Source organism: Campylobacter sp. BCW_6465, from assembly GCF_001762815.1.
In the GTDB taxonomy this organism is placed as follows: Bacteria; Campylobacterota; Campylobacteria; order Campylobacterales; family Campylobacteraceae; genus Campylobacter_D; species Campylobacter_D jejuni.
In genome coordinates, this window is sequence record NZ_MJXN01000112.1 from 201,990 (window position 1) to 317,332 (window position 115,343).

General features: G+C 30.4%; 111 protein-coding genes, 1 tRNA gene and 5 pseudogenes (2 of these 117 cut by a window edge). 78 read left to right on the forward strand and 39 right to left on the reverse strand.

Going from position 1 to position 115,343, the window contains the following annotated elements; genetic code table 11:
- The 4 genes in view from AJ886_RS09175 to pssA are tightly spaced (at most 9 nt apart) and all read left to right on the forward strand, a layout consistent with a single transcriptional unit that may run on beyond the window.
- A protein-coding gene (locus tag AJ886_RS09175) for a 50S ribosomal protein L11 methyltransferase (RefSeq protein WP_002861833.1) crosses the window boundary here: on the forward strand, positions 1-454 show its 3' portion. The gene continues 395 nt to the left of window position 1, outside the view; only the last 454 of its 849 coding nucleotides appear in the window; its start codon lies beyond the left edge, outside the window; the stop codon is at positions 452-454.
- Positions 454-2,391: an ATP-dependent zinc metalloprotease FtsH gene (gene ftsH, locus AJ886_RS09180; RefSeq protein ID WP_002861832.1), complete on the forward strand. Its 1,938-nt coding sequence runs from the start codon at positions 454-456 to the stop codon at positions 2,389-2,391. The genes AJ886_RS09175 and ftsH overlap by 1 nt, the downstream gene beginning before the upstream one ends.
- Entirely contained in the window at positions 2,388-3,005 is a 618-nt protein-coding gene (locus AJ886_RS09185) for a phosphatidylserine decarboxylase (RefSeq protein WP_044779141.1), read from the forward strand. Before ftsH ends, AJ886_RS09185 begins: the two co-directional genes overlap by 4 nt.
- Positions 3,006-3,014: 9 nt before the next feature.
- Complete coding sequence (gene pssA / locus AJ886_RS09190; RefSeq protein WP_002859122.1) at positions 3,015-3,743, forward strand: CDP-diacylglycerol--serine O-phosphatidyltransferase; 729 nt, start codon at positions 3,015-3,017, stop codon at positions 3,741-3,743.
- Here the strand turns inward: pssA and AJ886_RS09195 are convergent.
- Positions 3,734-4,531 carry a ferritin-like domain-containing protein gene (locus tag AJ886_RS09195; protein ID WP_002870517.1) on the reverse strand — a complete coding sequence of 266 codons (798 nt, stop codon included), beginning with the start codon at positions 4,529-4,531 and terminating at the stop codon, positions 3,734-3,736. The genes pssA and AJ886_RS09195 overlap by 10 nt on opposite strands.
- Positions 4,532-4,620: 89 nt before the next feature.
- Here AJ886_RS09195 and AJ886_RS09200 point away from each other — a divergent pair, with 89 nt between their 5' ends.
- The 3 genes from AJ886_RS09200 to cetZ all read left to right on the forward strand — a co-directional run bounded on the left by AJ886_RS09200 (position 4,621) and on the right by cetZ (position 6,991).
- Complete coding sequence (locus AJ886_RS09200; RefSeq protein WP_002861829.1) at positions 4,621-4,980, forward strand: methionine-R-sulfoxide reductase; 360 nt, start codon at positions 4,621-4,623, stop codon at positions 4,978-4,980.
- A gap of 14 nt (positions 4,981-4,994) precedes the next feature.
- On the forward strand, positions 4,995-5,621 hold the full coding sequence (locus tag AJ886_RS09205) for a MarC family protein (protein ID WP_074470041.1): 627 nt from the start codon (positions 4,995-4,997) through the stop codon (positions 5,619-5,621).
- A gap of 80 nt (positions 5,622-5,701) precedes the next feature.
- Positions 5,702-6,991: an energy taxis response protein CetZ gene (cetZ, locus tag AJ886_RS09210; protein WP_070287594.1), complete on the forward strand. Its 1,290-nt coding sequence runs from the start codon at positions 5,702-5,704 to the stop codon at positions 6,989-6,991.
- Positions 6,992-7,013: 22 nt separating this feature from the next.
- Here cetZ and aat read toward each other — a convergent pair whose 3' ends face one another.
- The 13 genes from aat to sstT are packed head-to-tail and all read right to left on the reverse strand — an operon-like array spanning position 7,014 to position 19,262.
- Positions 7,014-7,661, reverse strand: a complete 648-nt coding sequence (aat, locus tag AJ886_RS09215) for a leucyl/phenylalanyl-tRNA--protein transferase (protein WP_002880660.1) — start codon at positions 7,659-7,661, stop codon at positions 7,014-7,016.
- Complete coding sequence (locus tag AJ886_RS09220) at positions 7,636-9,765, reverse strand: AAA family ATPase (RefSeq protein ID WP_070287595.1); 2,130 nt, start codon at positions 9,763-9,765, stop codon at positions 7,636-7,638. Before AJ886_RS09220 ends, aat begins: the two co-directional genes overlap by 26 nt.
- On the reverse strand, positions 9,762-10,052 hold the full coding sequence (locus AJ886_RS09225) for an ATP-dependent Clp protease adaptor ClpS (RefSeq protein ID WP_044779145.1): 291 nt from the start codon (positions 10,050-10,052) through the stop codon (positions 9,762-9,764). The genes AJ886_RS09220 and AJ886_RS09225 overlap by 4 nt, the downstream gene beginning before the upstream one ends.
- Positions 10,052-10,654: a TlpA disulfide reductase family protein gene (locus AJ886_RS09230; RefSeq protein WP_002853867.1), complete on the reverse strand. Its 603-nt coding sequence runs from the start codon at positions 10,652-10,654 to the stop codon at positions 10,052-10,054. Before AJ886_RS09230 ends, AJ886_RS09225 begins: the two co-directional genes overlap by 1 nt.
- 10 nt (positions 10,655-10,664) lie before the next feature.
- The gene (smpB, locus tag AJ886_RS09235; RefSeq protein WP_002859129.1) at positions 10,665-11,117 is read right to left on the reverse strand and encodes an SsrA-binding protein SmpB; all 453 of its coding nucleotides are present in this window, start codon (positions 11,115-11,117) and stop codon (positions 10,665-10,667) included.
- On the reverse strand, positions 11,117-11,881 hold the full coding sequence (locus tag AJ886_RS09240) for a 4-(cytidine 5'-diphospho)-2-C-methyl-D-erythritol kinase (RefSeq protein ID WP_044793936.1): 765 nt from the start codon (positions 11,879-11,881) through the stop codon (positions 11,117-11,119). Before AJ886_RS09240 ends, smpB begins: the two co-directional genes overlap by 1 nt.
- Positions 11,878-12,105 carry a carbon storage regulator CsrA gene (gene csrA, locus AJ886_RS09245; RefSeq protein ID WP_002852854.1) on the reverse strand — a complete coding sequence of 76 codons (228 nt, stop codon included), beginning with the start codon at positions 12,103-12,105 and terminating at the stop codon, positions 11,878-11,880. Before csrA ends, AJ886_RS09240 begins: the two co-directional genes overlap by 4 nt.
- Positions 12,099-12,917, reverse strand: coding sequence for a tRNA pseudouridine(55) synthase TruB (gene truB, locus AJ886_RS09250; RefSeq protein WP_002861823.1), 819 nt, complete (start codon positions 12,915-12,917; stop codon positions 12,099-12,101). Before truB ends, csrA begins: the two co-directional genes overlap by 7 nt.
- On the reverse strand, positions 12,914-14,989 hold the full coding sequence (locus AJ886_RS09255) for an ATP-dependent helicase (RefSeq protein WP_070278128.1): 2,076 nt from the start codon (positions 14,987-14,989) through the stop codon (positions 12,914-12,916). Before AJ886_RS09255 ends, truB begins: the two co-directional genes overlap by 4 nt.
- Positions 14,986-15,423, reverse strand: coding sequence for a hypothetical protein (locus AJ886_RS09260; protein WP_002861821.1), 438 nt, complete (start codon positions 15,421-15,423; stop codon positions 14,986-14,988). The genes AJ886_RS09255 and AJ886_RS09260 overlap by 4 nt, the downstream gene beginning before the upstream one ends.
- Positions 15,417-17,138: a M3 family oligoendopeptidase gene (locus tag AJ886_RS09265; RefSeq protein ID WP_070274758.1), complete on the reverse strand. Its 1,722-nt coding sequence runs from the start codon at positions 17,136-17,138 to the stop codon at positions 15,417-15,419. The genes AJ886_RS09260 and AJ886_RS09265 overlap by 7 nt, the downstream gene beginning before the upstream one ends.
- Before the next feature lie 3 nt (positions 17,139-17,141).
- On the reverse strand, positions 17,142-18,029 hold the full coding sequence (locus AJ886_RS09270; protein WP_052857573.1) for an aspartate carbamoyltransferase catalytic subunit: 888 nt from the start codon (positions 18,027-18,029) through the stop codon (positions 17,142-17,144).
- A 9-nt stretch (positions 18,030-18,038) separates the two neighbouring features.
- Positions 18,039-19,262: a serine/threonine transporter SstT gene (gene sstT / locus AJ886_RS09275; RefSeq protein WP_070287596.1), complete on the reverse strand. Its 1,224-nt coding sequence runs from the start codon at positions 19,260-19,262 to the stop codon at positions 18,039-18,041.
- 139 nt (positions 19,263-19,401) lie between these two features.
- Between sstT and metK the strand changes: the two genes are divergently transcribed.
- A complete protein-coding gene (gene metK / locus AJ886_RS09280) occupies positions 19,402-20,598 on the forward strand; it encodes a methionine adenosyltransferase (RefSeq protein WP_002861817.1) in 1,197 nt (398 codons plus the stop codon).
- Between the two features lie 236 nt (positions 20,599-20,834).
- Here metK and AJ886_RS09285 read toward each other — a convergent pair.
- Positions 20,835-22,161: pseudogene (locus AJ886_RS09285) on the reverse strand (apolipoprotein N-acyltransferase).
- On the opposite strand from AJ886_RS09285, the gene yajC reads away from it, so the two are divergent.
- The 15 genes from yajC to AJ886_RS09360 are packed head-to-tail and all read left to right on the forward strand — an operon-like array spanning position 22,134 to position 38,070.
- A complete protein-coding gene (yajC, locus tag AJ886_RS09290; protein WP_002786346.1) occupies positions 22,134-22,406 on the forward strand; it encodes a preprotein translocase subunit YajC in 273 nt (90 codons plus the stop codon). The pseudogene AJ886_RS09285 and the gene yajC overlap by 28 nt on opposite strands.
- On the forward strand, positions 22,399-23,979 hold the full coding sequence (gene secD, locus AJ886_RS09295) for a protein translocase subunit SecD (RefSeq protein ID WP_070287597.1): 1,581 nt from the start codon (positions 22,399-22,401) through the stop codon (positions 23,977-23,979). Before yajC ends, secD begins: the two co-directional genes overlap by 8 nt.
- The gene (gene secF / locus AJ886_RS09300) at positions 23,979-24,950 is read left to right on the forward strand and encodes a protein translocase subunit SecF (RefSeq protein ID WP_002858025.1); all 972 of its coding nucleotides are present in this window, start codon (positions 23,979-23,981) and stop codon (positions 24,948-24,950) included. Before secD ends, secF begins: the two co-directional genes overlap by 1 nt.
- Positions 24,951-24,959: 9 nt before the next feature.
- Entirely contained in the window at positions 24,960-27,389 is a 2,430-nt protein-coding gene (gene leuS, locus AJ886_RS09305) for a leucine--tRNA ligase (RefSeq protein WP_070287598.1), read from the forward strand.
- The gene (lptE, locus tag AJ886_RS09310; RefSeq protein WP_070287599.1) at positions 27,386-27,898 is read left to right on the forward strand and encodes an LPS assembly lipoprotein LptE; all 513 of its coding nucleotides are present in this window, start codon (positions 27,386-27,388) and stop codon (positions 27,896-27,898) included. Before leuS ends, lptE begins: the two co-directional genes overlap by 4 nt.
- Positions 27,882-29,279, forward strand: a complete 1,398-nt coding sequence (locus AJ886_RS09315; protein WP_002861812.1) for a hypothetical protein — start codon at positions 27,882-27,884, stop codon at positions 29,277-29,279. Before lptE ends, AJ886_RS09315 begins: the two co-directional genes overlap by 17 nt.
- Complete coding sequence (locus AJ886_RS09320) at positions 29,245-30,429, forward strand: folylpolyglutamate synthase/dihydrofolate synthase family protein (RefSeq protein WP_083261766.1); 1,185 nt, start codon at positions 29,245-29,247, stop codon at positions 30,427-30,429. Before AJ886_RS09315 ends, AJ886_RS09320 begins: the two co-directional genes overlap by 35 nt.
- Positions 30,416-31,318, forward strand: coding sequence for a M23 family metallopeptidase (locus AJ886_RS09325; protein ID WP_044780205.1), 903 nt, complete (start codon positions 30,416-30,418; stop codon positions 31,316-31,318). Before AJ886_RS09320 ends, AJ886_RS09325 begins: the two co-directional genes overlap by 14 nt.
- Complete coding sequence (locus tag AJ886_RS09330; protein WP_002868630.1) at positions 31,255-31,650, forward strand: polymer-forming cytoskeletal protein; 396 nt, start codon at positions 31,255-31,257, stop codon at positions 31,648-31,650. The genes AJ886_RS09325 and AJ886_RS09330 overlap by 64 nt, the downstream gene beginning before the upstream one ends.
- Entirely contained in the window at positions 31,650-34,586 is a 2,937-nt protein-coding gene (locus AJ886_RS09335; protein WP_070242925.1) for a DEAD/DEAH box helicase, read from the forward strand. Before AJ886_RS09330 ends, AJ886_RS09335 begins: the two co-directional genes overlap by 1 nt.
- 1 nt (position 34,587) lies before the next feature.
- Positions 34,588-35,349 (forward strand): ATP-binding protein, encoded by a 762-nt coding sequence (locus AJ886_RS09340; RefSeq protein WP_070287600.1) that lies wholly within the window; start codon positions 34,588-34,590, stop codon positions 35,347-35,349.
- Positions 35,346-36,032, forward strand: a complete 687-nt coding sequence (locus AJ886_RS09345; RefSeq protein WP_070277523.1) for an endonuclease III domain-containing protein — start codon at positions 35,346-35,348, stop codon at positions 36,030-36,032. The genes AJ886_RS09340 and AJ886_RS09345 overlap by 4 nt, the downstream gene beginning before the upstream one ends.
- Complete coding sequence (gene thiD, locus AJ886_RS09350; protein ID WP_070287642.1) at positions 36,029-36,841, forward strand: bifunctional hydroxymethylpyrimidine kinase/phosphomethylpyrimidine kinase; 813 nt, start codon at positions 36,029-36,031, stop codon at positions 36,839-36,841. Before AJ886_RS09345 ends, thiD begins: the two co-directional genes overlap by 4 nt.
- Complete coding sequence (gene thiE / locus AJ886_RS09355) at positions 36,831-37,463, forward strand: thiamine phosphate synthase (protein ID WP_070287601.1); 633 nt, start codon at positions 36,831-36,833, stop codon at positions 37,461-37,463. The genes thiD and thiE overlap by 11 nt, the downstream gene beginning before the upstream one ends.
- Positions 37,441-38,070 (forward strand): uroporphyrinogen-III synthase, encoded by a 630-nt coding sequence (locus AJ886_RS09360; RefSeq protein WP_070287602.1) that lies wholly within the window; start codon positions 37,441-37,443, stop codon positions 38,068-38,070. The genes thiE and AJ886_RS09360 overlap by 23 nt, the downstream gene beginning before the upstream one ends.
- Here the strand turns inward: AJ886_RS09360 and AJ886_RS09365 are convergent.
- From AJ886_RS09365 to fliW, 5 genes are read right to left on the reverse strand one after another with little or no spacing between them, the layout of a single operon-like run.
- Entirely contained in the window at positions 38,067-38,519 is a 453-nt protein-coding gene (locus AJ886_RS09365; RefSeq protein WP_052793782.1) for a hypothetical protein, read from the reverse strand. The two genes, AJ886_RS09360 and AJ886_RS09365, sit on opposite strands and share 4 nt — an antisense overlap.
- Complete coding sequence (locus AJ886_RS09370) at positions 38,516-39,178, reverse strand: hypothetical protein (RefSeq protein ID WP_070287603.1); 663 nt, start codon at positions 39,176-39,178, stop codon at positions 38,516-38,518. The genes AJ886_RS09365 and AJ886_RS09370 overlap by 4 nt, the downstream gene beginning before the upstream one ends.
- A complete protein-coding gene (locus tag AJ886_RS09375; RefSeq protein ID WP_002861801.1) occupies positions 39,175-39,477 on the reverse strand; it encodes a hypothetical protein in 303 nt (100 codons plus the stop codon). Before AJ886_RS09375 ends, AJ886_RS09370 begins: the two co-directional genes overlap by 4 nt.
- Complete coding sequence (locus AJ886_RS09380) at positions 39,474-40,205, reverse strand: pyrroline-5-carboxylate reductase (protein WP_070287604.1); 732 nt, start codon at positions 40,203-40,205, stop codon at positions 39,474-39,476. Before AJ886_RS09380 ends, AJ886_RS09375 begins: the two co-directional genes overlap by 4 nt.
- The gene (fliW, locus tag AJ886_RS09385) at positions 40,205-40,594 is read right to left on the reverse strand and encodes a flagellar assembly protein FliW (protein WP_002852982.1); all 390 of its coding nucleotides are present in this window, start codon (positions 40,592-40,594) and stop codon (positions 40,205-40,207) included. The genes AJ886_RS09380 and fliW overlap by 1 nt, the downstream gene beginning before the upstream one ends.
- Positions 40,595-40,754: 160 nt before the next feature.
- On the opposite strand from fliW, the gene bamD reads away from it, so the two are divergent.
- Together bamD and lon are read left to right on the forward strand one after the other, a co-directional pair.
- Positions 40,755-41,402 (forward strand): outer membrane protein assembly factor BamD, encoded by a 648-nt coding sequence (bamD, locus tag AJ886_RS09390; RefSeq protein WP_002861799.1) that lies wholly within the window; start codon positions 40,755-40,757, stop codon positions 41,400-41,402.
- A gap of 16 nt (positions 41,403-41,418) precedes the next feature.
- Positions 41,419-43,794 (forward strand): endopeptidase La, encoded by a 2,376-nt coding sequence (gene lon / locus AJ886_RS09395; RefSeq protein WP_002861798.1) that lies wholly within the window; start codon positions 41,419-41,421, stop codon positions 43,792-43,794.
- A gap of 60 nt (positions 43,795-43,854) precedes the next feature.
- On the opposite strand, the gene rpsR is transcribed toward lon, so the two are convergent.
- Genes rpsR through rpsF form a run of 3 tightly spaced genes read right to left on the reverse strand, consistent with a single transcriptional unit; the run spans position 43,855 to position 45,063 of the window.
- Positions 43,855-44,115 (reverse strand): 30S ribosomal protein S18, encoded by a 261-nt coding sequence (rpsR, locus tag AJ886_RS09400; RefSeq protein ID WP_002853032.1) that lies wholly within the window; start codon positions 44,113-44,115, stop codon positions 43,855-43,857.
- 10 nt (positions 44,116-44,125) lie between these two features.
- Positions 44,126-44,677: a single-stranded DNA-binding protein gene (locus tag AJ886_RS09405; protein WP_002861797.1), complete on the reverse strand. Its 552-nt coding sequence runs from the start codon at positions 44,675-44,677 to the stop codon at positions 44,126-44,128.
- An 8-nt stretch (positions 44,678-44,685) separates the two neighbouring features.
- A complete protein-coding gene (gene rpsF / locus AJ886_RS09410; RefSeq protein ID WP_002812868.1) occupies positions 44,686-45,063 on the reverse strand; it encodes a 30S ribosomal protein S6 in 378 nt (125 codons plus the stop codon).
- Between the two features lie 217 nt (positions 45,064-45,280).
- Between rpsF and AJ886_RS10975 the strand changes: the two are divergent.
- Both AJ886_RS10975 and AJ886_RS09420 read left to right on the forward strand, forming a co-directional pair.
- Positions 45,281-46,553: pseudogene (locus tag AJ886_RS10975) on the forward strand (MFS transporter).
- A complete protein-coding gene (locus tag AJ886_RS09420) occupies positions 46,550-47,551 on the forward strand; it encodes a sugar phosphate isomerase/epimerase family protein (protein ID WP_070287605.1) in 1,002 nt (333 codons plus the stop codon). Before AJ886_RS10975 ends, AJ886_RS09420 begins: the two are co-directional and overlap by 4 nt.
- On the opposite strand, the gene AJ886_RS09425 is transcribed toward AJ886_RS09420, so the two are convergent.
- The 7 genes and pseudogenes from AJ886_RS09425 to AJ886_RS09455 all read right to left on the reverse strand — a co-directional run bounded on the left by AJ886_RS09425 (position 47,544) and on the right by AJ886_RS09455 (position 52,974).
- Positions 47,544-48,404 carry a VirK family antimicrobial peptide resistance protein gene (locus tag AJ886_RS09425; RefSeq protein ID WP_002882614.1) on the reverse strand — a complete coding sequence of 287 codons (861 nt, stop codon included), beginning with the start codon at positions 48,402-48,404 and terminating at the stop codon, positions 47,544-47,546. The two genes, AJ886_RS09420 and AJ886_RS09425, sit on opposite strands and share 8 nt — an antisense overlap.
- Positions 48,397-49,503: an RIP metalloprotease RseP gene (rseP, locus tag AJ886_RS09430; protein ID WP_070287606.1), complete on the reverse strand. Its 1,107-nt coding sequence runs from the start codon at positions 49,501-49,503 to the stop codon at positions 48,397-48,399. Before rseP ends, AJ886_RS09425 begins: the two co-directional genes overlap by 8 nt.
- Positions 49,500-50,036, reverse strand: a complete 537-nt coding sequence (gene pgsA / locus AJ886_RS09435) for a CDP-diacylglycerol--glycerol-3-phosphate 3-phosphatidyltransferase (RefSeq protein ID WP_070286345.1) — start codon at positions 50,034-50,036, stop codon at positions 49,500-49,502. Before pgsA ends, rseP begins: the two co-directional genes overlap by 4 nt.
- Positions 50,037-50,160: 124 nt before the next feature.
- Positions 50,161-50,766: an NAD(P)H-dependent oxidoreductase gene (locus AJ886_RS09440; protein ID WP_002861791.1), complete on the reverse strand. Its 606-nt coding sequence runs from the start codon at positions 50,764-50,766 to the stop codon at positions 50,161-50,163.
- Entirely contained in the window at positions 50,766-51,386 is a 621-nt protein-coding gene (locus AJ886_RS09445) for an NAD(P)H-dependent oxidoreductase (protein ID WP_002880780.1), read from the reverse strand. Before AJ886_RS09445 ends, AJ886_RS09440 begins: the two co-directional genes overlap by 1 nt.
- A 63-nt stretch (positions 51,387-51,449) precedes the next feature.
- Positions 51,450-51,874: pseudogene (locus tag AJ886_RS09450) on the reverse strand (GNAT family N-acetyltransferase).
- A gap of 11 nt (positions 51,875-51,885) precedes the next feature.
- Positions 51,886-52,974, reverse strand: a complete 1,089-nt coding sequence (locus tag AJ886_RS09455; protein WP_070286344.1) for a CinA family protein — start codon at positions 52,972-52,974, stop codon at positions 51,886-51,888.
- A gap of 98 nt (positions 52,975-53,072) precedes the next feature.
- Between AJ886_RS09455 and ileS the strand changes: the two genes are divergently transcribed.
- The 21 genes and pseudogenes from ileS to AJ886_RS09560 all read left to right on the forward strand — a co-directional run bounded on the left by ileS (position 53,073) and on the right by AJ886_RS09560 (position 74,467).
- Entirely contained in the window at positions 53,073-55,820 is a 2,748-nt protein-coding gene (gene ileS, locus AJ886_RS09460) for an isoleucine--tRNA ligase (protein ID WP_070286343.1), read from the forward strand.
- Complete coding sequence (locus AJ886_RS09465) at positions 55,820-55,930, forward strand: hypothetical protein (protein ID WP_002880777.1); 111 nt, start codon at positions 55,820-55,822, stop codon at positions 55,928-55,930. The genes ileS and AJ886_RS09465 overlap by 1 nt, the downstream gene beginning before the upstream one ends.
- Positions 55,927-57,288, forward strand: coding sequence for an Asp-tRNA(Asn)/Glu-tRNA(Gln) amidotransferase subunit GatA (gene gatA, locus AJ886_RS09470; protein WP_070286342.1), 1,362 nt, complete (start codon positions 55,927-55,929; stop codon positions 57,286-57,288). The genes AJ886_RS09465 and gatA overlap by 4 nt, the downstream gene beginning before the upstream one ends.
- A gap of 9 nt (positions 57,289-57,297) precedes the next feature.
- Entirely contained in the window at positions 57,298-58,755 is a 1,458-nt protein-coding gene (gene guaB / locus AJ886_RS09475) for an IMP dehydrogenase (RefSeq protein ID WP_070286341.1), read from the forward strand.
- Positions 58,752-58,925: an exodeoxyribonuclease VII small subunit gene (xseB, locus tag AJ886_RS09480; RefSeq protein WP_002853034.1), complete on the forward strand. Its 174-nt coding sequence runs from the start codon at positions 58,752-58,754 to the stop codon at positions 58,923-58,925. The genes guaB and xseB overlap by 4 nt, the downstream gene beginning before the upstream one ends.
- A complete protein-coding gene (locus tag AJ886_RS09485; protein WP_070233073.1) occupies positions 58,918-59,694 on the forward strand; it encodes a carbon-nitrogen hydrolase family protein in 777 nt (258 codons plus the stop codon). Before xseB ends, AJ886_RS09485 begins: the two co-directional genes overlap by 8 nt.
- Positions 59,695-59,705: 11 nt before the next feature.
- The gene (locus AJ886_RS09490) at positions 59,706-61,679 is read left to right on the forward strand and encodes an LTA synthase family protein (RefSeq protein WP_070287607.1); all 1,974 of its coding nucleotides are present in this window, start codon (positions 59,706-59,708) and stop codon (positions 61,677-61,679) included.
- Between the two features lie 62 nt (positions 61,680-61,741).
- A complete protein-coding gene (murC, locus tag AJ886_RS09495) occupies positions 61,742-63,040 on the forward strand; it encodes a UDP-N-acetylmuramate--L-alanine ligase (protein WP_074470035.1) in 1,299 nt (432 codons plus the stop codon).
- Positions 63,033-63,383 (forward strand): hypothetical protein, encoded by a 351-nt coding sequence (locus AJ886_RS09500; protein ID WP_002861781.1) that lies wholly within the window; start codon positions 63,033-63,035, stop codon positions 63,381-63,383. Before murC ends, AJ886_RS09500 begins: the two co-directional genes overlap by 8 nt.
- Positions 63,373-65,583 carry an endonuclease MutS2 gene (locus tag AJ886_RS09505; protein WP_074470036.1) on the forward strand — a complete coding sequence of 737 codons (2,211 nt, stop codon included), beginning with the start codon at positions 63,373-63,375 and terminating at the stop codon, positions 65,581-65,583. Before AJ886_RS09500 ends, AJ886_RS09505 begins: the two co-directional genes overlap by 11 nt.
- Positions 65,580-66,281, forward strand: coding sequence for an SIR2 family NAD-dependent protein deacylase (locus AJ886_RS09510; protein WP_070210240.1), 702 nt, complete (start codon positions 65,580-65,582; stop codon positions 66,279-66,281). Before AJ886_RS09505 ends, AJ886_RS09510 begins: the two co-directional genes overlap by 4 nt.
- Positions 66,274-66,873: a LysE family translocator gene (locus tag AJ886_RS09515; RefSeq protein WP_002861777.1), complete on the forward strand. Its 600-nt coding sequence runs from the start codon at positions 66,274-66,276 to the stop codon at positions 66,871-66,873. The genes AJ886_RS09510 and AJ886_RS09515 overlap by 8 nt, the downstream gene beginning before the upstream one ends.
- 3 nt (positions 66,874-66,876) lie before the next feature.
- Complete coding sequence (dapE, locus tag AJ886_RS09520) at positions 66,877-67,974, forward strand: succinyl-diaminopimelate desuccinylase (RefSeq protein WP_070233077.1); 1,098 nt, start codon at positions 66,877-66,879, stop codon at positions 67,972-67,974.
- Positions 67,975-67,983: 9 nt separating this feature from the next.
- On the forward strand, positions 67,984-68,175 hold the full coding sequence (gene thiS, locus AJ886_RS09525; RefSeq protein ID WP_002830937.1) for a sulfur carrier protein ThiS: 192 nt from the start codon (positions 67,984-67,986) through the stop codon (positions 68,173-68,175).
- Positions 68,172-68,975, forward strand: a complete 804-nt coding sequence (gene thiF, locus AJ886_RS09530; RefSeq protein WP_074470037.1) for a thiamine biosynthesis protein ThiF — start codon at positions 68,172-68,174, stop codon at positions 68,973-68,975. Before thiS ends, thiF begins: the two co-directional genes overlap by 4 nt.
- A gap of 2 nt (positions 68,976-68,977) precedes the next feature.
- Complete coding sequence (locus AJ886_RS09535) at positions 68,978-69,754, forward strand: thiazole synthase (RefSeq protein WP_070233078.1); 777 nt, start codon at positions 68,978-68,980, stop codon at positions 69,752-69,754.
- 2 nt (positions 69,755-69,756) lie between these two features.
- Entirely contained in the window at positions 69,757-70,902 is a 1,146-nt protein-coding gene (gene thiH, locus AJ886_RS09540; protein ID WP_070233079.1) for a 2-iminoacetate synthase ThiH, read from the forward strand.
- Complete coding sequence (locus tag AJ886_RS09545; protein ID WP_070278094.1) at positions 70,892-71,497, forward strand: thiamine phosphate synthase; 606 nt, start codon at positions 70,892-70,894, stop codon at positions 71,495-71,497. Before thiH ends, AJ886_RS09545 begins: the two co-directional genes overlap by 11 nt.
- A pseudogene (locus AJ886_RS09550) lies at positions 71,494-72,383 on the forward strand (helix-turn-helix domain-containing protein). The gene AJ886_RS09545 and the pseudogene AJ886_RS09550 overlap by 4 nt, the downstream one beginning before the upstream one ends.
- 62 nt (positions 72,384-72,445) lie before the next feature.
- Positions 72,446-73,297 (forward strand): ATP-binding protein, encoded by an 852-nt coding sequence (locus AJ886_RS09555; protein ID WP_002861770.1) that lies wholly within the window; start codon positions 72,446-72,448, stop codon positions 73,295-73,297.
- 7 nt (positions 73,298-73,304) lie between these two features.
- Positions 73,305-74,467 (forward strand): annotated as a pseudogene (locus AJ886_RS09560) (MFS transporter).
- On the opposite strand, the gene murG reads toward AJ886_RS09560, so the two are convergent.
- Positions 74,438-75,466, reverse strand: coding sequence for an undecaprenyldiphospho-muramoylpentapeptide beta-N-acetylglucosaminyltransferase (murG, locus tag AJ886_RS09565; protein ID WP_002861768.1), 1,029 nt, complete (start codon positions 75,464-75,466; stop codon positions 74,438-74,440). The pseudogene AJ886_RS09560 and the gene murG overlap by 30 nt on opposite strands.
- The gene (ftsW, locus tag AJ886_RS09570; RefSeq protein WP_002861767.1) at positions 75,463-76,626 is read right to left on the reverse strand and encodes a putative lipid II flippase FtsW; all 1,164 of its coding nucleotides are present in this window, start codon (positions 76,624-76,626) and stop codon (positions 75,463-75,465) included. The genes murG and ftsW overlap by 4 nt, the downstream gene beginning before the upstream one ends.
- Before the next feature lie 139 nt (positions 76,627-76,765).
- On the opposite strand from ftsW, the gene AJ886_RS09575 reads away from it, so the two are divergent.
- From AJ886_RS09575 to AJ886_RS09590, 4 genes are read left to right on the forward strand one after another with little or no spacing between them, the layout of a single operon-like run.
- Positions 76,766-78,211, forward strand: a complete 1,446-nt coding sequence (locus tag AJ886_RS09575) for an acetyl-CoA carboxylase subunit A (protein ID WP_002856595.1) — start codon at positions 76,766-76,768, stop codon at positions 78,209-78,211.
- 3 nt (positions 78,212-78,214) lie between these two features.
- Positions 78,215-78,466 (forward strand): hypothetical protein, encoded by a 252-nt coding sequence (locus AJ886_RS09580; RefSeq protein ID WP_070247870.1) that lies wholly within the window; start codon positions 78,215-78,217, stop codon positions 78,464-78,466.
- Complete coding sequence (locus tag AJ886_RS09585) at positions 78,466-79,185, forward strand: arginyltransferase (protein WP_002870578.1); 720 nt, start codon at positions 78,466-78,468, stop codon at positions 79,183-79,185. Before AJ886_RS09580 ends, AJ886_RS09585 begins: the two co-directional genes overlap by 1 nt.
- A complete protein-coding gene (locus AJ886_RS09590) occupies positions 79,186-79,992 on the forward strand; it encodes an adenylosuccinate lyase (protein WP_002861764.1) in 807 nt (268 codons plus the stop codon).
- Between the two features lie 28 nt (positions 79,993-80,020).
- Here the strand turns inward: AJ886_RS09590 and cmeF are convergent, their stop codons facing one another.
- Genes cmeF through cmeD form a run of 3 tightly spaced genes read right to left on the reverse strand, consistent with a single transcriptional unit; the run spans position 80,021 to position 85,049 of the window.
- Positions 80,021-83,035 carry a multidrug efflux RND transporter permease subunit CmeF gene (gene cmeF, locus AJ886_RS09595; protein ID WP_070287608.1) on the reverse strand — a complete coding sequence of 1,005 codons (3,015 nt, stop codon included), beginning with the start codon at positions 83,033-83,035 and terminating at the stop codon, positions 80,021-80,023.
- 2 nt (positions 83,036-83,037) lie between these two features.
- A complete protein-coding gene (gene cmeE, locus AJ886_RS09600) occupies positions 83,038-83,778 on the reverse strand; it encodes a multidrug efflux RND transporter periplasmic adaptor subunit CmeE (RefSeq protein WP_038834229.1) in 741 nt (246 codons plus the stop codon).
- Positions 83,775-85,049, reverse strand: coding sequence for a multidrug efflux RND transporter outer membrane subunit CmeD (gene cmeD, locus AJ886_RS09605; protein WP_070287609.1), 1,275 nt, complete (start codon positions 85,047-85,049; stop codon positions 83,775-83,777). Before cmeD ends, cmeE begins: the two co-directional genes overlap by 4 nt.
- 126 nt (positions 85,050-85,175) lie before the next feature.
- Here cmeD and lepA point away from each other — a divergent pair, with 126 nt between their 5' ends.
- The 19 genes from lepA (at position 85,176) to AJ886_RS09700 (ending at position 104,912) form a co-directional block, all read left to right on the forward strand.
- Positions 85,176-86,972, forward strand: coding sequence for a translation elongation factor 4 (gene lepA / locus AJ886_RS09610; protein WP_044793966.1), 1,797 nt, complete (start codon positions 85,176-85,178; stop codon positions 86,970-86,972).
- A 76-nt stretch (positions 86,973-87,048) separates the two neighbouring features.
- On the forward strand, positions 87,049-87,693 hold the full coding sequence (gene mapA / locus AJ886_RS09615) for an outer membrane lipoprotein MapA (protein ID WP_002861759.1): 645 nt from the start codon (positions 87,049-87,051) through the stop codon (positions 87,691-87,693).
- Positions 87,690-88,265, forward strand: a complete 576-nt coding sequence (locus tag AJ886_RS09620) for a ComF family protein (RefSeq protein ID WP_070287610.1) — start codon at positions 87,690-87,692, stop codon at positions 88,263-88,265. Before mapA ends, AJ886_RS09620 begins: the two co-directional genes overlap by 4 nt.
- Positions 88,266-88,305: 40 nt before the next feature.
- Positions 88,306-90,894 carry a DNA topoisomerase (ATP-hydrolyzing) subunit A gene (gene gyrA / locus AJ886_RS09625; protein ID WP_044780241.1) on the forward strand — a complete coding sequence of 863 codons (2,589 nt, stop codon included), beginning with the start codon at positions 88,306-88,308 and terminating at the stop codon, positions 90,892-90,894.
- A gap of 66 nt (positions 90,895-90,960) precedes the next feature.
- Positions 90,961-91,476, forward strand: a complete 516-nt coding sequence (gene flgP / locus AJ886_RS09630; protein WP_002882646.1) for a flagellar assembly lipoprotein FlgP — start codon at positions 90,961-90,963, stop codon at positions 91,474-91,476.
- Positions 91,452-91,901, forward strand: coding sequence for a flagellar assembly protein FlgQ (gene flgQ, locus AJ886_RS09635; RefSeq protein WP_002882648.1), 450 nt, complete (start codon positions 91,452-91,454; stop codon positions 91,899-91,901). Before flgP ends, flgQ begins: the two co-directional genes overlap by 25 nt.
- Positions 91,902-91,957: 56 nt before the next feature.
- Positions 91,958-93,259: a fla regulon two-component system response regulator gene (gene flgR, locus AJ886_RS09640; RefSeq protein WP_070287611.1), complete on the forward strand. Its 1,302-nt coding sequence runs from the start codon at positions 91,958-91,960 to the stop codon at positions 93,257-93,259.
- Positions 93,259-94,290, forward strand: coding sequence for an aspartate-semialdehyde dehydrogenase (locus tag AJ886_RS09645; protein WP_070287612.1), 1,032 nt, complete (start codon positions 93,259-93,261; stop codon positions 94,288-94,290). Before flgR ends, AJ886_RS09645 begins: the two co-directional genes overlap by 1 nt.
- 8 nt (positions 94,291-94,298) lie before the next feature.
- Entirely contained in the window at positions 94,299-94,805 is a 507-nt protein-coding gene (locus tag AJ886_RS09650; RefSeq protein ID WP_002852919.1) for a YqhA family protein, read from the forward strand.
- 51 nt (positions 94,806-94,856) lie between these two features.
- Entirely contained in the window at positions 94,857-95,048 is a 192-nt protein-coding gene (locus tag AJ886_RS09655; RefSeq protein ID WP_070287613.1) for a mini-MOMP protein, read from the forward strand.
- Between the two features lie 8 nt (positions 95,049-95,056).
- Positions 95,057-95,491 (forward strand): c-type cytochrome, encoded by a 435-nt coding sequence (locus AJ886_RS09660; protein ID WP_002853959.1) that lies wholly within the window; start codon positions 95,057-95,059, stop codon positions 95,489-95,491.
- A gap of 30 nt (positions 95,492-95,521) precedes the next feature.
- The gene (locus AJ886_RS09665; protein ID WP_032603344.1) at positions 95,522-96,637 is read left to right on the forward strand and encodes an ABC transporter substrate-binding protein; all 1,116 of its coding nucleotides are present in this window, start codon (positions 95,522-95,524) and stop codon (positions 96,635-96,637) included.
- Between the two features lie 21 nt (positions 96,638-96,658).
- A complete protein-coding gene (locus tag AJ886_RS09670) occupies positions 96,659-97,768 on the forward strand; it encodes an ABC transporter substrate-binding protein (protein ID WP_070287614.1) in 1,110 nt (369 codons plus the stop codon).
- 18 nt (positions 97,769-97,786) lie between these two features.
- Positions 97,787-98,683 carry a branched-chain amino acid ABC transporter permease gene (locus AJ886_RS09675; RefSeq protein ID WP_002852952.1) on the forward strand — a complete coding sequence of 299 codons (897 nt, stop codon included), beginning with the start codon at positions 97,787-97,789 and terminating at the stop codon, positions 98,681-98,683.
- A complete protein-coding gene (locus AJ886_RS09680) occupies positions 98,683-99,735 on the forward strand; it encodes a branched-chain amino acid ABC transporter permease (RefSeq protein ID WP_002881777.1) in 1,053 nt (350 codons plus the stop codon). Before AJ886_RS09675 ends, AJ886_RS09680 begins: the two co-directional genes overlap by 1 nt.
- On the forward strand, positions 99,732-100,502 hold the full coding sequence (locus AJ886_RS09685; RefSeq protein WP_002881779.1) for an ABC transporter ATP-binding protein: 771 nt from the start codon (positions 99,732-99,734) through the stop codon (positions 100,500-100,502). Before AJ886_RS09680 ends, AJ886_RS09685 begins: the two co-directional genes overlap by 4 nt.
- The gene (locus AJ886_RS09690; RefSeq protein ID WP_070287615.1) at positions 100,489-101,184 is read left to right on the forward strand and encodes an ABC transporter ATP-binding protein; all 696 of its coding nucleotides are present in this window, start codon (positions 100,489-100,491) and stop codon (positions 101,182-101,184) included. Before AJ886_RS09685 ends, AJ886_RS09690 begins: the two co-directional genes overlap by 14 nt.
- Before the next feature lie 17 nt (positions 101,185-101,201).
- The gene (gene ccsA, locus AJ886_RS09695) at positions 101,202-104,447 is read left to right on the forward strand and encodes a cytochrome c biogenesis protein (RefSeq protein ID WP_070287616.1); all 3,246 of its coding nucleotides are present in this window, start codon (positions 101,202-101,204) and stop codon (positions 104,445-104,447) included.
- Positions 104,448-104,462: 15 nt separating this feature from the next.
- Positions 104,463-104,912, forward strand: a complete 450-nt coding sequence (locus AJ886_RS09700; protein WP_072223893.1) for a hypothetical protein — start codon at positions 104,463-104,465, stop codon at positions 104,910-104,912.
- Positions 104,913-104,914: 2 nt separating this feature from the next.
- Here the strand turns inward: AJ886_RS09700 and AJ886_RS09705 are convergent.
- The 3 genes from AJ886_RS09705 to tgt all read right to left on the reverse strand — a co-directional run bounded on the left by AJ886_RS09705 (position 104,915) and on the right by tgt (position 106,934).
- Positions 104,915-104,991: transfer RNA gene (locus AJ886_RS09705), tRNA-Arg, on the reverse strand.
- 52 nt (positions 104,992-105,043) lie between these two features.
- Positions 105,044-105,811, reverse strand: a complete 768-nt coding sequence (locus AJ886_RS09710) for a magnesium transporter CorA family protein (protein ID WP_002861747.1) — start codon at positions 105,809-105,811, stop codon at positions 105,044-105,046.
- Between the two features lies 1 nt (position 105,812).
- Entirely contained in the window at positions 105,813-106,934 is a 1,122-nt protein-coding gene (gene tgt, locus AJ886_RS09715) for a tRNA guanosine(34) transglycosylase Tgt (RefSeq protein WP_002861746.1), read from the reverse strand.
- Between the two features lie 29 nt (positions 106,935-106,963).
- On the opposite strand from tgt, the gene AJ886_RS09720 reads away from it, so the two are divergent.
- Genes AJ886_RS09720 through AJ886_RS09740 form a run of 5 tightly spaced genes read left to right on the forward strand, consistent with a single transcriptional unit; the run spans position 106,964 to position 113,894 of the window.
- Positions 106,964-108,364 (forward strand): COG3400 family protein, encoded by a 1,401-nt coding sequence (locus tag AJ886_RS09720; RefSeq protein WP_070233092.1) that lies wholly within the window; start codon positions 106,964-106,966, stop codon positions 108,362-108,364.
- A 45-nt stretch (positions 108,365-108,409) separates the two neighbouring features.
- The gene (gene aroB / locus AJ886_RS09725) at positions 108,410-109,465 is read left to right on the forward strand and encodes a 3-dehydroquinate synthase (protein ID WP_070287617.1); all 1,056 of its coding nucleotides are present in this window, start codon (positions 108,410-108,412) and stop codon (positions 109,463-109,465) included.
- Positions 109,462-111,033: a mechanosensitive ion channel family protein gene (locus tag AJ886_RS09730; RefSeq protein ID WP_002856191.1), complete on the forward strand. Its 1,572-nt coding sequence runs from the start codon at positions 109,462-109,464 to the stop codon at positions 111,031-111,033. Before aroB ends, AJ886_RS09730 begins: the two co-directional genes overlap by 4 nt.
- Positions 111,030-112,280, forward strand: coding sequence for a tRNA (N(6)-L-threonylcarbamoyladenosine(37)-C(2))-methylthiotransferase MtaB (mtaB, locus tag AJ886_RS09735; RefSeq protein WP_070287618.1), 1,251 nt, complete (start codon positions 111,030-111,032; stop codon positions 112,278-112,280). Before AJ886_RS09730 ends, mtaB begins: the two co-directional genes overlap by 4 nt.
- A 3-nt stretch (positions 112,281-112,283) precedes the next feature.
- Positions 112,284-113,894, forward strand: a complete 1,611-nt coding sequence (locus tag AJ886_RS09740) for an AAA family ATPase (RefSeq protein WP_070287619.1) — start codon at positions 112,284-112,286, stop codon at positions 113,892-113,894.
- 7 nt (positions 113,895-113,901) lie between these two features.
- Here the strand turns inward: AJ886_RS09740 and AJ886_RS09745 are convergent, their stop codons facing one another.
- The gene (locus tag AJ886_RS09745) at positions 113,902-114,318 is read right to left on the reverse strand and encodes a PepSY-like domain-containing protein (protein ID WP_002861740.1); all 417 of its coding nucleotides are present in this window, start codon (positions 114,316-114,318) and stop codon (positions 113,902-113,904) included.
- Between the two features lie 97 nt (positions 114,319-114,415).
- Between AJ886_RS09745 and AJ886_RS09750 the strand changes: the two genes are divergently transcribed.
- Together AJ886_RS09750 and AJ886_RS09755 are read left to right on the forward strand one after the other, a co-directional pair.
- The gene (locus tag AJ886_RS09750; protein ID WP_070287620.1) at positions 114,416-114,934 is read left to right on the forward strand and encodes a rhomboid family intramembrane serine protease; all 519 of its coding nucleotides are present in this window, start codon (positions 114,416-114,418) and stop codon (positions 114,932-114,934) included.
- A protein-coding gene (locus AJ886_RS09755) for a SixA phosphatase family protein (protein ID WP_004305696.1) crosses the window boundary here: on the forward strand, positions 114,931-115,343 show its 5' portion. The gene runs 100 nt beyond the window's last position; the window shows 413 of its 513 coding nt (coding positions 1-413); its start codon is at positions 114,931-114,933; the stop codon falls past the right edge of the window. The genes AJ886_RS09750 and AJ886_RS09755 overlap by 4 nt, the downstream gene beginning before the upstream one ends.

Genomic DNA, 115,343 nt, shown 5'->3' on the forward strand with positions numbered 1-115,343 from the left:
CACATATTCTTGTGTAAAATTTTTACAAAAATTTTCTAAAAGTAAATTAAGAGCCTTAGATCTTGGTTGCGGTAGTGGAATTTTAGGTATTATCATGGCAAAGTTTGGTTGTAATGTTGAAATTTGTGATACTGATGAGTTGGCTATCGATAGTTCTTTGGAAAATGCAAGATTAAATGATGTCGATTTTCATAAGACTTGGTGTGGATCTATAGATAAAGCAAATGGTTTATATAACCTAATTGTTGCAAATATCATTGCAGATGTGATTTTAATTTTAGAAAAAGATATTAAAAACCATTTAGAAGATAATGCTATACTTATTTTGTCAGGAATTTTAGATAAATATTCAACAAGAATTAAAGAAAAATTTCAAGATTTAGAACTCATTGATGAAATGCAAATCAATGAGTGGTGTAGTTTTGTATATAAAAACAATAAAAAGGATAAGTAATGAATAATAATACCCCAAATAATAAGGGTAATCCGCAGGGTAATAATTTTTTTAACAAAAATCCCATTTTTATTTTTGCGATTTTTGCAATTGTAATGATAATTATTTTTAAGGGATTTTTTGATGGCAATGGTTCTTTTGGTGGGGCATTGAATGGTAATGAAGTAAATAAAAATGTCCCTTATTCTGAGTTAAAAAAGCTTATTGAAAATGGACAAATCAATCAAGTTAGTATAGGACAAACAACAATCAAAGCAATTTCAAGCTCTCACAATACTGTTTATACAGCAAAAAAAGTTAACGATCCTGAGCTTGTGAGTTTACTAGATAGTAAAAATATCGCTTATGGTGCGTATTCTGAAACAAATTGGTTTACGGATATACTTTTTTCATGGGTTTTGCCAGTATTTATTTTCTTTGGTATTTGGATGTTTTTGGCAAGTCGTATGCAAAAAAATATGGGAAGTTCTATATTGGGCATAGGAAGCTCTAAGAAGCTTGTAAATTCAGAAAAACCTAAAGTAAAATTTAGCGATGTGGCTGGTGTTGAAGAAGCTAAAGAAGAAGTAAAAGAAATTGTAGATTTTTTAAAGTATCCTGAAAGATATATTAAATTGGGAGCGAAAATTCCAAAAGGGCTTTTGCTTGTTGGGCCTCCAGGTACAGGAAAAACCTTGCTTGCAAAAGCAGTTGCAGGTGAAGCTGATGTGCCGTTTTTTAGTGTTTCAGGCTCGTCTTTTATAGAAATGTTTGTGGGTGTAGGTGCTTCTCGTGTGAGAGATTTGTTTGAAAATGCAAAAAAAGAAGCTCCTGCTATTGTTTTCATAGATGAAATAGATGCTATTGGTAAAAGTCGTGCGGCAAGTGGCATGATGGGTGGAAACGATGAAAGAGAACAAACTTTAAATCAGCTTTTGGCTGAAATGGATGGCTTTGGGACAGAAAGTTCCCCAGTCATTGTTTTAGCAGCAACAAATCGCCCAGAAGTTTTAGATGCAGCACTTTTAAGACCAGGAAGGTTTGATAGACAAGTTTTGGTTGATAAACCTGATTTTAAAGGTAGGTGTGATATTTTAAAAGTGCACATGAAAGATGTAAAAATCTCCCCAAAAGTTAAGGTAGAAGACATAGCACGCTTAACCGCAGGACTTGCAGGAGCTGATCTTGCAAATATTATTAATGAAGCGGCACTTTTAGCGGGTAGGGATTCTAAAAAATATGTAGAACAAAATGATTTAGTTGAAGCTGTTGAAAGAGCTATAGCAGGACTTGAGAAGAAATCACGTCGTATTAATGAAAAAGAAAAGAAAATTGTTACTTATCATGAATGTGGTCATGCTTTAATCGCTGAAACTACCAAAGGTGCAAAACGTGTAAGTAAGGTTTCTGTGATTCCGCGTGGTCTTGCGGCTTTAGGTTATACTTTAAATACTCCTGAGGAAAATAAATTTTTAATGCAAAAACATGAGCTTATAGCTGAAGTAGATGTACTTTTGGGTGGTCGTGCAGCTGAAGAAGTGTTTATAGGTGAAATTTCAACGGGTGCAAGTAATGATTTAGAAAGAGCAACCGATATCATAAAAGCTATGATTTCTATGTATGGTATGAGTGAAATTGCAGGACTTATGGTGCTTGAAAAACAAAGAAATACTTTCTTAAGTGGTGGACAAACCATAAAAGATTATTCTGAAAAGATGGCAGAATCTTTAGATGATTATGTAAAGAAAACCTTAGATGAACGCTATAAAGATGTTAAAGATACTTTAAATACTTATAAAGGAGCGATTGAGACTATGGTAGCAGCCCTTTATGAAGAAGAGACTATTGAAGGCGCTAAAGTGCGTGAGATTATTAAAGAGTTTGAGGAACAAAATAGTCTACCAACTCGTTTGCAAGAGCTCGAAGAAGTTAAAATTGAAGTTAAAGTAGAAGAATGAAAGATTTTATTGCAAAAGATGGATATTTAAGTCTTATTATTTTAAGCTTGATTTTTATTTTTGTGTGGATTTTTTATTCTTTTTCCATCCTACTATTAGCATTAATTGTAATTTGTATTTTTCTTTTTAGAGCACCCAAAAGAGAACTTGTTTGTAGTGATGAAAAAGCTATTTTTGCACCTATAGATGGCAGGGTTACTAAAATAGAAAATATTCATCATAAAGATTTAGGTGAATGTGTTGAAATTACTATTAAAAATGCTCTTTATGATGCTGGGAATTTTAATACACCTTTTGCAATGTCTATAATAGATATTCGTTTACGACACGGGCTTTTTTTGTGCAGTGAATTAAAATCTGCAAAAATGATGAATGAAAGAGCTTTTATTTTGGCAAAAGTTAAAGAGAATAAAACGATAGCTTTGCGAATTTATGCAGGTTCTTTTGATAGAAAATTAAAGCTCGATAATATTTCTCATGATTTAAAAGCAGGAGATAGAATGGGTTTTTTAATTAATGGCTCTATAAGTTTACTTTTACCAAAAGATACTAGAATTCATATAGGCTTAAATGATGAAATTAAAGCAGGTTCATTGTTAGGCTATTTTGCGTAAGGAAAAATAATGAATAACAGACCGCAATTAATCTATATTTTACCCAATCTTTTTACAGCTGCTTCAGCTTTTTTAGGGGTTATTTCTATTATAGCTTCAATACATGGAAATTATTATACAGCTTTGATTTATATTATTTTATCTTTGATTTGCGATGGGCTTGATGGCCGTGTTGCAAGACTTACAAATTCTACTTCAAAATTTGGAGTAGAATTTGATTCTTTAGCTGATCTAGTAGCTTTTGGAGTTGCTCCAGCGGTTCTTTTTTATATGGCTATAGGTTATGATTTTGGAAAACTTGGATCTTTGATTACGGCTTTTTTTGTGGTTTTTGGAGCCATTCGTTTGGCGAGATTTAATGTTACCACAGGCACTTATGAACCTTCTGTTTTTATAGGTCTTCCTATACCTACTGCAGCAGTTGTGAGTGCTATATGGACTTATGCGTTTATCAGTTATGATTTTTTAAAGCCTTATGGTGTAGTTTTTTTGGTGCTTCAAGCAATTTTGGGGCTTTTAATGGTAAGTAATATACGCTATCCCAGCTTTAAAAAGCTTGATTTTAATCGTTCTAGCGTTTTAAAAGTTTTAATTATATTAATTATAATATTTTCATTTTTATATCTTTATCCCCTTGAAAGTTTAGTAATTTTAGCAAGCTTGTATGTGCTTTATGGAATTATTCGGGTTTTATATACCATTATTGTTTCAAAATTTAAGATAAGAAATCAAGAGTAAAATTTTTCAATGACTTCGCATTCTTCTTGAGTGAAACCAGCTTTGATTCTTGCCTGAATGTTAAGTTTTTTTCCTGCAAGAGAGAATTGTTTAAATGTTTTGCAAAGCTCGATAAAATCATACTTGTTTTGATTTGAAAATTTCCACCAAGTATCTCCTTTTTTAACGTGTTTTATTTCATCATTAAGTATAATTTCAAGATATTCCATTAAAAGATTTTTAATGGAGTGATTGGAGCTTTCAAGTTTTTGAACAACAAATGGGTTGGCATCAAGCCCTTTAGCTTCTAAACCTCTATGAACTACTCCCATTCTAAAGCTTAAAGAGTCTTTCGTAGCTTCTAGAGCAGATTCTAAATTATCATGCACTGGAAAATCTCCATATTTGTAACCAAGTTCTTCAAGTACTGAATTTAAAAGTTTGAAATGTTTAATTTCCTCATCTGCTACCTCCAGCCAATCGTAATAAAATTGCAAAGGTAGATTTTTAAAGCGATAACTCGCATCTAAAGCCAGGTTAATTGCATTAAATTCTATATGAGCGACTGAATGAATTATTTTAGCAAGCGCATGAGTTGAATTGACAAATTTAGGTCTTCTTATACGCGTAGGATGAAGTAAGGTAATTTGTTGTGATGTATTTTTTTTGAAAATGCTTTGATTCTCGTGATTAAAAATAAATTTGTGGCTTTTAAAGTCTTCATAAAAATTTTGAAAAGAGTGAAATTTTATATTTGTATTTTTTTCATATAAAATATTTTGAAGCTCTTGAAAAAATTCTTTTTGCATTTAAAACTTTCTTGAAAATTATAAAAATTTATCATTTAAAATTGAAATTTTAATTATATAATATAAAAATTATTTTACAAGGGTAGATCATGAAAGAATTAAATGAAGAAGAAAAAAAAGTAATTTTAAATAAAGGAACAGAAGCTCCTTTTAGTGGGAAATATAATGATTTTTATGAAAAAGGAATTTATCAATGCAAGCAATGTGGAGCTTCGCTTTATAAATCCGAAGATAAATTTAAATCAGGTTGTGGATGGCCTAGCTTTGATGATGAAATAAGAGGGGCTATTAAAAGAATTCCTGATAAAGATGGGATTAGAACCGAGATTGTGTGTGCAAACTGCAATGGACATTTAGGTCATGTTTTTGAAGGAGAAGGGTTTTCTGCTAAAAATGTAAGACATTGTGTAAATTCTATTTCTTTGGAATTTGTAAAAACTAAGGATTGATAGTGTTTTCTAGTATGGGTTCTGAGCTTTATTTGATATTTTTTGCTGCAATTACTTTACTTGCCATCTTAAATCCTTTTGGTAATTTAACTCAATTTTTGGCTATGAGTGATGGATTGCCTTTAATGCTTCGAAAAAAACTTTTTAGAACTATTCTCTATACAGCTTTTACTATAGTTTTGGTATTTTTACTATCAGGACCTTTATTTATGAACTATATTTTTAGAGTTTCATTAGATGATTTAAGGGTTTCTGGTGGCTTAGTCCTTATTATAATGGCTATTAAAAATTTACTTTTTTCAACAAAAATTGCAACTAAGGATTTTAGTTCTTATCAGGATATAGATGATAAGGAAATTTTAAGACAGAGTTTAATACCTATGGCATTTCCTATGCTTGTTGGGCCTGGAACTTTAGCTAGTATTATCGTTATAGCCGAAGATGGTGGGCTTGATGTTGCTCTTGGCGGAGTAATGATAGCTTTTATTTTTATGTTTATACTTTTTCATTTTGCAGCTACTATAGAAAAAATAGTTGGAAAATTGATTTTACATGTTTTTTCTCGTATAGCACAAGTATTTATTGCTGCTATGGGGTTTAAGATGATTATTGTAGGTTTAAAAGATATATTTAACTTATAAATTAATATAATTTTAAGTAAATAATACTATATAAATATGATATAATTTTAAAATAATTTATTATTAAAAAGGTGAGTTTTATGTTTGGTGCTAAGAAAAACAATACTGAAATAATTGAACAACTTGAAAAAAAGTGTAATGGTTTAGGAGATATTTTAAGATCTATTGGGAATACCATGGCGGTAATTGAATTTACCACCGATGGCGTTATTTTAGAGGCAAATCAAAATTTTTTAACAACTATGAAATACTCCCTTTCAGAGATCAAGGGCAAGCATCATAGTATGTTTTGTTTACCTGAAGTTGTTAATTCTTCAGCATATAGTGATTTTTGGAAAGATTTAAGAGATGGAAAAGCTAGAAGTGGTCTTTTTAGACGTATAGCTAAGGGAGGGATAGATGTTTATTTAGAAGCAAATTATCTTCCAATTAGTGATAATAATGGTCATGTTTATAAAATTATTAAATTTGCTAATGATATAACTCAAAGACATTATGAAATGCTTGATCTTAGAAATACTATTGCTGCTGCTAATCGTTCTATGGCTATTATTGAATTTAAACCTGATGGGACTATTATTACAGCTAATGAAAATTTTTTAAGAACTATGGACTTGAATATTGATGAGATTAAAGGAAAGCATCATAGCATGTTCTGTGATTCTAATTATAGACACTCTAAGGACTATGTTCAATTTTGGGAAGATTTAAGAGAGGGCAAATTTCAATCAGGTAAATATATAAGATACGGAAGAAATAATAAAAAAGTATACCTTGAAGCAAGTTATAATCCGGTTAAAAATGATGATGGGAAAATTTACAAGGTTATTAAATTTGCTACAGATATAAGCGAACAAGTTAAAAAAGATCAAGAAAAACTTCACCTCATAAGCGAACTTGCAGAAAAAAATGATAATCTTACCCAAGATGGAGATCGTGTAATTGAAAACACTGTTTCAAATGTTCAGAATATTGCTGATATGATGTCTCAAAGTTCAAATCTTGTTTCCTCATTAAATCAACAATCAGATGAAATTAAATCTATTATTCAGACTATTAGTGATATTGCTGATCAGACTAATCTGCTTGCTTTAAATGCTGCTATTGAGGCAGCGCGTGCTGGTGAACATGGTAGAGGTTTTGCTGTTGTTGCTGATGAAGTAAGAAATTTAGCTGAAAGAACAGGGCATTCAGTTAATGAAATTACCACTACGATTAATTCTATTCGTAATGTTACATCACAAGTGGTTGAGAGTATTAAAAGCGGTTTAGAGGATGTTAATCAGAGTGTTGAACTTGCAAAAGAAGCAAGAGAATGTATGGAGAAAATTCGTGAAAGCTCTGCTGAAGTTGCTAAAGCAATGTCATAAGCGTGATTTTCACGCTTATTTTTTAAGTAATTAAATCTTTAAAATTTTTAAAACCACTTTCTTGATTGCATTTTTCTTTTAAAATATTTAAAAATTCTTTCCTAGAAATATTATGAGCACCCATAAATTCTAAATGTTGGTTATAAACTTGACAATCTATGATAAAATCATAAGGTTTTAATAAATCACAAAGCTTAATCATGGCAACTTTAGATGCATTTTTTTTAATGCTTACCATGCTTTCACCAAAGAAAACCTTGCCTAAAATTAAACCATAAATTCCACCTATAAGTTCATTATTTTCATAAAGTTCAAGGCTATGCGCATAGCCTTGGGTAAATAACTTATAATAAGTGGTAATAAATTCATCATCTATCCAGCTTTGAGAGCGTGTATCGCGACATAGTGTAATTAATTTTAAAAAATCATAATCAAGTTTAATTTGATAGAGATTAATAAATTTTTTCATATTTTTTTGGATGTGAATTTGATTTGGAATTAAAACACATCTAGGATCTGGACACCACCAAGTTACAGGTTTACTTGTCCATGGGAATAGACCAAAAGTATAAGCTTTTACAATAAAATCAGCTTCTAAATTTTGACTTAAAAATACAGGGGCATTTTTAGGTGCATTGAGTAATTTAGAATATAAATTCGAGCTTTCCATTTTTACCAAGTTTGATTTTAGCTATACCGCCTTTTTTAAGCTTTCCGAATAAAATTTCATCACTGATTTTTTCTCCTATCTCCTCAGAAATTATGCGTTTTAAAAGCCTTACTCCAAATTCTTTATTATAGGTTTTTTTAGCTAAATAAATTTTAGCTTTATCATCCACTGATAATTTTATATTATTTAAATTTTTAGAAATTTCATCAAGTTCTTTTTCGATAATTTTAACAAGTATAGCATCGTTTAAATCATTAAAATGTAAAATTTTATCAATGCGATTAATAAATTCTGGAGCAAAAAAGTCTTTGATAGCACGATTACTTTTTTCTTCATTTTTACTTAAAAAACCAAGCTCATTGCTTTCTTTAAGTCCTAGATTGGATGTCATAATAATGATTGTATTTTTAAAATCTACTTTAAGACCGCTATTGTCGGTGAGTTCAGCATTGTCAAAAATCTGTAAAAAGGTATTACTTAAATCAGGATGAGCCTTTTCTATTTCGTCAAAAAGAACAAGACTGAAAGGATTTTTGCGGATAGCATTGCTTAAAAGTCCACCCTCTTCAAAACCTATATATCCAGCTGGAGATCCTATTAGTTTACTTATAGCATGTTTTTCTGCATATTCACTCATATCAAAGCGTTCTAAATTTAAACCTAAAAATTCAGCTAAAGCTTTGCAAAGTTCTGTTTTTCCAACTCCACTTGATCCAGTAAACAAAAACACTCCGCGTGGTGTATTGGAATTTTTAAATCCTGCGAAACTTTGCTTAAGTGATGAAACAAGACTATCTATAACTTCATCTTGGCCAAAAATTTTTGCTTTTAAATTTGTTTTTAAATTCATTAAAGCTTTATTTTGATCGAATTCAAACATTTTGTGATGGTGGGTCATTTTTGCTAAAACATTTTCTAAATCTTTTAAATTGACATTTTTTTTAGCTTTTGGATTTAAAGCAAAAGAAGCGCCAAGTTCATCGATCAGATCTATAGCACAATCAGGTAAAAATTTATCATTAAAAAATTTTTTACCCCAAATTACAGCATATTGAAGAATTTCATCGTTTAATTTTATATGATGAAATTCTTCATATTTGTTTTTTAATCCTTTAAGAATTTGCAAGCTTTCTTCTTGGCTTGGTTCATCTACATTTATTTTAGCAAAACGGCGACTTAGGGGTTTATTTTTATCAAAAGTATTTTTATATTCCATAAAAGTTGTTGCACCTATGCATTTTAAAGTTCCATTACTTAGAGCTGGTTTTAAAAGATTGGAAAAATCAGTATGAGATTCTCCTGTGCTTCCAGCTCCTACTATAGTGTGAATTTCATCAATAAATAAAATAGCATTGGGTATTTTCTCAAGTTCATTTAAAATTTCTTTAATTCTTTTCTCAAAATCTCCACGGTATTTTGTTCCCGCAAGTATACTAGCCATATCAAGACTAAAAATTTTTGCATTTTGTAAGTTTTTAGGCACCTTTTTTTCCGCAATAGCCAATGCTAATCCTTCTACAATGGCCGTTTTGCCAACTCCTGCTTCTCCTACTAAAATAGGATTATTTTTCTTGCGACGTGAAAGAATTTGCATCATTCTTTCAAGTTCAAATTTTCTTCCTATTAAAGGATCAATCTTGCCATTTTGAGCTAAAAGTGTTAAATCACTTGTGTGGTTGCTTAAATTTTGTATATTTTTATGATTTTGAAGTTCTTGAATTTTGTTAAGATTTATGTTGTGTTTTTTTAAGAGATAACTAGAATAACTTCTTGAATCCTGTATGAGCTTTTCTAAAAAATCTATAATTTTAATTTCATTATTTTTATTTTTAAGTGAAAGTAAGATTTCATCTAAAACAACAGATATTGTAGGTTCTATTTCTTGTTTAATAATTTGATTGTTTTGAGAAATGTAATTTTTTAATTCAGTTTCTAGAAGTTCAAGATCTCCATCTGAAAATTCTTCAAATATATCCTTAAAATCAGTGCTTAGTTTTAGTAATGCAAACAGCACATGCTCACAGGTAACAAATTCATGGTGGTTTATTAAGCTTAGATTTTTGGCATTATCAAGATATTTTTGTAAATTTTCTTGGTATTTCATTCTTCTTCTACCTTCGCTTGTAGTGGAAAATTAGCAAGTTTAGCCGCATCTATAACTTTTTTTTGTTTTGAAAGAGCTATTTCTTGAGTGTAAATGCCACAAATTCCAGAACCATTGTGATGAATTTCTAACATTGTTTGACTTGCTTTCTCAAGGTTTTGATGAAAAATATTCATCAAAATTTCTATAACAAAATCCATAGTTGTTACATCATCATTTAAGAGTATAACTTTATACATTTTTGGTTCACTAAGTTTTATTTGTTCTAGAGTTTGGGTTTTTGGCATTATTTTCCTTTGTAGATTTTATTTAAATCTTCTTGCATGAGTTCTGTTGGAATTTTACCAAGATAAAAATTTGTTGGAGCATTATTATTCCAGTAATCGCTTATTTTTTGATAAATTCCATTTTTTAAAACGACCTTAAAAGGAAGTTGCTCCATATTTTGATAGTCTATATCTTTTAAAATTTGAGCAATAATACGATCGTTAGAGCTGCCATTGCTTAGAAAATAGTAAGCACCATAATCATCTGCGAATTTTTTAACTGTTTCATCGCTAACATCTTCAAAATGCGTAAGTCCTATAATGATAAATTTGCTAGAATTATTTTTCCAAAGTTTGCTAAGATCTAAAGCTTCTTCTTTACATGGGGTGCAAAAAGTGCCAAAAAAATCAAACATTAAAACTTTTCCTTCCTCTCCTTCTACCACAAAACCTTTATCTGTTCTTATTAAAGTTTTGCTTCCACCATTTACACTATTTAAGACTATTTTATCTCCTTTGTGATACTCTTCAAACATAAAATCATTTTGAATTTCTTCTTCTTTGGAGCAAGCATTAAGAAAAAATGCTAAACTTATTAAAAATAGGGTTAAAATTTTTTTCATTTAATTTCCTTTATTTATAATTTTTCATAGCAGCTCTAGCTTCTAAATCGGCTTGCTTTTTCTTTAAAGTTTCACGCTTGTCGTGTAAATTTTTCCCTTTAGCTAAAGCAAGAGTGGCTTTTACTTTATTTTTCGTGTTAAAATAAAGATCTAATGCAACGATAGTATATCCTTCTATACTTACTTTACCTAATAATTTATCAATTTGTTTTCTATGCATTAAAAGCTTTCTAGCGCCTCTTTCTTCGTGTTTATAGAAAGAATGTGTAGTATGAAGCAATGAAATATGAGAATTAAGTAAAAAAATCTCATTTTTTATAATGCGAACAAAAGAGTCTTTAAGATTTGCTCTTCCTGTCCTTAAGGCTACAACTTCACTTCCCTTAAGGACAATTCCGGCTTCAAAGCGTTCTATAATGCTATAATCAAATAAAGCTTTTTTATTTCTTGCAATAATTTTCATCAATCAACCTTAAAAACACTACTACCGCTACCGCTTAGAAAAAAATCTTCTTGTAAGTAAGACTTCATTTTAGGATATAAAGTTGCACAAGGAGTAAATAAATCATTTAATTCTTTGTTTTTAAAATTTTGTAACAACTCTTTTGTGCTGAGTTTTTTGTAGATTTGCGCTTGATTATTGTTTTTTTGAAAGTCAAATATTCCTCTATCAAATTCATCATAAACAGCTTTAGTTTGGCAAGATATTTGTGGAAAAGTCCATTTTAAATTAGGTATGTCATCTTCAAATTCTTTTATAATTTCACCACAGCCACTTACATCAGCAGAGTGAAAGCCACTTAAAAAAAAGGCAATATCACTTCCTAGTTGCATGCTTAAATTTATAAGTTCTTGTAGGTTTAATTTTAAATTTAGGGTTTCATTCATTAGCAGTAAAAAACTCGCACAATCGCTACTTCCACCGCCAAGTCCAGCACATACTGGGATATTTTTTGTGAGTTTTAGGCTTTTTTTGCTAAATAATTCTTTTAATTCATTATTATATCTTTTAGAAAGTAGTAAATAAGCCTTTTGAATAATATTATTTTCGCATTTAAAATTACTAATGATTTCAAATTCTTTTTTAGAATCTGATTCTTTATCAACAAGCTCAAGCTCATCAAAAAGATCTTTTAAAAGTATAAATCGTGATTCTAAAAGATGATATTTTCTTGAGTCAAAACCGGTAAGTTTTAAAAAAATATTTGCTTTAGCGTAAGCTTTCATTTGATTAGTTTTTTGCTTAAGTCATCAAGTTTAATATCATTCTGAACAACAGAATGCAAATTTTCATCCTTTACTTGTTGAACAAGTTCTTTTCTAAGTATCATAAGGGATTTTGGAGCTTCTATGCCTATTTTGGCATATCCTTTCCCTGTTTGAACGACTTTGATTTCTATACCTTCTCCGATAATTATACTTTCATTTTCTTTTCTTGATAATATTAACATTTTTCAACCTTATTCAGAAGATATTTTACTGTATTTTCTTTAATATTAATTATGCTAAAATATTTTTCTGTTTCAATATAATAATCTCCTTCATCATGAAATTCTAATTCTTCGACAAAAATTTTAGCACCATTTTCGAGTTTATTTAAATCCTTGATAAAATTTGGCTTTAGGTTAATGTATTTTAACACATTTAAGCTTTTCTCATTATTATAAACAAATTTACCTTCTTTAATGCGCTCTAAAGAGCTTAAAGTTGCATTAATACCTAGTTTTCTAGCAAAAAGTTCACAATAAGATCTTATATAAGCACCTTCACTGACTGTGATTTCAATATTTAAAAAAGGATGATTATAGCTTAAGATCTTACAATCAAATACTTCCATTTGACAAGGTTTTAAAATTGCTTCTATACCTTTTTTTGCAAGTTCATAGGCGCGAGTTCCATTGATTCTTTTGGCGCTAAATTGAGGTGGTGTATAGGAGATAATTCCTTGCATTTGATCAATGATTTGTTTTAAATTTGCAAGATCAAATTCTTTTATATTTTGAATTTCTTTTATATTTTGATCATCAAGACTTAAGGAGTAAACTCCAAGCCATAAAGTAGCTTTATAGGTTTTTGGAGTTTTTTTTAAAAAACGGAAAAGTTTTGTGTATTGTCCAAATGCAACGATTAAAACCCCTTTGGCGAAAGGATCAAGAGTGCCAGAATATCCTGCTTTTTTATTTTTATATTTTTTCTTTAAAGTGCTTAAAAAGGCATTAGAGCTCAAACCCCTTGGTTTAAAGGCTGCAAAGATCTTGTTCATACTGCTTTTTCCACAAAGCTTGCCATGATTACACGCATTATGCCACCAAAATTAATATTAAGCTTTTCCTCTTTTCCGCTTTTATTAACTTCAACAACCCTGCCAATGCCAAAAATTTTATGTTTAACTAGATCTCCTTTGCAAAAACTAGTTTTTTGTATATTTTGATTTTTTGATTTTTCATTGATTAATTTACTTTCTTCTAAGAAGCGACTAGGATTGATATTTGCTCTTGAACCATGATAAAAACGAGAATTTGCAACACTTATTGTGAGAAATTTCTTGGCGCGAGTGATGGCAACATAAGCAAGACGGCGTTCTTCTTCGAGATTTTCTTCGCTATTTAAAGGAAAAAATCCTTCATCAAAGCCTATTATAAAAACATAATCAAATTCCAAACCTTTGCTAGCATGAATACTCATCAAGCAAACACATTCTTCATCTAAATTATCTTGATCACTTAATAAAGAAATTTCACTAAGTAGATCTTCTAAAGAAGCTTCGGGATCTTCTTTGAGTTTTTCTCTTAGATTAGCATAAAACTCATCAAGATTTCTGATTCTTTCATCTCCATCATCTTGCTCTGAAAAATAATCTTTGATTTTAAATAATTCTTCTATATTGTCAAAAACCTTTTTTGCATTATCGTAGCTTTTTAGAGTGTGAATATTTTGTATAAAAATATTTGCTTCATTTTGTGCTTTTTTTGTTGTTAAAATTCCTACACCACCATCGCTTTCACATAAGGCATCAAAAAGTGAAATTTGACGTTTTTTTGCATATTCTTCTAAATTTTTTAGGGTTTTTTCTCCTATGGATCTTTTGGGGCGATTAATAATGCGCCTAAACGACAAATCATCATTTGGATTTAAGATAAGTCTAAGATACGAGATTAAATCTTTTATTTCTAATCTTTCATAAAAACGCATACCACTAAGCAGTTTATAAGAAATTTTTTCCTTCATAAATGCTTCTTCTATTGCTCTTGATAGTGCATTAACTCGAAATAAAACGGCGATCTCTTTAGCTTCTACTCCAGAATTTAGCAATTTTTTTACTTCTTGAGCGATATATAAACCTTCATCTTTTTCGTTTTCGTTTTTTAATATTTTAATATTTTCCCCAGTATCTTTAGTGCAGATTAAAGTTTTTCCAAGTCGTTGTTCATTGTGAGATATGAGATTATTTGCTGCTTGTAAAATAGTCCCTACTGAACGATAATTTTGTTCAAGTTTTACAAGTTTAACATTTTTAAAATCGTTTTGAAAATTTAAAATATTTTCAATTTTTGCTCCACGCCAACTATAAATACTTTGATCATCATCACCAACAACTGTGATATTTTCATGCATACAACATAGATTTTTTAGAATTTTATATTGTAAGGTATTAGTATCTTGATACTCATCAACTGTAATGTAATTATAAAGTAAGCTTTGTTCTTTGGCAAAATTTATATCATTTTCTAAAATGAGATTGCTTAGCAATAAAAGATCATCAAAATCTACAAAATTTTGTTTTAATAAGTATTCTTCATAAGCACGGTAATAGTTGGCAAATTTGTATTCATTTTGATATTTTTCAAAATTATGTTCTTTTAGTAAATTTAAATCTTCAAAGACATTGCTTACTTTTTTGCCTTCATTTTTGCAATAAGATATGTATTTGATAATATCATAGACATTATCTTTGTTTTTATCATGGATTAAGTCTTTAATTATTTTTTTTGTATCATCTGTATCGATAACAATAAAACTATTTTTACGCTCCAATCTTTCAAAATGGAGTTTTAAAAATAAAAGTCCAAATTTATGAAAGGTGCAAAGCAAAGGATTGTGATTGCCTTGTAGAAAATTTAATGCTCTATGACGCATAACACTAGCTGCTTTATTTGTAAAAGTAAGAGTAAGAGTGTTATGCGAGGGGATGCCTACTTCACCGATAAGATAAGCAAGACGAGTGGTGATAGTTTTGGTTTTTCCACTACCTGCACCCGCTAGGATAAGCATGGCTCCATCAATGTGGCTTACTGCCTGTTTTTGACTATCATTTAAATCTTCAAATAGATTCATTTTTTGAAAATATCTTTATTTTTTGGATTATTTAAAAATATATTTTTAGATTTTTGTAAATTTTTACTATCTTCGCGTTTATAAAGGCTAAAATTAACAAATAAAATGCTATTTTCTATTTGAATTTGCGTGATAGCTCCTAAATCAACCTTTACAAAACTATCAAAATCATCATTTCCAAAACCTGCGTGAAATTGAATGAAATCTTTATTTAGTTGTATGGATTCAAAGGTGTATCCTCCAAGAGCAAAAAGAGCATAAGGATTTTGTTTAACATCAAGCTCTTTGGGAAGTTCAGGGTTAAAATCTATGAAATTTGTATTTGCAACTATGGAAAATTCTATATTTTCTTCTATAAGGTGTGAAATAACTTCATAGCAATGCTTTTGCATGGTATGGATAAAATTTTCATTTTTTAAGATTGTTTCTAGCATGATTGTAACTCCATAAATTCATTGATGAGTTTTTGAATTTCTTTTATGCCTATTTCCCAAAAATTTTCATCTTCTATATCAAAGCCAAACATTCCTACTAGTTCTTTTGGACTCACACTTCCACCTAAAGAAAGCATTTTGATATAAAGTTCTTTAAAATTTTCACATTTTTTACTTTTGTAAAGTCCATAAAGAGCTAAAACTAAAAGTTGTGCATAAGCATAAGCATAGCAGTAAAAAGGAGAATGGATAAAATGAGGAATATAACTCCACCAAGAAGCATAATTTTTTGTAAGTTTTACGCTGTCTTGAAACATTTTTTGAGATTCTTCCATCCAAATTTTATTGATTTCTTCGGTGCTTAATTCATTTTCTTGAGCATGTAAGCGTCTTTCAAAACAAGTAAAATTAATTTGTCTATAAAAAGTTGCAAAAATATCTTCGATTTTATTTGCATATAAAGATAGGAGTTCTTCTTTTTTTAACTTATCTTTAATAAAATCAAATACGAGCATTTCGGCAAAAACTGAAGCTGTTTCTGCGGTGGTTAAAGGTGTGTTTTGATTTAAGTAGCTTACATTGTAAGAAAGTTTTTGATGGATAGTATGTCCTAATTCATGTGCAAGTGTAAAAAGATCACGCCTTTTATCGGTGTAGTTTAATAAAACAAAAGGATGCGCATCAGAAGTTGCAGAATGTGAAAAAGCACCCCCTTGTTTATTTTCTTGTGGATAAACATCAATCCAGCCTTGATCAAAAGCATTTTTTGCTATATTATAAAATTGAGAAGAAAAAGCTTGAAATGCCTCTAAAACAATATCTTTACTTGTTTTAAAATCAAAACTTGCTTCTTTTCCTATGGGCGCATATCTGTCGTAGTCTTTAAGCTCATCATAGCCTAAAATTTGTTTTTTTCTTTTGTAAAATTGCGATACTAAGTTAAAATGTTTTTGCGCACTTGCTATCAAAGAATCAACGCTTTTTTGTGAAATTTGATTGCTGATATGTCTTGAAATTTCAGCATTTTCATAACCTCTTAATAAGCTTATATTTTTTCTTTCTGTTTTTATCATATTGATAATAAAACTTAAAAGTCTGCTATTTTTTTGCAAAACTTTACTGAATTTTTTAGCAGCTTTTTTGCGTATCTTTCTATCTTCATCATACATTTTGCTTAGAATTTCTTCTTCACTAAGTTTTTTACCTTCAAAAGGGATTTTTAAAGCGCTCATACTTTCATCAAAAAGCCTACTAAAAGCATTTGCACCTGTATTTGAAAGATAGAGCATAATGCGTTCTTCGTTTTTGCTAAGATTATAGCGTTTGTTTTGCAATAAATTAGAAAGATAAAAATCATAATCTTTACAAAAAGTTGTAAATTCTTGACTTTTTTCAGGAACTAACTCACAAAATTCAAGCTCGAAAAAGAGTAAATTTTCTTCTATTTTTTTGCATTCTTCTTCGTATTGTGCGTAAAAAGAACCATTTTGAGTGTTTTTAGCAAAAAGCAAATAAGCATAAGTCATGATTTTGCCAAGAGCTTGATTTAAATTTTCATAATCTTTTAAAGCTTGTAAAAACTCATTAGCATTTAATGTATAGAGTTTATTTTCATAGTCTTTTTTAAAATTTAAACTTTGTTGGATTTGATCTTGTGTAAAATTTTGCAACGCTTCTTTATTGTGAAATAAAGCACTTAAATCCCATTCTAACATTTTTTATCCTTCATTTTCTAATATGAGTTTTTTAAGAACAGCCATTCTAATGGCCACTCCATTTTTAACTTGTTTTAAAACTAAAGTTCTTTCATCACTCATCATTTCATCGCTTATGTCAATATTGCGATTTACAGGGCCTGGATGTAGTAAAATAAGCTTTTTATCTTTTACCAAGCTTTTTTGAATACAAAAATCATTTGCATAGTCTTTAAGTGAAGCATAAACGGTTTTATTATGTCTTTCTGTTTGTGTTCTAAGACTCATGATAATATCTGAATTTGCTATGATATTCTCATCAAGCTTATAATGTTTTTTAAGATGGGTATTAGGCATAAAATGTGGTGGAGCTACTAGGGTAATATCAAGATTAAATCTGCTTAAAAGTTCTATATTGGACGCTGCAACGCGGGAATTTTTGATATCACCTACGATGCAAATTTTCTTACCTTCGACATCGCCTTGAAAATGATTATAAATAGTGAATAAATCTAGCAAAGCTTGGGTAGGATGGGCGTGTTTTCCATCTCCTCCATTAACAACTGGACAATGCATATGCTTTGCCAATATCAAAGGAACTCCTGAGTTTGCGTGTCTTATAACAATAGCATTAGGACTCATCGCATCTAAATTAGCAGCAGTATCATAAAGAGTTTCTCCTTTGCTAGAGCTTGATCTTGAAACATCAAGGCGTAAAACCCTAGCACCTAATCTTCTTGCAGCGCTTTCAAAAGATGAAAGGGTGCGTGTAGAGTTTTCAAAAAAAATTGTCGTGATACTTTTTCCTTTAAGAAAAGTTCTAGGTTTTTCATCTAAGAAATCACTTGCTTCTTTAAAAAGCTCCATAATTTCGACTTTATTAAAATCCTTTGTAGTGATGAGATGACGCATACTTTTACCTTATTTGATATTATAATTTAATTCATTTTTAGAACAAATTGCTGTAAAAAGAACATCTGTAGAACTATTTAAAGCAGTTTCAACACTATCTTGAATAATCCCTATAATAAAACCTATGGCAACTACCTTCATAGCAATATCATAGTCTATATTAAATAAAGAACAAGCCAAAGGTATAAGCAGTAAGGATCCACCCGCAACTCCGCTAGCCCCGCAAGCTGCAAAGGTGGCAATAATGCTTAATAAAAGGGCTTGCAAAAGACTGATTTCTATACCAACGGTATTGGCTGCAGTAAGACTTAAAATAGCTATAGTAACTGCCGCTCCTGCCATGTTGATAGTAGCTCCTAAAGGTATAGAAATGCCATAAAATTCTTTATCTATGCCAAGTTTGGCGCAAAGTGCCATATTAACAGGAATATTTGCTGCTGAACTTCTTGTAAAAAAAGCAAAAAATGCACTGTGCCTTAAGCAGATAAAAATCAAAGGAAAAGGATTTTTTCTTGTATAAAAAAAGACTATTAAAGCATTGATAACAAAAGTAACAAAAAGCATAGTAGCTACAAGTAAAATTAAGAGTTTTACATAGCTTAGTAAACCTTGTGCTCCTGTTTGTGCTACAGAATTAGCCACAAGTCCAAAAATTCCAAAAGGAGCAAGTTTTACTACAAATTTAACAATTTTCAAAACCCCTTCATTAATATCTATAAAAACTTGTTTTGCTTCGTTAGAACAGTGTTTTAATGCTATACCTCCAGCTATTGCCCAGGTTAAAATTCCTAAATAATTCCCGCTTGAAAGAGCATTTATGGGATTATCGACAATTTTAAATAAAAGATCTTTAAAAATCTCACTCATGTGGGTTGGAGATGAGTTTGTAGCAGTTTGAACTCCATCTAAAACAAGCTTTATAGGGAAGAAAAAATTAGCAAGAACCGCACAAGCTGAAGCAAGAAAGGTACCTACTATATACAAAATAATAATATTTTTGATCTTAGCACCACTTTGAGAAAAATCTTTAGTGCAAATTGAAGTTAAAATCAAAACAAAAACAAGCATAGGAGCGATAGCTTTTAAGGCACTTGTAAAAAGTATTCCGAGTAAATTTGCAATTTCAGATATTTCTTTAGAACTAATGCCTATAAGTATTCCTAGTACTATACCTATGCAAATTTGAACTATGAGGTTGCCTTTAGCGTAGCTTTGAATGATTTTAGAAAACATAAAAACCTTTTAAATATTTTTTACATCAGAAGTTGATTTTAGCTAATTTTTGCTTAATTTTAGAGAATTTTTAATTTATCAAGCTTTGATAAGTTTATTTGGATACAATTGTGGTTCATTTTAAATGAAAGGACTTTTTATGTATCTATTCACTTCAGAAGTCGTAAGTGCAGGTCATCCAGACAAGTGCGCTGATATAATCGCTGATACGATAGTGGATATACTCTTGAAAAATGACAAAAATTCAAGGGTGGCGAGTGAGGTTTTTGTCGCAGGAAATAAGGTTGTGATAGGAGGCGAAGTTAAGTCAAATCACAAACTTAGTAAAGCTGATTACGATAATTTAGTTAAAGATGTTTTAAAAAACATTGGTTATGATGGGGCAGGGCATTTTAACAAAGAGCAGTGTTTGCATCCTGATGAAGTTGATGTTATGGTGTTTTTAAATGAACAAAGCCCTGATATCAATCAAGGTGTTGATCAAGAAGATGGCGAAACAGGGGCAGGTGATCAAGGTATTATGTTTGGTTTTGCAAGTTGTGAGGCTGAAGAATACATGCCAGCAGCCATTAGCTATGCAAGAATGCTATGTGATAAAGTCTACGCTTATGCAAAAGCAAATCCACACGAACTTGGCGTGGATATTAAAACTCAAGTAACTATTGATTATGGCACTAAGGCGAATTTTGAAAATTGCAAACCGCAAAGTATTCATACTATAGTAGTTTCTGCGCCTTGTGTTGAAAGTATGAAAATAGAAGATTTAAGATCTTTGGTGATGAAACTTATCTTAGATAGTAATTTACCAAAAGAACTTTTTGACCCTAATAAGACTAGAATTTTAATCAATCCAACTGGTAAATATATTAATCATTCTTCTTTACATGATAGTGGTTTAACAGGAAGAAAACTTATAGTAGATAGTTTTGGAGGTTATTCTCCAATAGGTGGTGGCGCACAATCGAGCAAAGATTATACTAAAGTTGATAGAAGTGGACTTTATGCAGGTAGATGGCTAGCTAAAAATATAGTTGCAGCAGGGCTTGCTAAAAAATGTATTGTTCAACTTAGTTATGCTATAGGTGTTGCAAAACCTACTTCGGTAAGTGTGGATTGTATGGGCACAAATACCAGTGTAAATGATGATGTTTTAAGTGATTTTGTTATGCAAAACTTCTCTTTAACGCCAAATTGGATCCGTGATAAATTTCATCTGGATAAACCAAGTAAAGAAACTTTTCTTTATGCGGATGTAGCGGCTCGTGGGCAAGTAGGACAAAAGGACTATCCTTGGGAACAACTTGATGCTCTAGAACAGTTTAAAAAGCTGCTTTAAAAAATTAACAATATTATACAAGCTTAAATAAGGCTTGTATAATTATAAAGAATTAATGAAGTTGTATTAATTTTTGACTTAGAGGGATATTTTTCAATATCCCCCATAAATATAAAAGTTAGGAAGGAAGCTAAATTAATTTAGCTTTGGGGTAAAAACCCCTCTAAGTCAAAATATTATTTGACAGAATTATAATATAAAATAACTTAAATTACTTTAAAATTAAAATTTTAATATTATTTTTTATCATTAAATATTTCTTTGGATAAATTTTTTCCAATCTTTGCTTAAAAGCTTTTTAGGGAGTATAACTATATTCTCTTTACCATTTGTAGCATGATAAACACTAACCCCATATTTACTTGCATAAAATTTCATTAAGAGTTGTTGGAGTTTGTATTCGCTGCTATTATTAAACCAAGCATTGTTGCTTAGAGCTATAATAATTTGTGAATTTTGATAGTTTTGTTCTTTGGTAGCTTCATAACAAATTGCATTTGTAATAATTTGATTGTCTAATTTATATTTGCTTTGTATAGGACCTTGGGAAAATTCTTCAATATTTTTAAGAAAATATTTTTTTATTAAGTCTTTAAAAAATGGAATTTTTTCACCAAAGGGAACTAAAAAATGCTTATTTAAAATATAGACATTGCCTTTTTTAAAGATATACGTGCTATTGTAAGTATGCTCTTTTTCAGTATAAAATGCTCCCGTAATAATGGTAATTTTATAAGATAATTCTTTAAGCATAAGTTCATATTTGGTATTTTTTAAATCAAAAGCAAAAGCGGTTTCAGGCAAGATTACAAGTTCTTTTTTTTCATTTATAGCTTGAAATATATCTTGAATTAGGATATCAGAATTTGATTTTAAATTTTCTTGTAAAAATTTTTGATCTTGAGAGATATTAGTATTGATGAGTTTGTAGTTTAAATTAAGAGTTTGAGCTTGTTTTTCATTATATTGAAATCCACTAAAGAATAAAACAAGAACAATTGCTATTTTATAATATCTTGATATATAACCCTCATAGATGAAATATGCTATTAAAAATATGCAAATAATACCACGATAACTTGGGTCAAAAAAACCATAAACTGTAAAAATTCCCCAATTAAGCCAATCAAATCCTAAAGGATGGATAAAACTTATGCAAAAAATTCCACAAAGTCTTAAAAAATCAAATTTTAATAAATAACATAATCTAAAAAGTAGTCCATAAATAAAACCAATGATAATTGGTATAATTGGTACTAAATAGTTTAGATTAAAATAAATTGAAGATAAACCAATCCACCAAAACCAAAGAATCCCTACAAAAAAACCTATCCAAAAATATTGTTTAGAATTTTTACTTTTTAGAAGTAAAACTAACCCGTAAATAGCTAAAAATGGGCTAATGGTTTGTGTAAAAATATTTTCAAAAAATGATAGATAAATAGAATTTGAAAGTAAAATTGCAATAAAAAAGACTTTTATTATTTTAAAAATGATAGAATTAGTGTTTAATTTTTTTGGAATAAAGGAAAAATATGGCAGAAAATTCAATTTTAACTTCATTATTACCTCTTGTAGTGTTATTTGCAATTTTTTATTTCTTGGTGATCAGACCGCAACAAAAACAAGCAAAAGCACATAAACAAATGCTTGAGTCTTTGCAAAAAGGAGATAAAATCATCACTAATGGCGGACTTATTTGTGAAGTCGTAAAACCAGAGGAGGATTTTATCAAAGTTAAGCTTAATGAAGACAATGTTACTGCAAAAATTTCAAGAGAATTTATAGCAAAGAAAATTGATGCGTAATTCTAAAATCAATTATCGCTTGATTATTTTTATAGCGGTATTTATTTTTGGAGTGGCTTTTTCACTCCCTTCTTTTTTGCAGTCAGAACGTGGTGCGAAGATTAATTTAGGGCTTGATTTGCAAGGTGGGCTTTATATGCTCTTAGGTGTAGATAATGAAGAAGCTGTAAAATCTAAAATAAAATCAATTGCATCTTCATTGAGTTATTCTTTTAATAAAGAAAATATTTTAAATGACGGCTTAAATACCCATGATGATATTTTAGAATTTACTTTGCTTGATAATGCGGATATTGCAAAAGTTGAAAATTTGCTTAAAGAAATAAAAGGAATTAATATACAAAGTGAAAATATGCACTATAAAATTTCTTTTACCTCAGAAGAAGTAAAAAATATAGAAAATTTTGCACTTTTGCAAGCAGTTGAAACCATAAGAAATAGGCTTGATCAATTTGGTTTAGCAGAGCCAACAGTTGCTAAACAAGGTAATGATAAGATTTTGGTTGAACTTGCAGGGATTAAAACCAAAGAAGATGAACTAAGAGCAAAAGAACGCATCACAAAAGCAGCACATTTACAACTTATGGAAGTTGATGATTCTAAAATGGGTCAAGCTTCCATAATGAGCGACGCTGAGGCTGCGAGTTATGGACTGATTTTAGTGCCTGATTCTAGAAATCCAAATTTAAAATATACCTTAAAAAGTATACCTATTTTAGATGGATCTATGCTTACTGATGCTAGAGTAGGGATTAGTGATAAGAGTAATTATCCTGTGATTAATTTTACTTTAAATGCCGAGGGTTCTAAAAAATTTGCTGATTATACAGGAGCAAATGTTGGAAAGCGTCTTGCTATTGTACTTGATAATAAAGTATATTCTGCTCCATCTATCAATGAACGCATAGGCGGAGGTAGTGGGCAAATCAGTGGAGCTTTTACTCAAGAAGAAGCACGCGATGTGGCGGTAGCTTTAAGAAGTGGAGCTTTGCTTGCGCCTGTAAAATTACTTGAACAAAGAAGCATAGGACCATCTTTAGGTGCTGATAGTATTAAAATGAGTATGATAGCCTTAATCGGTGCATCGGTTTTTATTGTAGTATTTATGATGATGTATTACGGTGTGGCAGGAATTTTTGCAAATATTGCAATGCTAGTTAATGTTTTGGTAGTAGTTGCTGTTATGGCTATGTTTGGAGCAACTTTAACTTTACCAGGGATGGCAGGACTTGTTTTAACTGTGGGTATGGCAGTAGATGCAAATGTGATTATCAATGAGCGTATACGAGAACTCTTGCGAGATGGAGTAAATATAAGAGTTAGTATAGAACAAGGTTATAAAAATGCTATGAGTGCGATTATAGATTCAAATATCACTTCTTTAGTTACTTCGGTAGCACTTTATGCCTATGGAACAGGAGCAGTTAAAGGTTTTGCTGTGACTTTGGGAATTGGTATCGTTGTTTCTATGATTACAGCTATTTTAGGAACTCACGGAATGTTTGATTATTTTATGCAACGCATAGAAAAAAATAATAATACAAGATTTTGGTTTGGCTATAGGAGAAGATAATGCAGTTTTTTAGCGAAAAGAAAATTTATGATTTTATGAGAATGCGTTTTGCTGCTATTTCCCTTTCTTTTATTTTGTTTTTTGGTTCTATTTATTTACTTTGGGATAGGGGTTTACAATATGGCATTGATTTTAGCGGAGGAACTTTAGTTCAGCTTAAATATGAAAATGCAGCTCCTATAACGCAAATTCGAGAAATTTTAGAAAATCAAGGAACTTTTCAAAATTTATCTGTAACTGAGTTTGGAAGCAATGAAGAAGTAACTATACGCTTTTTAGGAAGTAATGATAATGTAAGCAATGATATAGGCGAGCATATAAGTACTCTTTTAAAAGATACGGGAAAATTTGAAGTGCGTCGTGCTGATGTGGTAGGACCAAAAGTAGGTGATGAACTTAGAAATAAAGGACTTATGGCTATAGCTGTATCTTTGATAGCAATTTTAATTTATATAGCGTTGCGTTTTGAGTGGCGTTTTGCTCTTGCGGCTATAATCAGTGAAATTCATGATGTTGTGATTACTTTAGGAGCAATTTCTTTATTTAAAATTGATGTCAATTTAGATACTTTGGCTGCTGTTTTAACTGTGCTTGGATACTCTTTGAATGATACAATTATTATTTTTGATAGAATCAGAGAAGGTATTAAAACAAGTAAAAAAACCGAACTTGCACCTATTATTAATGAAAGTGTTTCAGCAACTTTATCAAGAACGGTTTTAACTTCAGGGTTGACTTTAGCAACCGTTGTGATACTTTATTTCTTTGGCGGGGAAATGATACAAGGATTTTCTTTGGCTTTAATTGTAGGTATTATAGCGGGAACTTTAAGCTCTATCTTTGTTGCAAGTCCGACATTATTATGGTTTAAATTTAGTGTGCTTGAGTTTAGAAATAAAGAAATTGAAAAAGCAAAAAGAAAACAAGATAAAGAACGCAATCGTGCAATGTATGAAAAAGGAACTGTGTAAGGAGAATTTATGGCTTATGAAGCAAGTTTAATAGAAAAAAAATGGCAAAAAATTTGGGATGAAAATGAATATTTTGAGCCAAAAGATGACTTAAATTTGCCTAAAAAATATATTTTATCGATGTTTCCTTATCCTAGTGGACGCATTCATATGGGGCATGTAAGAAATTATACTATAGGTGATGCTTTGGCAAGATATTATCGCAAGATAGGTTTTAATGTTTTGCATCCTATAGGTTTTGATAGTTTTGGCATGCCTGCTGAAAATGCAGCTATTAAACATAAAATTCATCCTAAGTCATGGACTTATGAAAATATAGCTTATATGAAAAAAGAACTTTTTTCTTTAGGTTTTTCTTTTTCTAAAAAAAGAATGCTTGCTACTTCAGATCCACTTTATACAAAATTTGAGCAAGAATTTTTTATTAAGATGTTTGAAAAAGGTTTGATTTACACTAAAGAAGCAAATGTAAATTGGTGTGAACAAGATCAAACGGTTTTGGCTAATGAGCAAGTTGAAGACGGAAAATGTTGGCGTTGTGGTCATGAAGTGGTGCAGAAAAAAATGCCAGGTTATTATGTAAAAATCACTGCTTATGCTGAGGAACTTTTAAAAGATTTAGAAGAATTAAAAGATAAATGGCCTAATCAAGTTTTAACTATGCAAGAAAATTGGATTGGTAAAAGCGAAGGTTTGGAATTTTCTTTAAATTTAGACGAAGAAAGCAAGCAAAAAACCAAAGAAAGTTCTTTAGAAGTTTTTACTACAAGAGCAGATACAATTTATGGAGTTTCGTATATCGCTTTAGCTCCAGAACATAAAATTGTTCAAAATTTGCTTTCGCAAAATTTATTAAATCAAGATGTATTAAATAAAATCAAAACTATTCAAAATCAAAGCCCAAGAGAAAGACAAAGTTCTGAAAAAGAAGGTTATTTTCTAGGAATTTATGCCATTCATCCTTTAAGCGGAGAAAAAATTCCTTTGTGGGTGGCTAATTTTGTCTTGGCTGATTATGGTAGTGGAGCGGTTATGGCTGTTCCAGCTCATGATGAAAGAGATTTTGAATTTGCAACAAAATATAATCTTGCCATCAAACAAGTTATTCAAACTCAAGAAAATTTACCTTATACGCAAAAATTAGGAAAATTAATTAATAGTCAAGAATTTGATAATCTTGATTGTAATGAGGCAAGATTAAAAATCATTTCTCAGTTTGAAGCTAAAAATATAGGAAAAAGGGTTGTAAATTTTAAAATTCGTGATTGGGGTGTTTCACGCCAAAGATATTGGGGTGCGCCTATTCCTATGATTAAATGTCAAATTTGTGGTATAGTGCCTCAAAAACTAGAAAATTTACCTATTACCCTACCTGAAGATGTGCAAATTACAGGTGAGGGTAATCCACTTGATAAACATCCAACTTGGAAAAATTGTATTTGTCCCAAATGTGGCAAAGAGGCTCAAAAAGAAAGTGATACTTTAGATACTTTTTTTGAAAGTTCTTGGTATTTTGCACGTTTTGCAAGTGATGAGAGAACTTGGCAGGAAAAAGCTTTAGATGAAAAAAGTGTAAAGTATTGGATGAGTGTGGATCAATATATAGGTGGTATTGAACATGCAATCTTGCATTTACTTTATGCGAGATTTTTCCAAAAAGCTTTAAGAGACTTGGGTTATTTAACACAAAATGAACCTTTTGATAGACTTTTAACTCAGGGTATGGTGTTAAAAGATGGTGCTAAAATGTCAAAATCAAAAGGCAATGTTGTAGATCCTGATGAGATTATAGAAAAATACGGTGCTGATACCGCAAGACTTTTTATACTTTTTGCCGCACCTCCGGCTAAAGAGCTTGAATGGAATGATGATGCGGTTGAAGGGGCTTATAGATTTATTTGTAAACTCTATGATAGGGCGCAAAATATTAAAAAAGGTGAGCTTGTAGAATTAAAACAAGAAAATTTAAATAAAGAAGAAAAATATGCAAGATTAAAGGTATATGAAGCTTTGAAAAAATCCTTTGAAGTTTATCATCAAAGTTTTGCTTTCAATACTTTAATTGCAGCTTGTATGGAGGCTTTAAATGCTTTAGCGCTTTGTAAAAATGAAGCTTTGGAGCAAGAGGCTTTTTATATTATTTTAAATATCTTAGAGCCTATCATTCCTCATGTTTGTTTTGAGCTTAGCGAGGAGCTTTTTAAATGTAAAAATTTTAAAAAATTAGAACTCAAAGAAGAGGTTTTTGTAAAAGATACTTTAAATTTAGCTGTAAGTATTAATGGTAAAAAAAGGGTTGAATTTGAAATTTCAAGTAGTGCGAGTAAAGAAGAAATTTTAGCTTTTGCAAAAGAAAATACTGCTAAATGGCTTGAAGGTAAGAGTATAGTTAAAGAAATTTATGTGGAAGGAAAGCTAGTTAATCTAGTGATTAAATGAAAAAGATTTTAATTTTTTGTATAGGTTTATTTTTAGGTGCTTGTGGATATGTTCCTACATCAAAAATCGCTAATAATATTTTCGATGAGAAAGTTTATGTTAATGTTGAATTAAGTCAACAAGACCCAAAAAATAGTATCTATGTTGCCGATACTTTAAAAGAAATGGTAATTTCAAAATTAGGGCGCATGCTTGCTTTAAAACACGAGGCAGATGATGTAATTAATGTTAAAATGAATAATTTAGAATTTATTCCTTTAGCTTATGATAAAAATGGCTATGTCATTAGTTATAAAGCTAAATTAAATTTAGATTTTAATGTTGTCTTTAAAGATGGTTCAAGTCAGGCTTTTAGTACAAGTGGAAGTTATAATTTTGAAATTTCTCCAAATAGTATTATTAGTGATTCTGCAAGGTATGAGGCTATTCGAGCAGCTTCAAGCGAGGCATTTGATGAGTTTATTTCCGTAATTGCTATTAAAGGGCAAAAACGTGATTCCAAATACTAATGAAATAGCAAAGCAAACTTTAATTGCATTAAAAGAAAGAAAACTAAAACCAACTCCTGAAAATTATACGGAAATTTTTGAAGAACTATCTTTAAAATATGGTATCACAAGCTCAAATAAAGCTAAACTTGACAAATACAAAACCTTACTTTTACCGATTTATCAACAAGAATTAAATTCTAAAACTATAAGAAGTTTAGAAGAACTAATTAGTTTTTTAATTTCTGTTTTAAATAGACAAAGCGGAAAACAATTTAGTGAATTTTTTGATTTTTTATATACCATATCTAAAACTTTGCAAATAAGTAAGGATAAAAAGATAAGAGATTTGGCTAAGGTGACTTCGATTAGAATTTCTAAAACTATGGATAGTGAAAGTATTTACTTGCTTACCAAAAAATGGAAAGAGCTTGAAAGAAATTATGATGAAAATAATTTAGAAGAACAAGCTCGTAAATATGGCATTAGTAAATATGATGATTATGATAGCGTGATTAAAAAACTCTTAGTTAAACTTGAAGAGCGTAGTTATGAGCACTTTAGTGAATTATTATGCTTGGGTTTAAATCCTTCATTGGTGGAAGATTTAAAAATTCAAGGTTTTATACAAAATTTAACACAAAAGCCTTTTGTAATAGGCGAAGAAAATTTTAAGAACGAATTAATGGAATTTATCAATCATCGCATAATGGTCGATAATATGTATGTCCAAAAAAATTTAAATTTTTTTAATGATAATCTAAAAAAAATCTATGAATTGCTTGTTTTGCTTAATAAATCGAATGAACAAAACATGGATTTTATTAATACCTTAAAACCAGATGAAAATGGGGAAGTAAAACTTAGTTTTGAGGATTTAAAACTAAAATTTAAACAACTTGGAGAAAAAATTACATCTTTAAATAATCAAATTGAATTCACGCAAAGTTTGGAGGAGAGAGAGGCTTGGAGTGTTCTTAAAGAGCTTGATAAAATGGATGAAAATTTTAATAAGTATAAAGTTAATTACTCTTTAGCTTTATTTTCTATAGTAAATTACCGTTTCATTATGGAAAAATATGGTATGGGAAGTTTGAATGAAATTTTTGTTCGATTTAAAAAAATTTTAAAAGATTCTTGTAGCGAATTTGATGAACTGTGGATGATAGATGAAAAGAGTTATTTGATTGTTTCGCCAGGAAAAAGCAAAGATGAAATTACACAGCTTGTAAATACAAATCTTAAAACTATAGAAAATTTTAGATTTATTTATAAGCAAGATATTATAACTCCTAAAATTCACGTGGCTTATCTTGATAAGCAAAGTAAGCCAAGTATTAATATTTTAGATGAGTTAATAAAGCAAATTGCAGCGGTTAATGAACAATATAATGAAAGTTGAGAATTTTTTAGCTCAAAAAAGTATAAATTACGATAAAATTGATCGTTTTTTGATGTTTAGAATGTATGAAAAATATAAGAAATATTTTAAAAATATTCCTATAATTCAACTTATAGGCACAAATGGTAAAGGTAGTACGGGTAGATATTTAACCCAACTTTTAGAAAATTTAAATTATAAAATAGGGCATTATACTAGCCCCCACATTTTCAGTTTTAATGAAAGATTTTATCTTGATGGTAAGATTGCAAATGATGAAGAATTAGAACAAGCTCATATAAGACTTGAAGAAATTTTTAAACAAGACTTGCAAAAATTAAGTTATTTCGAATATGCTACTTTTTTAGCTATGATTTTATTTCAAAAATGCGATTTCATTGTTTTAGAAGCAGGAGTGGGTGGAGAATATGATGCTACTTCTGTTTTTGAAAGAAGAATGAATATTTTTACAAGAATTGGATTTGACCATGTTCAAATTTTGGGCAATTCTTTAGAAGATATTGCAAGAACCAAGCTTAAAGTTATGGCGCCTATAGCACTTATAAGTGATGAGCAAGAGCAAAATGTTTTAAATTTAGCAAAAAAAATTGCTTTTTTAAAAAAAGCTAATTTGCAAGTTTCTTCCTTAAATCCTTTTTTGAAAGAAAAATTTGAGATTTATTGTAAAAAGTTTGTTTTACCTTGTTTTTTAAAGCATAATTTAAAGCTTGCATTAAAGGCTTGTGAAATTTTAACTTCGCAAGAAAAAACCTTAGAAGCTTTAAAAAAGTTACAAGAGTTAAATTTACAAGGAAGATGCCAAGAAATTTCTCCAAATTTTTTTGTTGATGTGGGTCATAATCCCATGGCTGCTAAGGCTATGCTTGATAAATTTCAAGGAGAAAAAATAAATCTTATTTATAATGCTTATTTGGATAAGGATATTTTTCAAATTTTAAATGCATTAAAGCCTATTATTGATACAATACAAATATATAAATATAAAAGTGCAGAACGAAAGCTGGCTGATGATGAAATTTATAGTATTGCATCAAAGCTAGGCATACAATGTAAAGAATTTGTAAAATTAGAAGAAAATAAAAAAAATCTAGTTTTTGGCTCTTTTATGCTGGTAGAAAATTTTTTAAAGGAGTGGTGTGGTAAAAAATAAATTCACTATTACCATTACAGATATTAACGGTTCAAGACATTTTTATTTAAATCAAATAATCAAAAAAATAGTTTTTTATACTATTGCTTTTATTGTTTTATTTTTAGTTTTTAGTGGTTTTTATATCAAATATCTCGATAGCAAACTTAGTGATATCAGTGAAAAGCGTGAGGAGCTTTTGAAAAAAAGTAAAGAATTGGAATTATCTAATTCGCAAATGCAAAAAAGCATAGAAGAAAAAACTCAGCAGTATGCAGCTATAGAAGATAAAATAGCTTCTTTTGAAGAGGCTTTGGGCTTAGAAGCAGAAAATAATCTTACAATTAGTGCAAGACTTGATAATCTTCAGCTTACCAATGAGCAGCAACTTGGAATTTTGGGACAAATTCCTAATGGATGGCCTATTGAAAATAAAGGTATTACGGGAAATTTTGGCTGGAGAGAGCATCCGCTTTTAAAAAGAAGGGAATTTCATCCTGGCATTGATTTAAGAGCAGAAATTGGTACTCCTATTTATGCACCAGCAAGTGGAGTGGTGGAATTTTCAGGTTATAATGATAATGGCTATGGTTATAATGTAATTTTATTGCATAATTTTGGTTTTAAAACAGTATTTGCTCATATGATGCGCAAAGAAGTAGTCAAAGCGGGTCAATTTGTTAATAAAGGGCAGTTGATAGGTTATAGTGGCAATACAGGTCTTTCTACGGGGCCGCATTTGCACTATGAGGTAAGGTTTATTAATAAAACTTTAGAACCTTTGTATTTTTTAAATTTGCAAAGAAAAAATATGAATGATTTTTTTAATCAAGAAAGGAGAGTTCCATGGCAATCTTTAATAAAGGCGGTATCAGCCCAACATCCAGCTCTAGCTCAGAAACAACAGTAATTTCTTCAGGTGCGAGAATTGAGGGTAAATTTTATTTTGCTTCTATGCTTCATGTTGATGGAGAGTTAAGTGGTATTATTCATTCTGAAAGTATTGTAGTTATCGGAAAAAATGGAAATTTAAAAGGTGAATTACAAGCAGATAAAATTGTAGTAAATGGGTATTTTGAAGGGCAGCTTGAGGCTAATAGTTTAGAAATTTTAGCAGGCGGAGTTGTTAATGGCGATATTTCAACGCAAAAAATTTCTATAGAAAATGGCGGTCGCTTTAATGGAACTAGTAAAATTAAAGAAGATACTATCAAACTTATTGAAAATAACAACGAAGAATAATGCAAGCTTCATTTTATGAATACCTACAAAATCCAAAAATTTGTGAACTTTTGCTTTGTAAAGATGAAAAACAAGCAGATTTACTTGCTCAAGTTTCACGATTTAAGGGTTTAAAAACCTTTGTTTTACCTGATTTTAGAGCGCAGTTTGGAGATGATTTAAGGGCTTTTTCCAAAGAACTTTTTGATCTTTGCAAGATTTTAAATGCTTATCATAAAGAAGAAGAAAAAAAAATCCTTATTTCTCCTTTAAATACTGTTTTAAAAAAACTTCCTTCAAAAAAACATTTACAAAATTATCATATCGATAAAAAACAAAATTTTGATTTGAAATGTTTTGAAGATGAAATTTCAAGATTGGGATACGAATTTGTAGATATAGTTCAGGATAAAGGTGAAATTTCAATTCGTGCGGATATTATTGATATTTTTTGTATCAATGAAGAAAATCCTATTAGAATTTTACTTTTTGGCGAAGAGATTGAAAGCATAAGATATTTTGATTTGCAAAGTCAAAAGTCTATTCCTAATGAACTAGAATATTTTGAAATTTGTCCTTTTTTAAAATATTTTGACAAAGAAAATTATGAAATTTTTAAGGACAAATTAGAAGATTTTCAAAGCGATACTTTAATACATGATATTAATTCTTTAGGATTTTGGTGTATTGATGATTTTTTTGATTATTTAGAACTTGATTTTTTAGCTTGTGAAAAGTTTGATATTAATGAATATGAAAAAGATATAAGTTTTGTGAATGCAAAAATTTTACCTCAAGCTAAAAAATTTAAAGAATTGCAAAGTTCTTACAATAAAGATTTTTTTGAATTTCATAAAAATAAAAAAATCACACTTTTAGCTAAAAATGAAGCTTTGTTTAAAGCTTTGGAGCTTGAAGATACTCAAAATATCCATTTTGTAAAAAGTGATTTAAGGCTTAATCTTATTAGTCCTGAAGAGCTAATCATTTCTTTAAATCAAAAAGAAAAACAAAAAACAAGAAAAAAAGCTAGTTTGATTATAGATGAGCTTAAAAATGGGGATTATATAGTGCACGAAGATTATGGAGTGGGCAAATTTTTAGGTCTTGAGATGATAGTGATAAGCGGAGCAAAAAAAGAGTTTGTTGCTATAGAGTATCAAAATTCTGATAAGCTTTTATTACCAGTGGAAAATCTTTATTTGATTGATAAATATTTGGGTGTGAGTGGATCTATTCCAAGCTTAGATAAACTAGGTAAAACAAGCTTTATTAAACTTAAAGAAAAATTAAAGACTAAACTTTTAGCCATAGCTTCTGAAATTGTTATTATGGCGGCTAAAAGATCTTTGGTGCAAGCAAAAAAAATTACAGTGGATTTAAATAGACAAGCTGATTTTATAACTAGTGCAGGTTTTATTTATACAAGCGATCAAGAGAAAGCTTGTCATGAAATTTTGCAAGATTTTCAAAGTGGAAAAGTTATGGATAGGCTTTTAAGCGGTGATGTGGGTTTTGGAAAAACAGAAGTTGCCATGAATGCTATTTATCCAGTGGTTAAAAGTGGATTTTGTGCATTTTTATTTGCGCCTACAACTTTGCTTTCTCATCAGCATTATAAAACCTTAAAAAAGCGTTTTGATCCTTTTGATATAAAGGTTTTTAAACTGGATCGCTTTACAAGTAGTGCAGAAAAAAAACAAGTTTTACAAAATTTAAAAGAAAATAAAGCTTGTGTAGTTGTAGGAACTCATGCGCTTTTAAGTGTAGAATGTGAAAATTTAGCTCTTGTTATTATTGATGAAGAGCATAAATTTGGAGTGAAGCAAAAAGAAAAGCTTAAAGAAATCACTCAAAATTCACATATTTTATCCATGTCAGCAACCCCTATACCAAGAAGCTTAAATCAAGCTTTAAGTTCTATAAAATCTTATAGTGTTTTACAAACTCCACCAGAAGATAGAATGGATGTAAGAACTTTTGTCAAAGAAAATGATGACGCACTTTTAAAAGAAGCTATAGCAAGAGAGTTAAGACGTGGTGGGCAAATTTTTTATATTCATAATCATATTGCAAGTATAGAGCAGTGTAAAAAACATTTATTAGAACTTTTTTCTACTTTGCGTATTTTGATTTTACATTCTAAAATCGATGCCAAGGTGCAAGAAGAAGAAATGTTAAAATTTGAAAACAAAGAATATGATTTGCTTTTAAGTACCTCTATTGTAGAAAGTGGGATTGATTTACCTAATGCAAATACTATCATAGTAGAAAAAAGCGATCGTTTTGGTATGGCTGATTTGCATCAATTGCGTGGGCGTGTAGGAAGAAGTGATAAGCAAGGTTATTGTTATTTTTTAATCGAAGATAAAAATGCTATCACAAAAGATGCTTTAAAGCGTCTAGTTTCTTTAGAAAGTAATTCTTTTTTAGGTGCAGGTTCTGTTTTGGCTTATCATGATCTTGAAATTCGTGGCGGTGGAAATTTATTAGGCGTAGATCAAAGTGGACATATCGAGCAAATTGGATATAGTTTATATCTTAAAATGTTAGAAGATGAACTTAATGCTTTAAGTAAAAATGAAGTGGATCAAAAAGAAAATAAACTTGATTTAAAACTCAATGTTAATGCCTTTTTAAATAGTGAGCTTATCAGCGAAGATCGCCTAAGATTAGAACTTTATAGAAGACTTAGCAAGTGTGAGCAAGTTCATGAGGTTTATGAGATCGAAGGTGAAATTGAAGATCGCTTTGGAAAACTTGATGTTTATACTAAGCAATTTTTATCTTTGATTATTATTAAAATTTTAGCTTTAAATAAATTTAAAAGTATTAGCAACTATGAGCAAAATATTCAATTTACTGCTTTAAATGATGAAAAAGAACTCATCAAAGCAAAAAGCAAAGACGATGATGATATTTTAGAGGCAATTTTAATGCATTTAAGAAAGGCTTAAAATGGATTGGAATAAAACTTATGCAGCAATTTATAGAGCAAGAAAAGACTATTTAAAGCCTATTTTTGAAATCGATCCTATTACTTTAAAAGATTTAGTAGCTATGGAAAGTCAAAAAAAAGCACTTTATGAAAATACTTTAAATTTCATTCAAAATAAGGGAGCAAATCACGCACTTTTATGGGGATCTAAGAGCACTGGAAAATCAAGTTTAATTAAAGCTATATTTAATGAATTTAAAGAACAGGGCTTAAGACTTGTCGAATTAAATAAAGAAGATTTATTTGCCTTAGCAGATATCATCGATGAAATCAGATTAGAAAATTTTAAATTTATACTTTTTTGTGATGATTTTTCTTTTGAGAAGGGAGATGATAGTTATAAATTTTTAAAACCTTTACTTGAGGGAAGCATAGAAAAAGCTCCAAATAATGTAATTATTTATGCGAGTTTAAATCGTAGGCATTTATTAAGTGAAAGCATTATTGATAATCTTGATACTCAAATTGCACATACAGAACTTCATTTAAGCGAGGCTGCTGAAGAAAGATTAAGCTTGAGCGATAGATTTGGTTTGTGGTTAAGTTTTTATCAGGGAAATTTAGAAGAGTATTTAAAGATGATAGATTTTTATTTTAAAGATTATTCTTGTGATAAAGAGCTTTTACACGCTAAAGCTAAAGAATTTGCTACTCTAAGAGCAAGTAGAAGTGGTCGTACTGTGAAGCAATTTTATTTGGCTTTTAAGGAGAATTTTAAATGACTGGAGCACAAATTTTTACCAAGCTTTTAAATTTGGATTTAAATTATCATGATTTTGATTGGCTTGAAAATCAAGGATTGAGTGAATTTGAGCTTTTAATTTCTGTGATTTTAACTCAAAATACAAATTGGAAAAATGTCTTAAAAGCTTTAGAAAATTTAAAAAAAGAAAATATTGCAAGCTTAGAACAAATCAATACTTTATCCAATTTAGAACTTGCAACTTTAATTAAGCCTAGCGGATTTTATAATACCAAAGCCAAGCGTTTAAAAGGCTTAGTAGAAAGTATCATAAACACTTATGAAAATTTAGAAAATTTTAAAACAAATGTAAGCAGAGAGTGGCTTTTAAATATCAAAGGTTTGGGTTTTGAAAGTGTTGATGGTATTTTAAATTATCTTTGCAAAAGAGAGATTTTGGTTGTAGATAATTATAGTTTGCGTTTGGCTTTTCACTTAGGCTATGAGTTTGAAAATTATGAAGAATTAAGAGAATTTTTTCAAAGTGGTATAGAGAGTGAGCAAGAAAATTTGTGTAAAATTTTAGGGAGAAAATGCGAACTTTACGAACTTTATCAAATTTTTCATGCTTTGATTGTAGCTTTTGCAAAACAGAGTTTTAAAGGACAAAAATTAAGCCCTAAGGGTGAAGAATGGATCAAAATTTTAAAGGAAGATTTATGAAAGCAAAAGGAAGTGAACTTATACCTGTTTTAACTATAGCAGGGAGTGATTGTAGTGGTGGAGCAGGGATACAAGCCGATCTTAAAACCTTTAGTGCGCACAATCTTTTTGGTATGAGTGTGGTTTTAAGTGTGGTAGCTGAAAATACCGCAAGGGTGATTTCTGTACACGATATACCTACTCAAAGCGTAGATGAACAAATGCTTGCCGTATTTGAAGATATAGTGCCAAAGGCAACTAAAATCGGAATGATAGGTTCTTGTGAATTAATGAGCTGTGTAGCTAAAAATTTAAGCGAGTTTAAACCTCAAAATGTAGTGATCGATCCTGTAATGTTTGCTAAAAATGGCTATGCTTTAATGCCGCAAGAAAATTGTGATTTTTTCAAGCAAACCATAGTAAAATTTGCAGACATTCTTACGCCTAATATTCCTGAAGCAGAGTTTTTATGCGGTTTTAAGATCGCTAATAAAGAGCAGATGATAAAAGCAGCTAAACATTTATGCAGCTTGGGGGCTAAGGCGGTTTTACTTAAAGGCGGACATAGTGAAGAAAATGCCAATGATGTGCTTTATGATGGAAAAGAAATTTATATTTTAAAAGGCGAACGCATAGAAACTAAAAATACTCACGGTACAGGTTGTACGCTTTCTTCGGCTATTGCTAGTAATTTAGCTAAAGGCAAGGATTTATTTTATGCTGTTAGTGAGGCTAAAGAATATGTAAGAAATGCGATTTATTATTCACTCAATCTTGGAAAAGGTTGTGGTCCTACAAATCATTTTTTCAAGTTTTTAGATGAAAAATAAATTAGATCTTAGCCTTTATTTAGTTGCTTCTCAGGGAAATAAAAGCGAGGAGTGTTTTTTAAATACTTTAGAAAATGCTATAAAAGGTGGAGTAAGTATCATACAACTTCGTGAAAAAGAGCTTAATGCAAGAGAATTTTATAAACTAGGTTTAAAGGTACAAAAACTTTGCAAGGCTTATAAAATACCTTTTTTGATTAACGATAGAGTGGACATAGCTTTAGTCTTAGATGCTGATGGGGTGCATTTAGGACAGGAAGATTTAGAAGTAAAACTAGCTAGAAAGCTTTTAGGAGATGAAAAAATCATAGGCTTAAGCCTTAAAAAACTAGAACAACTTGAGTTCATACAAGGAGCAAATTATTTAGGTTGTGGAGCTATCAAGGCAACGCCTACTAAAGAAAGTTCGCTTTTAAGCCTTGAGCTTTTAAGCCAAATTTGTGATAAAAGTCCTATAGGGGTTGTAGCTATAGGAGGGGTTGATAAAGCAGTGCTTGATGAGTTAAAGGGTATAAATTTAAGCGGCGTGGCTGTGGTTAGGGCGATCATGGATGCTAAAGATGCTTTTTTGGCAGCTAAAGAGTTAAAGCGTAAAATCTATGAAAATTTACCTTTTAAATGAAACTCCTTTTAAAGGGGTGGAAAATCTTATTTTAAATGAGATTATTTTTTACGATTTTAGTGTGGATTTAAGTTTATATGATGCTTTAATCTGCACCTCAAAAAATGCTTTAAAAGCTTTACAACATGCAAAAACCACTTTAAATTTTAAACTCAATTTATACGCTGTAGGACAAAGTACAGCTCAATACGCTAAAAATTTAGGTTTTAAAAAGATTAAAATTCCATCAAAGGCTTATGGAAAAGATCTTTTTCTTGAATTTAAAGAGGAATTAAAAACGCAAAAATGTTTGTATTTAAGGGCTAAAAATATTGTTTCAACTTTAAATTTAGATCTTAAAAATGTAGGTGTGGATTTAGATGAAGTGATTGTTTATGAAAATGTTTTTAAAAAAGGTGACAAAAAACTTACTCATCCTGCTATTTTTATATTTACCTCTCCTTTAAGTGTAGAAAATTTTTTAAAATTTTATAGCTTAAAAGAAGAAGATAAGGTTGTAGTTATAGGACAAAGCACAGCAAAGAAGCTTTTAAATTTTAAAAATCTTTATATATGCGAAAATCAAAGTCTTTTAGAGTGTGTTAAGCTTGCTAAGACTTTGGTTTAATTTTTTAAATTCCAAAAATTTTCTTTGGGATAAATAATAATGCTTTTTGTGAGTAAAATTTCATCATTGACGTTTTTATCACGATTTAAAGCAATGCTAATGTGGGCTATAATAACACCATCTTTGCTTAAATTTGCATCGGGATTAAAGTTGGAAAATTTAAAATTAACACATTGTACAATAGGATAAAAATATTTTATTTTAATCAAAGCTTTTGTGTAATTAAAATATATATTATCTAAACATTCTTTATTTTCTTGCTTTGCTTGATATAAAAAATATTTAGAAAATTGTGTTGCATTATGACTTAAAATTTGAGCTTGAAGGTAGTAATAACTATCTTGGATTATTTTTGGAGTGTAGCTAGATATGTTTAAGGTCAAGCTCATCCATAGACTTATTAGTAGTATTAAAAAAATTGTCCAAATTAAAACATAAGCTTTTTTCATAGTAAAATTCTTTTTTCAAGACAATATTTTGCTTGTCTTTTTAGGCAAATTTTTAATTTATTGTTTTGCAGGTTAAATGAGCTTATGTTTTTAGAAATTAATCCTTGTTGGTTTAATTGTTCATTAAATTTTGGCTTTATTTCATATATAAGTTCTCCATTTTGCAATTTGATAACTAATTGAGCTTGCAAAGGAATAAAACTACCTGTAAAATTTGCAGATATACCATTTTCTAAGATGAATATTTTTTCAACCTTATTAATTTTATAAGCATAGCCAATATGTTCATTGTCATTATATAAATCTTTTCTATTTTGGAGTTGTGTTTTAAAATCAGAATGAGGTGAATAAAGTGTATGATTATTTTCTAAAATAAGAGCAGAGTTAATAAGATAAAGTTTATTATCTTTTAGGCTAATTAACTCATCTTTTAAAAGACATTTTAATGTATTTTGTGAAAATGTAATATTAATACAATTTTGTATTAATTTTTCTATTTTAAGCAAGTTTAAATGTGTTTGAGTGATAAGATTGTTTGTATGTAAAGCAGTGAAATTTAAATGATAAAAATCCATTAAAGGTTTTGAAAGTAAGCTAGCTATAAAAGTAAAAAGTATTAGTGATATTGTAAGTTCAAAAAGTGTAAAAGCTTTGCTCATTCTTTAAAATAAACACTATAATTTTGATCTTGAAAATATAATTTTTGAAATTGAAATATACCATCATTAACAAACTGTTCTTGTAAAATTATAGGTTTTAAGGCTGAAGTTTGAAGTATGATGGTTTTAAAAATGGGCTTTTCATATAATTCTTCTTGAAGTTTATAGAGTCTTTCAAAAATATTTAAATTTTCATAGTTTTTGTAAAGTTGAGTATAGTAATAAAAAATACCAATGAAAATTAAAGATATGATCGTTATAGCACTAATACTTTCTATAAGTATGAAAGCCTTTTTCATTTAGCGCTGCTAGCATTTATGGCTTCAAAAAAACTTCCGCGAATTCCTTTTTGTTCGAGTATTTTTATGCCTTTTATTGTAACTCCGCCAGGGGAGCAAATATTTTCTTTGATAATAGCTGGATGTTCATGTTCTAGTAAAGTACTAGAGCTTTTAAATAAAGAGCGCGTAAGATTGAGACTAAGTTCTTTTGACAAACCTTCATAAACTCCAGCATTAGCAATACTTTCTGCTATAAGTGCTAAAAAAGCAGGAGCGCAGCCGCTAATCGCCATAGCTGCATTCATTTGTATTTCATTATCTAATTTATAAGCCGAGCCAAAAGTTTTTAAAATGTCTAAAATTTCATTTTCAAAATGAGAGTTTTTAAGTATATATGGTGTGGTTGAAGCCTTGTATTTAGCTGCTGTATTAGGCATTATTCTAACATAATTTTGAGCTTTGATGGTTTGTAGTTTTTCAAAATCAACATTGGCTAAAACAGAGATTAAGATACGTGCTTGTCCTTTTAGCATATGAGCAATATTTTCTAAAGCATAGGGTTTAAATGCTAAAATAACATCTTTACCTTCTATGTTAAAATCTTTGTAAAGTAAGGTTTTAAAGCCTTCTTTGGTGAGGGCTTGAAGTTTTTCTATGCTTCTTCCTACTATACAAATTTCATAATTATCTTTTAATCCATAGGCTAAGGCTGTTGCCATAGCTCCATTTGCAAGTATATAGAGCATTATTTTTTAATATAATTAGCAATTTGATCAGCTTGAAAAAAGTCCGGATAATTAACTGTATCTAGTATCACTTGTACCATAGTATTATTATCAAGATTAATGACTACTGGAGCTAGAAAATTCACTGTCGATTCTTCAATGCTTTTTGCTATGGCTACTATATTAAAAATTTTCATATTAGATTCAGGTGTTAAAGAAAGAAGCTCTTGATAATAAGTTGGTATATCAAATTCATAATCAGGTCTAATTAAATAAGGATTAATTAAAACAAAAGAAAAGTCTTTACCATCAAGACTTTTAAGTCTTACAAATACTTCATCGATAGTTGAAAATTCCATATTTTTGGTTTCTTCAAAACCTAAGATAGGGCATTTAACAGCTAGGGTCATGTTTTCTCCTCAAGTTATAATGTTTAATATTTTAACATAAAATAAGCAATAATCATTCCAAAATTTTAAATTATTTAATTAATTTTATTATAATTTTAGAAGAACATAATTATAAAATCGTTAAAATATAGATTTTTGAGAATATAAATCAAGGTGAAGTATGAAAAAAGGTATTTTTTTATTGGTTTTTTTAAGTGTTTTTTTTAATGCGTGTAGTACGAAAAATGATGAAGGTTTATACAATCTTAGTGCTAGTGAGTGGTATAAGCAAATTATTAAAGATTTACAGGACAAGGATTTGGAAAAAGCCGATGATCATTATAATGGCATGGCAAGTGAGCACATTGCCGATCCTTTATTGGAAACTACTTTAATTATTTTAGCACAAGCTCATATGGATGAAGAGGAATATAAGTTAGCTGAATTTTATTTAGATGAATATAATAAAAAATTTGGAAATTCACGCAATGCTGATTATATTCGCTATCTTAAAATTAAAGCAAAATTTGATGCATTTGCAGTGCCAAATCGTAATCAGGCTTTAATGCTTGAAAGCCAAAAAGAAATAGATACTTTTTTGAAAGATTATCCTTATACAGAATATGAACCTTTGGTTCAGACAATGCTTACAAAATTTAATTTAGCGGTTTTTTATCTTAATAGTACTATAGAAAATCTATACCAGCGCATAGGACATGATGAAAGTGCACAAATTTATAAACAAAGACTTCAAGAAAGTGAATTTTATCAGCAAAGTATTATCAAACCTGAGCTTCCTTGGTATAGAAGTATATTTGAAAGATTTTAATAAACAAGGAAAATAAATGCAGATTGAAGAGATACAAAATTATCCAGCAAATTTACCAGTATTGGTTGAAGATGAATTATTTTTATATCCTTTTATGATAACTCCTATTTTTATTAATGATTCATCCAATATGAAAGCTTTAGATCTTGCGATTAAAAATGATAGTATGCTTTTTGTTGCGCCTTCAAGGTTGGAAAATGGAAGAAATTTTGATGAAATTTATAATTGTGGAGTGATTGGGACTATCATGCGAAAAGTTCCTTTACCTGATGGAAGGGTGAAAATACTTTTTCAAGGATATGCTAAGGGTAAAATTATAGAGCAAATTTCTAATAAACCTTTAGAAGCCAAGATAGAACTTATAAAAGAAGACTTTTTAGAAGGAACTAAAAAAGAAGCGCTTCTTGAAGTTTTAAAAGAGAAGGTAAAAAATTTGGCAAATATTAGTCATTATTTTTCTCCGGATCTTTTAAGAACAATTGAAGAAGGTTTTGATGCGTCTAGGATTTGTGATTTGATTTTAAATACTGTGCGTATTAAAAAACAAGTTGCTTATGAGTTTTTTGTTTTAACAGATCTTGAGCAAAAATTAGTAAAATTAATAGATTTAATTGCCCAAGAAATAGAAGCCAATAAAATTCAAAAAGAAATTAAAAATAAAGTACATTCTCGTATTGATAAGGTAAATAAAGAATATTTTTTAAAAGAACAATTAAGACAAATTCAAAAAGAGCTTGGTTCTGACACACAAAAAGAAGATGAGGTTAGAGAGTATCAAAAGCGTCTGGAATTAAAGAAGAAATTTATGCACGAAGATGCTTATAAAGAAATCAAAAAACAAATTGAAAAATTCGAACGCATTCATCAAGATAATTCCGAAGCATCGATGATTCAAACTTACATAGAAACAGCATTAGATATTCCTTTTGAAAAAATTTCTAAGAAAAAACTTGATATTAAAGAAGTTTCAAAACAGCTCAACCATGATCATTATGCATTAAATAAACCAAAAGAACGCATAGAAGAATATTTTGCAGTTAGGGAACTTTTAGAAAAAAGAAAAATAGCAGAAAAAGATGGTGCTAAAGTTATACTTTGTCTTTATGGACCTCCTGGCGTGGGTAAAACTTCACTGGCAAATTCTGTTTCAAAAGCTTTAAAAAGAGAGCTTATTCGCATAGCCTTAGGCGGACTTGAAGATGTTAATGAGCTACGTGGTCATCGTAGAACTTATATAGGCGCTATGCCTGGACGTATTACCCAAGGACTCATAGAGGCAAAACAAATTAATCCTGTAATTGTATTGGATGAAATTGATAAATTAAATCGCAGTTTTAGAGGCGATCCAAGTGCGGTGCTTTTAGAAATTTTAGATCCAGAGCAAAATTCTAAATTTAGGGATTATTATTTAAATTTTAATATTGATTTAAGTAAAGTCATTTTTATAGCAACGGCAAATGATATTAGCAATATTCCTGCACCTTTAAGAGATAGAATGGAATTTATAGAACTTAGCTCTTATACTCCAAGTGAAAAATTTCATATAATGAAAAAATATTTAATTCCAGATGAGCTTAAAAAACATGGCTTAAAATCCAATGAATTATCTATTGATGATGAAACTATAGAGTTAATCATTAGTGATTATACTCGTGAATCAGGAGTCAGAAATTTGCGTCGCAAAGTGGCAGAGTTGTGTCGTAAGAGTGCTAAAAAACTACTTTTAGAAAATATTAAAAAAGTCATTATTAATACAAAAAATTTGAATGAATTTTTAGATAAAAAAGTTTTTGAAATAGAAAAAAATAATGGAGAAAATCAAGTAGGTCAGGTTAATGGTTTGGCTTGGACAAGTGTAGGTGGAGATGTTTTAAAAGTAGAGGCTGTAAAAATTAAAGGTAAAGGAGAATTAACGCTCACGGGAAGTTTGGGTGATGTAATGAAAGAATCAGCTAGAATTGCTTTTAGCATGATAAAAGTTTTAATCGATGAAGGAAAAATAAAAATACCTAAAAAAATAATTATCGATCCTAAAGTTAATGTTTATGATAGTTATAATATTCATATACATGTGCCAGATGGAGCTACTCCAAAAGATGGCCCAAGCGCAGGCATTACGATAAGCATAGCCATTGCTTCTATTTTTAGTGATAAAAAGGTTAAAGCAGATGTTGCAATGACAGGTGAAATAGATTTAAAAGGAAAAGTTTTACCAATAGGCGGATTAAAAGAAAAATTAATTGCAGCTTATAAAGCAGATATAAAAACAGCTTTAATCCCAAGAAAAAATTACGAAAGGGATTTAAAAGATATTCCTAGTGAGGTTAGAGACAATATGGAAATCATTGCTGTTGATACTTTTAGTGATGTTTTAGAATATACTTTGGTTTAATTTTATTTTGAGAATAAATGTATAAGAAAGCAAACTTTTTACAAGTTTGCTTTTAAAAGATTATAGTCCTTCAAAAGGATTATTGATTACTTCTTTTCTATCCACTATATAAGGGATAAGAGCTACATGTCTTGCACGTTTGATTGCAACTTCTACCATTTCTTGGTATTTTTTGCTTGTACCTGTTAAACGGCGTGGCATGATTTTAAATCTTTCAGATAAAGCATGTTTTAACATTGCTGTATCTTTATAATCAATAAATTCAACTTTTGCTTCAGTGTATTTGCAATATTTACGAGAGTATTTTCTTTTTTCTGCCATAGTTTATCCTTTAAAATGGTAAATTAGTATCATCGCTATCATAAGCATCGATATCAATTTCTTTTAATTTTTCTTCGTGTTGTGGGTTTTGGTTTCTTTGTGGAGCAGGGTTTGCTTTTGCTTTATTAAAATTTTGATTTTCACTCATATAAGGATCATAGCTTTGATTTTCATAGTTTCCACTATAATTGTTGTTTGAAAAGCTATTATTGCCAATTCCACCTTGTTGTGGAGCATTGGAATTGCCGCCAAGCATTTCCATATTTTCAACTTGAATGCTATGCTTAGAGCGATTTTGTCCATTTTGATCACTCCATTGTTCAAATCTCAAACGTCCTTCTATGAGTACTTTTGAACCTTTTGTAAGGTATTGGTTTGCAACTTCTGCGGTGCGACCATAAAAGCTTATATCAATAAAGCAAGTTTCCTCTCTTTTTTCTCCATTTGTGGTAAATCTTCTTGTTACTGCGATAGCAGAAGCCCCAATAGCACTACCGCTTTGTGCATAACGCATTTCTATATCACGTGTAAGATTTCCAACCAAAACAACTTTGTTAAACATCTTTTTCCTTATTGAATTTCAGGAGCATCTAAAGGTTTGATTTCTTTTTTAGATTGCTTAATCCCGTGGCTTAGTTTTTCCCAAGCTGCAATTTCTTTTTTGTTTTCATATTTTACGATTAAAAATCTTATTACTTCTTCAGTGATTCTTAACACCCTTTCAAGCTCAGCGATCAAGTTTGTAGGAGCTTTGAAATAAATCACAAAATAAGTTCCTCTTTCGTATTTTTTGATTTTATACGCTAATTTTCTAGTGCCCATTGGAACAACAGTTTCAATTTCTGCACCATTTTTGGTTAGGACTTCTTTAACGAATTCCAACTTCGCATTCACTTCCTCTTCGGTAAGTGTTGGTTTTAAGATAAATAAAACCTCATAATGTTTCATCTTTTCTCCTTATGGATATTAAAGCCCATTTTCATGAGCAAGGATTTTGCATAAAGCAAGACTAAATTATATCAAAATATACTTAATTTATACTTCAATAAGTGTTGTAACTTTTTGTAATTATCTGTTTATAATTTAAAGGTGAAATTTTAACCTTTTATCTTAATCCGTGATATAATTAATTTAAGTTGCGAATTGTTAAAAAAGGAGGGTGGATATGAATAGTACGAAACCTATTCGTTGGTTTACTTTTATCGTTTTAGTTATTGGCGGAGGAACTGTTTTTAAACTTTCCTCTTTAAAAGATGCCTTTTATGTGCCTATGCAAGAATTTATGAATCTTAGCAATACACAAATTGGACTCGCGCTCTCAGTTTATGGCATAGTGCAAACGGTGGGAAATTTTGCATCCATTTATATAGCAGATAGATTTTCTAAAAAAATACTCATTCCTTTTTCATTGGTTTGTGTGGGTTTGGTTGGAATTTATATTTCTACTTTTCCTTCTTTTTATGGAATTTTAATAGCTTGAGGTTTGCTTTCTTTATTTGGAGAAGTTGTGTATTGGCCTGTTTTGCTTAAAGCCATTCGCTTGCTTGGAGATTCTACTCAACAAGGAAGACTTTTTGGATTTTTAGAAGCAGGACGTGGTGTTATAGATACTATAGTTGCTTTTAGTGCTTTGGGAATTTTTTACTTTTAGGGTCTGGCGCAGGTGGACTTAAGGCTGCTATATTATTTTATAGCGCTTGTGTGATTATAGCAGGTATTTTGGCATATTTTCTACTTGAAGATGACAAAATTAATACCCAAGATGAGCAAGGAAATGAAATCAGTAAAAACAAAGCCGCTTGGAATGGAGTTATCAAAGCGATTAAAACTCCTGAAATTTGGGTGGTATCTTTGACCATTTTTACTATTTATTCTGTGTATTGTGGTTTGACTTATTTTATTCCATTTTTAAAAGATATTTATGGTATGCCTGTGGCTTTGGTCGGTGCTTATGGTATTATCAATCAATATACTTTAAAATTAGTAGGTGGGCCAATTGGGGGATATTTAGCAGATAAAACCTTTAAATCTTCAACAAGATATTTGCGTTTTGCTTTGATTTTAGGAGCCTTGGCCATATTAATTTTTGTTTTTATGCCTCATGAGAAATTAAATATTTATTTTGGTATGAGTTTAACCTTAGGTTTTGCCGCTCTTATTTTTACTATGCGTGCGACATTTTTTGCACCTGTGGATGAGATAGAAGTACCTAGAGAAATTAGTGGAGCTGCTATGAGTATAGCTTGTATTTTTGGTTATTCTCCACAACTTTTTTGTTTTGCGCTTTATGGTTTTATGATGATCGTTTTAAAGGTTTATTAGGCTATCAAATTGTTTTTGCGTTAATGGGGATTTTTGCTATTTGTGGTGTGATTGTAACTACGATTTTACTTAAGATGATAGCTAGAAAAAAAGCATTAAAAGGAGTGGTATCATGAAAATAGGTTTAGAAACTGAAAGCATGCATTTATGGTTTCAAAATGGCAGGATGGATATATTTTCTTATATCGATTTTGCTAAAAATTTGAGCTGTGAGGGTGTGATTATAAATATCATTAAAGATTTTGGTTTGGATGAAGAATGGGGATGCTTAGGAAGCGATGACGAAAATCATCTTAAAAAAATTAAAGCCAAATTGGATGAATACAATATGTATTGTGAGATTGACTCTAAGGGTTTTAATAGGGATAAATTTGAAAAAATTGCTAAAGTAGCTTCTATTTTAGGCGCTAAAATTATACGCTCTTATGTGCCCTTAACCGATAAAAATAAAAAGGTTAAACATGCTAGCGATGGGGCTTATGATGATTCTAAAATTACTACTAGATTCGATAAAGAAGATTTTTTAGCTACAAAGGATGAAATAAAAGCTTTGATACCGATTTTGGAAAAATATGATTTAAAACTTGCTATAGAAAATCATGAGTATCAAACTTCAGAGGATTTGCTTGATTTGTTGAAATTGATCAATCATCCTAAAATAGGATTTTTATATGATTTTGGAAATTCTATGATGGCCTATGAAGATCCTATAAAAGCTTGCAAAGACATGGCTAAATATACTTTTAGCACGCATTGTAAGGATCATATAGTTTTCATTGAAGAGGATGTAGAATATGTTTGCGGCGTTCCTTTGAGAGAAGGAAATTTAGACATTAAAACTTGTGTAGAAATTCTTAAAAAAGAAGGACTTGACCGTGTTAATGTAGAGCAATGTTATCCTTATTGTGCGACTTTTAAAAGAGAAAAAGGAACAGGCGGGGTTAAAGAATTAGGTAAAGGGGCTTTTAAGATAGAAAAATTTTTGTTTGAAGATTTAAAAGCTATGCAGTATTATTATCCTCAAGAAGTATCTCAAGAATGCTTAGAGAGGCTTTTAAAACTTCAAAAAAAAGGTTGTGAGAAAAGTGTAGAATATTTAAAAAGTATTATTTAGATAAAATTTGGAATAAATTTTGTTTAATATTTTCAAGCATGGCAAAACGTTTTTTATACATGGAGCGTTTTTGTGAAGGGATTTCTTCTAGGTTTTTTTGCGAGTGGTGGAGCTTGTAGTATTTGTGTTTATCGATTTTTATTAATTCTCCACCATTTTCTAGCCAAATTTTTTGATAATCTACAAAATAGCCTTTTTCTTTTCCTTTTTGAGAACGGATTTGATTTTTTTCATGTACACCTAAAGTAGCTTGAAGTTTTAAAATTTCACAAAGCATCTTAGAGCATTCTATAAGTAAAGCAACAGGGCGCAAACCATGACATTTTTTAGTTAAAATTTTATTAATTTCTAAAATATTAAAATCTTTGTATTTATATCCTTGTATGCAAGAAAGTAGAAGATTATTTTCTAAAGTAAAGCAAAAATTACATTGTGAAATAGTGTATTTTTTAAATTTTAAAGAAAAAGCCCAAAAACCTTCTTCGTAAACATTATGGTTATATCCTAAAAAAAGCTCAAAATCTTCATCAAAAGAAAAAATCATTTGTTCTTCGGGAAGAAATTTAAAACAAGTAAGTCCCTTATCAACATCATAAATAAGTGTTTTAACGCGTTCATTTGCTTTAAAACTTTTATCGCAAAATCTTCTTATAGCATTGTAGCAAGCATAGGGTCTTTGAGAGAAAAAGTCTTTTAAATGTTTATTTTTTTCTTCATTAAGCGTTTTTTCTAGAAGCCTTACTTGAGGAAAATATAGAATTTTTCTTGCTTGAAAACGTAAATAGCGCCAAAAGATGATACTTTTTCTTCTATCAGTAAAATTTGGAATAGGGTAGGAAAATTTTTTATTCACCTGCAATCCTTGATATATCGTTATAAGTTGCAAAGAGCATCAAGCTTAAAAGTATTGCCATGCCTGCATAACTTAGATATTCAAAAGCACGCTGTGGAACCTTGCGTCTAAAAATCATTTCATAAATATTAAAAAGTATATGTCCTCCATCAAGCATAGGAATAGGCAAAAGATTTAAAATGCCTAAATTTATAGAAATTAAAGCAGTGATAAATAAAAGTAAAGTAAAGCTATTTTGTGCAGCCTTTGAGGTAATTTCAGTCATGGTGATAATACCACCTAAATTTTTTGCTTCAACTTCACCACTTATGAGTTTTACTATACCCTTGATGATGAGTGTAGAAGCTTGAAAACTTTCTTGTGCGGCATATTTAAAACTTTCTAAACCTTGATGTTTTACAAGAGTGCTTGTACCATTTGGACCGATTCCAAGTTGAGGTTTTTCAATAATTTGCCCAAAGTCATTATATCCTTGTCCTATTTTTGGAGTTAAAATAAATTCTAAATTTTTTCCTTCTCTATTGATTAATATTTTCAAAGGCTCTAAACTTAAATGTTTTGAAATTTCATCAAAGCTTTGAATTTTTACACCGTTGATTTCTAAGATAGTATCATTTTTTTGAAGTCCTATGTCTTGTGCAGCAGAGTTTGGCGCTATGTTTCCTATTTGTGGAGCAAGTTTTTCTAAGCCTAAATTTCCTATGATAATATAAAGAAAAAAAGCTAAAATCAGGTTGAAAAATGGTCCAGCGAAAAGAATATAAATCTTTTTTAAGGGGCTTAAAATGCTATAGCTATCTTTGTCTAGATTTTCAAAACCAGGACGCATATCATCTTGTCCTTTAAGTTTAACATATCCTCCAAGTGGTAAAGTGCTTAAGCGATAGTTTGTGCCTTTAAATTCACGCTCTATAAGACTTTTTCCAAATCCTATACTAAAAACTTCAACTTTTACACCCAAAGATCTTGCAGCCAAAAAATGTCCTAATTCGTGAAAGAAAATTAAAAATGAGATGACTAAAACAGTTGCTAAAAATTCAATAGAATAAAATTTAATTCCCAAAATCAAAATAACAATTAAAAATAATAAAGATCTCATTTTTCTCCTTTTTTTTGAGCTTTTATATAAGTATAGATGTATTCAAATCCAGAATAAAGAGTTAAAATCAAAGCTATGTAAAGTAGAATTTCTCCGCCTATCCACTCCATGATTAAAAATCCTATCGCAGTCATTTGAAAAGCGGTTTTAAGTTTGCCTGCAAAAGAAGCATTGACATTTAAATTTTCACTGATCATTACAACTCTAAAACCCGTGATAAAAAATTCCCTTACTAGTATAATATAAATTACCCATTCATTAGCTTTTCCTGTAAGCAAAAGCCCTAAAAAAGCTGCTAAAACAAGCATTTTATCGGCTAATGGATCTAAGATTCCGCCCAGTTTTGTAGTTTGTTTCCAAGTTCTTGCAATGTATCCATCAAAAAAATCACTCAAAGCTGCTAATGAAAAAGTTAAAGTAGCAAAATAGTTAATCCAACTTTGATGAATATTTTCAAAATGATGAATTAATAAAAAAAATAGCAAAGGCGCTAAAACCATTCTAAAAACCGCCAAGATATTGGGTAAATTCATAACAAGCCTTGTGAAATTAAATGTAAAATTATAATCAAAATTGTATAAAATTTAAGCAAAGACTTAGTAAAAATACAAAAAAGAATCAGTTTATTTTTATTTAAATTTTGCTTTTAAGCAAAATTTAAATAAATTTTACAACTTCATCAAAACTAAAACGATTTTTTTGAGGATTTTTTTCATCGTTGCAATATCCTAAAGCCACCACCAAACTTGATCTTTCTTTTTGAATATCAAGTGATAAATAAGAATCAAGCTTTTCTTTATCAAAACCACCTATAGTACAACTTGCTATATTTAAAGCATTAGCACTATAAATTATGCTAGCTAGAGCTATATGAGCTTGTTCTCTTGCATAAGATATTTTTTGTTCTTGATTTAGAGATTTTAAAAAAGGCATATAAGTATCTAAGCGTTTTTGAATTTCTGTTTCACTCATATCTCTTTTTCTAAGTTTTTCTTCAAAATAATCTAAAAAATCAAGTCTTGAAATGATGATAATTAATACAGCGCAATCTTTTACATGTTTTTGTTGGTTGCAAATTTTAGAAAGCTCTTCTTTTCTTTTCTCATCTTGCACTACTATAAATTTCCAAGGTTCCAGTCCTAAGGAACTGGGACTTAATCTTGCTATTTCTAAAATAGAATTTAAATCCTCTTTTTTGAGTTTTTCATTTTTAAAATTTCTACAAGAATATCTTGTGCTAAAAATTTCAAGTTCTTTTTTCATTATTTTTCCTTGTAAAATTCGACGACTTCATTAAAATTTAAGCGTTGAGTAGAATATTTTGGTTCGTGGGCTTTATATCCTAAGGATAAAATTACAGCAGTTTCAAAAGGATAAGTTAAATGAAGAAAATCATCAACCTTAGTTTTTTCAAAGCCACCTATCATACAAGAATCAATACCTAAGCTCATTGCAGCTAGCGACATTTGCATCATAGCAAGATAGCATTGAAGTTGTGCGTAATGATAGAGTTCATCATCATTCATTGCATTGGTTTTATGGGTGTAAATTTCTAAAATTTTTTGAAAATTTTCTTCGCTAGAACCTGAGAAACGACGCACTTGTTTTTGTGCAAATTCATCTTTGCTTTGAAGATCTTTTCTTGCTAGAAAAATAATATTATGACTCGCACTTGCTACATTTTGTTGATTGTAACATAGGGTTGAGAGTTTAAGATTGTGTTCTTTTTGTTCTAATACTACAAATTTCCAAGGCTCAAATCCATGTGAGCTCGGGGCTAAGACTCCACTTTCTAAGATACAATGCAAATCCTTTTCATTGATTTTTTTATCATTAAAAAGTTTACAAGCTCTGCGTTTTGAAATTAGTTCTTTAAAATTCATTTTATTCCTTAAAATCAAAAATAATAATATTAATTATAAAATGCAAAGCTTAATCAAAAAATATTATAGTTTGATATTTTTCTTAAAAACAAAACCGGATTTTTCAAAACCCATTTTTTGGATATAAAATTCATGAGCTTGTGTTCTAAAAAAACTTGAACTTAGTTCTAATTCTTCATATCCTTGATCTTTTGCCCAAATTTGGATTTTTTTCAAAAAGCTTGACCTATACCTTTTCCTCTTAAAGTTTCATCTACGACAAAATCACAAATATAAAGACAATGATTATGATAAAGTAGATTAAAGGGCATGACTCCACAAGCTGCTTTGTAGCTTCCCTCATTTTCATAGGCAAAAAGTTTATAATGTTGAGTTTGTGTAGCAAGTTGGAATTTGTCTAAAAAAACTTTCAAAGATAGATTGTTTCTTAATTGTTTTATCAAGGGATAAATTTTTTCCAAGTCTTCTTTTAGCTTAATTTCTTTCATTTTTAAATCCTTTAAATTTCAAAAATTTCAGGTTTTAATTTTAAAAGCAAGCAAAAAGATGCTAAAACGGCTTGTTCTTGCATAAATTCACGATCCCCATCTAAATAAAGAGTTTCTTGGACAAAAGTTCCATCTCTAAACATTGCACCTATATAAATAGTGCCTGATTTTATTTTTCCCTCATCTTTTTCGCCAACTACTCCGCTAATAGCTAAGGCAAAATCAGGATTAGCTGTTTTAAAAATACCTTTTAGCATAAAATAAACACAACGTTCACTGTATTCGCCATTATTTTCTAAGACGCTTTCGCTAATTCCAAGCCATTCGTGTTTGATGCGGTTGGAATAACTTACAATAGATCCTTCAAAAATTTCACTTACACCTGAAATTTTGGTTAAGGTGCTTGCACAAAGTCCGCCTGTGCAACTTTCAGCAAAAGAAATTTTTAATTTTTTTTCTAAAAGTTTAGAGCTTATAAAATGTATAGGATCTTTACCTAAAAATACTTTTTGTCCAAAAAGATTTTTTACGCTATTTAAAAAACCATCAAGTTTTCCAAAATTAGCGCAAGTGGCCTTAATAAGCACAAGATTATCTAAAAGCTTGGTTGATTTTATACTTATCTCATAAGATTTTGTTAGGGTTTGCAGTAGTAATATAGCGCTTTCATCATCCATGCCAAAAATGCAAAAATATGCAAAATTTAATTTTATATGCCCAAGAAGATCAGGTAATTTTCCGCTTGGATTTATTTTAACGACATTAATTTTTGAATTTGAAAAATTACATACAAAGCTATTTTTACTAAATTCTGCTTTATCTGGAACCAAGGTATCATCTTTTAAGATAAGATTATCATCATTTAAAGTTGCTAAAATTTTAGCAACAGTCGCATAATGCAAAGGGCTTGTAAATAAAGTGATAAAATCATACTGATTTAAGAGATTTTCAAGCAAAAAGGGTAAATCTTTATCGGTTTTATTTTGTATGCGAATTTCGTTAATTTCTTTAAATTTTTCTTCATAAGTTCTATAAATATAATTTTTGAATTTTTCGTTTATAGTAAGCTCATCTCCTATAAGATAAAGCAAATGTTTCATAAATTTTCCTTTTTTTCTTATAATTATAGCCAAAAACAAAGTAGAAATTAAAGCTAATTTGAGTAGAATTTAAGATTATTAAAAATTAGGTGGAAAAAATGGACTACAAAGAAACTCTACTTTTGCCCAGCACTACTTTTGCTATGCGGGCGAATTTAGCGGAACTTGAACCGCAAAGATTTAAAAAATGGTTTGAGCAAAATTATGCTTATGAAAAAATGAAAGAAAATCGCAAAAATGCGAAAAAAAGTTTTACCTTGCACGATGGCCCCCCTTATGCTAACGGACATATTCATATAGGACATGCTTTAAATAAAATTTTAAAAGAAACTATTATCAAAACGCATTATTTTAAAGGTGAGAGTGTGCGTTTTACTCCAGGGTGGGATTGTCATGGTTTACCTATAGAACAACAAGTAGAAGTAAAGCTTGGAGAAAAGAAAAAAAGCTTAAGCAAGAAAGAAATTCGTGAGTTTTGCAGACAACATGCGAGTGAATTTGTAGATATCCAAAGAGAAGAATTTAAAAATTTAGGCATTATTGCGGATTGGGATAAGCCTTATTTGACTATGAAATTTGAGTTTGAAGCAGCGATTTATAGAACTTTATGTGAGATTGCTAAAAAAGGCTTACTTTGTGAGCGTTCTAAACCTGTTTTTTGGAGTTGGGCGGCAAAGTCAGCTTTAGCGGAAGCTGAAGTAGAGTATCAAGATAAAGAAGATTATTCTATCTTTGTGGCTTTTGATTTAGATGTAAAAGCTTGCGAAAAATTAGGCGTTTCAAAAGCAAGCGCAGTGATATGGACAACTACGCCTTGGACTTTGGTGGCTAATCAAGCTATAGCCTTAAATCCTAACGAAAATTATGTGATCACTAAAGAAGGTTTGATTTTTGCAAGTGCTTTGCTTAAAAGCATGGTAGAAAAAGGACTTACAAGTGGAGAAATTCAAAAAGAACTCAACGCAAAAGAATTTGAAAAACTTGAAGCTATCAATCCTTTAAATGGAAGAAAATCTGTTTTAATTATGGGCGAGCATGTATTGATGGATGGTGGAAGTGGACTTGTACATACTGCACCAGGACATGGCGAAGATGATTACTATGCTTGTTTGAAATACGGTATTGAAGTTTTAATGCCTGTTGATGATAGTGGATGTTATGATGAAACTTTAAGAGCTAAAGGGCTTTTGCCTTCTCATTTGCTTGAAGAGTTTATAGGTCTTCATATTTTTAAGGCCAATGAAAAAATTTTAGAACTTTTAGGCGAAAAACTTTTACATTCTTCTAAATTTATACACTCTTATCCATTTTGTTGGAGAACGCATAAGCCTGTGATTTATAGAGCTACTAAACAATGGTTTATTTTAATGGATGAACCAAAACTTCAAGGAAAAACTTTAAGAGAGTGTGCAAAAGAACAACTTTTAAAAACAACCTTTTATCCGCAAAGTGGGGTAAAAAGAATAGGTTCTATGGTGGAAAATCGCCCAGATTGGTGTATTTCAAGACAAAGGGACTGGGGAACGCCTATAGCCTTTTTTAGAGATAAAAACACTAAAGAAGTGATTTTTGATGATGAACTTTTTGACTTTGTAGCAGCTATTTTTGAAAAACACGGTGCTGATGCGTGGTGGGAGTTTGAAATCAAAGATTTAATTCCTACAAATTCAAAATACAAAGCTGAAAATTTAGAAAAAGTATATGATATTTTAGATGTTTGGTTTGATAGCGGAAGTACTTTTAATGCAGTTTTAAATAGCGGACTTTATGACGCAGGAGAAAAAAGAGCAAGTATGTATTTAGAAGGAAGCGATCAGCATCGGGGTTGGTTTCAAAGCTCTTTGCTTGTAGGTACAGCGATCAATGAAAGCGCACCTTATGAAAGCATTTTAACTCATGGTTTTACCACCGATGAAAAAGGGCAAAAAATGTCTAAATCTAAAGGCAACGTGATCGCTCCTGAATATGTAGCAAAAACCTATGGAGTTGAAATTTTAAGACTTTGGATACTTTTAAGTGATTATTCAAGTGATTTAAAAATTTCAGACAATATCTTAAAACAAGTGGGCGAACAATACCGCAAAATAAGAAACACTATAAGATTTTTACTTGCTAATACCAATGATTTAAAAGATTTAGAAGTTAAAGAATTTAGTTTTATTGATAAATGGATATTAAGTCGTGCAACCAAAGTTTTTAAAGCAAGTAAAGAAGCATTTTTTGCTTATGAATTTGCTAAAGGTTTTAGTTTGCTTTTAAATTTTTTAAGTGCGGATTTAAGTGGGATTTATCTTGATATCAGTAAAGATAGGCTTTATTGCGATAGTGAAAATGCCCAAAGAAGAAAATCTGCTCAAGTGGCTATGGCTTTGATAGCAAAAGAACTTTTAAATTTACTTGCTCCAAATTTAAGCTATAGTGTAGATGAGGCTTTAGAACATGCTAATGTTTTAATCAAAGGCGATGCAAAAGATGTATTTGATTTGAGTTTAACTCAGGATTTTGATTATGATTTTGGTATAGATGATACATTTTTAATGAGTGCTAGAGAGAAATTTTTTGAACAAATTGATATGCTTAAAAAAGATAAAATCATTAAATCCACCTTGGAATTAAATTTAAACATTAGTTTTAATAAATTCCCAAATGAGGAATTAGCCGATTGGTTTATGGTAAGTCAAATCAGTAATGAAAATGAAGAAATTTTGGCTGAATTTGAAGTAGAGAATGAGAAATTTAAAATCACCAAAGCTTCACTTTGTAAATGCCCAAGATGTTGGAAACTTCAAAGTAAAGATGAAGAAACACCTTGTTTAAGATGTGAAGAAGTTTTAAAAGGGGTTTAATGTTAGAAAATCCTATTCCAAATAGTATTATCATTGCAACTATAGCGGTGGTTTTGGCTTTTAGTGCTTTAGCAGTATTTTTGATCAAAAAAACAAAGGAAAATAAATGATAACTTTAAAAGAAGCTTTAAAATACTCCAAAGAAGAACTTGAAAATTTAAAAAAAGAACTCAATGAAAAAGCAAAAAAAGAAAAAAAAATAGGTGCTTATATCGAACAATTTTTAGATAAGGACTTAAGTGTTTCAGGTGAAGGTGTGCCTGTAGCTATAAAAGATAATATCAGTGTAAAGGGCTGGGAGCTTACTAGTGCGAGTAAGATTTTACAAGGTTATATCGCTCCTTATGATGCAAGTGCGATTGTTAATTTAAAGGCTAACGGTTTTTCTCCTTTTGGGCGTTGCAATATGGATGAATTTGCTATGGGAAGTTCAACAGCGAGTTCTTGTTATGGAAAAACTTTAAATCCTTTAAATTTTGAGCGTGTTCCAGGTGGGTCAAGTGGTGGAAGTGCTGCTGCGGTAGCGGGTGGCTTGGCTTTAGCAAGTTTAGGTTCTGATACAGGTGGATCTGTGCGCCAACCTGCGGCTTTTTGTGGTTGTGTAGGATTTAAACCGAGTTATGGAAGAGTAAGTCGCTATGGTTTGGCTTCTTATTCTTCAAGTTTGGATCAAATCGGAGTTTTAACGCAAAATGTAGAAGATGCGGCAATTTTATATGATGCGATCGCAGGATATGATAAAATGGATAGCACGAGTGCAAATATCGAGTTTATCAAAACCGCTTCAAATTTAAATGCAAATAAAAAATTAAAAATCGCAGTGATTGAAAATTATGTCAATGATGCAGATAGCGAAGTAAAAAACGCACTTTTAAAAACCATAGATATGTTAAAAGCTAATGGACATGAGATTGTATATAAAAATTTGCTTGATTCTAAGTTTGATATCGCAGCGTATTATATCATCGCAACAGCTGAAGCAAGTGCAAATTTAAGTCGTTATGATGGGGTGCGTTATGGCAAGCGTTCTGAAAATATCCAAAATTTAAAAGAAATGTATGTAAATACACGCAGCGAAGGTTTTGGCGAAGAAGTAAAAAGAAGAATTTTGTTAGGAACTTTTGTTTTAAGTAGTGGATATTATGATGCGTATTATATCAAAGCACAAAAAGCTAGAGCTTTTATCAAGGCAAAATATGAAGAAATTTTGCAAGATTGTGATCTTATTTTTATGCCTGTAACTCCTACAACGGCTTTTAAATTTGATACTCAAAAAAGCCCTATACAAACTTATTTAGAAGATGTTTATACTATCTCTGTAAATTTAGCAGGACTTGGAGGTATTAGTGTGCCTGTTGCAAAAGATAAAGAAGGGCTTAATATATCAGCACAGCTGATTTGCAAAGCTTATGATGAACAAACCTTGTTAGATGGGGCTTTAAGTTTAGAACAAATGATTAAAAATTAAGGATGAAAGATGAAAATTGTAAAAAGAGCTTTAACTTTTGAAGATGTATTACTGCGTCCTGGGTATTCTGAAGTTCTACCTAAGGAAGTAAAAATTCACACTAAACTAACAAAAAATATCACTTTAAATATGCCTTTAATCTCTGCGGCTATGGATACAGTTACTGAACACAGAGCTGCTATCATGATGGCAAGACTTGGAGGACTTGGGGTAATTCATAAAAATATGGATATAGCTTCACAAGTTAGAGAAGTAAAAAGAGTGAAAAAAAGCGAAAGCGGAGTGATTATCGATCCTATTTTTGTAAGTCCTAAAGCAAGTGTTGCAGAGGCTTTAGAAATCATGGCAGAGTATAGAATTTCAGGTGTTCCTGTAATAGATGAAGATAAGAAACTAATAGGCATACTTACCAATCGTGATTTAAGATTTGAGAGTGATTTTTCAAATTTGGTTGAAAATGTTATGACTAAAATGCCTTTAATCACTGCTCCAAAAGGTTGCACTCTAGACGATGCGGAAAAAATTTTTAGCACCAACAAAGTAGAAAAACTTCCTATAGTTGATGAACAAGGACGCTTGGAAGGACTTATCACTATAAAAGATCTTAAAAAACGCAAAGAATATCCTGATGCCAATAAAGATGGTTTTGGAAGATTGCGTGTGGGTGCGGCTATAGGAGTAGGGCAAATGGATCGTGTGGATGCTTTAGTTGAGGCAGGCGTTGATGTTGTTGTGCTTGATTCTGCGCATGGACATTCTAAGGGTATTATTGATACAGTAAAAGCAATTAAAGCTAAATATCCAAATTTAGATCTTATCGCAGGAAATATTGCTACTGCAGCCGCAGCAAAAGCACTTTGCGAAGCAGGGGTAGATGCGGTTAAAGTAGGTATTGGGCCAGGAAGTATTTGTACTACGCGTATTGTTTCAGGTGTGGGTGTACCTCAAATTTCAGCCATTGATGAATGTGTGGAAGAAGCAAATAAATTTGGCGTTCCTGTGATAGCCGATGGCGGGATTAAATATTCAGGTGATATTGCAAAAGCTTTAGCTGTAGGTGCGAGTTCTGTTATGATAGGATCGCTTTTAGCTGGAACAGATGAAAGTCCAGGAGAGCTTTTTACTTATCAAGGAAGACAATATAAGTCTTATCGTGGTATGGGCTCACTTGGGGCTATGCAAAAGGGAAGTTCAGACAGATATTTTCAGCAAGGTACTGCTCAAGATAAACTCGTTCCTGAAGGTATAGAAGGGCGTGTTCCTTATGTGGGAAGTATAAGAAGCGTGGTGCACCAACTTTTAGGAGGTTTGCGTTCTTCTATGGGTTATGTTGGGGCTAAAGATATAGAAGATTTTCAAAAAAGAGCTGAATTTGTTGAAATTACTACTGCAGGGCTTAAAGAAAGTCATGTGCATGATGTTACTATCACTCATGAAGCACCAAACTACAAGGTTAATCATCAATGAGTTTTGAAGAAAATTTAAAACACGCTAATGAATCTTTGGAAAAATTAAACAATCAAGAGCTTGCCTTAGATGAAAGTGTAAAAATTTATAAAGAAGGTTTAGAGAGTATCAAAAAAGCAAGACTTGAGCTTGAAAAAGCAAAATTAGAAGTGGAGCAAATCGATGAGTAAAATAGCAGCTTTACAGTTTCCAACTTTAGCTTTAAGTGAATCAAGGCTTGATTATTATCTCAAAGCTTCAAAAGACAATGGGGCAAATTTAGTAGTTTTGGGAGAATATGTGATCAATAGTTTTTTTACAGAACTTTTGCATATGCCAAAAAATATGATAAAAGAACAAAGCGAAGCTAAAAAAGAAAGCTTGATTAAACTTGCTAAAAAATATGAATTAGAAATCATCGCTCCTTATGTAAGCGTTGAAGCTAAAAGTTATAAAAAACTTTGCTTAAAAGTTACTCCAAATGGTGTTAAAAGTTATGAACAGCAAATTTTAATGCCTTATGAACATTGGAATGAAGAAAAATTTTTCAGCAACAAAACTCCATCAGAGTTAAAAATTTTTACTTTTAATTATGAAAAATTAAAATATGCCTTACTTTTTGGTTTTGAGACCCATTTTGATATCTTTTGGCAGCAGATTATGGCGAAAAAAATTGATTTGGTTATCGTTCCTAGTGCTTGCACCTTTGAAAGCAAACAAAGATGGGAAGAACTTTTAAAAACAAGAGCTTTTTTAAATTCTACAAGCATTTTAAGAGTAAATCGCATAGGCAAAACAAAAGATGAATGGAATTTTTACGGCGATACTTTGTTTATTAATGCTTTTGGTGAGATAGAAAGTAAATTAGGTTCTGAAGAAGAAATGCTTATCATAGAGCCTAAAAAAAGCGATGAGGCAAGAAAACTTTGGGCTTTTGATAAAATTCTTAAGAATTTTTAAAGAAGGTGAACATGAGAAAAATTTTACTTCAAATTTTTATTTTTAGTGTATTATTTATAGTAATTTTTACCATTAATCGTATTTTAATGCAAAATTCTTTTATCCCTACTGGTTTAATTGATGATAAAAATGAAATCTTTTTAATGTATCTTTTGGGTGTTTTTCATGATATAAGATTTTTAAGTGCAGCGTTTTTACCATTCTTGCTTTGTGGTTTTTTAAGTTTAATTTTTTCTAATATAAAAATAAATAATAAATTAGTAATATATAGTAAAAATTTTTATTTCATTTTTTCAAGCATTTACATAATTGTTCTTTCTTGTCTTTGTATAGGATTTTCTTATGCAAAATACTATTATTACGAAATTTACAAGACTAAATTTGATATTTTTATGTTTACTCTAAAAGATGATAATGCAAAAACTATTTTAAGTATTATTTATCATGATTATCCAATTTTAAAAATTTTAGCTTTAATGTTGATTTTTGGAGTCTTTGTATTTTTTTTAAATTTGAAAATATTAAATTTAAAGCTAAAACCTGTTAATTTAAGATTATTTCCCTTGATAGCTTTAAATTTAATATTAATTATTGTTTATGTTATAGCCTTAAGGGGCCCCTTTAAGCATGTGGCTATAAATGTACAAAATTATTCTTTTAGTGAGTATAGTGTTGTAAATGATACAATGTTAAATCCAATTATGGCATTTTCTTGGGCTTTAAAACAATATAAAGAAGAAGCGGCTTTGAAGGTTATCACACCTTTGAAAGCACAAGAACTTAAAGAAAAACTTTTTGATTATTTGCATCAAAGTCCTATAAATCTAAAAGCTGAAAAGAATCATCCTAGTGTATTTGTTAACTTAATGGAAAGTTTTGGGCTTAATTTGGCTGATTTTACAAATACAGAACATAATTTTTTAGGTTCATTAGATAAACATTTTAAGCAAGATTTTTTATTCAAACGCTTTTTGAGTTCTAGTAATGGAACTATACCAAGTTTTGCAAACTTATTTTTTGTAAGTCCATTTTCTAATATTTCTACAAGCAAATTTCAGAAAACTTATTTGGATTTAACACCTATTGCTATTTATAAGAAAGCAGGATATAAGGTGATTTTTGTAAGTGCAGGTAATGGATCTTGGCAAAATATTAAAAATTATCTCAGTATTTTGGGAGTAGATGAGATTATAGATGAAAATATTTTAATGAAAGAGTATAATGGAGCAAAAGATAGTGAAAATGGTTATGGGGTAGCTGATGAGTTTTTATATAAAAAAGTTTATGACTTACTTCAAAAAAATCCACATAAAACCCTTATAATTGCTCTTACTATTTCTAATCATCCACCTTATAAAATTCCGCAAAATGATTTGCCAAAATTACAAAACATTCCGCAAACTTTGCTTAATATGCTTCCTTATGAAAAAGATAAACAAGATAACATTATCAAAGCTTATACTTATGCAAACAATGAATTTGGAAAATTTCTAGATAAAGTAAAACAAAGTCCATTTAAGGATAGTGTCATTATAGCAGCAACTGGAGATCATAGAGTACGCGAAATGAGTATAGATTTAAATTCCCAAAAAGCTTTTGCTTATAGTGTACCTTTTTATCTTTATATTCCTAAGGATTTACAAGATGATATTTATTATGATAAAGATCGTGTAGGATCTCATAAAGATATTTTTCCAACTCTTTATGCTTTAAGTTTAAATAATGTTAAGTATTTAAGCGTAGGCGGAAGAAATATGTTAGCAAGACCAAGTGATGAGAAATTAGAATTTGGGATCAACGATGTTGTATGGATTAATAAAAAAGGTATTTATAGTGGCGGTAAAGGGTATTATTTTGAAAGTAATGATACTTTAAAAGATATGAATAAAGCTTTTAATCTTGATGTTTATACTAAAGACTTTGATAAATTTTATAGAGAGTTAAATTTATATCAATTAGCCGAGCGTTTAGGCATTTCAAAATAGGATTTATATTTTCTTTTTAGTAAAAAAGTGCTAAAATTAGCCTTTAAGGTATAAAGGTTTAAATGATGCAAAATATCCATTTTATCGGCATAGGCGGTATAGGAATTTCCGCTTTAGCAAGATTTTTAAAAGAAAAAGGTTTTAAAATTAGCGGAAGTGATCTTAAAGAGAGTAAAATCACTAAAGAACTAGAAAAAGAAGGGGTTAAGGTCAGCATCCCTCATCATAAAGACAATATTTTAAACAAAGATTTAGTTATTTATTCTGCTGCTATCAAAGAAGAAAATCCTGAATTTAAACACGCTAAAGAATTAGGCATTAAATGCCTTTCACGCAAGGAGGCCTTACCTCTTATCTTAGAAGATAAGCGCGTTTTTGCAGTTGCAGGAGCACATGGAAAAAGCACAACTTCAAGTATTTTGGCTTCTTTGCTTGATGATGCTTCTGTGATCATCGGAGCGATTTTAAAAGAATTTGGTTCAAATATGATTTATAAAGAAAGCCAAAACCTTGTTTTTGAAGCTGATGAGAGCGATAGTTCTTTTTTAAATTCAAATCCTTATTTGGCTATAGTTACCAATGCGGAAGCAGAGCATTTAGATCATTATGGTAATGAAGTTTCAAAACTCCATCATGCTTATGTGGAGTTTTTAGATACGGCTAAAATTCGCGTGATTAATGCTGAAGATGAGTTTTTGAAAAATTATAAAAATGAGTCAATCAAGCTTTATCCGAGCAAAGATATCAAAAACTGCACCATGTGTATAGAAAATTTCAAACCTTTTACAAGCTTTGAGTTGAAAGATTGGGGTGAATTTAAGGTTTTTGGCATGGGATATCATTTAGCCCTTGATGCGTCTTTGGCGATTTTGGCGGCTTTAAATTTCTTAGATATAGAAACGATAAGAACTAGGCTTAAAAATTATCAAGGTATTAAAAAGCGTTTTGATATTTTACATGCTGATGAAAATTTGGTTTTAATCGATGATTATGGTCATCATCCCACCGAAATAAAAGCGACTTTAAGCGCAGCACAAGAATACGCAAAATTAGGTAGATATAAAAAAATTACAGCCATTTTTGAACCTCACCGCTACACGCGTTTGGCTACAAATTTAAAGGAATTTGCAAAGGCTTTTGAAGGTGTTGATGAGCTTGTAATTTTACCTGTTTATGCTGCAGGAGAAGAGCCTATAGAACTTGATTTAAAAGCGGTTTTTCCTAAGGCTTTATTTGTAGAAGATATCAAAAGAGAGGGTAAATTTTTGGTGGCTTCTAAGGGGCAAGTTTTTGAAGAAGGGCTTATTATAGGTTTTGGTGCAGGAGATATCAGTAATAAATTAAGGCAAAAAAATGAGTAGGTTTTTTTTATATTTTTTAATTATCTTAATTTTAGCCTTAATCACTTTTGCTTTGCGTGAAAAATTAGGCAAAAAAACCAAACCTTTTTTTGGTATTTTGCTTGTGATCTTTATCATTTTAGCGGTATTTTTTGAATTTGAAAATACGCAAAAAAGTCGTTTAAGAACAGATATTATCGTAGCTTTTAATCAAAATAAAAATATTTTATGTAAAGATATTAATGTATCTAAGGCGTATTTTAACTATGAATTTGGTACAGGAAGTTTTATTTCAAAAGATAATAATCAAAGTTTTAATTCTTTAATCATAGATATTAAAGATTGCAGGTTAAATGATGAATGATGCAAAAGAAGAATTGATCTCAAAGCTTGATTTAAACGGCTATTTAGAAGAATTTAAAGGCCTTTTTGCAAGAGATAAGGAGATTTTTTTGCAAGGAGATTCTAATCTTCATTTTAAACGCATACATGAGCTTTGCGAGGTGGAATTTCCTGCTATGCCAGAGCTTAGCAATCTTGATAAAGCCTTAGTTCATTTAAGCAAGCAAGGAATTTTACATTTAGATGAAATTTTTGAATTTGTAAAAATTTTTCGTTATTTTGAAAAGTTAAAAAAAATAAAACTAGGAACAAATTTAGACTCTTGGCTACAAAAGATAGAATTTGTTAGCGGGGCTTTGGAGCTTTGTTTGAATTTCGATGAGAAAGGGGAATTAAAAGAAAGTTTAGATGAAAGACTTGTAAATCTTAATACCGCTCTAAGATTGAAAAACGAAAGCATAATAGCTGAGTTTAAGAAATTTTGCTATACAAAAGCTTTAATGCCTTATCTTATCGATACACAAATCCATCTTATAAACAATCTTGAAGCCTTGCTTGTAAGAGGCGGGTTTAATCACGCTATTAAAGCAAAAATCATAGGTAGAAGTAGTGGCGGTGGCTTTTATATCGTGCCTTTAAGTGTTGAAAATTTGCAAAATGATATAGAAAAAATCAAAAATCAAAAAGAAGAAATTTATTATGAATACGCTAAAAATTTCTCAGCTTTTTTAGCAAAAAACCTACCTTTTTTAAAATTTATCAATACAGCCTTTGATCTTTTTGATCATTATAGTGCTAGGGTTTTGCTTGCTAAAAAAAAGGATTTTGAAATTGTTTTGTGTGATCAAAGTACGGATTTAGTGCTTAAAAATTTCGCTCATCCTGCCTTAAAAAATCCAAAAAGCGTGAGTTTGGAATTTAAAAAACAAGTTTTAATCATCACAGGGGTAAATGCAGGCGGAAAATCCATGCTTTTAAAATCCATGCTAAGCGCAGCATTTTTAGCTAAACATCTTTTGCCTATGCATATCAAAGCAAGTGAAAGTAAAATTGGTACTTTTAAAGAATTTGATGCCATCATAGAAGATCCGCAAAATGTTAAAAACGACATTTCAACTTTTGCAGGAAGAATGTTGCATTTTTCTAGACTTTTTTCTAAGAAAAATTTGCTTTTAGGTATAGATGAAATAGAGCTTGGAACAGATTTTGAAGAAGCGGCTTGTTTGTATAGTGTGTTAATTTCAAAACTCATAGCTAATAATCTTAAAATCATCATCACCACGCACCACAAACGCCTTGCCATGCTTTTAGCAAAAAATGAGCAAGTTGAACTCATTGCTGCTTTATATGATGAAGAGCTTTCACGCCCAAAATATGAGTTTTTAAAAGGTACTATAGGAAAATCTTATGCCTTTGAAACCGCTTTGCGTTATCAGATTCCGCCGAATTTAGTTAGCGAGGCTAAAAAGCTTTATGGCGAGGATAAAGAAAATTTAGAAGAGCTTGTGGGTAAAAATATCAATCTTGAATTAGAACTAAAAGCTAAGCTTGAAAATGTTGAGAAAAAAGAGCAAAAAGTCGATGAAATTTTACTTTCTTTAAAAGATCAAAAAGAAAAAAATGAACAAGAATTTCGCACGAGTTTGAGAAATTTAGAATTTAAATTTCACAAAGCCATAGAAGAAGCTAAGAAAACCATACAGCTTAAAGACACAAAAGATAAGCAAAGAAGCCTTAATAAAGCCAATGAACTTAAAAAAGAAATCATCTTGCCAAGTATGGAGCAAAACGAAGAATTGCGTGTGGGGGATTTTGTAAAATATGAAAAAATTAAGGGTAAAATCATAAGCATTTCTAAAAACGATGCTATGGTTGAAAGCGATGGGATCAAACTTCGTGTGCCTTTAAAACTGCTTAAAAAAAGTGGTGCAATGCCAAAAAAAGTAGCAAAAACAAGTATAAGCGTAAGCAAACCAAGCAATCTAAGCGTAACTTTGGATTTGCATGGACTTAGGAGTGATGAGGCTATTTCAAGGCTTGATAAATTTATTTCAGATGCTTTAATAGCGGGATTTGATGAGGTTTTGATCTATCATGGTATAGGCACAGGAAAGCTTGCCTTTGCGGTAAGAGAGTTTTTAAAAACCCATAAAAGTGTTAAAGGCTTTAATGACGCACCGATCAATCAAGGTGGCTTTGGTGCTAAGGTGGTGAGATTATGAAAAACATTATGATATTAAGTGGAGCGGGTTTGTCTGCTCCAAGTGGACTTAAAACTTTTAGAGATAATGATGGACTTTGGGAAGAATACGATGTGATGGAGGTTTGCTCCGCAACAGGTTTTAGAAAAAACCCTAAAAAAGTGCTTGATTTTTACGATGCAAGAAGGGCGCAACTTCAAAATGTAAAGCCAAATCATGCTCATGAAAAAATCGCACAATTAAAAGAAAAATGGGGTAAAAATCTTTTTGTTATCACGCAAAATGTAGATGATTTGCTAGAGCGTGCAGGGTGTAAAGATGTAGTGCATTTGCATGGCTTTTTGCCCGAACTTCGCTGCTTAAAATGCGAAGAAATTTTTAATATAGGTTATGAAAAAATCACAGATAAACAATGCCCAAAATGCAAAAGTAAGGATTTAAGACACAATATAGTCATGTTTGAAGAGCAAGCTCCTGCTTATGCTATGCTTTATTCTTTGCTAAATCAAACTTCGCTTTTTATCAGCGTAGGCACAAGTGGGGCGGTTTTGCCTGTAGGGCGTTATGCTTCAATGTGCGAAAAAAGTATTTTAAATATCTACGAAAAAGATGCGAATTTAGAGCGGTATTTTGATAAAATCTATATAGAAGATATTATAAGCGCTATTGATAAAATCGCACTTGATATAGAAAATTTTATGAAAGATGGTAATGTTTGATTCTTTTTTAAGTGGAGTTTTTTTGGGCTTTGGAGTGAGTGTTCCTTTTGGACCTGTAAATATTTTGATTTTAACTTATGCACTAAAAGCTTTTAAAAATTCCATAGCTGTAGGACTTGGAGCATTTAGTATAGATATGCTTTATCTTTTTTTGCTTCAATTTGGGCTTTTAAATTTTTTAGACAATGTTATTTTTATGCGTTCTTTGGCGATTTTTGGTTTTTGTTTTTTAACTTATATGGCGTACTTGATGCTAAGAAAAAAGAAAGAAAGCTTAAATTTAGAGCATAAAGAATTTAAAGAAAGTCTTTTGAAAAGTTATATTAAAGGAGCTTTTTTAAATGGTTCAAATCCTTTTGTGATAGGATTTTGGCTTAGTGCTGCAAGCGTGGTTTTAAGTAGTGATCATGCTTATTTGATGACTTTAGGGCTTGTTGTGGCTATACTTTTTTGGGTAAGTGCTTTAGCCTTTGTGGTGGCAAGATATAGTCATGTTTTTAGTGCAAAAGTTGTTTTTATAATCAATATAATTTCAGCTATAATTATAGAGTATTTTGCTCTTAATTTATTATATAAAACTTTCTTAGGATAAAAAATGAATGCAAAAGAATTTTTAATCGAATTTTTAAAATTTAAATCTGTTACGCCAAATGATGATGGAGCTTTAAATTTCATCGCTATGGAACTGAGTGATTTTGAAGCTTTTTTTATAGAAAAAGAAGGCATTAAAAACCTTTTACTCACTAAAAAATTTAAAGATGAGGGTGAGCATTTAGCTTTTGGTGGGCATGTAGATGTGGTGCCTGCAGGCGAGGGTTGGAGTAGTGATGCTTTTGTGCCTATGGAAAAGGAAGGCTTTATCTATGCAAGGGGTGCTCAAGATATGAAAAGCGGAGTAGCAGCCTTTGTAGATGCGGTAAAGAATGCGGATTTTAAAGGAGCTAGACTTAGCCTTATTTTAACAAGTGATGAAGAAGGCGAAGCTATATATGGAACTAAGGCTGTTTTAGAATGGATGCAAGAAAGAGATATGCTACCTGATTATGCTGTGGTTGCCGAGCCAACCTGTGTTAAAAAAATTGGTGATAGTATTAAAATAGGGCGTCGCGGTTCTATCAATGGAAAACTTTTAATCCGTGGAAAACAAGGGCATGTTGCTTATCCTGAAAAATGTATCAATCCTGTGCATGATTTTGCACCAGTTTTAAAGCTTTTAGCGGGTTTTGATCTTGATCCTGGAAGTGCTGAATTTAGTCCTTCAAAAATTGTTATTACCGATATTCGCGGAGGTATGGGGGTGTGTAATGTTACGCCAAATGATTTAAAACTTATGTTTAATGTTCGCAATTCCCCCGATACAAGCTTAGAAGATGTAAAAAGTTATGTAGAAAAAATTTGTCATGGTTTAAACTATGAGTTAGAGCTAAAACAATCAAGCGAAGCTTTTTTGACAAATATCGATAATAAAATCGTTCAAAAAATGAATGAAAGCGTTCAAAAAATCACTCATGAAGTACCAGAGCTTAATACCAAAGGCGGTACAAGTGATGCAAGGTATTTTGCAAAATACGGTGTAAAGGTAGTGGAATTTGGGGTTTGTAATGATAGAATTCACGCTATTGATGAAAGAGTAAGTATAGAAGAATTTGAAAAACTTTGCCTTGTTTTTAAAGACTTGATAGAAAATTTTTAAAGGTTTAAAATGATTATCAATGGACAAAAGCTTGAGTTAAAAGAGCTTAAATTTATGGATTTTATTAAAGAAAAAGGTTTTAAAATCGAACTTATCGCTTTAGAATTAAATGGAGAAATCATACCAAAAAGTGAATTTGAAAATTTGATTTTAAAAGAAAACGATAAAGCTGAAATCGTAAGCTTTGTAGGAGGCGGTTGATGAGAGTGAAATTTAATGGCAAAGAACTTGATACAGACTTTAAAACAAGTTTGGAATTTTTTGAAAATATCAGCAAAAATGAAAATGATGTTTGGATTATCAATGGTTTTGCAACAAAAGAGAATATCGCTTTAAACGAAGATGATGAGCTTTTTTGCATAGAAAAAAATACTTTACCTCCAAAAGATGCACTAGATGCTATGATGAGAGCAAGACACACTCCAAAACTTCACGATAAACTTAAAAATGGGCGCGTGGCGGTGTGTGGTTTAGGCGGACTTGGATCACATATAGCGATAAATTTAGCAAGAAGTGGTGTGGGGTTTTTAAAGCTGATTGATTTTGATGTGATTGAGCCTAGCAATTTGAATCGTCAAGCTTACCGTGTAAGTGATTTGGGTAAATTTAAAACCGAAGCTTTAAAGGAGCAAATTAGCGAGATTAACCCTTATATCAGCGTTGAAATTTGCACTTTAAAAATCGATGAGGATAATTTAAAGTCTTTGTTTAAAGATATAGATATAGTTTGCGAAGCCTTTGATGGTGCTATCGCAAAAGCGATGATGGCACAAAATTTTCATAGATTTTACAAAGATAGTATTTTAATCTGTGCTTCAGGGCTTGCGGGCTATGGTGATAGCAACAGCATACAAACAAGAAAAATTGCTAAAAATTTCTATGTATGTGGGGATTTGGTAAATGGTGCTAAGCTAGGAAATGGACTTATGGCGCCAAGGGTAAATATTTGCGCAGGACATCAAAGTAATCTTGTTTTAGAGCTTTTAGCAAATAAGGAGTAAAAATGCAAGAAAATTTAAAAAATGATAAATTAAAAATAGGCAAATACGAGTTTGATTCAAGATTTATTTTAGGTTCTGGAAAATATTCGCTAGAGCTTATAAAATCAGCCATAGAAGAAGCTAAAGCGCAGATTATCACTCTAGCCTTACGCCGTGCAAATACAGGGGAAATTGCAAATATACTTGATTATATCCCTAAAAATATCACACTTTTACCCAACACTTCAGGCGCAAGAAACGCCGATGAAGCCTTACGCATTGCAAGGCTTTCAAGAGAGCTTGGTTGCGGAGAACTTATCAAGATAGAAGTGATAAGCGATAGTAGGTATTTGTTGCCTGATAATTATGAAACGATTAAAGCTTGCGAGCTTTTAGCTAAAGAGGGCTTTACGCCTTTACCTTACATGCATGCTGATCTTTACGCAGCTAGAGCTATGCGTGATGCAGGAGCTGCGGCTATCATGCCTTTGGCAGCACCTATTGGGAGCAATAAAGGCTTATGTGCTAAGGAATTTATACAAATTTTGCTTAATGAAATTGATTTGCCTATTATTGTAGATGCGGGTATTGGAAGTCCTGCACAAGCTTGTGAAGCTATGCAAATGGGAGTAAGTGCGGTGATGGTAAATACAGCTATAGCTGAAGCTAAAGATATAGCCTTGATGGCTAGAGCTTTTTCTTTGGCGGTAAATGCGGGAAGAGCGGCTTTTTTAGCAGGTTTGGCAAGTGTGAGCGAGGCTAAAGCAAGTTCTCCATTAACAGGCTTTTTAAGGGGTTAATCATGCAAGATTATATGCAGCATTTACCTCACATGCAGGAAATAAAAAGCGAAATTTTAAACAAGGTTTTAAGTCAAGTTCAAAACTATGATGAGAGTCAATTTAGCGCTAAAGATGTTAAAAATGCTTTAAATCAAACACATTTAAGCATAGAGCATTTAAAAGCTTTGCTTTCAAGTGCAGCAGAAGATTTCATAGAAGAATTAGCTTTTAAATCCGCTAAAGTCAAGCAAAAATATTTTGGAAATTCTATCTCTCTTTTTACCCCACTTTATTTGTCAAATTATTGTAATTCTAAATGTGTTTATTGTGGTTTTCAAAAAGGTAATAAAATCGCAAGAGCTAAACTAAATGAAGTTGAAATTCACGAAGAAATGCAAGCCATTGCTAAAAGTGGTTTAGAAGAAATTTTAATGCTAACAGGCGAGGGTAGGGAGTTTGCAAGTGTAGAATATATAGCAAATGCTTGCAAGATTGCTAGAGAGTATTTTAAGGTTGTAGGTGTTGAAATTTATCCTATGAATGAAGACGAATATAAAATTTTACATGAAAAGGGTTGTGATTATGTGACTGTTTTTCAAGAAACTTACAATCCTTTAAAATATTCTAAAATTCATTTAGCGGGTGAAAAACGCATTTTCCCTTATCGCTTTAACGCTCAAGAAAGAGCTTTAAAAGCGGGTATGCGTGGAGTGGCTTTTGGGGCGCTTTTAGGCATAGATGATTTTAGAAAAGACGCCCTTGCTACGGCACTTCATGCACATTTTTTACAACAAGCTTATCCTCATGCTGAAATTTCTATTTCGGTGCCTCGTTTAAGACCTATTATCAATAATGCTAAAATTCATCCTAAAGATGTGAGTGAAAAACGCCTTTTACAAGTGCTTTGTGCTTATAGGCTCTTTTTGCCTTTTGCGGGCATTACTATTTCAAGCCGTGAAAGAATAGGTTTTAGAGATGAGGTTATTAAGCTTGGGGCTACTAAAATGAGCGCAGGAGTTAGTGTGGGTATAGGTGAACATAAGGGCGAGAAAAAGGGCGATGGGCAGTTTGAAATTTCAGATGATAGGAGCGTGGATGAAATTTTAACTATGCTTAAAAGATCAAATTTACAAGCTGTGATGAGTGATAGTATCTATGTGGGATAAAAAAATCATTGCTATAAGCGATAGAAAATGTGTAGAAATAGACTTCTTAAAGCAGATTGAAAAACTTGCTAAGGCTAAGGTAGATGCTATAGTTTTAAGAGAAAAAGATTTAAGCGAATTTGAGTATTATGACTTAGCAAAAGAAGTTTTAAGCATTTGTGCAAAGCAAAAAGTGACTTGTTTTTTGCATTTTTTTGATAGGGAGTGTTTAAAATTAGGACATCGTTATTTTCACGCACCGCTTTCTTTGCTAAGAAAAGAGCCTAAATTAGTAAAATATTTTCATGTACTTGGTACTTCAGTCCATAGCAAAGAAGAGCTTTTAGAGGCGATGAGCTATAAGGTAAATTATGCTTTTGCAGGGCATATTTTTGAAAGTTCTTGCAAGGTGGGTTTAGAGCCTAAAGGGCTTGATTTTTTAAAATCCTTGCTTGAATTTAGTCAAATACCACTTTATGCTATAGGCGGTATCAATGCTCAAAATATAGAAAATTTTAAAGATATAAATATAGCAGGCGTTTGTATGCGTGAAATTTTAATGAAAGAAAAAGATCTTAAAAAGTATCTTTTAGAATGTAGGCAAAATTTACGATGAATAAAATTCTTTCTTTACCAGAAGATTTAAAGCAATTAAAAGGTGTCAATTATAAAAAAATTAAATCTTGCACTTTTGCTAAATATACACAAACGGATACTTCGCATTCTACTTTTGTTAATATAGGAAGTCATCTTTTAACTTTTGTTCGCAAAGGATATAAAATTTTACACACTGCATCAAAAGATTATAAGATTAACTCTTATGAAACTTTGTTTTTAAAAGCTGGGAGCTATACTTTAAGCAATGTAGGACTTAGTAAAGGAGTTTATGAAGCTTATTTATTTTTTTTGACAATGCATTTTTAATTGAGCTTATTTATAAGTATAAAGATTTTTTTAAACTAGATCAAAAGTTTCAAAACTATGAAATTTTTTGGGTAAAAAATGATAAGATTTTGCAAGGAATTTTGGAAAGTTTTTCACCGCATTTTGAAGAAAATACGCAAATTTTAGATCCTATAGTGAGTTTGAAATTTGAAGAGATTTTTTTACATTTGCTTTTAAATAAGAATATTTATTTTATTAGTTTTTTATCAGGAATTTTAAAAGAATTTCGCCTTGATCTTTCCCAACTTTTTGAGTATTGTGGTAGAGAATTTTTAAGCGTAAATGAAATGTCTAATTTTGCGAAATTAGATTTAGCAACTTTTTCTAAAGAATTTAAGAAATGTTTTGGACAAAGTCCTAAAAAATGGTTAGATGAAAAAAGGTTGCAAAAAGCAAAGATTTTACTTAAATTTTCTAAAAAAAATATTAATGAAATAGCTAATGAGTGCGCTTTTTCTTCAGTAGCTTGGTTTATTGAAAGATTTAAAGAGAAATATGAGCAAACTCCTAAGCAATATCAAAAAACAAAAAACTTGTATTTTTTATCAAAAAACTAGCACATTTTTTTTATCTAAATAAATATAATTCAATGAAAATATTTTTAAATAAAGGAGAAAATATGAAAAAATATGTTTTAAGTTTAGCGCTTCTTGGAAGTTTGCTTGGTGCAAGTGAATTAAAATATCAAGAATTTGATGGTTTTAAAAGCCCTGAAAGTATTTTTGTAGATAAAAACTATGTTTATGTATCTAATGTAGGAGAAAAACTTGAACCTTTGGCGAAAGATAATGATGGATTTATTTCTAAGCTTGATAAAAATGGCAAAGTGCTAGAATATAAATTTTTAACCCATCTTAATGCACCAAAAGGCATGATGGAGATTGGAAAAACTCTTTATGTGGTAGATATCGATGTTTTACGCGGTTTTGATCTTAAAACTAAAAAAGAAATTTTTAATTTACCTATTAAAGGTGCAATCTTTTTAAATGACATAGAAAAATTAGACGACAATACGCTTTTGGTTAGCGATACTGGCACAGGACTTATTTTAAAGGTTGATTTAAAAACTAAGCAATATGATGAATTATTAAAACTTGATTTAGTAAAATTTGGTGGTCCAAATGGGTTATATCTAGATAGAAAAAAACATAAGCTTTTTATAGCTGGTTATCATCCTGATGGTGTAAGTGGCGGTGTTGTAATGGCTTATGATTTAAATACAAAAGAACTCAGTATAATTAAAAATGAAAAAGAATCTTATGATGGAATAGTTCCTTATAAAGATGGTTTATTGGTAAGTTCTTGGGGAAATAATCTAAATGGATATATTTATAATTTAGATAATGTTAAATCTGTAAAACTTGAATTTCCTTTGATGAAAGGTCCTGCAGATATATTTATTGAAGGTAATATTTTATGGATTCCTAAGATGGCAGAAGGTAAAATATTCAAAGTAGAACTTAACAAATAAGGCTTTTATGGCTTCTTTTAAAAAGATATTTTGGATTAATGTTATTATTGTTATTATTGTAGCTTTTAATCTTAGAGCCCCAATTACTGCAGTGGGGCCTATTATTGATATTATTAAAGATAAGTATTATTTAAACTCAACCGTAGCGGGCATACTTACAAGTCTTCCTTTGATAGCTTTTGGAAGTATTTCTTTTATTGTGGGGTATTTTTCTCCTATTCGTGCTATTGTTTTTGGAATTTTTTTAATTTTTTTAGGCGAAATTATTCGTTCTTATTTTGGTGTATATGGCTTATTTTTAGGAATGTTAGCAATGGGCTGTGGTATAGCAATTGCAAATGTTTTACTTCCTAGTTTTATTAAAGAAAAATTTCCAAAAAAATGGCAAGTATAATGAGAATTTATAGTCTTGTTTTGAGTATTTCTTCGATTATGGGTATTGCTTTAGCTATACCTTTGCTTAGTGTATTTGATTTAGCTGGAGCTATGTTTTTCTGGGCTATTTTTTCTTTTGTAGCTTTAGTAGTTTACTATCCTCAAGCTAAAAATGGTAGATTTTTTCGCATTAAGAAAAAAGCTTATAAAAAAATCAATCTTTTTACAAATTTAACAACTTGGAAAATTACTCTTTTTATGGGATTTCAAAGTTTTTTAGCTTATTCTTTGTTTTTTTGGTATGTTCAAATTGTTGTAGAAAAAGGATTTGATAAAGAATTTTCTACAAATATGGTTCTTTTTGCTCAACTTGTTGCAGCTCCAGTGTCTCTTTTTGGCCCTTTACTTTTAGGAAAATTAAGGCAAAATTTACATACTTTTTACATAGCAAGTTTGTGTAGTATGTATGTGATCGCTTTTGCCATGCTTTTTGTTTTTGATAGCAAAATTTCTATTATCATCAGTGCTTTTATCATGGGCTTTCCATGGGGTGGGGTTTTTGGTATTGCATTGCTTTTTATCGCTCAAAAAAGTTCAAATACCCAAGTAGCAGCAAAGCTTTCTGCTTTAGCTCAAGGTTTTGGATATTTAATCGCAGCACAAGGGCAGTGGATTATAGGCTTTTTACATGATAAATTTGAGAATTTTTCACTTGCTATTTTGATGTTGATTTTTGTAGGGATTTTGGTAAATATCTTTGGATATTTATCGTATAAAAGCCAAGTTATCAGATAGTGCTTTTTCTAGTAAAATATCCCCACCATTTTTTTGTGCTATATTTTGCAATCTTGTGGAAATATCTTCTAAGTTAAGTTTTAACATTGCTTTGAAAAAATCATCAAGATTGATCGAATCTTGCGTGAAAATTTGACATAAAGCTTGATCTTGTAAAAATTTAGCATTAAAGTATTGATGATTTTTAGCTGCATGAGGATAAGGTATGAAAATAGCAGGCAAGGTGTTAGCACAAAGTTCAAAAAGGGTGCTTGCACCTGCTCTTGATATAGCTAGATCTGCATTTTTCATTTTTTCTTCCAAATTTGAACTAAAGTCAAAAACATCAGCTTGGATATTTAAGCTTTGGTAGTGTTTTTTGCATTTTTCAAAATCATTTTTTCCACATTGATGGATGATTTTGATATTTTGTTCTTGAAGCTTTGGGGCGAGATTTAAAGCTAGTTCGTTTATAAAACTAGCTCCTTGTGATCCTCCTAGGAAAATAATATTTTTTAATTCTTTGCGAATCCTAGCATTATCAAAAAATTTATTTGCTACAGGATAAGGGCTGAATTCTTTTTCAAAGGCGCTAAAAAATTTCGTAGCGAAAGGTTTTAAAAGCATGTTTAAAGAGCCACTTTTTGAATTTTGCTCATGTATAAAAAGAGGCAAATGTGAGAATAAAGCCGCAAAAGATGCAGGAGCTGCACTATATCCACCTACACTAAAAACGGCTTGGATGTGGTATTTTTTAAAAATTTCTCTACAATCTTTGGAGAGTTTTAAGGTGTGGAGTAAAGAACTGATTTTGCCAAATTTGCTTTGATTAACCACTCCTTTAGAGCTTAAAAAAAATTTTTCCTTAAAGCGTACTTCATTTTCAAACCAAGCTTTATCTTGACCATTTTGACTACCTATGTATACACATTCTATATTTTTTTTAATCGCACTTTCTAATAAGCAACGCACTATGGCTAAGTGCCCACCAGTTCCGCCACCTGTTAAAGCTATTGTCATAATTTAACCTTTTTTGAAATCATTAATACATATCCTATACCTATACAAATTGCCCACATTGAACTTCCTCCATAACTTAAAAGTGGAACAGCCACACCTTTTAGTGGAGTAAGAGAAATAATACCAAAAGCATTCATAAAAAAGGAAAAAAGTAAAAGTAAGGCTATGCCTGAACAGAAAATAAAATCTTGTTTAGCTTCGCATCTTCCTGCAATTCTAAAAATTCTTAAAATCATCCAAAGATAAATATAACAAATAACTCCAAGACCCAAAAGTCCTATTTCTTCAGTAATTCCTGAAAGAATAAAGTCAGTATGTACTTCACTTAAAAAGCCTAATTTAAAAGTTCCAAGTCCTAAGCCTTCGCCAAACATTCCTCCATGGGCTATAGCATTTAAAGAGTGCGAAATCTGATAAGGTTCGCTGTTGCTACTTACTCTTAAAGCATTTGCCAACCAATCAGGAAGCATAGGTAAAAAAGCATCTTGTATATTCCCCCACCAAGAAGCAATTCTTTGAATTCTTCTTTGATTACTAGAAATTACCATTATACCTATCATCATAATGATTAAAGTTCCAAAAGCAAAAAGTCTTTTACTAGCTCCTGCAAAAAAAGCTAAAGCTAGAATTAAAAAGAAAGAAATTATACTTTGTCCTAAATCGTTTTGAGTGATATAAATATATCCTATAACTATAGAAGCTAAGATACAATAAGGTAGAAGAATTAAAGCCTCGTGTCTGATAGCTTTTTTGCTATCATCAATACGCCTTGTATAGCTCCATGCTAAAAAATAAATCAATCCTATTTTAAAAAATTCCACAGGAGAGATAGAGAGTGGGCCTAAGCGTATCCAGCGTTTAGCTCCTCCGCTAGCTGTTGCTAATGCAGAAGGTAAAAATGGTAAAATGATAATAAAGATAAAAGAAATAATCAAAATAGCTAAAATAATTTTTTTAGAAAGTGCTTTATCAGGATCCAATCGAGAAATAAAAAACATTATAAGTATGCCACTAATTCCAAAAAAAAGCTGACGAATAAAAAAATGAAACTCGCTATAGTCAAGAAAAAGAACAGTAAAAGCTGTAAGAGAGTATGAAAATACTATTCCTATGGTGATTAAAATACAACTTAAATAAAATAATCTTTTATCAGCAACCATTATAATTATAACTTTTCTTTATTGGAATTAAAATTTTAAAAAGTTTTATTATAACTAAAATAAATTAAATTTTTTGCTAAGTTTTTGTAAGGAAAATTTGCTAAAATTAACAATAAAAATATAACAAAAAAGGCAAATTATGAATCAAATCCATAAAATTCTCATAGCAAATAGAGCTGAAATAGCTGTTAGAGTAATCCGTGCTTGTAGAGATTTACATATTAAAAGTGTTGCAGTTTTTACAGAGCCTGATCGTGAATGTTTGCATGTAAAAATCGCAGATGAGGCTTATCGCATAGGAACGGATGCTATAAGAGGATATTTAGATGTTGCTCGTATTGTCGAGATTGCTAAGGCTTGTGGTGCTGATGCGATCCATCCTGGTTATGGATTTTTAAGTGAGAATTACGAATTTGCTAAGGCTTGTGAAGATGCTGGAATTATTTTTATAGGTCCAAAATCTGAAGTAATCCATAAGATGGGAAATAAAAATATCGCTCGTAAGTTAATGGCTAAAAATGGCATACCTATTGTTCCAGGGACTGAAAAATTAAATTCCTATAGCATGGAAGAAATTAAAATTTTTGCTGAGAAGATTGGTTATCCTGTTATTTTAAAAGCTTCAGGTGGTGGAGGTGGACGCGGAATTCGCGTTGTTCATAAAGAACAAGATCTTGAAAATGCCTTTGAATCTTGCAAAAGAGAAGCTTTAACATACTTTAATAATGATGAAGTATTTATGGAAAAATATGTAGTTAATCCTAGGCATATAGAATTTCAAATTTTAGGAGATAACTACGGAAATATTATCCATCTTTGTGAAAGGGATTGTTCTATCCAAAGAAGACATCAAAAGGTAATTGAGATAGCACCTTGCCCTGGAATTTCAGATAATCTTAGAAAAACCATGGGTGTTACAGCTGTGGCAGCTGCTAAGGCTGTAGGTTATACAAATGCTGGAACTATAGAGTTTTTGCTTGATGATTATAATCGCTTTTATTTTATGGAAATGAATACAAGAATTCAAGTTGAACATCCAATTACTGAAGAAATTACAGGTATTGACCTTATTGTAAGACAAATTCGTATTGCAGCAGGAGAAATTTTGGACTTAGAACAAAGCGATATTAAACCTAGGGGTTTTGCTATTGAAGCTAGAATTACTGCTGAAAATGTATGGAAAAATTTTATTCCAAGTCCTGGAAAAATAGGAGAATACTACCCAGCTCTTGGACCATCTGTTAGGGTTGATAGTCATATTTATAAAGACTATACTGTGCCGCCTTATTATGATTCCATGCTTGCAAAGCTTATTATTAAAGCAACAAGTTATGATTTAGCGGTTAATAAACTTGAGCGTGCTTTGAAGGAATTTGTGATTGATGATATTAGAACAACAATACCATTTTTAATTGCTATTACAAAAACAAGAGAATTTAGAAGAGGGTATTTAGACACCTCTTTCATAGAAACACATATGCAAGAATTATTAGAAAAAACAGAAGATCGTCATCAAGAAAATAAAGAAGAAGTTATAGCTGCAATAGCTGCTACGCTTAAAAAAATACGAGAAAGTAGAGAATAATAGATGGATTTTTTAGACAGTCTTAAAAGTATTAAAAAAGAAATGCAAGCTAACGCCAATACTCCAAAATTAGCGAAGAAATCAAGCAAGAGTGGTGCAAGTGTAAAAAATTTAGAAAAACTAGCTAAAGATATTCGCGAAAAAAATCAAGAAGCAAACATAGATAAGGAAATGCAAGAAATTTTCTTAAAGCAAGAAAAACTACAGGATGAATTTTCCGGATTTATCAAAAATGCAGATATTAAGAAAATTTAATGCTTGAGATTGGTTTTTGTACTCTTGAAGATCAGTGTCCTTACTTAAAAGATAAACGCTCAAGAATAGAGTATAAATACATTGAAAATTGCCCTAAAGAAATCAATAATGGGCTAATAAAACGAGGTTGGCGTCGTTTTGGTAGGTATTTTTCACGCCCTATTTGTAAAGATTGTGATGAATGTTTAAGTCTTAGAATTTTAGTTAATGAATATAATTTTTCAAAAAGTGAAAGAAGGGTTATAAATAAAAATATTAACACCAAAGTTATGCTTAGAACACCCAATTTAAGCAATGAACATTTGTTTTTATATGATAAATACCATCGTTTTATGGAAGAAAAAAAGAACTGGAAGCGTTATGATTTAAGCTTTAAGCAGTATTATAATCTTTATGTCGATGGTTTTATGAATTTTGGATATGAGCTTGCATTTTATATAGAAGATAAGCTCGTTTGTGTTGATTTGATTGATATTTTAGAGGATGGAATTTCAAGCATTTATTGTTTTTATGATCCTGATTTTTCGTATTTTTCTTTGGGTAAATTTTCTTTGCTCAATGAAATACAAATAGCTAAAAAAATGAACTTAGATTATATTTATCTTGGGTATTTTGTAAAAAAGTGTCAATCTTTATCTTATAAAGCCGATTATACACCCAATGAAATTTTAAAAGGCACTAAAGAGCTTTTTGAAAATGAGGTTTTATGGGAGAAATAGATGCAAATCGTGCAAACTTTAGAAACTATCAATGTTAATACAGATGATATTAGCGTATTTCAGTATTTTAAAGACTTGATTACCAAAAATTTCACAAAGGTCATAGGACGAAAAAATAAAATTTTTTCTTTTTTTGAAGAAAATGAAATTCCACAGCGTCGTTATTTCTTAAAAGTTTTAGATCAAAAATATCGCAAAAGTACAAATGAAGGTATAGAGAATTTACAAGATGCTCATTTTAAAACTTTTAGATTAAATTTTGAGCAAAATAATATGCTTAAGCCTATGTTGTTTATCAAGATTGATTTTGCTGCGGGTAGAATTTTGATGAAGTTAAGCTCTAATGAAAAATTATTTGTTACCTATATAAGAAATTATTTTCAAGATCATAATATAGAATATAATGAAATGACAAATATTCTAATTTTAGAATATAAAAACGAGAATACTCTTGAACTTTTTGAAGCTTTTGCAGATGAGAGCGAGCATTTAAAATATTGCGTGAATTTTGAAGTTGACCGAGAAGAGTATAAAAAATTTCGCCAAAATATTCACAATAAAGAAAATATGAAATGGAAATTTAATGCTTTAGCTAAGCTTTTTAGTAATTATTTTAATACTTTAGAATGTACTCCGCAAAATGATCTTAGTGAAATCAGACAAAAATATTTGATTTTGGTAAAACTTTATCATCCTGATTTTCATCAAGGAAAAAGTGCAATAGAAAAAGCTTACGCAAGAGAACAGTTTGAAAAAATACAAATTGCCTATGATAACTTAAAAGCACTTTATAAGAATAATACTTAAAAAAATTAAATTAATCATTTTGGTTAATTTAATTTTTCTCTCTCTCATAAATTTTTCTTAATTTGCTATCTAGCTTAAAACAAAATTTAAAAAGTGCAGGTACTACGAGTAAGGTAAGCAAGGTCGAACTTATAAGTCCAAAGATAATGGCTATTGCCATAGGAGAATTAGCTTCATAGCCCGCACCCCTTGAAAGAGCGAGTGGGAGCATAGCAAAAATCATAGCAAAAGTTGTCATCAATATAGCCCTTAAGCGTGATTTTCCAGCGATTAAAAGAGCTTTATCGGGATCTAAACCTTCATGACATTTTTTATTAGCTACATCCACAAGCAAAATAGCATTTTTCCCCACCATACCAAAAAGTAAGATGATGGCAATAAGTACAAAAAGTGAAAAATTATGCCCTGTGATAAAAAGCCCTATAGATGCTCCTCCAAAGGCTAAAGGCATGGTTATCATGATGATTAAAGGTAAAATAAAACTTTCATAAAGTGCAGCTAAAACAAGATAAATTAAAACAAAAGCAAGTACTACTGCCATAGCAAAACCTTGCACGGTTTCACCTAAAAGATTGATAAAGCCTGAAAAAGCATAGCTAAGACTTGCATTATTATTTAAAATTTTATCCATATTATCTAGTAAAAGTTTTTGCACCGCTCCTAAGGAAAGATCATTTACTCCAGCTGTGATTTTCACAGAGCGGTTTTTATTGTAACGATTGATAGTTTTTAAATCCTTACTGTATATAAAATCCACCACGCTTGAAAGTTCTAAATTTACACCTTGGTTGTTTTTAATACTAATGCGTTTTAAAGCTTCTATGTCTTTTTTAAATTCTGGAGCAAAACTTAGGATAATATCATCTTTTGAATTGCCTCTATCCATACTTCCTACGCTAAGTTGCGAAAAAGAATACCCTAAAACCCCAGCGATATATTCAGGATTGACATCTAAAAGTTTAGCTTTTTCTTTGTTGATGTGTAAGGCTACTTCATCTTTTGTAGCATTAGCATTGTCGCTTATATCTACAATGCGTGCATTAGTGCCTAAAATTTCTTTTGCTCGAGAAGCAGCTTCTTTTAGAGTGTTTAAATCATCTCCTAAGATTAAAAACTGCACGGGATCATCAATGCCTGCACCCTCTATCTTTGGAAGTTCTAAAATTTTGATTTTTAAACTTTCATCTTGAAATTTTTGACGATATAAACTTACTATAGCACTTTGTCTTAAATTTCTTTCGTCTAAATTTTTAAGTTTAACATAAATTTTAGCCTTTGTAGCATCTTTGGCATCATCATAGCCTACAAGTAAAAAAGCGTATTTGACATTGCTATCATTTTTGATTTTTTCAAGCAAATTTAAACTTTTTTCTTTCATGGCTTCTAAACTTAAATCCTTTTTGCTTTCAAGTAAAACTTGAATTTCGCTATCATCTTCCATAGGTAAAAAATCAAGCCCTATGCGAGCAGCTAAAGCAAAAGAAAGCCCTACAAAAACAAGAGTGGCTAGGATAAATTTTGCTTTATTTTGTAAAATTTTATAGAGTAAATTTTCATACTTTTGCTCTATTTTTTCAAAAAAAGCTTCTGTTTTTTCATAAAACTTGCTTTCTTTTGGATTTAAAAATCTTGCTCCAATACTAGGTATTAAAAATACAGAAACCAAAAAGCTTATCACTATCCCACTTGCAACGCTTATGCCTAAAGCATTGAAAAAAAGCCCTGGTATAGAGTTCATATAAGAAATAGGGATAAAAACACAAAGTAAAACTATACTGATGCTTAAAACGCTAAAACCTATTTCATTGATACCTAGAAAAGCAGCTTGTAAAGGCGGATAAGTTTTTAGTTTTTTAGCAATATTTTCAATCACTACTATAGCATCATCGATAAAAATTCCTATGCTTAAGGTTAAAGCTATGAAAGTTAAACGGTTTAAATCATAACCTAAAAGATCGATAATAAAAAAAGTTGAAATGATAGAAGTAGGTATAGCTATGCAAGCAATGAGAGTTGCACTTAAATTTCTTAAAAATAAAAATACAATTACAAGGGTTAGAAAAATCCCCAAAACCATATCAAAAATCACTTGAGAAAGATGCTTGTGGATATTTAAGCTTTTATCGTAAAGCACATTAATGCTTATATCTTTTGGAATTTGTTTTTCTAAAATAGGCAAGGCATTTTTGACATTTTTAATCATTTCAAGGGTGTTATAATTTGTGATTTTTCCGAGTTCTAAAAGCACCCCTTCTTTACCTTCGTATAAAGCACTTTGTTTTTCATCTTCATAAAGGCTTGAAATATTAGCAATATCGCTTAAAAATACTCCTGTTTTTATGCGAAGATTGCTAAGTTCTTCTAAATTTGTGGCTTCAAAATAGCCTTTGATGATATAGTTATCTTGATTGTTATTAAGTTCGCCTAGGGCTTGTTTAAAATTTTGACTTTTGATGATATTTGCTACATCAAGGGCGTTAAGATTGTATTTTCTAAGTTCGTTTGGTTTTAATTCTATGCGAATTTGGGATTCTAAAAAACCCTTAGCTTCGATTTTACCTACTCCTTCAACTCTTTGCAAAAAAGGTTTTATTTTATCATTGATTTCGCGCATGAGTTGTAATTTATCTTTAGAATATAAAAAAAGCGAAATAGCAGAACCAGAATCTGAACTGATTTTTTCAATTTCAGGCTTAGAAGGTAGGCTTAAAGTTCCTATTTTATCACGCACATCATTAGCAGCTACTTCAAGATTTTTACCTAGTTTAAACTCGACTACACTCACACTAAAATTATCATACGCAGCTGAGGTTATGGTCTTTACTCCATCAATCTCACTTAGAGCATTTTCTATTTCTTTAGTGATTTTTGATTCTACGAAATTTAAATCCCCATTTACCTTGCTTGTAATCTTTATAAGAGGTATGGAAACATTAGGAAATAAATTTACACTCATGCTAAAAGCAGAGATTAGCCCAAAAATCATAAGAGCTAAGAAAAACATTAGCACAGTAATTGGTCGGTTTATAGCTAGTTTAAACATTTTTAATCTTTAGTGATGATTCTACCTTCGCCAAAAAGCCCTGGTGTTAAATTTGTAGTTTGCACTTCAGCATAAATTTTTCTTGTTTTTACTTCTATACTTGGATAGATAAGGCTGATTTTTCCTTTCAATTCTGTACCATTTTGATCGATTTTGTAAAAGAAATCATCGCCTAATTTAACTTTATCTTTGTATTTTTCATCAAAACTTAAAATCAGTTTGCTTTGCGGATAGGAAAAAATTTCTATTAAAGGTTGAGCTACTCCTCCTACTCCTTCGCCCACTTGTATAAATTTGTTTGCGATAATAGCATCATAAGGTGCACGCAATTCTTTTTTTGCCATGATATTTTTATAATAAGCTATATTGATTTTTGCTTTGATTAAATTTAAATTAGCTGCATCAAATTTAGCTTTCATATCTTCATAGCTTTGTTTGTCTATAACATTTTCTACAGCTTTGATTTTTTGCATTCTGCTTTTGGTATTTTCGTATTCTACAAGGGCAAGTTGATAAGAATTTTGAGCATTTTGAAGAGCTATTTTTTCACTTTCTTGATCAAGAGCAAGTAAAAGTTCTCCTTTGCTGACTTTTTGTCCAATTTCTACAGGAATTTTTTGAACTAAACCTATGCTTTCAAGGGCAAGCTTGCTTTGTTTTGATGCTTCTACATTGAAACTCGCGTAAATTTCTTCGCCAAAGGCGTAATTAAAAGCAAGAAGTAAAAATATAATTTTTTTCATTCTTTAACCTTTGAATTAAGATCTATACCCGCATTAAAATAATAATTTGCTTTAGTAATTTCAAATTCATTTTTAGCAAGCTCTAAATCGCTTTGTGCTTTAAATTTAGCCTCTAAAGCTTGAAGATATTCCATATAAGAAACAAGTCCTGCTTGGTATTTTTTATCTACACTTTCAAAAGCCAAATTTGCAGCATTTAAGCTAAGATTAAGAGCTAAAATTTGTTCTTGTAAAACTTTTAAACTTTTGTCTAAATAATTTAATTCTTCTTTATTTTTTCTCTCACTAAATCTTGCGTTTGCATTGGCTATTTGAACGTTTAAACGCTCTTTTTCAACTTCTTTAGTCCTTGCATTGAAATCAAAAATTTTCCATTCCATACCTAAAATAAACTGATTACCTTGAGAATATTTTTCTAAGAATTGATCTGCTAAGTTTACAAAAGGAGCTGGAACTTTTGGATTATAATTGTTTTTATAAAAGTTAAAATTATCTTGAATATAAAATTTTGGAAAATATTCAGCTTTTGCTAAATTTACACTTTCTTTAGCAAGATTGATTTGTTCTTTAGCTATCATTACTTCATAGTTTTGACTTTTTTCTTGTTGCGGATTTTCTAAAAAAGCATTCCCTTGCACTTTAAAATCTGTATCGCTTAAAATTTTAATCTCTTTTTGTATATTGGCAAGTTTTAATTCATTTTGACTGAGCTCTAATAAGCTTAAATGGTATTTGGCTTTAATGCTTTCAAGTTCATCTTTAGGGCTAAGTCCTGCATCGTAAAATTTTTGCAATCTTTCAAAAGTTGATTTTAAAAAAGCTACTTTTTGTTGATTGGCTAGTAAAATTTTTTCAAGACTTAGGGTGTTAAAATAAAGTGTGATTGCATTTAAGGCAAGGTAATTTTTGCTTTGTTCTTTGTTTAAAAGGCTTAATTTTTCTTTGCTTTCTAAAGCTCTTAAATTGGCCTCTCTAGCACCCCCATCAAAAAGCAAAAAATTAAGAGAAACTTTAGCAAATAAACTTTCTTGTGGATCGATAATGAAGCGATCTTTATTGTTGGCTACATAAGCTGAGTTTAGACTAAGAGAGGGTAGGTAATTTCTAAAAGCTTGTTCTTTGTCCAAATTTGCTTGCTCACTTTGCATTTGCTTAATGAGATAGGATTCATTATTTTGACTTAGTGCTATAAATTCGTGCAAATTAGAAGCTAACATTGCTAAGGGATAAAGAGCTAAAAATATAGCTGATTTTAAATATTTTTCAAACATTATGATATTTTAATATGCTTTATATAAATTTCAATTGAAGTTTTTTATATAAAATAAAATTTATTTGTTTTAAACATAAATTTTGTTAAAATCTTAGCTTTAAAATTTTATATTTAGGATGAAATTTTGTCGGTAAAAAATATTAGAAATTTTTCTATTATAGCTCATATAGATCATGGAAAATCTACTCTTGCAGATAGGATTATTAGCGAGTGTGGTGCTATTAGCGATAGGCAGATGAGTTCACAAGTTATGGATACTATGGACATAGAAAAAGAGCGTGGTATTACCATAAAAGCACAATCAGTGCGTTTAAATTATAAATTTAATAACGAAAATTTTGTTTTAAATCTTATTGATACTCCTGGCCATGTGGATTTTTCTTATGAAGTGAGTCGTTCTTTGGCAAGTTGTGAAGGGGCTTTACTTGTAGTAGATGCTTCTCAAGGGGTTGAAGCACAGACTATAGCTAATGTTTATATAGCGCTCGAAAATAATCTTGAAATCATTCCTGTGATTAATAAAATCGATTTACCTAATGCTGATGTTGAAAAAGTAAAGCATGAAATCGAGCATATTATAGGTATAGATTGTAAAGACGCCATTTGCGTGAGTGCAAAAACAGGAGTGGGTATAAAAGAGCTTATAGAAACAATTATTACTAAAATCCCTGCACCAAAAACAGATGATGAAGCTCCTACTAAGGCTTTAATTTATGATTCTTGGTTTGATAATTATTTGGGTGCTTTGGCTTTAGTTAGGATTTATGAAGGAAGTATTGCTAAAAATGATGAAGTTTTAGTCATGAGTACGGATAAAAAACATATAGTTCAAGATCTTTTTTATCCTCATCCTTTAAGCCCAATTAAAACTCAATCTTTACAATCAGGTGAAGTAGGCGTGGTGGTTTTAGGGCTTAAAACTGTAGGTGATGTACAAGTAGGCGATACTATTACTTTAGTAAAAAACAAAGCTAAAGAAGCCATAGGCGGTTTTGAAAAGGCTAAAGCTTTTGTCTTTGCGGGACTTTATCCTATAGAAACGGATAAATTTGAAGATTTAAGAGATGCTTTAGATAAGCTAAAACTTAACGATAGTTCTATTACCTATGAGCCTGAAACTTCTTTGGCTTTAGGCTTTGGTTTTAGGGTAGGGTTTTTAGGACTTTTACACATGGAAGTGATCAAAGAAAGACTTGAAAGAGAATTTAATCTTGATTTAATTGCTACAGCTCCAACTGTGACTTATGAAATTTATCAAACCGATGGAGAACTTGTTAAAATTCAAAATCCTAGCGAGCTTCCTCCTGTTAATAAAATCGATCATATAAAAGAGCCTTATGTTAAAGCCACTATCATTACTCCAAGTGAATTTTTAGGGAATTTAATCACTCTTTTAAATCGCAAAAGAGGAATACAGGTTAAAATGGACTATATCACACCTGAGCGTGTTTTGCTAGAATATGATGTACCTTTAAATGAGATTGTGATGGATTTTTATGATAAATTAAAGTCCTTAACAAAAGGCTATGCGAGTTTTGATTATGAACCTATAGAATTTAGAGTAGGGGATTTGGTAAAACTTGATATTAAAGTGGCGGGTGAAAATGTTGATGCGCTAAGCATTATCGTGCCTAATGAGAAAGCACAAAGTAAAGGAAGAGAGCTTGTTAGCGCTATGAAAGAAATAGTTCCTAGACAGCTTTTTGAAGTGGCCATTCAAGCAAGTATTGGAAATAAAATCATCGCAAGGGAGACTGTTAAATCCATGGGTAAAAATGTGACAGCAAAATGCTATGGTGGGGATATTACTAGAAAAAGAAAGCTTTTAGAAAAGCAAAAAGAAGGTAAAAAAAGAATGAAAGCTATAGGTAAGGTAAATTTACCTCAAGAAGCTTTTTTGAGTGTTTTAAAGATAGATTGATGATAAATTTAAAACTTGGCTTGAAATTTGCTTGTATTTTTAATACAATTTTAAAATAATTTTCTAAGGAGAAAAAATGTTTAAAAAATTTTTGATTTTTATAGTGCCTATTTTATTTTTGAGTGCTTGTGCAACTAAACAAGATACTTTTGCTCAAGTTAATCAAATTTCTAGAAATTCTCAATGCAGTTCTTGCGAAAGTCCTGATGGCTTTGAAGCAAAGATTAAAGGGCTTTTATACATTAGCGATGTTGGAATTCAATGTTGTGCCAATAAACGCACTTTAGACACTGGTATTGCTTTAAAAAAGGTTTATTTGCATAGATTTTATGATTTAAAAGAAGGACAAAAAGTTTTAAATGCTAAAGGGAAAAAGTTATTTGTTGATGTGAATTTTAATGCGGTATTTTATACTTATTTAAAACAAGAACTTGAAGCTAGAGGAATAGTTGTGCTTGACAATAACGATCAAAATTCACCTTATGTGAGTAAGATTGATTTAGAATTTATATCTTATGGAGCAACTCAAGATACTACAGGATTACATTCAAAACTAGTAGGAGTTTTACAAGTTAGCGATATAAACAAAAATAAGAAATTTACAATCCGCACCAAGCAAGATGTACAAGGTTTCGATGATCTAAAAGAAACAACTTTTTATACTCATTTGTTAATAAAACAAATGGCAAATAAAGCAGCTAGTTTAATCTCTGAACTTTGAGGTGTATAAATTGCGGAGCTTTTGCTCTGCTTTGCTTTTGTGATTTATGTGAGCTAGAGCTTTCTGAATTTTCCTTAAATATAAGAAAGCTTGATAATAATTTCAAAGTCTATTCTTTTTATAAATACCATGAGATACAACACTTGCTTCACTCTAAACATTATTTTTATGGTTATTTCGTTTATAAAATGCTTGCTAAATTAAGTTTTGCAAAATTTAAAGATTTTTTTGATCCTAGAATGACAATTAATGTTATAGCTTTAGATGATAAGGTTGAAGATATGCTTTATTCACATTCTGCTATTTTAGCTAGATATCTTAAAACAAAATTTGTAAAACCTGTTTTTAATGTTTTAAAAGCACAAAATTCTGTGAAATATTCTGGAAAAAGTTTAGAATTTCGTCAAAAACATAAAAGAAATTACAAACTCTTAAAAACCATTCACGAACCTGTAATTTTAGTAGATGATATTGTAACAACTGGTTCTAGCCTTTTGGAAGCTAAAAAAGTTTTAGAAGAAAATAAAATTTCTGTACTTTTTGCTCTTGTTTTAGCTGATGCAAAAGTTTAATATGCTATAATCAAAACTTTGAACTAATAGAAGGATTTTTATGGAGAATATTTTTAGCAAAGATTCTGATATTGAACTTGTAGATATAGAAAATTCTATAAAAAGTAGTTATTTAGACTATTCTATGAGTGTTATTATAGGTCGTGCTTTGCCTGACGCAAGAGATGGTTTAAAGCCTGTTCATAGAAGAATTTTATATGCTATGCAAAATGATGAGGCAAAAAGTAGAACAGATTTTGTCAAATCAGCCCGTATAGTGGGTGCTGTTATAGGTCGTTATCACCCACATGGAGATACAGCAGTTTATGATGCTTTGGTTAGAATGGCTCAAGATTTTTCTATGAGATATCCAAGTATTACAGGACAAGGCAACTTTGGATCTATAGATGGTGATAGTGCCGCTGCGATGCGTTATACTGAAGCAAAAATGAGTAAACTTTCTCATGAGCTTTTAAAGGATATAGATAAAGATACGGTCGATTTTGTTCCAAATTATGATGGTTCAGAAAGCGAACCTGATGTTTTACCTTCTAGGGTTCCAAATTTATTATTAAATGGTTCAAGTGGTATAGCTGTAGGTATGGCGACAAACATCCCACCTCATAGTTTAAATGAGTTGATAGATGGACTTTTATATTTGCTTGATAATAAAGATGCAAGTTTAGAAGAGATTATGCAGTTTATCAAAGGTCCAGATTTTCCAACAGGCGGAATAATTTATGGTAAAAAAGGTATTATAGAAGCTTATCGCACAGGACGTGGTCGCGTGAAAGTGCGAGCTAAAACTCATATTGAAAAAAAGACAAATAAAGATGTTATTGTTATCGATGAGCTTCCTTATCAAACCAATAAAGCTAGGCTTATAGAGCAGATTGCAGAGCTTGTTAAAGAAAGGCAAATTGAAGGAATATCTGAAGTAAGAGATGAGAGTAATAAAGAAGGAATCCGCGTTGTTATAGAGCTTAAACGTGAGGCTATGAGTGAAATTGTTTTAAATAATCTATTTAAATCTACCACTATGGAAAGTACTTTTGGTGTGATTATGTTGGCAATTCATAATAAAGAACCTAAAATTTTCTCTTTGTTGGAACTTTTAAATCTTTTCTTAACTCATAGAAAAACAGTTATTATTAGAAGAACGATTTTTGAACTTCAAAAGGCAAGAGCAAGAGCTCATATTTTAGAAGGTCTTAAAATTGCACTTGATAATATAGATGAAGTGATTGCTTTAATTAAAAATAGTTCTGATAATAATACCGCAAGAGATTCTTTAGTAGCTAAATTTGGTCTTAGTGAGCTTCAAGCCAATGCTATTTTGGATATGAAACTTGGTCGTTTAACAGGACTTGAAAGAGAAAAAATCGAAAATGAACTTGCAGAATTAATGAAAGAAATTGCAAGACTTGAAGAAATTTTAAAAAGTGAAACCTTGCTTGAAAATTTAATTCGCGATGAATTAAAAGAAATTAGAAGTAAATTTGATGTGCCACGTATTACTCAAATTGAAGATGATTACGATGATATTGATATTGAAGATTTGATTCCTAATGAAAATATGGTTGTAACTATCACACATCGTGGTTATATTAAGCGTGTGCCTAGTAAACAATATGAAAAACAAAAACGAGGTGGAAAAGGAAAATTAGCCGTTACGACTTATGATGATGATTTTATAGAAAGTTTCTTTACGGCAAATACACATGATACGCTTATGTTTGTAACAGATCGTGGACAGCTTTATTGGCTTAAAGTTTATAAAATTCCTGAAGGCTCAAGAACGGCTAAAGGAAAAGCAGTGGTAAATCTTATCAATTTACAAGCTGAAGAAAAAATCATGGCTATTATTCCAACCACGGATTTTGATGAGAGCAAATCTTTATGTTTCTTTACTAAAAATGGTATTGTAAAGCGTACAAATTTGAGTGAATATCAAAATATCAGAAGTGTAGGAGTTAGAGCGATCAACTTGGATGAAAATGATGAGTTGGTAACTGCTATTATTGTTCAAAGAGATGAAAATGAAATTTTTGCCAGTGGTGGTGAAGAAAATTTAGAAAATCAAGAAATTGAAAATTTAGATGATGAAAATTTTGAAAATGAAGAAAGTGTAAACACACAAGGTAAAATGCTCTTTGCAGTAACCAAAAAAGGTATGTGTATCAAATTCCCACTTGCTAAAGTGCGTGAAATCGGCCGTGTAAGTCGTGGGGTGACCGCTATTAAGTTTAAAGAGAAAAATGACGAATTAGTAGGTGCAGTTGTTATAGAAAATGATGAGCAAGAAATTTTAAGCATAAGTGCAAAAGGTATAGGAAAACGCACCAATGCTGGAGAATATAGATTGCAAAGTAGAGGTGGCAAGGGTGTAATTTGCATGAAACTTACAGAAAAAACCAAAGATCTTATTAGCGTAGTTATAGTAGATGAAACTATGGATTTGATGGCTCTTACAAGTTCAGGCAAGATGATACGTGTTGATATGCAAAGTATTAGAAAAGCAGGGCGTAATACAAGTGGCGTCATCGTTGTTAATGTGGAAAATGACGAGGTGGTTAGCATCGCTAAGTGTCCTAAAGAGGAAAATGATGAGGATGAGTTAAGCGATGAAAACTTTGGTTTAGATTTGTAATAAGTTTAAAGTTGGAACGCTTATTGCTTTTTATTTTACTAATTACAATATTTTGAAGGTGTAAAAATGAAAAAAATTTATTTTATGCTAGCAATAGCAGGAATTTTCGCTGGTTGTGTACCAAGTGCAAACAGTACAACTAAAAATTCAAGTGCAAATAGCACTGCTCCATCTCAAGATGTTATCGTGCAAAAAGTCGACAAAGATGATGTGCGTGATATTATCAGAGAAGAAAAAATGTTAGCTCCAGACGCTAGTGAAACGGAACTTAGTTTTACAGCAGTTGGTGAAGGGATTGCTCCGATGAATACAGTTTCTACTGCTCAAGCCCTAGCTTTAGCAAAAAGAGCAGCGATTACAGATGCTTACAGACAGCTTGCAAGTAAGCTTTATGGTGTGAAAGTGAATGGTAAAGACACTGTAAAAGATGCAATGCTTAGAAGTTCAACTATTACTGCGCAAGTAAATGGTTTGATAAAAAATGCAAGTATTATTGATGAGAATTTTAATCAAGGGCTTTATAGAGTAAACTTAGAACTTAAAATCGATGCAGACAAGTGGAAAGAATTGTTTGCTTATTGATTTTTCTTAGCTTTAAGCTTTTTGCCCAAGATGAATTTATTTTTTGGGCAGAGCTTTCTAGTAAAAATTTCATTCTCTTTCATCAAAATCAAAATTTATCCTTAGCAATGACGCAAAGTGAAAATGTTGAAGAACAATGGGTATGTGAAATTTCTTATAGTGATCAAGATTTAAAAGTTTTACCTCGAACTTCTTTAGGATTAATTGATGATAATATGCTAAAAACAATTAAATTTAATTTTTTAAATTCTCATAAAGATGAGTTAAGTGATTGCTTTATAGGAGCTAAAATCAGTGTTAAGGATATTGTTAATACCGACTTATTACGTGCTCAAAGTGAAACTTATATTAAAATTTTACCCTTGCGTTTTACCGTGGAATTTGGCGAACAAAATGCGATAATTTATTATCTTAAAAAAAAGTAAATTCAAAATTAAGCGCAAATTGGATACTATAGCAGAAATTTTTTAAAAGGCCTAGGATGAATTTAGTCATAGTAGAAGATGATATTAATATGCGCAAATCCTTAGAAATTGCATTAGCAGAGTATGAAGAATTTAATATTAAATCTTATAAATCTGCTACTGAAGCTTTAAAAAAAATAGATGAGAATACAGATTTGATTATTACAGATATTAATATGCCAGGAATTGATGGCATAGAATTTGTTAAAGCCTGTGAAAATAAATATGATTTTATTATTATGACAGGAAATGCTACTTTAAACCGTGCTATAGAAGCGGTTCGTTTGGGAGTAAAAGATTTTTTAACCAAGCCTTTTGATGTTGATACTTTAGTCGAGGCTATTAAGCGTGCTAAAATCATAAGAGAAAAAACAGCCGATAAAAAAAACAAAAAAAATGAAAAAAAAGAAGAAAATAAAGATTTTTTTTCAACTTCTCCTAATTTAGAAAAAACACTAAATTTAAGTCAAAAAGTGGCTAAAACTGATGCCTCTGTAATGTTTTTTGGAGAGAGTGGAGTAGGAAAAGAGGTATTTTCTCGTTATATTCACACTCATTCTAAACGCTTTAATAAGCCTTTTGTTGCTATTAATATGGCAGCCATTCCTGCAAATTTGATTGAAAGTGAGCTTTTTGGTTTTGAAAAAGGCGCTTTTACTGATGCCAATGCAACTAAAATAGGGCTTTTTGAAATGGCTAATGAGGGCACTTTGTTTTTAGATGAAATTGGCGAAATGCCTTATGAAATTCAAGCCAAGCTTTTAAGAGCTTTGCAAGAAAAAGAAATTACGCGACTTGGAAGTACAAAAAGTATCAAAATAGATGTAAGAATTATTAGTGCAACTAATGCAAATTTAGATGAAAAAATAAAAAATGGCGAATTTCGTTCAGATTTATATTATCGTTTAAACACTGTTCCTATTAATATCCCGCCTTTAAGAGAGCGCAAAGAAGAAATTTTAGGTATAGCTCAAAAGGTTTTAGAAGATACTTGTAAAGAATATGATTTTAAGGAAAAACAGCTCAGCCAAGAAGCTAAAAATGCTTTACTTGAATATGATTTTCCTGGTAATATTAGAGAATTAATATCCGTTGTACAAAGAGCTTGTATTTTAAGTGAAAATGATGAAATTTCAAGTGAAGATTTGTTCTTAGAAGCTAGAAGTATAAAAAAAGATGTAAAGAATTTAGAGAAAGAATTGATTTGTGAAGTTCTTTTAAGTGTAGATTATGACAAGGATCAAGCTTCTCAAATTTTAGGTATGGATATAAAAATTTTAAATGAAAAAATTAAAAAATATCAAATAAAGGATAAGTAATGTCAAAAAAACAAAAAATAGCCATTGTGGGTGCTACTGGTGCGGTTGGGGAAGAGCTTTTAAATGTTTTAGATGAACTTGATTTTCCGGTGGAAAGTATTTTACCTTTAGCAAGTGCAAAAAGTGTAGGTAGTGAAGTAGAATTTAAAGGCAAAGCTTACAAAGTCAAAGAACTTACTGAAAATGTATTTAAAGAAAATCCTATTGATATTGCTTTTTTTAGCGCAGGTGGAAGTGTGAGTGAAAAATATGCCAAATTTGCAGTAGAATCTGGTGCTGTTGTTATTGATAATACAAGTCATTTTAGAATGGAAAAAGATGTTCCTTTGGTGGTTCCTGAATGCAATCCTGAGGATATTAAAGATTGGAAAAAAACAGGGATTATTGCTAATCCAAATTGTTCTACTATACAAATGGTACAAGTTTTAAAACCTTTAAATGATGCATTTAATTTAAAGCGTGTTGATGTAAGTACCTATCAGGCTGCAAGTGGAGCAGGAAAAGAAGGAATGCAAGAATTGGTTGAAGCCATGCAAAGTTTTTTTGCTTTTAAACTTGATGAGTTTAAATCTCAAACTTTTCCTTATACTTTGGCACTTAATCTTATTCCACAAATTGATGTTTTTATGGATAATGATTACACCAAAGAAGAGCTTAAAATGGTCAATGAAACTCAAAAAATTTTACATAAAAATTTAGAAGTTTCGGCAACTTGTGTAAGAGTGCCTGTTTTAAGAAGTCATAGCGAAGCCATTACTATGCATTTTGAAAAAGAAATAGATGTAAAAAAAGCTAAAGAAATTTTAGAAAAAGCACCAAGTGTTGTTGTCATAGATGATCCTAAAAATAAAAAATACCCTATGCCTTTAATGACTAGCGATACTAATGAAACTTATGTAGGAAGAATTCGCGCTGACATGTATGATAAAAAAATACTCCATCTTTGGTGTGTGGCAGATCAAATTCGTGTAGGTGCTGCAACAAACGCTGTGCGTATTGCGCAAAAATGGTTAGAATTAAAAAATAAATAAGGAAAAAAATGTTAGAGAAAATATTTGAATCTTTACTTGTTAGAAGTCGTATTGTTACAATTTTACCCGTAATTTTTGGTTTAATTGGAGCTTTTGTATTGTTTTTTATTGCAAGTTATGATGTTTTAAAAGTTATATTTTATACTTATAATTATTTTTTTGATGCAGGTTCTAATGTGGATTTGCATGAGGATGTGGTGGCTTTGATTATAGGAGCTGTTGATCTTTATCTTATGGCTTTAGTTTTGTTTATTTTTTCTTTTGGAGTTTATGAGCTTTTTATCAGTGAAATAGAAGAATTTAAACAAACAAAACAAAGCAAGGTTTTAGAGGTGCATAGCTTAGATCAATTAAAAGACAAGCTTGCAAAAGTTATCATTATGGTCTTAGTGGTAAATTTCTTTCAAAGGGTTTTACAGATGAAATTTGCTACTCCTGTGGATATGGCTTTTCTTGCTGGATCGATTTTAGCTCTTTGTGTAGGACTTTATTTTTTACATAAAGGTGGTCATTAACAAGGATTATCTTTTTTTGATATAATCGTTTTTTGTGTTTAAAGAATAAAAATGAAAAAAATATTTTTAATTGGTATGATTTTAAATCATTTTGTTTTTGCAGCTCCGTTAGATGAAGTCTTTAAAGATATAGAAGTTTCAGGGACTGTTTGTTATCACTATGATATTAAAAAAGAAAAAAAATACAACAAAAAAACACATAGATATCAAAATAAAACACAAACGGAAATTACAATAAAATAAGGAAAAATATGATTATACGATGGTTGTTTATTAGTTCAATATTTGTTGTTGCGCTTTTTGGTATTAACTTGAAATCATTTTTTACTTATACCTTTGATGCAAATAAGCAATATGATATGGAAAAAGCGAAGGCTTTGTATTTTCAAAATAAATGCAATACTTGCCATGGAGATAATGCTGAAAAGAGTGTTATAGGATCTAGAATTTTAAAAGATATGTCTCCTGAGGATATTAAAGGAGCTTTGATAGGTTATACTCTTGATAGTAGTAGCTCTACAACAGCTTCTCAAATGGCTTTTTATGCTAGAAATTTAAGCCACGAGGATATAGATAATATTATTGCTTATATTAAAGGTGGAAATTTTGCGCTTGATTTGCAAGTAAAAGACCTTCTTGAAGAAGAACCTGCGCAAAAAACAAAACATAATATATTTCTAAAATAAAATGTAAAAACTATAATTAAAAGGAATGCTATGAAAAAACTAACTTTAACTTTAAGTGTTTTAACTATGGTAAATTGCTTATATGCTAAGGATATTAATATAGGAGTAGTTTTACCTTTAACTGGAACTGTGGCAGCTTATGGGCAAGATGTTTTTAACGGAATTGAACTGGCTAATAAGCTACAACCAAAACTTTCAAATGGAGATGTTATTAAACTTATCACAATAGATACAAAAGGAGATAAACTTGAAACTTCAAACGGAGTTAATCGTTTAATAGCAACAGATAAAGTCCTTGGGATTATTGGTGAAGCTACAACTCCAAATACCATTCAAGCTATTTCTATAGCAGAAGAGAAAAAAATTCCTCTAATAGCTCCAGTGGCATCTGGAGATAAATTGCTAGATAAAAAGAAATATGCAAGTAGAGTTTGTTTTAAAGACAGTTTTCAAGGAGATAAATTTGCTACTTATGTATCTAAGGATTTAGGGCTTAAAAATGCCGTTATCATCATAGATCAAAGCAATGTTTATTCTTTAGGTTTGGCAAGAGCTTTTGAAAATTCTTTTAAGAATAATGGTGGGAAAATTATAAAAAAACTTGTTATTAATTCAGGAGATAAAGATTTTAGAGCTGTGGTTTCTCAACTTAAGAGTTTAAATCCTGATTTTGTTTATATGCCTATTTATCATCCTGAAGCTGCTTTAATTGCGAGACAAGCAAGACAAATTGGTTTTGATAAACTTTTAGCAGCAGGAGATGGTGTTAATAATCAAACTTTTATAGATCTTGGCGGAAGTGCTGTTAATGGAGTAGTTTTCACTGATAGTTTTGATTATAACAATCCATCTACGCAATTAGGAAAAGATTTTGTTGCAGCTTATGAGAAAGTTAAAGGAACAAAAGAACTTCCAGCATTTTCGGCTATGGGGGCTGATGCGTATTTTGTAATGTTGAATGCTATGAATGCTTGCGTTGATAATCTTAGCAGTGAATGTATTAATAGCAAAATTCATCAAACTAAAGATTTTCAAGCTGTTGGTGGTGTGATTAGCATAGATGAAAGCGGTAATGCTATTCGTTCTGTTGTGATTAAAGAAATTCAAAATCAAAAACAAAATTATAAAACAATTATAAATCCATAATTACTAAAATAAAGGTAGAGAATGAAAAAAAGTTTAATTTTAGCAAGTATTCTAGGTTTAAGTTTAAGTGCTGCGGAAGTCAAAATAGGAGTTGTTTTACCACTTAGCGGAGCTACTGCAGCATATGGACAAAGTGCACTAGAAGGGATTAAACTTGCAAATTCAATGCAATCAATTTTAAGTAATGGAGATAAGGTTTCTCTTGCTATTATTGATACTAAGGGTGATAAATTAGAATCTTCGAGTGGAGCAAATCGTTTAATTTCTCAAGATAAAGTTATAGGTCTTATAGGGGAAATGGTTACTGCTAATACATTGCAAGTTATGCGCGTAGCAGAAGATAATAAAATTCCATTGATCGCTCCTGCTGCAACTGGCGATAGATTGCTTGATAAAAAAATATATTCTTCTCGAGTATGTTTTATGGACAGTTTTCAAGGTTCATCTTTAGCAAAATATGTTTTTTCAAAACTTAATTACAAAAGTGCTGTTATTGTAGCAGATCAAAGCACTGACTATTCCTTAGGTTTAGCAAAAGCTTTTGAAAAACAGTACAAGTCTAATGGTGGTCAAATTCTTAGAATTTTAAGAGTTAATTCAGGTGATAAAGATTTTAGAGCTATTGTAGCTCAAGTTAAAAGTTTAAATCCAGAATTTATTTTTTTACCGCTTTATTATAGCGAAGCTTCTTTATTTGCAAGACAATCAAAACTCGCAGGTTTAAATATTCCTATGGGTTCTGCAGATGGAGTTGCTGATCAAACTTTTATTAGTTTAGCTGGAGATGCAAGCGAGGGTTATATTTTCACAGATAGTTTTGATGCTAATAATCCAACTACAAAATTAAGCAAAGAATTTATCAGTGTTTATGAAAAAGCTAAAGGAACAAAAGAAGTTCCAAATTTTTCGGCTATGGGTGCTGATGCGTATTTTGTAATGCTAAATGCTATGAATGCTTGCGTTGATAATCTTACTAGTAAGTGCGTCAATGAAAAAATTCACCAAACTAAAAATTATCAAGGTGTTTCTGGTGTTATTAGCATTGATCAAACAGGAAATGCAACTCGTTCTGTAGTGGTTAAAGAAATTAAAAATCAAAAGCAAAATTATAAAGATATTATCAATCCTTAAAGGAAAAATAGAAAGATTATGGATTCTACTTTATTTTTACAACAACTTGTTAATGGGCTTAGTTTGGGTAGTATGTATGCTCTTATTGCTGTTGGTTATACTATGGTTTATGGCGTGTTAAGACTTATTAATTTTGCTCACGGCGATATTATGATGGTTGGTGCTTATGCAGCTCTTTTTTGCATGACTAATCTAAATGTTCCTTTTCTAGGAGCTTTGTCTTTGGCAATGATTTTTGCTGCCTGTGTTGGAATAGCTACAGATAGAATCGCTTATAAACCTTTAAGACAGGCTCCTAGAATTTCATTGTTGATTACAGCAATCGGTATTAGTTTTTTCTTGCAAAATCTTTTTAATATGCTTTTTACTTCAACACCTAGAACTTTTACACCGCCAAGTTATTTTGAGGAAAGTGTTAATTTTGGTGGAGTGATAACAACTTATGGTTCTTTAATGGTTCCTGCTCTTACATTTGTTATTTTAATAGCAGTGTTATGGATTTTGTATAAAAGCAAATATGGTATAGCTATTCGTGCTTTGGCATTTGATATACAAACAGTAAATTTAATGGGTATAGATGCAAATCGTATTATTGCTATAGTTTTTGCCCTAGGTTCAGCTTTGGCAGCAGTTGGGGGTGTTTTTTGGGCTGCAAATTATTACTCTGTTGAACCTACTATGGGAACTTTAATAGGTTTGAAAGCTTTTGCTGCTGCCGTTTTAGGAGGTATAGGTTCTGTAGTAGGTGCAGTTTTGGGTGGACTTATTATAGGATTTACTGAAGTTGTTGTTGTGGCTTTTTTTCCAGATTTATCAGGCTTTAAAGATGCATTTGCTTTTATTTTTTTGGTGTTTATATTGTTATTTAGGCCTACGGGAATTTTAGGTATAAATTTTGAAAAGAGTAGGTTTTAATGATGGTTAAAATTAAGGTTTCACATTTAATCTTTTTAATTGCTTCAATTATTTTTATTTTCATTTCTCCTTATATTTTTGGGGACTATGGATTAAACATTGTTAATCAAATTGCTATTTTTATTATTTTGGCTGTGAGTTACAACCTTATTAATGGTGTAACTGGACAATTTTCACTAGAACCCAATGGATTTGTTGCGATTGGAGCTTATGCAGCTGCTTTAGTTCTTTTAAGTGCTGATGCAAAAAATGATCAGTTTTTTTTAGATGGTCCTAGTTCTTTTATTTTAGCTATCCATTCAAATTCCTTTATTCTAGCTTTAATTGTAGCTGGAATTTGTTCATCTTTGCTTGCCCTGATTTTAGCTTTTGCTGTATTTCGCGTGAGAGGGGATTATTTAGCTATTGTAACTTTAGGCTTTGGAATAATTATTAAAATAGCTGCTATTAATTTTCCTTCTATTACTAATGGCTCAAGAGGACTGGTAGATATTCCACAATTTTCCACGATCTATTGGACAGGTGGTATTGCTATTGTAGCGGTTATTTTAATTTTAAATATAGTTTATTCTAAATATGGTCGTGCAATGAAGGCTATAAGAGATGATGAAGATGCTGCAAGTGCCATGGGAATAAATACTTTTTGGATAAAAACTTTAGCTTTTGGCACTTCAGCATTTTTAGAAGGTGTAGGTGGTGGACTTTTAGCTTGTCTGTTGACTACCGTATCTCCAACTCAATTTGATTTTTTACTTACTTTCCAGCTTTTGATTATTATTGTTTTGGGTGGACTTGGTTCTACTACAGGTGCTATCATAGGTGCGATATTGGTTATTGGTGGAAGCGAGTGGCTTAGATTTTTAGATGAGTTAAATATAAAAATAGATTCTTTAAATCTTGATATCCAATCAACACCAGGACTTAGAATGGTTGTTTTTTCTATTGTTCTGATTTTAGTAATGCTTTTTGCAAGAAAAGGCATAATGGGTTATTACGAGTTGAGTGATGTGATTAGAGGGATTAAAAAGCGTTTTAAAAGGAGTAAAAAATGATTTTGGAATTAAAACAAATTTCAAAAAGTTTTGGTAGTGTTAGGGCTATTAATGAAACTTCTTTTAAAATCAATGAGGGTGAAATTTTTGCTTTAATTGGACCTAACGGGGCTGGTAAAACAACTCTTTTTAATATTATAACAGGTAACTATAAACCTAGTTCAGGTTCGGTTGAATTTCTAGGAGAAAGAATTGATCACTTAAAACCTCATAAGATTGTGCATTTAGGAATAGCTAGAACATTTCAAAATATTAGACTTTTTTCAAGTATGAATGTGCTTGAAAATGTTCTTATTGGTTTTAATAAACAAATGAAATATAATATTTTTGAAGCCTTTTTGCATTTAGGGCGTTTTGGAAAAATAGAACAAGTATTTAAAGAGAAGGCTTATGCAATATTAGAAGAACTTGGTATTGTAGAATTTGCTCATGAAAAGGCTACTAGCTTAAGTTATGGGCAACAAAGAAAAGTTGAGATTGCAAGAGCAATGGCTACTCAGCCAAGATTGTTATTGCTTGATGAGCCAGCCGCTGGGATGAATAGCTCCGAGAGCGATGAACTTGCTGAGCTCATTTTTAAATTACGAAAAGATTATAAAATTAGCGTTTTGCTTATAGAGCATGACATGAAATTTGTAAATAAATTGTGCGATCGCGTATTGGTGCTTGATTATGGAAAAACAATTTTTGAAGGTAAACTTTGCGATGCTGTAAATCATAAAGAAGTAATTGCTGCGTATTTAGGGGATTTTGATGCTAATAGTTAAAGATTTGCATGTTTATTATGGATTAATTGAAGCTGTTAAAGGGATTGATTTTAAAGTGGAAACAGGTCATATTGTTTCTCTTATAGGTTCAAATGGAGCAGGTAAAACTTCAACTTTAAATGCGCTTTTAAACTCAGTTAAAAGAACTGGTGGGGTTAATTTCTTAGGTTATGATACTAAAAGGCATTTAACTCATACTTTAGTTCAAAAAGGTATAGCTTTAGTTCCTGAAGGAAGACGTGTTTTTATCAATTTAAGCGTAGAGGAAAATTTAAAAATAGGTGCTTTTAATAATGCTGAAAATTATGAGCATTTAAGAGAGCAAATGTATAAACTTTTTCCAAGACTTGCAAGCAAAAAGCATGCTTTAGCTGGAACATTGAGTGGAGGGGAAGCGCAAATGCTTGCGATTTCAAGGGCTTTAATGAGTGAACCAAAACTTTTGATGTTGGATGAGCCTTCTTTGGGACTTGCTCCAAAGATTGTGGGTGAAGTTTTTGATATTATTGTGCGTTTAAAAGAAGAGGGTATAACTATTCTTTTGGTAGAGCAAAATGCTTATTCTGCATTAAAAATAAGTGATTATGCTTATGTTTTGGAAAATGGTCGCATTGCAATGGAAAACGAGGCTAAAAATTTAATAGGTGATGATGAGATTAGAAAGAAATATTTAGGGCTTTAAAATTTAAAGGAAAAAGAATGAAAAATATAATAAAAAGCATAGGGGATTTAAGAGTTTCGGTTGTATTGTTTTTGCTTTTCGCGCTTTTTTGTGCTTTGGCAACTTTTATTGAAAGTGCTTATGGAACTCCTACGGCTTGGGCAATGGTTTATGATACTTTTTGGTTTGAATATATACAACTTTTACTTGGTATTAATTTACTATGCGGGATGTTTCGTTATAAAATGTTTGGGCTTAAAAAATTGCCTTTAATGATTTTTCATATTTCTTTTTTATTTATTTTAGTGGGTTCTGCAATGACAAGATATGCTGGTTTTGAAGGTATTTTACCTATTAGAGAGCATACTCAAAATTCACTTATAGAAAGTTCTAAGACTTCTTTGCGTATTTCTGCTATAAAAGATGGAGAACGCTATAGTGCGGTTAATGATCGTTATATAGGAAATTTGCCTTTTGCTAATTCTTTTAAACTAAAACTTAATTTAGGTGATGATCAAGCTGTATTAAAATATAAAGATTTAATTTTAAATGCTCATTATACTTATAAAGAAAATAATAATTCTGATCCTTTATTGGTTTTGATGCTTTCTCAAAAAGGATCTCAAGGTGTTGATGTTAAATTTGAAAAAGGTGAAGTTAAGAATATAGAAGGGGTTAACTTTGCTTTTATGAATGATAATGTTAAAGCACCTTTTGTAAAAATTGATGAAAATTTAACTTTAAGTTCAAGTGAAAACTTACATTTTCTAAGTATGTTAGATGGACAAAATTTAGACCTTAAAATTGGAGAAAAGGCAAATGCTAAGGAAAGAAGGCTTTATGAAATTAATGATATTAGTTTTGTAGTTAAAGCTGCTTCTTTGCATGCGCAAGAAGCTTTAGAAGGCTCCAATAGACCTCAAGATGAAAGTTTTTGGTTATGGTTTAAATCTACTTGGTTAGAAGTGGGTAGAACTATGTTGATTTCTACTTTTGGCGAGCCTCAAAATTGGAAAAATTCTTTATTATTACATTTTAAAGATTTTGCTTTAAGCAATGAGAATAAAAACTTAGAATTAACTGGCTCTAATGCTTTAAAATTAGAATTAAGCTATAAAAATGAAAGTAAAGAATTTTATATTTTTGAATATAATAAACCTATTATGATAGAACTTGCAGGTCAAAAATTCTTTATTTCTTGGGCGCTTTCTTATGAACAATTGCCTTTTGATATTTATTTAAGAGATTTTGTATTAGATCGTTATCCAGGTTCTATGTCTCCAGCTTCTTATGCAAGTGAAATTACTGTAAAAAATAATAATGAAAATTTTGATTATAGAATTTTTATGAATAATGTTTTAGATTATGATGGCTATAGATTTTATCAAAGTTCTTATGATCAAGATGAAAAAGGGACTGTTTTATCTGTAAATAAAGATCCAGGCAAAATACCAACTTATATAGGTTATTTTTTGCTTTGTCTTGGAATGTTTATGAATTTTTTAAATCCTCATTCTAGATTTAGAACTTTGGCAAGATTAATCAATAAAGACACTTTAAAACATACAAGTGTGATTATTTTTATTTTATTGCTATCTTTTGGTTCTGAAAAGACTTTTGCTCAAGATTTAAATTCAACCTTACCTGTGGTAAATACTAATCATGCTAAAGCTCTTGCTACTTTAATAGTTCAAAAATCAGCAGATGGAAGAATGGTGCCTTTTGATACGCTATCAAGAGAAATTTTAGAAAAAATTCATCAAAGCGATAGCTACAAGGGTCAAAATTCTAACGCTGTTATGCTTTCCATGCTTGTTGATGTAAATAAATGGCAAATGGAACCTTTTATTTTAATGCCACAAAATCAAGCAGTTCGTGATGCTATTGCAAATATTTTAGAAATTCCTAGCGCTAAATATATTTCTTATAAAGATTTCTTTGATGAGAATAATCGCTATAAACTTCAAAAATATGTTGAAAATGCAAATCGTAAAAACCCAAATGCAAGAGGAGTTTTTGATAAGGAAATTATAAAACTAGATGAAAGAGCTAATGTTGTAAATTTAGTTTTTAGTGGTGAATTATTTAAATTTATTCCTGTTCAAAATAATCCAAATAATGTTTGGCTTGCACCTTTTTCTGCTGTAACTACTCTTAAGGGGGATGAAGGGCATATTGTTTGGGCTTTAATACAGAATTATTTTAGTGCCGTGGAAAATGCTTTTAAAGATGGCAATTGGACTAGAGCTGATGAAGGCTTGAAATTTATCAAAGAATATCAAGAAAAAATAGGATATAAAGTCATGCCTAGTAAAACCAAGGTTGAAATGGAAATTTTTTCTAATAAGGCTGAAATTTTCGTTAAACTCGCTCCTGTATATTTAATTGCGGGTTTTTTACTTTTGATTCTTGTTTTTTCTAAAATGGTCATACCGAATTTAAAAATCTCTTTTATATTTAAAGTGGTATATGTTTTAAATGTTTTAGCTTTTGTAATTCATACAGTAGGTCTTGGACTTCGTGCTTATTTATCAGGTCATGCTCCATGGAGTAATGGCTATGAAAGTATGGTGTATATAGCTTGGGCATTGTCTTTGTCGGGTATATTTTTCTCTAGAAAAAGTCCTATAGCCTTGTCATTAACTTCTATTTTATCCGGTGTTGTATTAATGGTTGCACATTTAAGCGAAATGAATCCGCAAATTACAAATCTTGTTCCAGTGCTCAATTCTTATTGGCTTAGTATTCATGTATCCGTTATTACTGCTAGTTATGGATTTTTAGGACTTTGTGCCTTACTTGGTATCTTTACACTGTTCTTAATGTGTTTTCTTAAGAAAGATGGAAAATATAATCTTAATATTTTGAGAAATATTACAGAGGCTACAAGAATTAATGAAATGGCAATGATTTTTGGACTTTGTTTGCTTACTGTAGGAAATTTTTTAGGTGCAATTTGGGCAAATGAAAGTTGGGGGAGATATTGGAGTTGGGATTCTAAGGAAACTTGGGCTTTGGTTAGTATTTTGGTTTATGCAGCAATTTTGCATCTTAGAATGATTCCAAAATATTGTAATCAATTTGTGTTTGCTTTATGGAGTATGTTTGCTTATTGGGTTATTATTATGACTTATTTTGGAGTAAATTACTTTTTAACAGGACTTCATTCTTACGCTGCAGGCGAAGCGGCTCAAATTCCTAATTATGTTTATTGGGGATTTGCGTTGATGGTGGTTTTAGCTCTTTTTGCAAGAAGGAATCGAAATTTTGTAGGCAAACTGTAAATGAGCCATATTTTTTTGGTTATTTTTTGTGCTGCTTTAGCGCTTTTATTGTTTTTAGGCATAATTGCTTATCTTATTACAAGTGATGGCAAAAAAACAGTTAAAAAGCAAAAAACTAGCCAAAAGCAGCATGTAGCTGAAAAGACTAAAAAAATTGATACAGACTTAGATAAAATGATAATTGCTGCTTCCGATGTTAAGCTAACAGATGTTGAATTAAAAGAACTTGCCAAACTTTATGTGCAGACACATAAACTTGGTTCAAAAACTTCTAAAGAATTAGATGAAGCAACAAAAAAGAAACTAGAATTTGTTTCTGCTTTGGCTACAAATATTAATGCAAGTGCACAAACAGTCAGTTACTTAAATAAAGAACTTAAGAAAATTTCTGGATCTTACAAAAAAGAAATTGATGCTTACGAGCATATGGGATTAGCTAAAAGAAAAATTAAAGAAGATAAATAATATGGTGCGCTCAAGAGGATTCGAACCTCTGGCCTTTTGAACCGCAATCAAATGCTCTATCCAGCTGAGCTATGAGCGCAAAAATAAGTTAAAATTATATATAAATATTCTTAAAATAAGCAAAATTTTGCTTATTTTGTTTGTTTTTTAGCTTTTTTACCTTCATCTAAATCAAATTCTTTAGTCTTTTTTGAATGATAAAATATAAAACCTACAATCAAAATACAGCAAATCAAAGAAAAAATATAAAGTGTACCATAAGGGCTATCTTTGAAAAAAAGATTATTAGTATTCATTCCAAAAAATCCTACGATCAAATTTAAAGGCAAGAAAATAGAAGAAAGTATACTTAAAAGATAAATACTTTTATTCATTTTTTCATTTTTAATTGCACTTGTTAATGCATAAAGAGTATCAACTCTTGCTAGATGTTCTTTGGTGTTTTTGCTTAAGATGCCGATGGATAAATTTAAAATTTTTAAATGTTTTTTGTATTGTGCTTGTTCACTAAGCAAAAGACTGAAAGCTTCACTTAGAAGATTAATTTGCTTTAGATTTTTGTTGATTTTTTGTCTTAACACAAAGGATTTTTTGTAAAAATTTTTAACAAAACCACCTTTTAAGATAATACCTTCTTTGTGTTCTAAAAGGTTTTGAAAATGAGTATTTTGTACTTTAAAATCTTCTAAAATGGATTTAATAAAATTTGAAAATTCTTCTATGCTAGAAAGCTTAAATTCTTCATTTTGAAGTTTATAAATTTTTTCATCGTTAAAAAGCCAAGTTTCCAAATTTAATCCCACGTAAACAAAAATTTTTTGTCCATAAATTTCGCTATAGAAAGTTTCTAAATTCTTTGCTTGCAGGATTTTTTTTAGATTTTCGTGTAGCTCTAGCATTTTATTTGCCTCTTAAGTGATAAAAATTTCTTTTAAATTGCGTAAAAGAATTGTTTAAAATTGCCTCACGCATCTTTCTTGCAAGTTCAAGATAATAATGTAGATTGTGTAAACTTGCCAAACGAAAAAAAGTAAGTTCTTTAGCTTTAAAAAGATGGTTTAAATAACCCCTTGAAAAATTACGACAAGTATAACATGAGCAAGTAGGATCTATGGCTTCATGATCGTTGATAAATTCTGCTTTTTTGATATTAAATTTTCCAAAACTTGTGAAAAATGTTCCATTTCTTGCATTTCTAGTTGGCATCACACAGTCAAACATATCTACTCCTCGCTCAACATTTTCCACCAAATCTTCAGGTGTTCCTACACCCATTAAATATCTTGGACGATTTTCATCTAGATAAGGGTTTAAGTTTTGTACTGTTTCATACATCAAGGCGTTTTCTTCGCCCACGCTAAGCCCACCTATAGCTAAACCATCAAATGGCATTTCGTTTAAACTTAAAGCACAACGCTTTCTTTCTTCATAATTTGTGCCACCTTGGATAATACCAAAAATATTTTGCCCTATACCTATACCTTTATTTTGCATACTTTTATGATAAGCAATAGCCTCTTTTGCCCAAAATATAGTACGATCAACAGAAATTTTAACCCTTTCTTTGGTTGCGGGTAGAGCTACTAAATCATCTAAAATCATCATAATATCAGAGTTAAAATCATATTGAGTATCTAAAACACTTTTTGGAGTAAAAAGATGACGACTCCCATCGATGTGACTTTTAAATTCTATGCCTTCATTAAAATGTTTGGAATTTTTACTTAAAGAAAAAGCTTGAAAACCACCACTATCGGTTAAAAAACTTCTATCAAATTTCGTAAAACCATGCAAACCTCCAAAATCTTTTACCACTTTGGAAGTTGGACGCAAGTACATGTGGTAGGTATTTGCTAAAATAATTTTTGCATCAAGCTCGTTTTTTATATCATTAGCATCAAGACTTTTAACCGCTCCTACTGTGCCAACAGGCATAAAAACAGGGGTTAAAAAAGTGCTGTGTGCGGTAGTGATTTCACAAACCCTTGCCATTCCATCTTTATGCTTTAATTTAAATTCCATTTGTTATAATTTCCTTTTTGGAGTTTAAAATGAATAATATTTTAATTATAATAGACGGTATTTTAGCAAAGCATTTCTTAGAAAGGCTTTGTTTTGAAAAAGGCTTAGGTTACTTTTTTACAGTAGTGTGTCAAAATAGTGAAAAAAATAACTTAAATATTTCTAGTGAGTATATTGACTTGCATTATTTTGATCCTACAAGCACAGCGCGTCTTGAAAATATTATGAGTAAAGATTTTAAACAGGCTTTTATTTATATGCAAGATGAATTTGAAACTAAAAAAAGTTATGAGGCTTTGCGTTCTTTAAATCCAAATTTAGAAATAGAAATAATGGATTTTTGGGGGTTAAGTGTTAATGATACTCATGCAAATTTAGCTGATGCTAGAATGACTTTAAGCCGTAGATTTATGGATTTTTTACCAGATATTGCTTTAACAGCTCAGTATATAGGGCTTGGGGTTGGAGAGATTATGGAAGTAAAAATTCCAGCAGGGTCTATTTTTGCTTATAGGCACATAAGTTCAATACAACAAAAAAGGTGGCGCATAGTCCTTATTTATAGAAATTCTAAGATTTATTTTGTAAAACCATCTTTTGTTTTAGAGCCAAATGATAGCATTTTGATCGTTGGAGATCCTGTTGTTTTACAAAGTATTTTTCATAATATAAGAGGCAAAGCAGGGCAATTTCCTATGCCTTTTGGAAGTAATGTTTTTGCTTTAATTGATATGAAAAATATGAATCAAAATATGCAAGAAAGAGTGCTTGATACTACTTTAAAATTAACTCAAAAAAGCAATGCAAAAAGATTTTTTATACATGTTATCAATCCTAAATTAGGGGTAATGTATGAAAAATTAAAAAAACTTTCTGAGAATAAAGAAGGTGTTTTTTTTGATTATTTCAACACGGATTTTAAACAAATTTCCACATGGTTGCAAAATAATGATATAGGATTAGTTGTAACTGATATAAAAAATTTTGAGAAAGAAAAACAAGCTTTTTTTGATTTAAAAATTCCTATTATGAAGGTGGGTGAAGCTTCTTTTGATGAGCTTAAAGAAGCGATTATTTTAAGTGCCGATGAGAGTGAACTTGAAAATAATGCAAATGTCATTACTGATTTAAGTAAACAGCTTGATTTTGGAGTTATTTTATATTATTATAATCCAAATTCTCAAAATACTACAGATATGGAGGAGTATTTTAGAAGTTTATCTAAGCTTTATGATAAAAATATACAAATTATTAATAAAAATGATGAAAACCCTCTTTTAAATTTGCAATATCGTGAAGATTTGTTACAATTTGTGAGTTTTCAAAAAGAATTACTAAATAGAGATTTTGGCAGAAATTTAAGTACAAATTTAAATAGGCATTATTATAAAATGAGACAAAATTACCAACTTTTCATACCAGTAGAATAAATAATTAATTAAATGTGATAGAATAAACGCAAAAAGAGTAGTTCAATGCAAGTAGAAGTTAAGTTAAAAGAAAATGCTTATAAGGTTTATATTGATGAACTTGAAGAATTAAAATTTGATAGTAAGGTTTTTATACTTTCAAATCCTAAGATTTCAGGTCTTCATTTGAAAACATTACTTTCTAAAATTAAGGCAAAAGAAATTTTTATTGCCACTGTAAAAGATGGTGAAGAATATAAAAATTTAAGTACCATAGAAGAAATTTTAAACCAAATGTTTAATTCTAAATTGGATAGAAAAAGCGTGCTTATAAGTTTTGGTGGTGGCGTGATTAGTGATATGGGCGGATTTGCTGCTAGTATTTATCAAAGAGGTGTTGATTTTATAAATATTCCTACTACACTTTTAGCTTGCGTTGATGCAGCAGTAGGTGGAAAAACAGGCGTTAATAATAATTTTGGTAAAAATCTTATTGGCACTTTTTATCAACCTAAAGCTGTATATTGCGAGAGTTCTTTTTTAAAGACTTTGAGCTCTAGAGAACTTGCTGCAGGCATGGCTGAATTTATTAAAATGGCAGCAATGTTTGATGATGGTATACTTGATTTTATAGAAAAAATTGATGAAAAAAGTTTCTTAAATGCTACTTGTGAGAATGAAATTTTTACTCAAATTATAGCAAGAAGCATAGAACTTAAATCAAGAGTTGTTGAACAAGATGAAAAAGAATCAGGGCTTAGAATGCTTTTAAATTATGGTCATACTTTTGCTCATGTTATAGAAAATTTTACAGATTATAAGCTTTATTTACACGGAGAAGCGGTGGCTATAGGTATGGTTATGGCAAATCAATTGGCTTTAAATTTAGGGCTTTTGGATAAAATGCAAAGTCAAAAAATAAAAGATATTTTACTTAAATTCAGTTTGCCAATATCATATAAAATCAACAATGTAGATGAATTTTATGAAGCTTTTTTCATGGATAAAAAAAGCTCTAATAAAAAAATCAATTTTGTTCTTGCTAGTCCTTTGGGTAAGGGTTTGATAAAAGGTGATATTTCTAAAGAAGATATAATTGCAACTTTAAGAGAATTCCAATGAAAAAAATTATTATTTTAACCTTTTTTGTTGTTTTTGCTTTTGGTGATGTAAATCGGACTATTATTAATAATATAAATGAGAAAATTAATACTTTAAATACTGTAATCAGTGCTAGTATTTGGAATATACGTTATGAAAATTTTATAAAATATCAAGATATAAATGATGAATTAATCATTTTAAATCTTAATTTAAAAAAGACTTCCGATATTCACCAACAAGAAGAACTTAAACGCAAGATAGCAAATTTAGAAGAGCAATTGAGCTTGCTTAAAGAATATAAAGATTTAAATTTTGCACAAAGTCTTAGTGCCCCTGATAATATAGAAACTTTATCTAAGCTTACTAATCCTTTGGCTATTATAGGAGCTTTTTCTCATATTAAGAAATTAAAAGGAGAAAAGGAAGAGTATATATTTAAATTTAATGATTTTAAAAATTTAGTAGATAAAATCAGGGAAAAAAACTCAGAACTTAAGGAATTAGTTGAGCTTAAACCAAGTGTTGAGAATATAGAAGCTTTAAAAGCTTCGGATAAAAAGTTGGAAGAATTTGAGCAAGCTTTAAATTTTGCTAGTGTTTCTTATTCTGTTTATGAGAAAAAAATTGATGAAGAGCTTTCTCGAGTAAGTGCTGAGATTAAAGTTCAAAGCTTAAGGGCTGTAAATATACTTGTTGCTATTGTTATTGTTATAGCTATAGCTTTTATGTTGAAATTTATTGCTAAAAAATATATTAAAGATAGTGAAAGATATTATACTGCTACGAAGATTATTAATTTTATTAATATAAATATTATTTTTCTTATTTTGCTCTTTGCTTATATAGAAAATATTACTTATCTTGTAACTATACTTGGTTTTGCCTCTGCGGGCTTAGCTATTGCTATGAAAGATATGTTTATGTCTATGCTTGGATGGTGTGTGATTATTTTTGGCGGAAGTTTTAGAGTAGGGGATCGTGTAAAGGTTTTTCAAAATGATACTACCTATATAGGAGATATTATAGACATTTCTTTTTTACGCATTACTCTTTATGAAGAGCTTACGCTTGAAACTTATAATAAAAATCGTCGTAGTGGGCGTATTATATTTATTCCTAATAACTATGTTTTTACAAATTTGCTTGCTAATTATACTCATCATGGTATGAAAACCGTGCTTGATGGCATTGATATAAGTGTTACTTTTGATAGCAATCTTGATAAGGCACAAGAAATTGTGGAAAATATTGTTACACGCCATGCCAAAGGTTATACTGAGCTTGCTAGAAAAAATATAGCTCGTTTACAACATGAATATAGTATTAAAAATCCTAAAGTGGAGCCAAGGTTTTTTATGTTTTTTGAACATTGGGGAATGCGAATTTCTGCATGGTATATGACCAATGCTTATGCGGCTTTGGTATTAAGAAGTACGATTAGCAAAGAGATTATAAAAGAATTTAATAAGCATAAAGATATAAAAATTGCTTATCCATCGCAAAATTTATATTTAGGAAATTTAAATCAAAATCATTTTGAACAACATCATGAAAATATGCATTTTCATGCAAGGAATAAAGATTGAAAGAAAAAGTTTTTTTTAAAACCTTTGGGTGTCGCACAAATATTTATGATACAGAGCTTTTAAAAAGTTATGTAAAAGATTATGAGATTATAAATGATGAGAATCAAGCACAAATTATCGTTGTAAATTCTTGCACGGTTACAAATGGAGCTGATAGCGGGATAAAGTCTTATGTAAATACCATGCAAAAAAAAGGCATTAAAGTTATACTTACAGGTTGTGGTGCTGTAAGCAAGGGTAAGGAGCTTTTAGATAAAAAGCAAGTTTTTGGAGTGCTTGGAGCGTCAAATAAAGATAAAATCAATGAATTTTTAGGAGCAAAGACAAGTTTTTATGAACTTGGAAATTTAAATTTTATTGATAAAGATATAGTTTGCGAATATGAAAATCATACCAAAGCTTTTGTGAAAATTCAAGAAGGTTGTGATTTTGCTTGTTCTTATTGTATTATTCCTAGCGTGCGGGGAAAATCAAGAAGTGTGGATGAAAAAGCTCTTTTGAAACAGGTTGAAATTTTGGGGGCTAATGGCTATAGTGAAATTGTTTTAACAGGGACTAATATAGGTTCATATGGGCTTAAAAATGGCACAAGTTTAGGCAAGCTTTTGCAAAAAATGGGACAAATTTCAGGTATAAAACGCATAAGGTTAGGTAGTTTAGAACCCGCACAAATTGATGAGAGTTTTTTAGAAATTTTAGATGAAACTTGGCTTGAAAGGCATTTACATATTGCATTGCAGCATACAAGTGAAAAAATGCTTCGTATAATGCGAAGAAGATCGCATACGGATAATGATTTAAAGCTTTTTAATACTATAGCAAGTAAAGGATATGCTTTGGGGACAGATTTTATAGTAGCTCATCCAGGTGAGAGTGAAGAAATGTGGCAAGAAGCTTTGAAAAAATTTAAAGAATTTCCACTTACTCATATTCATGCTTTTATTTTTAGTCCTAGAAACAACACGCATTCTGCTACCATGAAGGATGTGATAAATGGAACTTTAGCTAAAGAAAGGCTAAACACTTTAAAATCCATAGTAGAAAAAAATAATTATGAATTTAGGAAAAAAAATCAAGTTTCACTTGAAGTCTTGATAGAAAATCAAAAAGATGGTTTTTTTGAGGGTTATGATCAGTTTTTTAACAAGATCAAAATTAAAAGTGATAAAGATATAGCTAAAGAATGGATTGTTATATCTGAATATGAAGTGCAAGAAAAGTCTAACTTTGCAATTTTAAAAGGCTAGATAATGAAAAATAAAAAGATAATTTTAGCATCTTTTATGGTTTTATGTATGCTTTTGGGAATTTTATATTTTAAAAATGAACCTAAATATATAGATGAAAATCTTTATCAAAGTCTGTTAAGTCAAAATTTAATCCAAAAAGCTGTGATTGATAAAGACGAAATTTGGCTTAAGGCAGAAGGTGAAAATTACGTAATTATAAAAGATGGCATAGATATAAAAACACTTTTAGCAAAAGTTCCTATAGAGGTTAAAAAAGATAACACGCTTTGGGTGTTTTTTATTTTACTTGTTTTTATTATCACACTTTTTATAAGTCTTGGTTATTTTGCCCGTAAAAAAGAATTGGCTAAATATCCTATATCAAATAAGAATCACACTCAAGCTCAAAATTCAAATATAAATTTAGAAAGTTCTCATATAAAACCTGTGATTTCAAATATTACTTTTAATGATGTAGCAGGTGTTGATGAAGTTAAAATGGAGCTAAGAGAACTTGTAGATTTTTTACAAAATCCTAAAAAATATAAAGAATTTGGTGTAAAAATGCCAAAAGGTGTTTTAATGGTAGGCCCACCAGGTGTAGGAAAAACATTGATAGCAAAAGCAGTTGCAGGAGAAGCAGGGGTGCCATTTTTTTATCAAAGTGGTTCAAGTTTTGTTGAAATTTATGTAGGTATGGGTGCAAAAAGAGTTAGAGAGCTTTTTTCAAAAGCTAAAATGATGGCTCCTAGTATAGTTTTTATCGATGAAATAGATGCTGTAGGTAAAGCAAGGGGAGAAATGTCAAATGTTGAAAGAGATAGTACTTTAAATCAACTTTTAACCCAAATGGATGGTTTTGAGGACAATAGCGGGGTTATAGTTATAGCTGCGACAAATAAAATCGAACTTATGGATTCTGCTTTATTGCGTTCAGGGCGTTTTGATAGGAGAATTTTTTTATCTTTACCTGATTTTAAAGACAGACTTAAAATTTTAGAAATTTATATGAAAGATAAAAACAATAATGTCAATTTAAATAAAATCGCCAAAGCAAGCGTAGGTTTTAGTGGAGCAGGACTTGAAACTTTGGTCAATGAAGCAGCAATTAATGCTTTAAGAAGAAATAGTGCTTTAGTCGAGGAAAGTGATTTTTATGCTGTATTAAATAAAGTTCTTTTAGGCAAGAAAAAGATTTTAAGTTTTAATGATGAAGAGAAAAAAATTCAAGCCACTTATCAAGCTGCAAAAGCTTTGAGTGCGTATTATTTTGACATAGGATTTGATAAAATAACTCTCATTGAAGATCGTTTTAAAGAATATGAGCATAATATAAGATCAAAATCAGAACTTATCAATCGTATAAAAGTTTATTTGGCTGGTTCTAGGGCTATGAAATTAATTTACAATGAAAGTTATACTAACTCGCAAGATGATTTTTTAAAGATTAAAGAATTGCTTGATTATATGTTGAGTTTTGATATGTTAGAAGAACCAAAGTTAAGCAAACAAAAAAAAGAAATGGATGAATTTTTAAATTCTATGAAGGATAAAATTTTAAAATTATCAGAGCTTTTGCTTGAAAAAGAAAAGATAGAACATGATGATGTTAAAAATATAATGCAGATTTGATTATATTTTAATCATCAATTTCTTTGTGCAAGATAGTTCCATTAAAATCTATAAGAATTTTTACATCGTTATCAAATTTAATCTTGTAATGGTTGATTTTTCTTTCGATTTCTCTAGCTTTTGTATTTGGAAATTTGTTTTTAATGATATTAGCTAAATTTTGAGGTAAAAAATCTAGTTCAAAAGGAAAGGCTTTATTTTCAATTTCTTTCCAAGCTCCATCTATGTCAAATTCAAGTTCTGTCCCATCGCTAAGATAGACTTCATAGGAATTTTTGTCTTTTTGTACAATCCCTATAGGTGCTTTGAAATTATGTTGTAAAAATTCTTTAGAAACGCTTGGCAAATTATCAGCAGAAATTATTATATCAGCGTTTAAAGATAAACTTAAAATAGTAATAATACTTAAAAATTTAATTTTCAATATTTTTCCTAATTATTTTTTAGTAAAATTGTAAAGAATTTATGTGAATTTTATGTGAATTTTAAGACAATATTATAAAAAATAAAGGTTTTATACTTTGCTTACAATTTTTTTAATTTTTTTAAATATTTTATGTTATTTTTTGATTTCTTATGATTATTACAATATCCTTGGTTTGAATATTTTATTTTTTAATGGAGCTTATTGGCAACTTTTAAGTTCAATGTTTTTACATGGAAATTTAACTCATCTTATATTAAATATGATAGTTTTATTTCAATTTGGGCGTATATTAGAAACTTATTTAGGTGCTTTGCATTTTATTTTTATTTATTTTATTGGCGGGTTATTATGTTCACTTTTAAGTGTTTTTTATGTGTATTTTGATTTTAAATATTTTGGAGAAAATATAAATGTCATAGGTGCTAGTGGTGCAATTTGTGTTTTAATGGGTTTTTATGCTGTTCTTGATAAAAATAGCACAAAAGGACTTATAGTGGCAATTTTACTTATGAGTTTTGCGCCATTGCTTATGGGGGTAAATGTTGCTTGGTATGGTCATATTTTCGGGTTTATATGTGGTTATATTTTAGCTAAAATAAAAGAGGTAAAATGAAAAAAATTTATATTATAAGACATGCAAAAGCAAGTAAGAGAGGAGATATCGATGATTTTGAAAGAAAGCTTACTAAGAGTGGAAAGGAAGATTTAAAAAAACTTTTTAAAAATCTTGCCTTGCATGAAATTCATCCTGATTTAGTGTTATCAAGTCCTGCTGTTAGAACCGCTAAAACAGCGAAAAAAATAGCCAAATTTTATAATTTTGATAAAAATAAAATTTGTTTTGATGAAAGATTGTATCTTTGCAATGTTGAAAATTTGCTAAAAATTTTGCAAAATATTGATGATGAGTTTAATGAAGTGTTTTTAGTGGGCCATAATCCTGGTTTAATGGAGCTTGGAGAGTTATTAAGCTCGCTATGTTTAGCTTCTTTTCCAACTTCTTCTATCTTGTGTTTAGAATT

Excerpts from the sequence above, each read along its gene's own strand:
- AJ886_RS09740 (WP_070287619.1), top strand. The coding sequence starts at position 112,284 with ATGAAAAATAAAAAGATAATTTTAGCATCTTTTATGGTTTTATGTATG.
- AJ886_RS09720 (WP_070233092.1), top strand. The coding sequence starts at position 106,964 with ATGAATAATATTTTAATTATAATAGACGGTATTTTAGCAAAGCATTTC.
- AJ886_RS09225 (WP_044779145.1), bottom strand. The coding sequence starts at position 10,052 with ATGCCAAAAACCCAAACTCTAGAACAAATAAAACTTAGTGAACCAAAA.
- AJ886_RS09365 (WP_052793782.1), bottom strand. The coding sequence starts at position 38,519 with ATGAAAAAAGCTTATGTTTTAATTTGGACAATTTTTTTAATACTACTA.
- AJ886_RS09490 (WP_070287607.1), top strand. The coding sequence starts at position 59,706 with ATGAGAAAAATTTTACTTCAAATTTTTATTTTTAGTGTATTATTTATA.
- guaB (WP_070286341.1), top strand. The coding sequence starts at position 57,298 with ATGAAAATTGTAAAAAGAGCTTTAACTTTTGAAGATGTATTACTGCGT.
- AJ886_RS09455 (WP_070286344.1), bottom strand. The coding sequence starts at position 52,974 with ATGAAACATTTGCTTTATCTTATAGGAGATGAGCTTACTATAAACGAA.
- AJ886_RS09650 (WP_002852919.1), top strand. The coding sequence starts at position 94,299 with ATGTTAGAGAAAATATTTGAATCTTTACTTGTTAGAAGTCGTATTGTT.
- AJ886_RS09465 (WP_002880777.1), top strand. The coding sequence starts at position 55,820 with ATGTTAGAAAATCCTATTCCAAATAGTATTATCATTGCAACTATAGCG.
- secD (WP_070287597.1), top strand. The coding sequence starts at position 22,399 with ATGCGTAATTCTAAAATCAATTATCGCTTGATTATTTTTATAGCGGTA.
- AJ886_RS09360 (WP_070287602.1), top strand. The coding sequence starts at position 37,441 with ATGAAAATTTACCTTTTAAATGAAACTCCTTTTAAAGGGGTGGAAAAT.
- AJ886_RS09590 (WP_002861764.1), top strand. The coding sequence starts at position 79,186 with ATGCAAATCGTGCAAACTTTAGAAACTATCAATGTTAATACAGATGAT.
- aat (WP_002880660.1), bottom strand. The coding sequence starts at position 7,661 with ATGGAAAGCTCGAATTTATATTCTAAATTACTCAATGCACCTAAAAAT.
- AJ886_RS09510 (WP_070210240.1), top strand. The coding sequence starts at position 65,580 with ATGAAAAACATTATGATATTAAGTGGAGCGGGTTTGTCTGCTCCAAGT.
- AJ886_RS09445 (WP_002880780.1), bottom strand. The coding sequence starts at position 51,386 with ATGAATTTTAAAGAACTAATTTCAAAACGCAGAGCTTGTAAACTTTTT.
- AJ886_RS09580 (WP_070247870.1), top strand. The coding sequence starts at position 78,215 with ATGGATTTTTTAGACAGTCTTAAAAGTATTAAAAAAGAAATGCAAGCT.
- AJ886_RS09670 (WP_070287614.1), top strand. The coding sequence starts at position 96,659 with ATGAAAAAAAGTTTAATTTTAGCAAGTATTCTAGGTTTAAGTTTAAGT.
- ftsW (WP_002861767.1), bottom strand. The coding sequence starts at position 76,626 with ATGGTTGCTGATAAAAGATTATTTTATTTAAGTTGTATTTTAATCACC.
- AJ886_RS09665 (WP_032603344.1), top strand. The coding sequence starts at position 95,522 with ATGAAAAAACTAACTTTAACTTTAAGTGTTTTAACTATGGTAAATTGC.
- cmeF (WP_070287608.1), bottom strand. The coding sequence starts at position 83,035 with ATGTTTAAACTAGCTATAAACCGACCAATTACTGTGCTAATGTTTTTC.
- rseP (WP_070287606.1), bottom strand. The coding sequence starts at position 49,503 with ATGAGATCTTTATTATTTTTAATTGTTATTTTGATTTTGGGAATTAAA.
- lon (WP_002861798.1), top strand. The coding sequence starts at position 41,419 with ATGCAGATTGAAGAGATACAAAATTATCCAGCAAATTTACCAGTATTG.
- thiH (WP_070233079.1), top strand. The coding sequence starts at position 69,757 with ATGCAAGATTATATGCAGCATTTACCTCACATGCAGGAAATAAAAAGC.
- pgsA (WP_070286345.1), bottom strand. The coding sequence starts at position 50,036 with ATGAATTTACCCAATATCTTGGCGGTTTTTAGAATGGTTTTAGCGCCT.
- AJ886_RS09370 (WP_070287603.1), bottom strand. The coding sequence starts at position 39,178 with ATGAGCAAAGCTTTTACACTTTTTGAACTTACAATATCACTAATACTT.
- murC (WP_074470035.1), top strand. The coding sequence starts at position 61,742 with ATGATGCAAAATATCCATTTTATCGGCATAGGCGGTATAGGAATTTCC.
- AJ886_RS09645 (WP_070287612.1), top strand. The coding sequence starts at position 93,259 with ATGTCAAAAAAACAAAAAATAGCCATTGTGGGTGCTACTGGTGCGGTT.
- AJ886_RS09260 (WP_002861821.1), bottom strand. The coding sequence starts at position 15,423 with ATGCTAGAAACAATCTTAAAAAATGAAAATTTTATCCATACCATGCAA.
- AJ886_RS09500 (WP_002861781.1), top strand. The coding sequence starts at position 63,033 with ATGAGTAGGTTTTTTTTATATTTTTTAATTATCTTAATTTTAGCCTTA.
- AJ886_RS09655 (WP_070287613.1), top strand. The coding sequence starts at position 94,857 with ATGAAAAAAATATTTTTAATTGGTATGATTTTAAATCATTTTGTTTTT.
- AJ886_RS09675 (WP_002852952.1), top strand. The coding sequence starts at position 97,787 with ATGGATTCTACTTTATTTTTACAACAACTTGTTAATGGGCTTAGTTTG.
- thiD (WP_070287642.1), top strand. The coding sequence starts at position 36,029 with ATGAAAGCAAAAGGAAGTGAACTTATACCTGTTTTAACTATAGCAGGG.
- AJ886_RS09690 (WP_070287615.1), top strand. The coding sequence starts at position 100,489 with ATGCTAATAGTTAAAGATTTGCATGTTTATTATGGATTAATTGAAGCT.
- AJ886_RS09220 (WP_070287595.1), bottom strand. The coding sequence starts at position 9,765 with ATGAAATACCAAGAAAATTTACAAAAATATCTTGATAATGCCAAAAAT.
- AJ886_RS09545 (WP_070278094.1), top strand. The coding sequence starts at position 70,892 with ATGTGGGATAAAAAAATCATTGCTATAAGCGATAGAAAATGTGTAGAA.
- AJ886_RS09575 (WP_002856595.1), top strand. The coding sequence starts at position 76,766 with ATGAATCAAATCCATAAAATTCTCATAGCAAATAGAGCTGAAATAGCT.
- AJ886_RS09240 (WP_044793936.1), bottom strand. The coding sequence starts at position 11,881 with ATGAAAGCTTACGCTAAAGCAAATATTTTTTTAAAACTTACCGGTTTT.
- AJ886_RS09685 (WP_002881779.1), top strand. The coding sequence starts at position 99,732 with ATGATTTTGGAATTAAAACAAATTTCAAAAAGTTTTGGTAGTGTTAGG.
- AJ886_RS09335 (WP_070242925.1), top strand. The coding sequence starts at position 31,650 with ATGCAAGCTTCATTTTATGAATACCTACAAAATCCAAAAATTTGTGAA.
- cetZ (WP_070287594.1), top strand. The coding sequence starts at position 5,702 with ATGTTTGGTGCTAAGAAAAACAATACTGAAATAATTGAACAACTTGAA.
- flgR (WP_070287611.1), top strand. The coding sequence starts at position 91,958 with ATGAATTTAGTCATAGTAGAAGATGATATTAATATGCGCAAATCCTTA.
- AJ886_RS09420 (WP_070287605.1), top strand. The coding sequence starts at position 46,550 with ATGAAAATAGGTTTAGAAACTGAAAGCATGCATTTATGGTTTCAAAAT.
- AJ886_RS09270 (WP_052857573.1), bottom strand. The coding sequence starts at position 18,029 with ATGCGTCATCTCATCACTACAAAGGATTTTAATAAAGTCGAAATTATG.
- AJ886_RS09515 (WP_002861777.1), top strand. The coding sequence starts at position 66,274 with ATGTTTGATTCTTTTTTAAGTGGAGTTTTTTTGGGCTTTGGAGTGAGT.
- AJ886_RS09255 (WP_070278128.1), bottom strand. The coding sequence starts at position 14,989 with ATGAATCTATTTGAAGATTTAAATGATAGTCAAAAACAGGCAGTAAGC.
- AJ886_RS09330 (WP_002868630.1), top strand. The coding sequence starts at position 31,255 with ATGGCAATCTTTAATAAAGGCGGTATCAGCCCAACATCCAGCTCTAGC.
- cmeD (WP_070287609.1), bottom strand. The coding sequence starts at position 85,049 with ATGTTTGAAAAATATTTAAAATCAGCTATATTTTTAGCTCTTTATCCC.
- rpsF (WP_002812868.1), bottom strand. The coding sequence starts at position 45,063 with ATGAAACATTATGAGGTTTTATTTATCTTAAAACCAACACTTACCGAA.
- AJ886_RS09730 (WP_002856191.1), top strand. The coding sequence starts at position 109,462 with ATGAAAAAAATTATTATTTTAACCTTTTTTGTTGTTTTTGCTTTTGGT.
- AJ886_RS09405 (WP_002861797.1), bottom strand. The coding sequence starts at position 44,677 with ATGTTTAACAAAGTTGTTTTGGTTGGAAATCTTACACGTGATATAGAA.
- smpB (WP_002859129.1), bottom strand. The coding sequence starts at position 11,117 with ATGAAAATTATTGCAAGAAATAAAAAAGCTTTATTTGATTATAGCATT.
- gyrA (WP_044780241.1), top strand. The coding sequence starts at position 88,306 with ATGGAGAATATTTTTAGCAAAGATTCTGATATTGAACTTGTAGATATA.
- thiE (WP_070287601.1), top strand. The coding sequence starts at position 36,831 with ATGAAAAATAAATTAGATCTTAGCCTTTATTTAGTTGCTTCTCAGGGA.
- tgt (WP_002861746.1), bottom strand. The coding sequence starts at position 106,934 with ATGGAATTTAAATTAAAGCATAAAGATGGAATGGCAAGGGTTTGTGAA.
- AJ886_RS09230 (WP_002853867.1), bottom strand. The coding sequence starts at position 10,654 with ATGAAAAAAATTTTAACCCTATTTTTAATAAGTTTAGCATTTTTTCTT.
- sstT (WP_070287596.1), bottom strand. The coding sequence starts at position 19,262 with ATGTTTTCTAAAATCATTCAAAGCTACGCTAAAGGCAACCTCATAGTT.
- AJ886_RS09505 (WP_074470036.1), top strand. The coding sequence starts at position 63,373 with ATGATGAATGATGCAAAAGAAGAATTGATCTCAAAGCTTGATTTAAAC.
- AJ886_RS09680 (WP_002881777.1), top strand. The coding sequence starts at position 98,683 with ATGATGGTTAAAATTAAGGTTTCACATTTAATCTTTTTAATTGCTTCA.
- AJ886_RS09200 (WP_002861829.1), top strand. The coding sequence starts at position 4,621 with ATGAAAGAATTAAATGAAGAAGAAAAAAAAGTAATTTTAAATAAAGGA.
- dapE (WP_070233077.1), top strand. The coding sequence starts at position 66,877 with ATGAATGCAAAAGAATTTTTAATCGAATTTTTAAAATTTAAATCTGTT.
- AJ886_RS09440 (WP_002861791.1), bottom strand. The coding sequence starts at position 50,766 with ATGAAAAAAGAACTTGAAATTTTTAGCACAAGATATTCTTGTAGAAAT.
- AJ886_RS09340 (WP_070287600.1), top strand. The coding sequence starts at position 34,588 with ATGGATTGGAATAAAACTTATGCAGCAATTTATAGAGCAAGAAAAGAC.
- AJ886_RS09345 (WP_070277523.1), top strand. The coding sequence starts at position 35,346 with ATGACTGGAGCACAAATTTTTACCAAGCTTTTAAATTTGGATTTAAAT.
- cmeE (WP_038834229.1), bottom strand. The coding sequence starts at position 83,778 with ATGAAAAAAATTATATTTTTACTTCTTGCTTTTAATTACGCCTTTGGC.
- AJ886_RS09535 (WP_070233078.1), top strand. The coding sequence starts at position 68,978 with ATGCAAGAAAATTTAAAAAATGATAAATTAAAAATAGGCAAATACGAG.
- AJ886_RS09375 (WP_002861801.1), bottom strand. The coding sequence starts at position 39,477 with ATGAAAAAGGCTTTCATACTTATAGAAAGTATTAGTGCTATAACGATC.
- AJ886_RS09555 (WP_002861770.1), top strand. The coding sequence starts at position 72,446 with ATGAAAAAATATGTTTTAAGTTTAGCGCTTCTTGGAAGTTTGCTTGGT.
- yajC (WP_002786346.1), top strand. The coding sequence starts at position 22,134 with ATGGCAGAAAATTCAATTTTAACTTCATTATTACCTCTTGTAGTGTTA.
- AJ886_RS09710 (WP_002861747.1), bottom strand. The coding sequence starts at position 105,811 with ATGCTAGAGCTACACGAAAATCTAAAAAAAATCCTGCAAGCAAAGAAT.
- AJ886_RS09195 (WP_002870517.1), bottom strand. The coding sequence starts at position 4,531 with ATGCAAAAAGAATTTTTTCAAGAGCTTCAAAATATTTTATATGAAAAA.
- AJ886_RS09585 (WP_002870578.1), top strand. The coding sequence starts at position 78,466 with ATGCTTGAGATTGGTTTTTGTACTCTTGAAGATCAGTGTCCTTACTTA.
- leuS (WP_070287598.1), top strand. The coding sequence starts at position 24,960 with ATGGCTTATGAAGCAAGTTTAATAGAAAAAAAATGGCAAAAAATTTGG.
- fliW (WP_002852982.1), bottom strand. The coding sequence starts at position 40,594 with ATGACCCTAGCTGTTAAATGCCCTATCTTAGGTTTTGAAGAAACCAAA.
- ftsH (WP_002861832.1), top strand. The coding sequence starts at position 454 with ATGAATAATAATACCCCAAATAATAAGGGTAATCCGCAGGGTAATAAT.
- AJ886_RS09380 (WP_070287604.1), bottom strand. The coding sequence starts at position 40,205 with ATGCTCTATATACTTGCAAATGGAGCTATGGCAACAGCCTTAGCCTAT.
- gatA (WP_070286342.1), top strand. The coding sequence starts at position 55,927 with ATGATAACTTTAAAAGAAGCTTTAAAATACTCCAAAGAAGAACTTGAA.
- metK (WP_002861817.1), top strand. The coding sequence starts at position 19,402 with ATGTATCTATTCACTTCAGAAGTCGTAAGTGCAGGTCATCCAGACAAG.
- pssA (WP_002859122.1), top strand. The coding sequence starts at position 3,015 with ATGAATAACAGACCGCAATTAATCTATATTTTACCCAATCTTTTTACA.
- AJ886_RS09660 (WP_002853959.1), top strand. The coding sequence starts at position 95,057 with ATGATTATACGATGGTTGTTTATTAGTTCAATATTTGTTGTTGCGCTT.
- murG (WP_002861768.1), bottom strand. The coding sequence starts at position 75,466 with ATGACAATAGCTTTAACAGGTGGCGGAACTGGTGGGCACTTAGCCATA.
- AJ886_RS09485 (WP_070233073.1), top strand. The coding sequence starts at position 58,918 with ATGAGTAAAATAGCAGCTTTACAGTTTCCAACTTTAGCTTTAAGTGAA.
- bamD (WP_002861799.1), top strand. The coding sequence starts at position 40,755 with ATGAAAAAAGGTATTTTTTTATTGGTTTTTTTAAGTGTTTTTTTTAAT.
- thiS (WP_002830937.1), top strand. The coding sequence starts at position 67,984 with ATGATTATCAATGGACAAAAGCTTGAGTTAAAAGAGCTTAAATTTATG.
- ileS (WP_070286343.1), top strand. The coding sequence starts at position 53,073 with ATGGACTACAAAGAAACTCTACTTTTGCCCAGCACTACTTTTGCTATG.
- flgP (WP_002882646.1), top strand. The coding sequence starts at position 90,961 with ATGAAAAAAATTTATTTTATGCTAGCAATAGCAGGAATTTTCGCTGGT.
- aroB (WP_070287617.1), top strand. The coding sequence starts at position 108,410 with ATGCAAGTAGAAGTTAAGTTAAAAGAAAATGCTTATAAGGTTTATATT.
- AJ886_RS09265 (WP_070274758.1), bottom strand. The coding sequence starts at position 17,138 with ATGTTAGAATGGGATTTAAGTGCTTTATTTCACAATAAAGAAGCGTTG.
- mapA (WP_002861759.1), top strand. The coding sequence starts at position 87,049 with ATGTTTAAAAAATTTTTGATTTTTATAGTGCCTATTTTATTTTTGAGT.
- xseB (WP_002853034.1), top strand. The coding sequence starts at position 58,752 with ATGAGTTTTGAAGAAAATTTAAAACACGCTAATGAATCTTTGGAAAAA.
- truB (WP_002861823.1), bottom strand. The coding sequence starts at position 12,917 with ATGAACAAGATCTTTGCAGCCTTTAAACCAAGGGGTTTGAGCTCTAAT.
- secF (WP_002858025.1), top strand. The coding sequence starts at position 23,979 with ATGCAGTTTTTTAGCGAAAAGAAAATTTATGATTTTATGAGAATGCGT.
- ccsA (WP_070287616.1), top strand. The coding sequence starts at position 101,202 with ATGAAAAATATAATAAAAAGCATAGGGGATTTAAGAGTTTCGGTTGTA.
- csrA (WP_002852854.1), bottom strand. The coding sequence starts at position 12,105 with ATGTTAATATTATCAAGAAAAGAAAATGAAAGTATAATTATCGGAGAA.
- AJ886_RS09185 (WP_044779141.1), top strand. The coding sequence starts at position 2,388 with ATGAAAGATTTTATTGCAAAAGATGGATATTTAAGTCTTATTATTTTA.
- rpsR (WP_002853032.1), bottom strand. The coding sequence starts at position 44,115 with ATGGCAGAAAAAAGAAAATACTCTCGTAAATATTGCAAATACACTGAA.
- AJ886_RS09205 (WP_074470041.1), top strand. The coding sequence starts at position 4,995 with ATGGGTTCTGAGCTTTATTTGATATTTTTTGCTGCAATTACTTTACTT.
- lptE (WP_070287599.1), top strand. The coding sequence starts at position 27,386 with ATGAAAAAGATTTTAATTTTTTGTATAGGTTTATTTTTAGGTGCTTGT.